This window comes from Streptomyces sp. NPDC043812 (genome assembly GCF_056436245.1).
Window position 1 is genome coordinate 224,403 of sequence record NZ_JBWKCY010000002.1, and the last position, 114,653, is coordinate 339,055.

The 114,653-nt window shown below is 70.3% G+C and carries 98 protein-coding genes, 2 tRNA genes and 5 pseudogenes (2 of these 105 cut by a window edge); 66 read left to right on the forward strand and 39 right to left on the reverse strand.

What is annotated here, in order from left to right:
* Positions 1-1,056: the 3' portion of an amidohydrolase family protein gene (locus AC067Z_RS03710; protein ID WP_478787789.1), read on the forward strand. Its footprint begins 174 nt before the window's first position; 1,056 of the gene's 1,230 nt are visible here — the last part of the coding sequence; the start codon falls outside the window, past its left edge; the stop codon is at positions 1,054-1,056.
* 83 nt (positions 1,057-1,139) lie between these two features.
* On the opposite strand, the gene AC067Z_RS03715 is transcribed toward AC067Z_RS03710, so the two are convergent.
* Positions 1,140-1,874, reverse strand: a complete 735-nt coding sequence (locus AC067Z_RS03715; RefSeq protein ID WP_478787790.1) for a hypothetical protein — start codon at positions 1,872-1,874, stop codon at positions 1,140-1,142.
* A gap of 19 nt (positions 1,875-1,893) precedes the next feature.
* Positions 1,894-2,769 carry a hypothetical protein gene (locus AC067Z_RS03720; protein WP_478787791.1) on the reverse strand — a complete coding sequence of 292 codons (876 nt, stop codon included), beginning with the start codon at positions 2,767-2,769 and terminating at the stop codon, positions 1,894-1,896.
* A gap of 223 nt (positions 2,770-2,992) precedes the next feature.
* On the opposite strand from AC067Z_RS03720, the gene AC067Z_RS03725 reads away from it, so the two are divergent.
* The 8 genes from AC067Z_RS03725 (at position 2,993) to AC067Z_RS03760 (ending at position 12,416) form a co-directional block, all read left to right on the forward strand.
* The gene (locus AC067Z_RS03725; protein WP_478787792.1) at positions 2,993-3,523 is read left to right on the forward strand and encodes a GNAT family N-acetyltransferase; all 531 of its coding nucleotides are present in this window, start codon (positions 2,993-2,995) and stop codon (positions 3,521-3,523) included.
* A 141-nt stretch (positions 3,524-3,664) separates the two neighbouring features.
* Positions 3,665-4,078: a PaaI family thioesterase gene (locus tag AC067Z_RS03730; RefSeq protein ID WP_478787793.1), complete on the forward strand. Its 414-nt coding sequence runs from the start codon at positions 3,665-3,667 to the stop codon at positions 4,076-4,078.
* A 92-nt stretch (positions 4,079-4,170) separates the two neighbouring features.
* Complete coding sequence (locus AC067Z_RS03735) at positions 4,171-5,091, forward strand: LLM class F420-dependent oxidoreductase (RefSeq protein ID WP_478787794.1); 921 nt, start codon at positions 4,171-4,173, stop codon at positions 5,089-5,091.
* 13 nt (positions 5,092-5,104) lie between these two features.
* The gene (locus AC067Z_RS03740) at positions 5,105-5,857 is read left to right on the forward strand and encodes an SDR family NAD(P)-dependent oxidoreductase (protein ID WP_478787795.1); all 753 of its coding nucleotides are present in this window, start codon (positions 5,105-5,107) and stop codon (positions 5,855-5,857) included.
* A gap of 95 nt (positions 5,858-5,952) precedes the next feature.
* Entirely contained in the window at positions 5,953-7,071 is a 1,119-nt protein-coding gene (locus AC067Z_RS03745) for an LLM class flavin-dependent oxidoreductase (protein WP_478787796.1), read from the forward strand.
* A gap of 288 nt (positions 7,072-7,359) precedes the next feature.
* On the forward strand, positions 7,360-9,102 hold the full coding sequence (locus AC067Z_RS03750; RefSeq protein WP_478787797.1) for an N-acyl-D-amino-acid deacylase family protein: 1,743 nt from the start codon (positions 7,360-7,362) through the stop codon (positions 9,100-9,102).
* The gene (locus AC067Z_RS03755; protein ID WP_478787798.1) at positions 9,099-10,550 is read left to right on the forward strand and encodes an aldehyde dehydrogenase family protein; all 1,452 of its coding nucleotides are present in this window, start codon (positions 9,099-9,101) and stop codon (positions 10,548-10,550) included. Before AC067Z_RS03750 ends, AC067Z_RS03755 begins: the two co-directional genes overlap by 4 nt.
* A gap of 300 nt (positions 10,551-10,850) precedes the next feature.
* A complete protein-coding gene (locus tag AC067Z_RS03760; RefSeq protein WP_478787799.1) occupies positions 10,851-12,416 on the forward strand; it encodes an APC family permease in 1,566 nt (521 codons plus the stop codon).
* Positions 12,417-12,477: 61 nt separating this feature from the next.
* Here AC067Z_RS03760 and AC067Z_RS03765 read toward each other — a convergent pair whose 3' ends face one another.
* A complete protein-coding gene (locus tag AC067Z_RS03765; RefSeq protein ID WP_478787800.1) occupies positions 12,478-13,128 on the reverse strand; it encodes a YwqG family protein in 651 nt (216 codons plus the stop codon).
* A gap of 109 nt (positions 13,129-13,237) precedes the next feature.
* Between AC067Z_RS03765 and AC067Z_RS03770 the strand changes: the two genes are divergently transcribed.
* Complete coding sequence (locus AC067Z_RS03770; protein WP_478787801.1) at positions 13,238-14,128, forward strand: DMT family transporter; 891 nt, start codon at positions 13,238-13,240, stop codon at positions 14,126-14,128.
* 97 nt (positions 14,129-14,225) lie between these two features.
* Entirely contained in the window at positions 14,226-14,591 is a 366-nt protein-coding gene (locus AC067Z_RS03775) for a hypothetical protein (RefSeq protein WP_478787802.1), read from the forward strand.
* A 136-nt stretch (positions 14,592-14,727) separates the two neighbouring features.
* On the opposite strand, the gene AC067Z_RS03780 is transcribed toward AC067Z_RS03775, so the two are convergent.
* The gene (locus tag AC067Z_RS03780) at positions 14,728-16,248 is read right to left on the reverse strand and encodes a CehA/McbA family metallohydrolase (protein WP_478787803.1); all 1,521 of its coding nucleotides are present in this window, start codon (positions 16,246-16,248) and stop codon (positions 14,728-14,730) included.
* Positions 16,249-16,419: 171 nt separating this feature from the next.
* Between AC067Z_RS03780 and AC067Z_RS03785 the strand changes: the two genes are divergently transcribed.
* The gene (locus AC067Z_RS03785; protein WP_478787804.1) at positions 16,420-17,250 is read left to right on the forward strand and encodes an LLM class F420-dependent oxidoreductase; all 831 of its coding nucleotides are present in this window, start codon (positions 16,420-16,422) and stop codon (positions 17,248-17,250) included.
* 348 nt (positions 17,251-17,598) lie between these two features.
* Here the strand turns inward: AC067Z_RS03785 and AC067Z_RS03790 are convergent, their stop codons facing one another.
* The 5 genes and pseudogenes from AC067Z_RS03790 to AC067Z_RS03810 all read right to left on the reverse strand — a co-directional run bounded on the left by AC067Z_RS03790 (position 17,599) and on the right by AC067Z_RS03810 (position 20,656).
* Positions 17,599-18,060 carry a hypothetical protein gene (locus tag AC067Z_RS03790; protein WP_478787805.1) on the reverse strand — a complete coding sequence of 154 codons (462 nt, stop codon included), beginning with the start codon at positions 18,058-18,060 and terminating at the stop codon, positions 17,599-17,601.
* A gap of 15 nt (positions 18,061-18,075) precedes the next feature.
* A pseudogene (locus tag AC067Z_RS03795) lies at positions 18,076-18,837 on the reverse strand (RHS repeat-associated core domain-containing protein); the annotation flags it as partial.
* Between the two features lie 55 nt (positions 18,838-18,892).
* Positions 18,893-19,381 carry an SseB family protein gene (locus AC067Z_RS03800; protein WP_478787806.1) on the reverse strand — a complete coding sequence of 163 codons (489 nt, stop codon included), beginning with the start codon at positions 19,379-19,381 and terminating at the stop codon, positions 18,893-18,895.
* 214 nt (positions 19,382-19,595) lie between these two features.
* Positions 19,596-19,793, reverse strand: a complete 198-nt coding sequence (locus AC067Z_RS03805) for a DUF397 domain-containing protein (protein ID WP_478787807.1) — start codon at positions 19,791-19,793, stop codon at positions 19,596-19,598.
* Entirely contained in the window at positions 19,790-20,656 is an 867-nt protein-coding gene (locus AC067Z_RS03810) for a helix-turn-helix domain-containing protein (RefSeq protein ID WP_478787808.1), read from the reverse strand. The genes AC067Z_RS03805 and AC067Z_RS03810 overlap by 4 nt, the downstream gene beginning before the upstream one ends.
* Positions 20,657-20,817: 161 nt before the next feature.
* Here AC067Z_RS03810 and AC067Z_RS03815 point away from each other — a divergent pair, with 161 nt between their 5' ends.
* The 3 genes from AC067Z_RS03815 to AC067Z_RS03825 all read left to right on the forward strand — a co-directional run bounded on the left by AC067Z_RS03815 (position 20,818) and on the right by AC067Z_RS03825 (position 27,977).
* Positions 20,818-23,952: a bifunctional FO biosynthesis protein CofGH gene (locus AC067Z_RS03815; protein WP_478787809.1), complete on the forward strand. Its 3,135-nt coding sequence runs from the start codon at positions 20,818-20,820 to the stop codon at positions 23,950-23,952.
* 28 nt (positions 23,953-23,980) lie between these two features.
* Complete coding sequence (locus tag AC067Z_RS03820; RefSeq protein WP_478787810.1) at positions 23,981-26,698, forward strand: tetratricopeptide repeat protein; 2,718 nt, start codon at positions 23,981-23,983, stop codon at positions 26,696-26,698.
* Between the two features lie 145 nt (positions 26,699-26,843).
* Positions 26,844-27,977 (forward strand): ADP-ribosylglycohydrolase family protein, encoded by a 1,134-nt coding sequence (locus AC067Z_RS03825; protein WP_478787811.1) that lies wholly within the window; start codon positions 26,844-26,846, stop codon positions 27,975-27,977.
* Positions 27,978-28,099: 122 nt separating this feature from the next.
* On the opposite strand, the gene AC067Z_RS03830 is transcribed toward AC067Z_RS03825, so the two are convergent.
* Entirely contained in the window at positions 28,100-29,680 is a 1,581-nt protein-coding gene (locus AC067Z_RS03830) for a sodium:solute symporter family protein (protein WP_478787812.1), read from the reverse strand.
* A 202-nt stretch (positions 29,681-29,882) separates the two neighbouring features.
* Positions 29,883-30,665, reverse strand: coding sequence for an SDR family oxidoreductase (locus AC067Z_RS03835; RefSeq protein WP_478787813.1), 783 nt, complete (start codon positions 30,663-30,665; stop codon positions 29,883-29,885).
* Positions 30,666-30,746: 81 nt separating this feature from the next.
* Between AC067Z_RS03835 and AC067Z_RS03840 the strand changes: the two genes are divergently transcribed.
* Entirely contained in the window at positions 30,747-31,586 is an 840-nt protein-coding gene (locus AC067Z_RS03840; protein ID WP_478787814.1) for a hypothetical protein, read from the forward strand.
* Positions 31,587-31,709: 123 nt separating this feature from the next.
* Here the strand turns inward: AC067Z_RS03840 and AC067Z_RS03845 are convergent, their stop codons facing one another.
* The 3 genes from AC067Z_RS03845 to AC067Z_RS03855 form a co-directional block, all read right to left on the reverse strand.
* Entirely contained in the window at positions 31,710-31,919 is a 210-nt protein-coding gene (locus AC067Z_RS03845; RefSeq protein WP_478787815.1) for a DUF397 domain-containing protein, read from the reverse strand.
* A 166-nt stretch (positions 31,920-32,085) separates the two neighbouring features.
* Positions 32,086-32,964, reverse strand: a complete 879-nt coding sequence (locus AC067Z_RS03850) for a helix-turn-helix domain-containing protein (protein WP_478787816.1) — start codon at positions 32,962-32,964, stop codon at positions 32,086-32,088.
* A 222-nt stretch (positions 32,965-33,186) separates the two neighbouring features.
* Complete coding sequence (locus tag AC067Z_RS03855; protein ID WP_478787817.1) at positions 33,187-33,915, reverse strand: GOLPH3/VPS74 family protein; 729 nt, start codon at positions 33,913-33,915, stop codon at positions 33,187-33,189.
* Positions 33,916-34,137: 222 nt separating this feature from the next.
* On the opposite strand from AC067Z_RS03855, the gene AC067Z_RS03860 reads away from it, so the two are divergent.
* The 5 genes from AC067Z_RS03860 (at position 34,138) to AC067Z_RS03880 (ending at position 41,107) form a co-directional block, all read left to right on the forward strand.
* The gene (locus tag AC067Z_RS03860) at positions 34,138-36,639 is read left to right on the forward strand and encodes a D-alanyl-D-alanine carboxypeptidase family protein (RefSeq protein ID WP_478787818.1); all 2,502 of its coding nucleotides are present in this window, start codon (positions 34,138-34,140) and stop codon (positions 36,637-36,639) included.
* Between the two features lie 233 nt (positions 36,640-36,872).
* The gene (locus AC067Z_RS03865; RefSeq protein WP_478787819.1) at positions 36,873-38,762 is read left to right on the forward strand and encodes an MFS transporter; all 1,890 of its coding nucleotides are present in this window, start codon (positions 36,873-36,875) and stop codon (positions 38,760-38,762) included.
* Between the two features lie 240 nt (positions 38,763-39,002).
* Positions 39,003-39,764 carry an adhesin gene (locus AC067Z_RS03870; protein WP_478787820.1) on the forward strand — a complete coding sequence of 254 codons (762 nt, stop codon included), beginning with the start codon at positions 39,003-39,005 and terminating at the stop codon, positions 39,762-39,764.
* 233 nt (positions 39,765-39,997) lie between these two features.
* On the forward strand, positions 39,998-40,510 hold the full coding sequence (locus AC067Z_RS03875) for a hypothetical protein (protein ID WP_478787821.1): 513 nt from the start codon (positions 39,998-40,000) through the stop codon (positions 40,508-40,510).
* Between the two features lie 165 nt (positions 40,511-40,675).
* Positions 40,676-41,107, forward strand: coding sequence for an SMI1/KNR4 family protein (locus tag AC067Z_RS03880; RefSeq protein ID WP_478787822.1), 432 nt, complete (start codon positions 40,676-40,678; stop codon positions 41,105-41,107).
* A 53-nt stretch (positions 41,108-41,160) separates the two neighbouring features.
* Here AC067Z_RS03880 and AC067Z_RS03885 read toward each other — a convergent pair whose 3' ends face one another.
* Complete coding sequence (locus AC067Z_RS03885; protein ID WP_478787823.1) at positions 41,161-42,624, reverse strand: MFS transporter; 1,464 nt, start codon at positions 42,622-42,624, stop codon at positions 41,161-41,163.
* 268 nt (positions 42,625-42,892) lie between these two features.
* Positions 42,893-43,054, reverse strand: a pseudogene (locus AC067Z_RS03890) (glyoxalase/bleomycin resistance/dioxygenase family protein); the annotation flags it as partial.
* A gap of 183 nt (positions 43,055-43,237) precedes the next feature.
* On the opposite strand from AC067Z_RS03890, the gene AC067Z_RS03895 reads away from it, so the two are divergent.
* The 3 genes and pseudogenes from AC067Z_RS03895 to AC067Z_RS03905 form a co-directional block, all read left to right on the forward strand.
* Positions 43,238-43,816: a dihydrofolate reductase family protein gene (locus AC067Z_RS03895; RefSeq protein WP_478787824.1), complete on the forward strand. Its 579-nt coding sequence runs from the start codon at positions 43,238-43,240 to the stop codon at positions 43,814-43,816.
* A gap of 362 nt (positions 43,817-44,178) precedes the next feature.
* Entirely contained in the window at positions 44,179-44,700 is a 522-nt protein-coding gene (locus AC067Z_RS03900) for a DUF6333 family protein (RefSeq protein WP_478787825.1), read from the forward strand.
* Positions 44,701-44,837: 137 nt separating this feature from the next.
* A pseudogene (locus AC067Z_RS03905) lies at positions 44,838-44,927 on the forward strand (integrase); the annotation flags it as partial.
* Between the two features lie 71 nt (positions 44,928-44,998).
* Here AC067Z_RS03905 and AC067Z_RS03910 read toward each other — a convergent pair.
* Positions 44,999-45,071, reverse strand: a tRNA-Arg gene (locus AC067Z_RS03910).
* 189 nt (positions 45,072-45,260) lie between these two features.
* On the opposite strand from AC067Z_RS03910, the gene AC067Z_RS03915 reads away from it, so the two are divergent.
* Positions 45,261-46,982, forward strand: a complete 1,722-nt coding sequence (locus tag AC067Z_RS03915) for a class I adenylate-forming enzyme family protein (RefSeq protein WP_478787826.1) — start codon at positions 45,261-45,263, stop codon at positions 46,980-46,982.
* On the opposite strand, the gene AC067Z_RS03920 is transcribed toward AC067Z_RS03915, so the two are convergent.
* Positions 46,969-48,252, reverse strand: a complete 1,284-nt coding sequence (locus AC067Z_RS03920) for a M6 family metalloprotease domain-containing protein (RefSeq protein WP_478787827.1) — start codon at positions 48,250-48,252, stop codon at positions 46,969-46,971. The two genes, AC067Z_RS03915 and AC067Z_RS03920, sit on opposite strands and share 14 nt — an antisense overlap.
* A gap of 353 nt (positions 48,253-48,605) precedes the next feature.
* Between AC067Z_RS03920 and AC067Z_RS03925 the strand changes: the two genes are divergently transcribed.
* Positions 48,606-49,253 (forward strand): TetR/AcrR family transcriptional regulator, encoded by a 648-nt coding sequence (locus tag AC067Z_RS03925; protein WP_478787828.1) that lies wholly within the window; start codon positions 48,606-48,608, stop codon positions 49,251-49,253.
* Positions 49,254-49,511: 258 nt separating this feature from the next.
* On the forward strand, positions 49,512-51,035 hold the full coding sequence (locus tag AC067Z_RS03930; RefSeq protein WP_478787829.1) for an MFS transporter: 1,524 nt from the start codon (positions 49,512-49,514) through the stop codon (positions 51,033-51,035).
* A gap of 156 nt (positions 51,036-51,191) precedes the next feature.
* Here the strand turns inward: AC067Z_RS03930 and AC067Z_RS03935 are convergent, their stop codons facing one another.
* Complete coding sequence (locus tag AC067Z_RS03935) at positions 51,192-51,707, reverse strand: MarR family winged helix-turn-helix transcriptional regulator (RefSeq protein ID WP_478787830.1); 516 nt, start codon at positions 51,705-51,707, stop codon at positions 51,192-51,194.
* 101 nt (positions 51,708-51,808) lie between these two features.
* Here AC067Z_RS03935 and AC067Z_RS03940 point away from each other — a divergent pair, with 101 nt between their 5' ends.
* Complete coding sequence (locus AC067Z_RS03940) at positions 51,809-52,594, forward strand: dioxygenase family protein (protein ID WP_478787831.1); 786 nt, start codon at positions 51,809-51,811, stop codon at positions 52,592-52,594.
* A gap of 3 nt (positions 52,595-52,597) precedes the next feature.
* Here AC067Z_RS03940 and AC067Z_RS03945 read toward each other — a convergent pair whose 3' ends face one another.
* Positions 52,598-53,149: an N-acetyltransferase family protein gene (locus AC067Z_RS03945; protein WP_478787832.1), complete on the reverse strand. Its 552-nt coding sequence runs from the start codon at positions 53,147-53,149 to the stop codon at positions 52,598-52,600.
* A gap of 149 nt (positions 53,150-53,298) precedes the next feature.
* On the opposite strand from AC067Z_RS03945, the gene AC067Z_RS03950 reads away from it, so the two are divergent.
* Positions 53,299-54,297 (forward strand): sigma-70 family RNA polymerase sigma factor, encoded by a 999-nt coding sequence (locus AC067Z_RS03950; RefSeq protein ID WP_478787833.1) that lies wholly within the window; start codon positions 53,299-53,301, stop codon positions 54,295-54,297.
* Between the two features lie 226 nt (positions 54,298-54,523).
* Here the strand turns inward: AC067Z_RS03950 and AC067Z_RS03955 are convergent, their stop codons facing one another.
* A complete protein-coding gene (locus AC067Z_RS03955; RefSeq protein ID WP_478787834.1) occupies positions 54,524-55,483 on the reverse strand; it encodes a helix-turn-helix transcriptional regulator in 960 nt (319 codons plus the stop codon).
* Between the two features lie 62 nt (positions 55,484-55,545).
* On the opposite strand from AC067Z_RS03955, the gene AC067Z_RS03960 reads away from it, so the two are divergent.
* The 4 genes from AC067Z_RS03960 to AC067Z_RS03975 all read left to right on the forward strand — a co-directional run bounded on the left by AC067Z_RS03960 (position 55,546) and on the right by AC067Z_RS03975 (position 61,355).
* A complete protein-coding gene (locus AC067Z_RS03960) occupies positions 55,546-57,081 on the forward strand; it encodes an MFS transporter (RefSeq protein ID WP_478787835.1) in 1,536 nt (511 codons plus the stop codon).
* Between the two features lie 241 nt (positions 57,082-57,322).
* Positions 57,323-58,084: a DeoR/GlpR family DNA-binding transcription regulator gene (locus tag AC067Z_RS03965; protein ID WP_478787836.1), complete on the forward strand. Its 762-nt coding sequence runs from the start codon at positions 57,323-57,325 to the stop codon at positions 58,082-58,084.
* A complete protein-coding gene (gene pfkB / locus AC067Z_RS03970) occupies positions 58,081-59,034 on the forward strand; it encodes a 1-phosphofructokinase (RefSeq protein ID WP_478787837.1) in 954 nt (317 codons plus the stop codon). The genes AC067Z_RS03965 and pfkB overlap by 4 nt, the downstream gene beginning before the upstream one ends.
* Positions 59,031-61,355: a PTS fructose transporter subunit IIABC gene (locus AC067Z_RS03975; protein ID WP_478787838.1), complete on the forward strand. Its 2,325-nt coding sequence runs from the start codon at positions 59,031-59,033 to the stop codon at positions 61,353-61,355. Before pfkB ends, AC067Z_RS03975 begins: the two co-directional genes overlap by 4 nt.
* Before the next feature lie 39 nt (positions 61,356-61,394).
* On the opposite strand, the gene AC067Z_RS03980 is transcribed toward AC067Z_RS03975, so the two are convergent.
* Positions 61,395-62,162: a DUF6227 family protein gene (locus AC067Z_RS03980; protein WP_478787839.1), complete on the reverse strand. Its 768-nt coding sequence runs from the start codon at positions 62,160-62,162 to the stop codon at positions 61,395-61,397.
* Positions 62,163-62,315: 153 nt separating this feature from the next.
* Positions 62,316-63,386, reverse strand: a complete 1,071-nt coding sequence (locus tag AC067Z_RS03985) for a P1 family peptidase (protein WP_478787840.1) — start codon at positions 63,384-63,386, stop codon at positions 62,316-62,318.
* Positions 63,387-63,744: 358 nt separating this feature from the next.
* Here AC067Z_RS03985 and AC067Z_RS03990 point away from each other — a divergent pair, with 358 nt between their 5' ends.
* Genes AC067Z_RS03990 through AC067Z_RS04015 form a run of 6 tightly spaced genes read left to right on the forward strand, consistent with a single transcriptional unit; the run spans position 63,745 to position 69,174 of the window.
* Positions 63,745-64,878, forward strand: coding sequence for an MFS transporter (locus AC067Z_RS03990; RefSeq protein ID WP_478787841.1), 1,134 nt, complete (start codon positions 63,745-63,747; stop codon positions 64,876-64,878).
* Positions 64,875-67,187 (forward strand): molybdopterin oxidoreductase family protein, encoded by a 2,313-nt coding sequence (locus tag AC067Z_RS03995; RefSeq protein WP_478787842.1) that lies wholly within the window; start codon positions 64,875-64,877, stop codon positions 67,185-67,187. The genes AC067Z_RS03990 and AC067Z_RS03995 overlap by 4 nt, the downstream gene beginning before the upstream one ends.
* Positions 67,188-67,193: 6 nt before the next feature.
* Positions 67,194-67,793 (forward strand): 4Fe-4S dicluster domain-containing protein, encoded by a 600-nt coding sequence (locus AC067Z_RS04000; protein WP_478787843.1) that lies wholly within the window; start codon positions 67,194-67,196, stop codon positions 67,791-67,793.
* A complete protein-coding gene (locus AC067Z_RS04005) occupies positions 67,790-68,431 on the forward strand; it encodes a QcrA and Rieske domain-containing protein (protein ID WP_478787844.1) in 642 nt (213 codons plus the stop codon). Before AC067Z_RS04000 ends, AC067Z_RS04005 begins: the two co-directional genes overlap by 4 nt.
* Positions 68,428-68,934: a hypothetical protein gene (locus AC067Z_RS04010; protein WP_478787845.1), complete on the forward strand. Its 507-nt coding sequence runs from the start codon at positions 68,428-68,430 to the stop codon at positions 68,932-68,934. The genes AC067Z_RS04005 and AC067Z_RS04010 overlap by 4 nt, the downstream gene beginning before the upstream one ends.
* Positions 68,935-68,967: 33 nt before the next feature.
* Positions 68,968-69,174, forward strand: a complete 207-nt coding sequence (locus AC067Z_RS04015; protein WP_478787846.1) for a hypothetical protein — start codon at positions 68,968-68,970, stop codon at positions 69,172-69,174.
* Positions 69,175-69,233: 59 nt separating this feature from the next.
* Here the strand turns inward: AC067Z_RS04015 and mscL are convergent, their stop codons facing one another.
* From mscL to AC067Z_RS04045, 6 genes are all read right to left on the reverse strand, one after another.
* Positions 69,234-69,749: a large conductance mechanosensitive channel protein MscL gene (gene mscL / locus AC067Z_RS04020; protein WP_478787847.1), complete on the reverse strand. Its 516-nt coding sequence runs from the start codon at positions 69,747-69,749 to the stop codon at positions 69,234-69,236.
* A 138-nt stretch (positions 69,750-69,887) separates the two neighbouring features.
* Complete coding sequence (locus AC067Z_RS04025) at positions 69,888-70,325, reverse strand: hypothetical protein (protein ID WP_478787848.1); 438 nt, start codon at positions 70,323-70,325, stop codon at positions 69,888-69,890.
* A 340-nt stretch (positions 70,326-70,665) separates the two neighbouring features.
* Positions 70,666-71,547, reverse strand: a complete 882-nt coding sequence (locus AC067Z_RS04030) for an S-methyl-5'-thioadenosine phosphorylase (protein ID WP_478787849.1) — start codon at positions 71,545-71,547, stop codon at positions 70,666-70,668.
* A gap of 81 nt (positions 71,548-71,628) precedes the next feature.
* Positions 71,629-71,952, reverse strand: coding sequence for an FmdB family zinc ribbon protein (locus tag AC067Z_RS04035; protein WP_478787850.1), 324 nt, complete (start codon positions 71,950-71,952; stop codon positions 71,629-71,631).
* Positions 71,953-72,020: 68 nt separating this feature from the next.
* Positions 72,021-73,292, reverse strand: coding sequence for an MFS transporter (locus AC067Z_RS04040; protein WP_478787851.1), 1,272 nt, complete (start codon positions 73,290-73,292; stop codon positions 72,021-72,023).
* 404 nt (positions 73,293-73,696) lie between these two features.
* A complete protein-coding gene (locus AC067Z_RS04045) occupies positions 73,697-75,214 on the reverse strand; it encodes a potassium/proton antiporter (protein WP_478788051.1) in 1,518 nt (505 codons plus the stop codon).
* Between the two features lie 219 nt (positions 75,215-75,433).
* Between AC067Z_RS04045 and AC067Z_RS04050 the strand changes: the two genes are divergently transcribed.
* Positions 75,434-78,244, forward strand: a complete 2,811-nt coding sequence (locus tag AC067Z_RS04050) for a penicillin acylase family protein (RefSeq protein ID WP_478787852.1) — start codon at positions 75,434-75,436, stop codon at positions 78,242-78,244.
* Here AC067Z_RS04050 and AC067Z_RS04055 read toward each other — a convergent pair.
* Positions 78,210-78,827 (reverse strand): 5-formyltetrahydrofolate cyclo-ligase, encoded by a 618-nt coding sequence (locus AC067Z_RS04055; protein ID WP_478787853.1) that lies wholly within the window; start codon positions 78,825-78,827, stop codon positions 78,210-78,212. The two genes, AC067Z_RS04050 and AC067Z_RS04055, sit on opposite strands and share 35 nt — an antisense overlap.
* Positions 78,828-78,921: 94 nt before the next feature.
* Here AC067Z_RS04055 and galU point away from each other — a divergent pair, with 94 nt between their 5' ends.
* From galU to AC067Z_RS04090, 7 genes are all read left to right on the forward strand, one after another.
* Entirely contained in the window at positions 78,922-79,848 is a 927-nt protein-coding gene (gene galU / locus AC067Z_RS04060; protein ID WP_478787854.1) for a UTP--glucose-1-phosphate uridylyltransferase GalU, read from the forward strand.
* A 3-nt stretch (positions 79,849-79,851) separates the two neighbouring features.
* Positions 79,852-81,153: a molybdotransferase-like divisome protein Glp gene (gene glp / locus AC067Z_RS04065; protein ID WP_478787855.1), complete on the forward strand. Its 1,302-nt coding sequence runs from the start codon at positions 79,852-79,854 to the stop codon at positions 81,151-81,153.
* Between the two features lie 73 nt (positions 81,154-81,226).
* Entirely contained in the window at positions 81,227-81,718 is a 492-nt protein-coding gene (moaC, locus tag AC067Z_RS04070; protein ID WP_478787856.1) for a cyclic pyranopterin monophosphate synthase MoaC, read from the forward strand.
* Entirely contained in the window at positions 81,715-82,266 is a 552-nt protein-coding gene (locus AC067Z_RS04075; RefSeq protein ID WP_478787857.1) for a MogA/MoaB family molybdenum cofactor biosynthesis protein, read from the forward strand. Before moaC ends, AC067Z_RS04075 begins: the two co-directional genes overlap by 4 nt.
* The gene (locus AC067Z_RS04080; RefSeq protein ID WP_478787858.1) at positions 82,263-82,904 is read left to right on the forward strand and encodes a GNAT family N-acetyltransferase; all 642 of its coding nucleotides are present in this window, start codon (positions 82,263-82,265) and stop codon (positions 82,902-82,904) included. The genes AC067Z_RS04075 and AC067Z_RS04080 overlap by 4 nt, the downstream gene beginning before the upstream one ends.
* A 135-nt stretch (positions 82,905-83,039) precedes the next feature.
* Complete coding sequence (sepX, locus tag AC067Z_RS04085) at positions 83,040-84,122, forward strand: divisome protein SepX/GlpR (RefSeq protein ID WP_478787859.1); 1,083 nt, start codon at positions 83,040-83,042, stop codon at positions 84,120-84,122.
* 94 nt (positions 84,123-84,216) lie between these two features.
* A tRNA-Ala gene (locus AC067Z_RS04090) sits at positions 84,217-84,290 on the forward strand.
* Positions 84,291-84,363: 73 nt separating this feature from the next.
* Here the strand turns inward: AC067Z_RS04090 and AC067Z_RS04095 are convergent.
* Positions 84,364-84,624, reverse strand: a complete 261-nt coding sequence (locus AC067Z_RS04095; RefSeq protein WP_478788052.1) for a tyrosine-type recombinase/integrase — start codon at positions 84,622-84,624, stop codon at positions 84,364-84,366.
* A 611-nt stretch (positions 84,625-85,235) separates the two neighbouring features.
* Between AC067Z_RS04095 and AC067Z_RS04100 the strand changes: the two genes are divergently transcribed.
* Positions 85,236-85,541 (forward strand): EF-Tu C-terminal domain-related protein, encoded by a 306-nt coding sequence (locus AC067Z_RS04100; protein ID WP_478787860.1) that lies wholly within the window; start codon positions 85,236-85,238, stop codon positions 85,539-85,541.
* A 108-nt stretch (positions 85,542-85,649) separates the two neighbouring features.
* Here the strand turns inward: AC067Z_RS04100 and AC067Z_RS04105 are convergent, their stop codons facing one another.
* Positions 85,650-85,904 (reverse strand): hypothetical protein, encoded by a 255-nt coding sequence (locus tag AC067Z_RS04105; protein WP_478787861.1) that lies wholly within the window; start codon positions 85,902-85,904, stop codon positions 85,650-85,652.
* 68 nt (positions 85,905-85,972) lie between these two features.
* On the opposite strand from AC067Z_RS04105, the pseudogene AC067Z_RS04110 reads away from it, so the two are divergent.
* From AC067Z_RS04110 to AC067Z_RS04125, 4 genes and pseudogenes are all read left to right on the forward strand, one after another.
* Positions 85,973-86,137: pseudogene (locus AC067Z_RS04110) on the forward strand (excalibur calcium-binding domain-containing protein); the annotation flags it as partial.
* Between the two features lie 221 nt (positions 86,138-86,358).
* Positions 86,359-86,553, forward strand: a pseudogene (locus AC067Z_RS04115) (NUDIX hydrolase); the annotation flags it as partial.
* 168 nt (positions 86,554-86,721) lie between these two features.
* A complete protein-coding gene (locus AC067Z_RS04120) occupies positions 86,722-87,000 on the forward strand; it encodes a hypothetical protein (RefSeq protein WP_478788068.1) in 279 nt (92 codons plus the stop codon).
* A gap of 847 nt (positions 87,001-87,847) precedes the next feature.
* A complete protein-coding gene (locus AC067Z_RS04125) occupies positions 87,848-89,191 on the forward strand; it encodes a hypothetical protein (protein WP_478787862.1) in 1,344 nt (447 codons plus the stop codon).
* 66 nt (positions 89,192-89,257) lie between these two features.
* On the opposite strand, the gene AC067Z_RS04130 is transcribed toward AC067Z_RS04125, so the two are convergent.
* Positions 89,258-90,199: a trypsin-like serine peptidase gene (locus AC067Z_RS04130; RefSeq protein WP_478787863.1), complete on the reverse strand. Its 942-nt coding sequence runs from the start codon at positions 90,197-90,199 to the stop codon at positions 89,258-89,260.
* 113 nt (positions 90,200-90,312) lie between these two features.
* Complete coding sequence (locus AC067Z_RS04135) at positions 90,313-90,801, reverse strand: GNAT family N-acetyltransferase (protein WP_478787864.1); 489 nt, start codon at positions 90,799-90,801, stop codon at positions 90,313-90,315.
* An 83-nt stretch (positions 90,802-90,884) separates the two neighbouring features.
* Between AC067Z_RS04135 and AC067Z_RS04140 the strand changes: the two genes are divergently transcribed.
* The 7 genes from AC067Z_RS04140 to AC067Z_RS04170 all read left to right on the forward strand — a co-directional run bounded on the left by AC067Z_RS04140 (position 90,885) and on the right by AC067Z_RS04170 (position 100,541).
* Entirely contained in the window at positions 90,885-91,682 is a 798-nt protein-coding gene (locus AC067Z_RS04140; protein WP_478787865.1) for an exodeoxyribonuclease III, read from the forward strand.
* 278 nt (positions 91,683-91,960) lie between these two features.
* Positions 91,961-92,806, forward strand: coding sequence for a nucleotidyl cyclase domain-containing protein (locus tag AC067Z_RS04145; protein WP_478787866.1), 846 nt, complete (start codon positions 91,961-91,963; stop codon positions 92,804-92,806).
* A complete protein-coding gene (locus AC067Z_RS04150; protein WP_478787867.1) occupies positions 92,803-95,058 on the forward strand; it encodes a hypothetical protein in 2,256 nt (751 codons plus the stop codon). Before AC067Z_RS04145 ends, AC067Z_RS04150 begins: the two co-directional genes overlap by 4 nt.
* Position 95,059: 1 nt before the next feature.
* Complete coding sequence (locus AC067Z_RS04155; protein ID WP_478787868.1) at positions 95,060-96,826, forward strand: vWA domain-containing protein; 1,767 nt, start codon at positions 95,060-95,062, stop codon at positions 96,824-96,826.
* A gap of 15 nt (positions 96,827-96,841) precedes the next feature.
* Positions 96,842-97,519 carry a vWA domain-containing protein gene (locus AC067Z_RS04160; protein ID WP_478787869.1) on the forward strand — a complete coding sequence of 226 codons (678 nt, stop codon included), beginning with the start codon at positions 96,842-96,844 and terminating at the stop codon, positions 97,517-97,519.
* A gap of 347 nt (positions 97,520-97,866) precedes the next feature.
* Positions 97,867-98,838, forward strand: coding sequence for a protein phosphatase 2C domain-containing protein (locus tag AC067Z_RS04165; protein ID WP_478787870.1), 972 nt, complete (start codon positions 97,867-97,869; stop codon positions 98,836-98,838).
* Complete coding sequence (locus AC067Z_RS04170) at positions 98,835-100,541, forward strand: serine/threonine-protein kinase (protein WP_478787871.1); 1,707 nt, start codon at positions 98,835-98,837, stop codon at positions 100,539-100,541. Before AC067Z_RS04165 ends, AC067Z_RS04170 begins: the two co-directional genes overlap by 4 nt.
* 65 nt (positions 100,542-100,606) lie before the next feature.
* Here AC067Z_RS04170 and AC067Z_RS04175 read toward each other — a convergent pair whose 3' ends face one another.
* The 3 genes from AC067Z_RS04175 to AC067Z_RS04185 form a co-directional block, all read right to left on the reverse strand.
* Positions 100,607-101,305 (reverse strand): Crp/Fnr family transcriptional regulator, encoded by a 699-nt coding sequence (locus tag AC067Z_RS04175; RefSeq protein ID WP_478787872.1) that lies wholly within the window; start codon positions 101,303-101,305, stop codon positions 100,607-100,609.
* 10 nt (positions 101,306-101,315) lie between these two features.
* Complete coding sequence (locus AC067Z_RS04180; protein WP_478787873.1) at positions 101,316-101,825, reverse strand: Pycsar system effector family protein; 510 nt, start codon at positions 101,823-101,825, stop codon at positions 101,316-101,318.
* Positions 101,826-101,888: 63 nt separating this feature from the next.
* Positions 101,889-102,560 carry a MerR family transcriptional regulator gene (locus AC067Z_RS04185; RefSeq protein WP_478788053.1) on the reverse strand — a complete coding sequence of 224 codons (672 nt, stop codon included), beginning with the start codon at positions 102,558-102,560 and terminating at the stop codon, positions 101,889-101,891.
* Between the two features lie 201 nt (positions 102,561-102,761).
* On the opposite strand from AC067Z_RS04185, the gene AC067Z_RS04190 reads away from it, so the two are divergent.
* From AC067Z_RS04190 to AC067Z_RS04205, 4 genes are all read left to right on the forward strand, one after another.
* A complete protein-coding gene (locus AC067Z_RS04190) occupies positions 102,762-104,288 on the forward strand; it encodes a flavin-containing monooxygenase (RefSeq protein ID WP_478787874.1) in 1,527 nt (508 codons plus the stop codon).
* Positions 104,285-105,193 (forward strand): alpha/beta fold hydrolase, encoded by a 909-nt coding sequence (locus AC067Z_RS04195; protein ID WP_478787875.1) that lies wholly within the window; start codon positions 104,285-104,287, stop codon positions 105,191-105,193. The genes AC067Z_RS04190 and AC067Z_RS04195 overlap by 4 nt, the downstream gene beginning before the upstream one ends.
* Positions 105,190-106,071 (forward strand): SDR family oxidoreductase, encoded by an 882-nt coding sequence (locus AC067Z_RS04200; RefSeq protein ID WP_478787876.1) that lies wholly within the window; start codon positions 105,190-105,192, stop codon positions 106,069-106,071. The genes AC067Z_RS04195 and AC067Z_RS04200 overlap by 4 nt, the downstream gene beginning before the upstream one ends.
* Before the next feature lie 104 nt (positions 106,072-106,175).
* Positions 106,176-106,388: a hypothetical protein gene (locus AC067Z_RS04205; protein WP_478787877.1), complete on the forward strand. Its 213-nt coding sequence runs from the start codon at positions 106,176-106,178 to the stop codon at positions 106,386-106,388.
* 77 nt (positions 106,389-106,465) lie between these two features.
* Here the strand turns inward: AC067Z_RS04205 and AC067Z_RS04210 are convergent, their stop codons facing one another.
* On the reverse strand, positions 106,466-109,789 hold the full coding sequence (locus AC067Z_RS04210; protein ID WP_478787878.1) for a S41 family peptidase: 3,324 nt from the start codon (positions 109,787-109,789) through the stop codon (positions 106,466-106,468).
* A gap of 184 nt (positions 109,790-109,973) precedes the next feature.
* Between AC067Z_RS04210 and AC067Z_RS04215 the strand changes: the two genes are divergently transcribed.
* Both AC067Z_RS04215 and AC067Z_RS04220 read left to right on the forward strand, forming a co-directional pair.
* Positions 109,974-110,546: a TetR/AcrR family transcriptional regulator gene (locus AC067Z_RS04215; RefSeq protein ID WP_478788054.1), complete on the forward strand. Its 573-nt coding sequence runs from the start codon at positions 109,974-109,976 to the stop codon at positions 110,544-110,546.
* Positions 110,547-110,682: 136 nt separating this feature from the next.
* Positions 110,683-112,848, forward strand: a complete 2,166-nt coding sequence (locus AC067Z_RS04220; RefSeq protein ID WP_478787879.1) for an MMPL family transporter — start codon at positions 110,683-110,685, stop codon at positions 112,846-112,848.
* A 202-nt stretch (positions 112,849-113,050) separates the two neighbouring features.
* Here AC067Z_RS04220 and AC067Z_RS04225 read toward each other — a convergent pair whose 3' ends face one another.
* The gene (locus tag AC067Z_RS04225; RefSeq protein WP_478787880.1) at positions 113,051-113,464 is read right to left on the reverse strand and encodes an SsgA family sporulation/cell division regulator; all 414 of its coding nucleotides are present in this window, start codon (positions 113,462-113,464) and stop codon (positions 113,051-113,053) included.
* Positions 113,465-113,647: 183 nt separating this feature from the next.
* Between AC067Z_RS04225 and AC067Z_RS04230 the strand changes: the two genes are divergently transcribed.
* Positions 113,648-114,653, forward strand: partial view of an energy-coupling factor ABC transporter permease gene (locus tag AC067Z_RS04230; protein WP_478787881.1) — the 5' portion only. The gene runs 71 nt beyond the window's last position; only the first 1,006 of its 1,077 coding nucleotides appear in the window; its start codon is at positions 113,648-113,650; its stop codon lies off the right edge, out of view.

Below are 114,653 nucleotides of genomic sequence, written 5' to 3' on the forward strand. Positions count from 1 at the left end.
GGCGACGACGGGCCGATCGGCGACTGGTGGGTCTACGAGGACCTGCACCGGCCGCTCACCCGCCTTGACACCGCTGTCGGCTACGACCGCGACGAGATCAAGTTGGAGATCATCACCTACGAGCAGATGCGGCCGGGCTCGTACAGCGTTCCGGACCGGCTCGCCGACATGGACGTCAACCACGTCCAGTCCGCCCTCTGCTTCCCGACCTTCCCCCGCTTCTGCGGGCAGACCTTCACCGAGGCGGCGGACAGGGAGCTCGGGCTGCTGGGCGTCCGCGCCTACAACGACTGGATGGTCGAGGAGTGGTGCGGCCCGGCCGCGCAGGGGCGGCTGATCCCGCTGACCCTCGTCCCGCTGTGGGACGCCCGCCTCGCCGCCGACGAGGTCCGCCGCAACGCGGCACGCGGGGTGCGGGCCGTGGCCTTCTCCGAGATACCCCCGCACCTGGGGCTGCCGTCCATCCACGCCGACGACTGGGACCCCTTCCTCGCGGCATGCGCCGAGACGGGCACGGTCATCGCCATGCACATCGGTTCCTCGTCGCGGATGCCGTCCACCTCCGCGGACGCCCCGCCGGCGGTCGGATCGACGATCACCTTCGCCAACTGCTGCTTCTCGATGGTCGACTGGCTGATGAGCGGCAAGTTCGAACGCTTCCCCGGCCTGCGGATCATGTACGCGGAGGGCCAGATCGGCTGGATCCCGTACATCCTGGAACGCGCCGACGTGGTCTGGGAGGAGAACCGCGCGTGGGGCGGCGTCGCCGACAAGGTCACCCGCCCGCCCTCGGAACTCTTCGCCGAGCACATCTACGGCTGCTTCTTCGACGACGCGTTCGGCCTGAAGAACCTGGACGCCATCGGCGTGGGCAACGTCCTGTACGAGACGGACTACCCGCACTCCGACTCGACCTGGCCGAAGTCCAAGGAGGTCGGCGAGTCCCAGATGGGCCACCTGGCGCCGGACGTGGTGGACCGCATCGTGCGCGGCAACGCGATCGAGCTGCTGGGCCTGACGGACGACGGCCTGTGGGCGGGCCCGGGCGCGGCCTGAGGCGCTCCTCGTCACGCGGCCCGCCCTGAGGCGGGCCCGGGCGCGTGATCAACGTGCCGGCGGCGGGCCGGCCGCGCCGGGGATCAGACCCCGACGCGGTCCAGCGCGGGCAGGAACTGGTCGTAGAAGCCCGCCTTGAGCTGAAGGGCCCGCTCCTCCAGTTCACGGAAGCAGTCGGTCGAAGCCTCGCGGGCGAGGAGTTCGGTCACCCGCGTGGCCAGACGATCGGAGTGGGTGCCGGACAGCAGGGACACCGTCGCGAGGGAGTGGGTCTTCGCGTCGTGGACGTGGTGCGGGTAGTAGAAGCGCGAGCGGTTCTCGCCCTCGTGCGTCAGCAGCGGCCCCATCCGCTCCCACAGCTTGCCGTACTCGACGGAGACCAGGACCTCGCCCCAGAACCGCAGGATCGTCAGCAGCCGCAGGTCGGCGTTGTCATGGCCGCCCGAGTCGGCGATCAGCTCGAAGGTGTCGGTGATGACCCGCTGCGTGGCAGCTGTCGGCCTCGACTCCACCAGGGCTGCCCTGGACACCCCGAGCCGGTACAGGTCCTCCGTCATGTCCTCGCGGTGGGAGCGTGTGTGTCCGTGGCTGTCCGGATACTCCTCGCGCAGGATGATCCGGGCGATCCGCAGGCCCGCCTCGTCACGCAGCAGGTCGATCGCCAGGTCGTAGGAGGGGGTGAACGCGAGCGACACGAAACGTCGCTGAAGCAGGACCGCGGCGAAGTCGTCGTCCGGCAGCAGCGTGATGTTCGCCAGTACCGGATGCTCCTCGAACCGCTCGATCAGCATGTTCTCGAACTCGTCCAGATCGCGCATGGCCGTACCTTTCCATGGATCACAGGCTGATGAGTCTGATCGAAGCGCGCCAGTCGCGCAGGTCCACATCGCTGCCGATGCTCCACAGAGTGTTCAGCTCCCGCTGGACCTCCTGACCCATCACGGTGTCGCCGCCGTCGACCTCGATCTGGGTGGAGTCGATGGCGAGTTGGCCGTGCAGGAACGAACTGACCAGAAAGTGTTCGTCGGCCTTGTACACGGCGGTCGACGGCAGGGAGTTGTACACCCGCACCTGGAGCCGCGGCCGGTCCTCCTCCCGGATCCCCAGGTTGAGCTCCGCGAGGCCGGCCAGACACCCTTCCACGCTCGCCTTCACATCCGCCGCGAGCGCAGGATCCCGCACGGTCCGCAACGCCTCGTCGCGCAGCCCGGCGACGGGCGACGACGGGTGCAGCAGCATGATGCGCACAGGGACCCGCTGGTCGACGACGGCCTTCTCCAGCGCCCGCTTGATGTGGTGCAGGTTGGGGATCCAGGTCTGCAGGATGGTCACCTCCTGCCCGGCGCCCTCCACGAACCCGTTGAACTCCTCTTCGGGGAAACGCCGGTGCACCCTGACGAGGCCGCCGTAGTGCTCCTGCCTGAGTCGCCGTGCGACGGCGCCGATGTCCAGTTGGGACAGCTGTGCCTGGACGTTGTCGTCCAGCCTGGTGAGCTGCTCCTGGACGTCGTCGAGTTTCCTCAACCGGTCGATCTCCAGCAGGAGGAACACGGTGACCGTGCTCAGGATGAGCAGCGTGACCTTCGGGAGCGCGCCCCCGGGAGCCAGCGCATCGAGCCACCCGAAGAGATCGGCGAGTAACACCACGACGCCCGATGCGGCCATCAGGGACAGCGCGATCCGCTCCACCCGATAGCGAATGTCGCTGCCCATGCCACTCCAGCCCCCGGCCCTGCCCTTGTCGCCGACGACGGTATAACGCGGCCTCGCCGGCAAGGGGACGTTGCCCTGAATTCGACCTTCGTACGGGTGGTGCGCCCGCATCCGATCGCGGTGAACGGCGTTTCCCACGGCGGCCCGTGCCAATTGCGTTGAGCGCCCGCGCACCCCCGTGCTACCCCTATCGGGTTCACGAATCGGAAGGAGCCGTACGGTCATGGTGCTCGGACAACTGGTGACACTGCGGGCAATGGGTCCCTCGGACGCGGAGGCGCTGTGGCGCTGGAACCACGACCCGGAGGTCGTGCGGTGGATGGACGACAACCATCCGTCGACGCCGGAGCACGTCGAGAAGTGGCTGACCGAACGCCCCCGCAACACGTACGGCGACCTGCTCCTCGGCATCGAGGCCACCGCCGACGCCCGCCTCATCGGCCTGGTCGTCCTGCGGGACGCCGAGCCGGAGACCGGCATCGCGGAGCTGGACATCTACCTCGGCGAGAAGGAGTACTGGGGCAAAGGCTACGCGACGGACGCGATGCGCACGGTGTGCCGCTACGGCTTCGACCAGATGCGCCTCCACAAGATCACCCTGACGGTTGCCACGGAGAACCACGCCGCCCAGCAGGTCTACAAGAAGGTGGGCTTCGTCGAGGAGGGCCGCCTGCGCCAGACCTTCCGCCGGGACGGCAAGTGGCACGACCAGTTCACGATGGGCCTGTTGGAGGGCGAGCTCCGTGAGGGGTGAGCGGCCGTCTTCGGCGGTACGTGTACGCGGAGTCCGGCGACGCCGGACTCCGCGTACACGTACCGGCGCGCCCGCATTCGCACCTCACCCCCGCCCGCACGCCCGCTTTCGCGCAGCGTCGCCGCGCGGGAGCATCAGGGCATGACGCTCTCCCTCGCCGAAGCCGACAAGATCCTCGCCGACAATTTCGCGCCCTGGGTCCTGGAACTGGGCCTGTCCGTCCAGGAGACGGGCGATCTGCATGCCGTCCTGCGGCTGCCCTGGTCCGACCGGCTGGCGCGGGAGGGCGGCGGGCTGTCGGGGCAGGCGCTCATGGCCGCGGCCGACACCGCGACCGTGATCGCCGTGTCCTCGGCCCGCGGCGGCTTCGTCCCGATGACGACCGTCCAGCAGTCCAGCTCCTTCCAGCGTGCCGTCGTCGGGGCGGACGTTCTCGTCGATGCCCGGATCACCAAGCTGGGCCGGCGGATGGCGTTCGCCGACATCACCCTGACCGCCGAGGGTGCGGACGGCCCGGCCGCCCGGGCCTCCACCGTCTACGCGCTCCTGGGGTAGCCGAGACTCTTGTCTGATGGGCCGTCAAGGAAGACGATGGGGCCCGCCATCGTTTATGACGCACCGTCAGATACGAGGAGTCGAGGTGCCCCATGGTCGCCTACGGGATGCAGCTCCCGGTCCAGTCCCAGAGCACCCTCTACGCCGAGTCCTGGGAGGTCGAGGCCGGGCCCGGCGAGCTCGTCGAGATCGCCCGGGCCGCGGACCGGGCCGGGTTCGCGTACATCGCGAGCTGCGACCACGTCGCCATCCCGCGGCGGCTCGCGGACGCCATGTCCACCGTCTGGTACGACCCGGTTGCCACGCTCTCCTTCCTCGCCGCGGTCACCAAGCGGGTGCAGCTGCTCAGTCATGTCGCCGTCGTGGGGCTGCGCCATCCGCTGCTGTCCGCCAAGCAGTACGCGACCGTGGACCATCTCTCCGGCGGGCGGCTGGTGCTCGGCGTCGGGGCCGGGCATGTGCGGGAGGAGTTCGACGCGCTGGGCGTCGACTTCGAGGCACGCGGACCCGTGCTGGACGAGAGCATCGACGCGCTCAGGGCGGCGCTCGGCGCGGAGGAGTACCCCGAGTTCGCCGGGGAGCGGTTCGCCTTCAAGGATCTCGGGCAGCGCCCCCGGCCCGTCCAGGCCCGCGTCCCCGTCTGGGTCGGCGGGTCCTCGCCCGCCGCCGTGCGCAGGGCCGCACTCAGGGGTGACGGCTGGCTCCCGCAGGGCGATCCGCGCGACAGGCTGCCCGCGCAGATCGCCCGCATCCGGGCGCTGCGCGAGGGCGCCGGGATCGAGGCGCCGCTCACGATCGGCGCCATCACCGAGCCCCTGTATGTCGGCGAACCCGGCTGGCGCACGGGCCGTCGCACGCTCACCGGCAAGCCCGAGGCCCTTGTCGAGTCCCTGCGTGCGTACACCGTGATGGGCGTGGACCAGATCCAGGTCCGCTTCCGCAGCCGAAGTGTCACCGAACTGACCGACCAGATGGCGGCGTTCGCCGCCGACGTGGCCCCGCACCTCACGTGACCTAGGAGTCGGCATGGGCAAGCTGGACGGACGCGTCGTGTTCATCACCGGCGCGGCACGCGGACAGGGCGAGCAGGAGGCCCGGCTGTTCGCCGCGGAGGGCGCGAGGGTGGTCCTCGCGGACGTGCTGGACGACCAGGGGGAGGCGCTCGCCAAGGAGCTGGGCGCCCACTATGTCCACCTGGATGTGAGCCGGGAGGAGGACTGGGCCGCGGCGGTCGCCTCGGCGAAGGCCGCCCACGGCCGGATCGACGGACTGGTCAACAACGCCGGCATCCTGCGCTTCAACGAGCTGGTCTCCACCCCTCTGGAGGAGTTCCAACTGATCACGCAGGTCAACCAGATCGGCGCGTTCCTGGGGATCAAGGCGCTCGCGCCCGAGATCGAGGCGGCCGGCGGCGGGACGATCGTCAACACGGCCTCGTACACGGCGCTCACGGGCATGGCCTACGTCGGCGCGTACACCGCCTCCAAGCACGCGATCCTGGGGCTGACCCGGGTCGCCGCGCTGGAGCTCGCGGCCAAGGGGATACGCGTGAATGCGGTGTGCCCGGGGGCCGTGGACACCCCGATGAGCAATCCGGAGGGTACCGATCCGGGCGCCATCGACGAGCTGTACCGCACGCTCGTGCCACTCGGCCGGGTCGGGCAGCCGGAGGAGGTCGCCAAGCTCACGCTCTTCCTGACCAGCGAGGACTCCTCGTACATCACCGGTCAGCCGTTCGTCATCGACGGCGGGTGGCTGGCCGGCGTCAGCGTTCTCTGACGCTCCATCAGGTATTGACTGTCCGGGCACCCGGTGGAACAGTCGACCCATCCAGATCTGACGATCCGTCAGAAACTATAAGGCGGTGAACCCCCTTGGAATTCGGCCTCTTCGTCCAGGGCTACCTCGGCAAGCGCGCCGAGACCGACCCCCTCGCCGAGCACAAGGCGCTCATGGAGGAGACCGAGTACGTCATCCACGCGGACAAGTCCGGGTTCAAGTACGCCTGGGCCTCCGAGCACCACTTCCTGGAGGAGTACTCCCACCTCTCGGCCAACGACGTCTACCTCGGCTATCTCGCCCACGCCACGGAGCGCATCCACCTGGGTTCGGGCATCTTCAACCCCCTCGCCCCGGTCAACCACCCGGTCAAGGTCGCCGAGAAGGTCGCCATGCTCGACCATCTGTCGGAGGGCCGCTTCGAGTTCGGTTCCGGCCGCGGAGCCGGCTCCCACGAGATCCTCGGGTTCATGCCGGGCATCACCGACATGAACCACACCAAGGAGATCTGGGAAGAGACGATCACCGAGTTCCCCAAGATGTGGCTGCAGGACGAGTACGTCGGCTTCCAGGGCAAGCACTGGTCCCTGCCGCCGCGGAAGATCCTGCCCAAGCCGTACGGCAAGGCCCACCCCGCCATGTGGTACGCGGCCGGTTCCCCGTCCTCGTACGCCATGGCCGGGAAGAAGGGCCTCGGCGTGCTGGGCTTCAGCGTCCAGAAGGTCTCCGACATGGAGTGGGTCGTCGAGTCGTACAAGACGGCGGTCAAGGAGGCCAAGGCGGTCGGCGCGTTCGTCAACGACAACGTGATGGTGACATCGACGGCGATCTGCGCGGAGACGCACGAGCGCGCGGTCGAGATCGCGGTCGGCGGCGGGCTCAACTACCTGCAGTCGCTGCTGTTCCGCTACCACGACACGTTCCCGCGGCCGGAGGGTATCCCGGAGTGGCCGGAACTGCTGCCGGAGTACACGGCGGAGATCATCGAACTCCTGATAGCCGAGGAGCTGATGATCTGCGGCGACCCCGGTGAGGTGCTGCAGCAGTGCAAGAGGTGGGAGCAGGCGGGGGCTGACCAGTTGTCCTTCGGGCTGCCGATCGGGGTGTCGTACGAGGACACGATGACGACGATCCGCCTGATCGGCGAGCACGTGATCCCCCAGATCGACACGGACCCGGTCCACCGCACGACCCGTTTCCGCGAAGCGGCGTGACAGCTCTCGTGGCGCCGTGACCGGGGGCTCGGCCCCAGGACCCCGCGCTCGGCGCGGTACGGGTCCGGGCCGGGCACGGCTTCGGGAAAGGCCGGGGAGGGGAACGGCCCCGCGCAGCGGCCCACCCGCACTGCACCGCTCCGCGCCCACCCCACCCGTACGGGCGGCGTCTTCCCGGACCGCCACCCGTACCCGGCCCGGCCGGCGTGCGCAGCCTTCGCGGCCGAAGCAGCCGCGCACCCGGCCGGGCCACGCACCGACCCACCACGCCCCGAAGGGACGCCACGCATGCTCGACCACCTCATCCGGCGCGCGACCGTCGTCGACGGGACGGGCGCCCCCGCGTACCCGGCCGACGTCGGCATCGGCGAGGACGGCCGCATAGCCGTCATCGCCCCACCGGGCACCGTCACCGAGCCGGCCCGCACCGCCGAGGACGCCGACGGTCTCGTCCTCGCCCCCGGCTTCGTCGACCCGCACACCCACTACGACGCCCAGCTCTTCTGGGACCCGTACGCCACGCCGTCGCTCAACCACGGTGTCACCACCGTCGCGGGCGGCAACTGCGGATTCACCCTCGCCCCCCTCCATCCCGACCGACCTGAGGACGCCGACTACACCCGGCGGATGATGTCGAAGGTCGAGGGCATGTCCCTGGTCGCCCTCGAAGAGGGCGCGCCCTGGAGCTGGCACAGCTTCGGCGAGTACCTGGACGCCCTCGACGGCCGTACGGCTGTCAACGCGGGGTTCATGGTGGGACATTGCGCCCTGCGTCGTCACGTCATGGGCCCGGACGCCGTCGGTGGACAGCCCACACCCGAGCAACTCCGGGAGATGCTCGACCTGTTGCACGACGCCATGGACGCCGGAGCCTGGGGCCTTTCCACCACCCAGTCGTCCACCCATTCCGACGGCGACGGCCGGCCCGTGGCCTCCCGGCACGCCCGGCCCGACGAGCTGATCGCCCTGGCCCGGGCCGTCGGCGAGCACGAAGGGACACAGCTCGAGGCCATCGTCGCGGGCTGCCTCGACCAGTTCGCCGACGAGGAGATCGACCTCCTCGTCGAGATGAGCGCCGCCGCGGGGCGGCCGCTGAACTGGAACGTCCTCACCGTCGACGCCGCCGTCCCCGAACGCGTACCCCGCCAGCTGGTCCCCTCCGAGCGGGCCCGCAAGGCCGGCGGCCGGATCGTCGCGCTCACCATGCCGATCCTCACACCGATGAACATGTCGCTCGGGACCTTCTGCGCGCTGAACCTCATCCCCGGCTGGGGCGAGATCCTCTCCCTCCCGGTCCCCGAGCGGATCGCGAAGCTCCGCGACCCGGACGTGCGCGCGGAGATGCTGCGCCGTGCCGCCTCCAAGGAGGCCGGGGTCTTCCGCCGCCTGGCAAACTTCGGCCGCTATGTCATCGGCGACACGTACACGAAGGAGAACGAGGGCTTGACGGGCCGGGTCGTCGGCGACATCGCCGCCGAACGCGGCCAGGACCCGTTCGGTTGCCTCGTCGAGATCTGTGCCAACGACGGCCTGCGTACGGTCCTGTGGCCGATGCCCTCGGACAACGACCCGGCCTCGTGGACGCTGCGGGCCGAGACATGGCAGCACGAGGACGTGCTGCTCGGCGGCTCCGACGCGGGCGCGCACCTGGACCGCATGTGCGGGGCGCCGTACACGACCCGCTTCCTCGGCGACTGTCTGCGCGGCCGCAGGCTGGTGGGACTGGAGGAGGCGGTGAAGATGCTCACCGACGATCCGGCGCGGCTGTTCGGCCTGCGGGAACGCGGCCGGGTCCTGGAGGGCTGGCACGCGGACCTGGTGCTGTTCGACCCGGAGCGCATCGACGCGGGCCCGGCGACGCTCGTGCACGATCTCCCCGGCGACAGCCCGCGGCTGGACGCGAAGGCGCTCGGCATCGTGTCGGTACGGGTCAACGGTGTCGAGACGATCAGGGACGACGTGGTCACCGGCGCCGTGCCGGGCACCGTGCTGCGTTCGGGACGCGACACCAGGACGGTGAGCACCCGGTGACGCAGAGGCTGTTCATCGGCGGTGAGTGGACCGAACCGGACGGTGGTCACTACGAGGTGATCGACCCCGCCACGGAGGAGACCGTGGGTCTCGCCCCCGAGGCGAGCCGCGCCCAGGTCCACGAAGCGGCGGCAGCCGCCCGCGAGGCGTTCCCGGCGTGGTCCCGAACGGCTCCCGAGGAACGGGCAGCGATCCTCGACCGGGCCGCGGAGATCATCCAGCGGAACGCGGACGCGTACACCGTGCTCGCCCGCGCCGAGAGCGGCGCGACGACCGCCACCGCGCGCGGCATGCAGGTCGCGGTCGGAGCCGCCCGCTTCCGCAGATACGCGAAGGGCGCGCTGGAGCCGGTCGAGCACGCGCTGCCCCCGCAGATCAACGCCGCGGGCCCGATGGGGAAGGCCGGTGTCTTCGGCGCGCTGGCGGTACGCCGCCCGGTGGGGGTCGTCACCTGCATCACCTCGTACAACAACCCGTGGGCGAACCCGGCGGGGAAGGTCGCGCCCGCGCTGGCCATGGGCAACACGGTCGTCGTCAAGCCGGCCCCGCAGGACCCGTTGTCCGTGTACCGCATGGCCGAGGCGCTGCAGGAGGCCGGCGCCCCGCCCGGCACGGTGAACGTCGTGACGGGGTCGGCGCCGGGCGTGGGCGAGGCCGCCGTCGACTCGCCGGACGTCGACATGGTCAGCTTCACCGGTTCGACGGCGGTCGGGCAGCGCATCGGGGAGATCTGCGGCCGGGACATGAAGCGCCAGCTGATGGAACTCGGCGGCAAGGGCGCGGCGCTCGTCCTCGACGACGCGGACGTGGCATCGGCGGTGCGCGGGATCGGCACGACGTTCTCCTTCTACAGCGGTCAGATCTGTACCGCGCCGACGCGGGTGATCGCACAGCGCGGCGTGTACGACCGCGTCGTCGAGGGGCTCGCCGCGTACGCGGGCCGGCTGGGCGTCGGCGATCCGTGCGACCCCGCGACGGTCGTCGGCCCCGTCATCTCCGCGGCGCACCGCGACCGAGTGGAGTCGTATGTCGAACTGGGCCGCAAGGAGGGGGCGCGTCTGGTCGCGGGCGGGGAGCGCCCTGCGCTCGACCGGGGCTTCTACGTCGCCCCCACGCTCCTCGCGGACTGTACGAACGACATGCGGGTGGTCCGGGAGGAGATCTTCGGACCGGTGGTGGTCGTGGTCCCGTGCGACGACGAGGACGAGGGCATCGCGCTCGCCAACGACAGCGACTACGGGCTGATCGACTACGTGTGGTCGGGCGATGTGGCGCGCGCGTTCCGGGTGGCGGGCCGGCTGAGGGCGGGCGGTGTCGGCGTGAACACCGTCGGCCGCAACATGGAGGCGCCCTTCGGCGGTTTCAAGAGGAGCGGGGTCGGGCGGGACGTGGGCTCGTATGCGCTGCATGCGTACAGCGAGCTGCAGGCGGTGGTCTGGCCGGGGTGAGGGCCGGGGTGATGGCGGGTCGAGAACGCGGGGTGGGGACGCGGGGTGGGGACGCGGGGTGGGGACGCGCCTGGGGGCGCGGGGAAATCGTCGCGGGAAATTTTGAAATCGGACGAATCGGTCAGAGCTGCGGTTCTCGCAATGGAGGCCAACGGATGGTCTGCCTTGAGAAGTGCCATCGCGTTTCCGGTGTGGGCTTTTGATTGCCGATGAATTCCGTTGATTGCCTGCAAATGAAAGGGGTTCGATCCGGATCTCTGTCGTCCGGATATGGAAACCGCAGCACTTAACGTCCTGTTCATGACTCAGCTGGATGCGCGGCCGCAGGCCGGAGAAGCAGTACGGGGCGCGGCCGCCCCCGAAGACGCCGGAGGTGTCCGCACCAAGGGGCTCGGCGGCAACTCCGTCGGTCTGATGGGCGGCGCGGTGATCGGCGTCTCGACGGTCGCCCCCGTGTACTGCCTGACCTCCACACTCGGGCCGACCGTGGGCGAGGTCGGGCTCCAGATGCCCGCCGTCTTCCTGACCGGCTTCCTGCCGATGCTCCTCGTCGCCTTCGCGTACCGGGAGCTCAACAAGGCGCTCCCGGACTGCGGCACCTCCTTCACCTGGACGGTGAAGGCGTTCGGCCCCAGGGTCGGCTGGATGTGCGGCTGGGGCCTGCTGGTGGCCACCGTCGTCGTCCTGTCGAACCTCGCCGGTGTGGCCACCTCCTTCTTCTGGCTCACGGCAGGTCAGGTCACCGGCAGCGAGAGTGTCGCCGCGCTCGACGGCAACAAGGCCGTCCACATCCTCACGACTCTCGCCTTCATCGCGGTCGCCACGGCCATCAGCTACCGCGGTATCACCGCGACCAAGTGGGTCCAGTACGCCCTGGTCGGCCTCCAGCTCACCGTCATCGTGATCTTCGCGGCCATGGCGATCGCCAAGTCCGACGAGGTGGCCGGCTCCCTGGACTTCTCCCTGTCCTGGATGAACCCCTTCGGCGTCGAGTCCTTCTCCGCCTTCACCGCCGGGCTCTCCCTCTCGATCTTCATCTACTGGGGCTGGGACGCCTGTCTGTCCATCAACGAGGAGAGCGTCGGCAGCGCCCGCACCCCGGGCCGCTCCGCCATGCTCGCCATGGTCGTCATCGTCGCCTCGTACCTGATGGTCGCCATCGCCGTGCAGATGTACGCCGGCATCGGCGAGAAGGGCACCGGCCTCGGCAACCCGGACACCTCCGACAACGTGTTCGCCGTCCTGGCCGACCCGGTCATGGGCTCGGGCCTCGGCATCCTGCTCTTCGTCGCGGTCCTGGCGTCCGCCGCGGCGAGCCTCCAGACCACCTTCATCCCCGTCGCACGCACTGCCCTCGCGATGAGCGCGTACGACGCGATGCCGAAGGCGTTCGCCAAGGTCCACCCCCGCTTCAAGACCCCGGGCCTCGCCACGGTGGCCGCGGGCGTCGCCACCGGCGTCTTCTACACCGTGATGAGCCTCGTCAGCGAGAACGTCCTGGTCGACACCATCTACGCGCTCGGCCTCATGATCTGCTTCTACTACTCGATCACGGCCTTCGCCTGTGTCTGGTTCTTCCGCAAGGAACTGTCCCGCTCACCGGGCAACCTGCTGGTCAAGGGTGTGTTCCCGGGCATCGGCGGCCTGATGCTCACCGCCGTCTTCGCCAAGACCCTCTACGACATGTGGGACCCGGCCTACGGCTCGGGCTCCTCGGTCCTCGGCATGGGCTCGGTGTTCGTGATCGGTGTGGGCCTGCTGCTGCTCGGAGTCGTCCTGATGCTGGTGATGCAGCGCCGCAGCCCGGCGTTCTTCCGCGGCGAGGTGCTGACGAAGGAGACGCCGGCGCTGGTCGTCGCCGACTGACAGTGAGGATGTACATGAGCGTTCCCCGGCGAGGTCTGACCCCATCCTCCCGGGTGCGCGCTCAGCTTCCCAGGAGGAACGCTGCCTCGGCGCACCCGGCACAGGTGAAGACGTAACCGACCGCGCCGCCGAGGTTCGCGGCGGTGCGGGAGTCGATTCCCTCTTCGAGATGGGCCGCGAAGTCCATCGGCCGGGCGCAGGACGGGCATTGCGGAATCCGGTCCTCCTCCAGGTAGGTCGGCTCACCACCGAGGGAACCGAGCACCTCGCGCTGCTTCCCCCACCGTGCGCCGGGCTCCGCCTGCCATGCCGCGCGCGCCAGGTCGTAGGGGTCCGTCCCTTCCGGCGGCTCGGCCGTCGTGTCGTCGTCCGTCGTGACGACCTCGGTCCGGATCGCGGAGACGACCGGCAGCAGTGTCACGCCCGCGGTCGGCACCACCGCGGGGACCAGCCCGGCCCGGGGGAAGAGGAAGGCCCGGTTGCTCCCCGAGGACGCGTCCCACGTCTCGCACGCACCGGGATCGTTCTGGCACAGGAACACCGACAGGACACCGTGCTCCAACGGCAGATGCGCGAAGAACTGCATCGGGCCCCCGCACTCGGCGCACAGCGGCCAGGAGAACCCGGCGGGCACGAGCGGCACCCCACCGGTGCGCGCCGCATCGGCGTGGTCGTCGGTCGTGCCGTTGTAGATCATCAAGGTCTGTGCCATGGCGGGGAGCGTAGCTGCAGGCACCGACAGCGGCCGTGGCCGGGCGGGGCACGGCCTACGCCGGGAGTGTCGCCGCACCGGCGCTCCGCACCCGGCCTAGCGTGTAGTGATGCAAGCCCCTTCCGGTAGCGGCAACGGCGTCGGTAGCCGCCATGCCCCGGCCACCTTCGCGGCGTGCTGCCTCTTCGCCGGCGGCAACGCCGTGGGTGTGCGGTTCAGCAACCGGGAACTCGATCCGCTGTGGGGTGCTGCGTTGCGGTTCGGGGCGGCCGCCGTCGTCCTGCTCGCCGTCGTGGCTGTCATGCGGCTCCAGTGGCCGCGCGGCCGGGCTCTCGCGGGCGCGCTGCTGTTCGGCGTGCTCAACTTCGGCGTCACCTTCGCCCTGGCCTACTACGCCCTCGTCCACATCCACGCAGGCCTCGGTCAGACCATCCTTTCCCTGGTGCCGCTGGTTGCCCTGCTGCTCTCGGTGGCCCAGCACCAGGAGACGTTCCGCCTGCAGGCGGGGGTGGGGACGGTACTGGCGGTCGCGGGCGTGGCGGTCGTGTCCCGCAATCCGCTGCAGGGGTCGGTCCCTCTGTTGTCGTTCCTCGCCATGCTCGGCGCCGTGGTCTCCTTCGCGGAGGCGGCGGTGTTGGTCCACCGCCTGCCCAAGGTCCATCCGGTGACGATGAACGCCGTCGGAATGACGGGCGCGGCGGCGCTCCTCTTCACGGGCTCGTGGGCCGCCGACGACAGGTGGATTCTCCCGGAGCGGGCGGCGACCTGGTGGGCCCTGGGGTACGTCGTCCTGGCGGGCTCGGTGGCGGTGTTCGTGCTCTACCTGCTGCTGGTCAGAGCCTGGGGCCCGTCGCGGGCCGCGTACATCTTCGTCGTCGTCCCCCTCGTCACCATCCTGCTCTCGGCCTGGCTCGACGACGAGCCTCTGACGGCGGGACTGCTTCTGGGAACTCCGCTGATCCTTACCGGTGTGTACCTGGGCGCGCTGCGAAAGCCGTGAGGGCGGTCGGTCGCACCCGGCGTCGACCGCGGGCATCGGCTGCGGTCATCCGCGAGTGGCCTGGCCGTTGTCACACCCGCCCCGTAAAGTCGCTCTCATGTCACAGCCGTTGATCCGCGCAGTCGAAGCCGGCGGGAGGTCTGTCGACGACCCGTCCGACGTCGAAGTGCACGACCTGCTCGCCGACATGAACCTCTCGCACCCCTTCGTGATCGTCGAGCGATGCGACCGGCAGCCCGCCGGCCAGCACTTCATCCAGGTGTACCTGAACGACGACATCAGCTATCAGGTCGAGTACCGCGAGGGTCGCGAGGAGCTCCACTTCCAGGCGCATGTGCCGTGGCAGGGCGATGTGATCGGGCCCCAGCCGGTCGCGGAGGTCATCGCCGACTGGATGCGTGACGGCGATTCATGGCGCACCGCGCTGGCATGGACGCCACTGTTCCCCGTGGAGAAGCGCTGAAGCGGCGCCCTCCCAGGGGCGTCAGGCGCCGCCTGCCCGGACGATGCGGCGCAGGCCGACGGGGCGGCTCATCCGCCCGTGGCGTCGCACCTCGTAGTACGGGGCCGAGCGGCGCCCACGGGTGACGTGTGCACACTCACCCGCCCAGGAAGACCGGGTTGGTGAACGCCGCCAGCGGCCCCGGCAGTCCCGGCACCACCACCGCGTGCCGCACCTCGGCGCGCACATAGGTGGCGTACTGCGCCGTCGTACGCCACTCCACGGTGGCCGTCCCTGACGTCGGGACCGTGGCCGTGTGCAGGACGCCTTGGTCGGTGACGAACCGGACCGTGCAGTTCGGTACTCCCGCGACCTCGGCGCGCACCGTCACCGGGTCGCCGTCGGCCACGCGCAGCCGCTCGCCGATGCCCGCGTGCCGGCCGCGGCCGCCCGCCGCCGAGAAGGCCACGGTCACGTCCTTCGACTCGGCGACATAACTGCGCCCGGCCCTGATCCCTTCGAGGATCGCCTCACGCGTCAGATCGTCGGCGAGCACGACGGTCTGCGGTGTGCCGATCGGGTCGGGGTCCCGGTGCGCGTCGCTGTTGCCCATGGCCGGGGTCCAGCGGCGGCCGCTGCGGGCGGCGACGGCGAGCGAGCTGTCCCAGTCGGCGAGGGAGACCTCGTCGTCGGGGGTGTACGGCCCGTTCCACACCTCGACCGCGTCGGCCTCCCCGAAGCCGAACTTCCAGTTGCAGCCGATGCAGGTGGCGTGCGGATGCGCGGGGACGACGAGCCCGCCGGCGCGCCGGATCTCCCGCGCGTAGTGGCCGAAGCGGTTGTCCCGGGCACGGTAGCGCCAGTCGACGAACGTTCCCGGGTCGGTGCCGAGCGCCACCACGTGCCCGTTCCGTGTGGTGACCTCCTCCCCGAGCAGGATCAGCAGGTCGTCGCCCGCCTGGTCGGCCCAATGGGCGTGCGCCGAGTGGGTGTTGTGCTCGGAGGAGTTGATGAAGTCGAGCCCGGCGGCGCGGGCGAGCGCGGCGATCTCGGCGGGGGTGCGCCGGCCGTCGGAGTACCAGGAGTGGAGGTGGCAGTCCCCGCGGTACCAGGCCCGGCCGCGCCCCTTGGCGCGCTCCGGCGGGTACACCGGCTTCGGAGGCCTCGCCTGGTCCCCGTACCGGAGCGTGATGGTCACCTCGTACGGCAGCCCTTGCGGGGCGACGGTGTACGGCCCGAGGGCGATGTGCCAGACACCGGGCCGGATGGTCCCCGGGATGTAGCCGGGCGTCGCGTCGTCGGCCCGGATGAAGAACTCGGTCCGGGCCCCGCCCGACCATCCGCGGAAGCCCTTGCCGCCGAGTGCGGTGCCGCGTTCGTCGAACATGCCGATGTCGAGCGCGTTGCCGGAGGTCCCGGGGGGCTGCTGTGGCTTCTCGTAGGCGTAGGCGACGTGGATCTCGTTCACGCCCGGGGGAATCTCCACGGGGAGGAAGACGAAGTCGGGGGCGCCGGGCGGCAGCGTGCCGCTCACGACCTTGGTGTGCCCGTCGGCCTGTCGGTCGGGACTGCCTGATGCCGCGTGCGCGAACCTCACGGTTCCCAACGTAAAGGCGGCGGCCGCTCCTGTCAGGAGCAGTCCGCGTCTGGCCATTGCGTGTTCGTCGTCGTTGCACATGCCGTCGGCTCCCCAGGTTGTCGAGAAGGACAGGAGTGATGCGTCGATGCCGTTGAGTCCTCGTCCGAACCCTCGTATTGAGCCGTGAACGGTGGTGCAAGGGAAGGGGATTGGCGGATGACGCGGTCATGACCGGCGACGAGGTGAGGTGTTTGGGCCTACCTTGTCCCCATGCGGATCGCGACCACGATCTTCCTGACCGACGAGACCATCACGCCCGTGCGGCTGGCCCGAGAACTCGAACAACGCGGCTTCGCCGGGCTCTACCTCCCCGAACACACCCATATCCCGGTGTCCCGCAGGACCCCGTACGCGGCGGGCGGCGGCGAGCTCCCCCCGGAGTACGGCCGCACGCTGGACCCGTTCGTTGCCCTGGCGCAGGCCGCGGCAGTCACGACAACCCTGACCCTGGGTACGGCCGTCACCCTGGTGGCTCAGCACGACCCGATCGCCCTGGCGAAACGGATCGCGACCCTGGACCACGTCTCGGGCGGCCGCTTCACGCTCGGCGTCGGCTTCGGCTGGAACGTGGAGGAGGCCGAGGACCACGGCGTGGACTGGTCGACGCGGCGGGCACTGGTCCGGGACCGGATGCGCGTGATGCGCGCCCTGTGGTCCCCGGAGCCCGTGCCGTACGAAGGCGAGTTCGCCTCCGTCAGCGCTTCCTTCGCCCACCCGAAACCCCCGTCCGGCACCCCGCGCGTCCTGGTGGGCGGCGCGGCGGGCCCGAAGCTGTTCGCACACATCACGGAGTACGCGGACGGCTGGATGCCGATCGGCGGCAGAGGCATGCGCGAGTCGACCCCGGCCCTGAAGGAGGTGTGGACGGCCGCGGGCCGCGACCCGAAATCCCTGGAGGTCGTTCCGTGCGCGGTCGCGCCGTCGGCCGGGAAGCTGGCGTACTACGAGGAACAGGGGGTGACGGAGGTGGTGCTGCAGCTGCCGCCGGGGGATGAACTGGAGGTGCTACGGGTGCTGGACGACTACGCGCGGTATCTGTGAGGCTCCGAAGTAGCCTCTGGGCTCGCCGGGTGATCGTCGAGTGACGTGCCACGGCACAGCTTCTGGCCGACCCTGAGCTCGCCGCGCAGGCGACGCGCTCTCTGCCGGCTCTGCCGGGCGAGGATCACGGCGAGGTGAGTGCCCCGTGACACCTACGGCTTGTACCGGCGCCGCGCTGGTGGACGTGGTGCAGTGTTGGCGAAGGATCTCCAGTGCCTGAGGGCGTGGCCGTCAGACGCTACCCGCGCCGAGCAAGTCGTTTGCTCGCTCCACGACGTCGGGCTGCGGCGTCCGTCCCATGCTCGATTGCAGAGATCAGGTCCTCGCTGTCGTGTCACGTCGTGGGCCTCATTCCGCAGGCGTCTCGGTCTCTTGCGACGCTACGAAAGCGATGTACTCGTACTCCTCATCGAAGATCACGAGCATTCGCTGCTTGTCGTGCGAGAGAAGGGTCAAGTCGCGCCCCACGGTGCCCGTTAGCGCTTCAGCCCAGCCAGAAGAAGCGCAGCGGCATTTCATCCATGGAAAATTCTGCAGGTTCGTACGCACAAGCACGAGCTCCGACAGGCCGTTCCTCCCAGCCAGGGATTCGATCCAAGCCCCCAGTTCTTGCTGTGATTCGGTAGCAGCGGAGTAATCCGGAGGAGTGGCTGATTTCGTGAATCGATTGAACGCGGCGGCCACCCATTCAGGTACCTCGCTGGTATCGACGAACTCCTCGAGCATACCGCTCGGCAAGTCCTGCTCGATCCGTTCCTTCTCCTTCTTCTCCTTGGCCAGCAGGAGTTTCCGTTTCAGCGCTTCGCTCATGGCGCTATCTGCCTGTCATCCCTTGTAGTAGAGGTGATGCTTATCGCCGACCTGCTGATATCGCTCACCCATCATGTCCACGTTGAATCCGCCGCCCTTGGGCTGTCCCGCATGAAAGTGTGGAAATGGTGCGTTCGGGTCACTGGTGTGCTCGGCGATCACACGCGTGCCCTGAGGCGTCTCGTACTGGTAGTAGCGACCGTGGGCACCCGGATTGGGGTCGTACACATAGTTACTTGTCCGGTGGCGCTGCGTCGGATCGTCGCCAACTTCCCATTGCTTGACCGGCTGCTGGCTGTTGGGTACGCCTGCCCGCTCCCGCGCCGCATTGAATGCCTCGGCACGCTTGTCGAAGTATTGGTTGCACGGTGCGAGCCCATATGGGTCGCTCCACGTGTGCGGATTGTGGACATAGGTGGCTGGGTTCGGCGCAGGGGCCAGACCCAGGGGGTCCTGGGAAAGGTACCGTGCTGACTCCGGGTCGTAGTAGCGGTGAAGGTTGTAGTGGAGTCCCGTTTCGGGGTCAAAGTACTGTCCGGGAAACCGCAGCGGCGTGTAGGCGGTGCTCGCCTTCGCCCACGTGGTCGTACCCCATACTGTGCTCCGAGTGCGCCAGGCAATCGCCCCGGATTCGTCGACGAGTTCGCTGGGCGTGCCGACAAGATCGGTGACAATGGTGAAGAAGCGTGCGTCAATCTCATCCTGGGTAGCAGTGCGCACGCGCTCCGTCTGGGCCATGGGATGCAGACCATCGTGGTCCCATGTGATTGTCACAGGGGCGGTCAGCTCACCAACGCCGACGGCGGTGCCTGCAGCACCGGCTCGCTCCCACTCACTGCATCCCCCCGAGATCAACCGCCACCGCATCCGGCACGATCCCCGCCACCGGCGGGAACAACACACCGTCCTCACTGCCCGCATCCAGCGCCACCCCGGCCGGACCCGGCAGCATCGGCACCATCACATCCAAGAGCCGCGCACCCAGAACTCTCTGGTACTCCCACTCCCGGCCCGCATCACCCTGCGCACCAGCAAACCGGGCCAACGCCTCCTCGTCGGAGAACGCACAGATCCACCGCACCCCACCCTGATCCGCCGACCACAAACACCCCGACGCATCCAACGGCACCAGCACAGCCGAACGCCGAAACTCACCCAGCAAACGAGCAAACCGACGCCGCGCCCTGGCCGGCTCGTCGACCGGCGGCGTCGGCGAGGCGGTCGTCGGCGCCGGTGGTCCTTCCGGCGCCGACAACTCGGCCAAGTCAGCGAGCCGCGAGGGTCGTTGCGGCCTCGCTATGTCATCCCCGTTGTCACTCACCCGCCGAATGCTGTCACGGCCGACTTCCCGACAGCAACGAAGAACATCGGACACGATGGCGCAAATGGTGAGGGAGTTGCCTACGTCACGGACGGCATCGTTGGCACTGTCCGTCGGTGCTCCACGCTCACGACGCGTTCCTCGGGCAGCGCGGGCCGTGCATCACGGCGAGGCGTGGCTTCGACCCTCCTGAACATCCGTGGTGCTGTCGCGCTCAGTCTCCCGCGACGGCGCCGACATGCGCGACGAAAGCGACCCAGGCGGGACGGGGGAGGGCGAGTTGCGGGCCGGGGAGGTTCTTGGAGTCGCGGATGTGCACGAAGGCGGAGGTGGTGGCCACCTCGACGCATTCCCCGCCGCCGCCGCTGCTGTAGCTGCTCTTGAACCAGTTGAGCTGCTGCTCGGTGTTCATCGCTCTCCCAGCATCTTCTCGATCAGGGTCAGGGACTCGCCAGGCCTGAGAGCCTGCGCCTGGATGATCCCATAGCGGATCGACAGCACCCGAACCTCTTCCCTGTCAGTGATCAGGCGCGGGTACGTATGTGTCTCCAGGTACGCCACCTGCTGCTGCCCCTTCGGTGTCACCAAGGTGAACGGACCGTCCAGGCTCGGTTGTTCCTCGCGAGCGAGGGGCATCACCTGAAACTGAACAGTCCGTAGTCGCCCGATCTCCAGCAGCCGACGCAGTTGCTGTCGATGCACGGCCGGCCCTCCGATCGGCCGCATCAGAACGCTCTCGTCCAGGACGAAGCCGAACGTGGGCGACGGCCACGGCTCGAAGATCCGCTGCCGGTCGAGGCGGTCGGCCACACGCTTCTCGATGGTTGCTTCGTCGAGGAGCGGCCGCCACTGCGTGAAGACGGCACGGGCATAGTCCTCGGTCTGGAGCAGTCCGGGCACCGACTGGTTGTTGTAGACGTATAGCTGGACGGCCTCGGCCTCCAGTCTGGCGTAGCTCCGGTACCACTCCGGATGCCGGGTCCGGGCCTTCGACTGTGCCTCGCGTACGTCGTCAACGGCTGCCTTGAGCACGCCACCCGCACCCACCAGTCCGTCCACGCGTTCCAGGAAGTCCGGCTGCGGCGTGCGTACCCCGCGCTCGATTGCCGAGATCAGGTCCTCACCGCAGTGCGCGGCGATCCCCAACTCTTTCTGGCTGAGCCCCGCCTGCTCCCTGAGGACCTTGATCTGCTTGCCCAGTGCCCGGAACAGGTGGGCGGTCCCGTCCACCTCGGCCGGCCGTTCCGGCCGCTCGTCCCGTCCCGTGTTGCCCATGCCGTACCTGCCCTTGCCGCACGTGCCCGTCGGTCACGGCCGACATCCGTACAGCGAACCGACCGCATCCGTACGGTTACCCGGCGTCGAACCGTAAGTCCTGGTCAGAGTAAGTGGGGCCGGACACGCTCGGAGATGTGAATACGGAAACGACCACCCCCATGGCTGAGTTCACCCAACGCTTCACCTCGACACGTCGTGGCGCCCGCCTCGCCCGGCACCTCGCCATGCACCAACTCCACGAGTGGGGTCACACGTACGGCAGTGGGTTCGCCGACACGGCGGCACTGATCGTCGCGGAGCTCGGCGCGAACGCGGTCACGCACGGTCGCGTGCAGGGACGAGACTTCGAGCTCCGTCTGCGGCTTGCGGAGGCGACACTGCGCATCGAGGTCTCGGACGCACGGGGCGAGCGCGCGCCCGCGCCGGGGGAGCCGGCCCCGGACGCGGAGACGGGCCGTGGCCTGCTCCTGGTCGCGGCGCTGGCGCAGGACTGGGGCGTCGCGTCCCGCCCGGTCGGGAAGAGGGTGTGGGCGACGCTGCCCACTCCCCTGAGCGCTACGGGGCCCGGCGGGATCCCGACGCCACCCCACCGCCCCGCCCCACCCCGCTCGTATGCTCGACGCATGACCGATGACCAGCCCGGACGGCAGCTCGACGACCAGCCCGGACAGCACCCCGGACAGCGCGGACGGCAAGCCGACCAGTCCAGCCGGCCCGGACAACCCACCGCACGGCCCACCGAGAACGCCATGCGCCGCGCGCTCAAGCGGGCCAGGGACGGGGTCGCCCTCGATGTCGGCGAGGCCGCCGTGCTGTTGCAGGCACGTGGTGACGACCTCGACGACCTCGCCGCGTCCGCCGCACGCGTGCGGGACGCCGGGCTGGAAGCCGCCGGGCGGGCCGGAGTCATCACCTACTCGAAGAGCGTCTTCATCCCGCTCACCCGGCTGTGCCGGGACAAGTGCCACTACTGCACCTTCGTCACCGTGCCCGGCAAGCTCCGTCGCGCCGGGCACGGGATGTTCATGTCGCCCGACGAGGTCCTCGACATCGCGCGGAAGGGCGCCGCCGCGGGCTGCAAGGAAGCGCTCATCACCCTCGGGGACAAGCCCGAGGACCGCTGGCCCGAGGCCCGTGAATGGCTCGACGCGCACGGATACGACGACACCCTCGCCTACGTACGCGCCATGTCCATCCGCATCCTGGAGGAGACCGGGCTCCTCCCGCACCTCAACCCCGGGGTCATGTCCTGGACCGACTTCCAGCGGCTCAAGCCCGTCGCGCCCTCCATGGGGATGATGCTGGAGACCACCGCGACCCGGCTGTGGTCCGAGCCGGGCGGGCCGCACCATGGGTCGCCCGACAAGGAGCCGGCGGTCCGGCTGCGGGTGCTGGAGGACGCGGGACGGACGAACGTCCCCTTCACCAGCGGCCTGCTCATCGGGATCGGTGAGACGTACGAGGAGCGCGCCGAGTCGCTGTTCGCGCTGCGCCGCGTCTCCCGTGCCTACCACGGCATCCAGGAGCTGATCCTGCAGAACTTCCGCGCCAAGCCGGACACGGCCATGCGTGGGATGCCGGACGCAGAGCTCGACGAACTGGTCGCCACCGTCGCCGTCGCGCGGCACATCATGGGGCCCTCCGCCTGCCTGCAGGCCCCGCCCAATCTCGTCGACGGCGAGTACGCGCGGCTGATCCGCGCCGGGATCGACGACTGGGGCGGGGTGTCGCCGCTGACCATCGACCACGTCAACCCCGAACGGCCCTGGCCGCAGATCGACGAACTGGCCGAGCGGTCCCGGGCAGAGGGCTTCGAGCTGCGGGAACGGCTGTGCGTCTACCCGGAGTTCGTGCAGCGCGGCGAGCCGTGGCTCGACCCCCGCCTCCTTCCGCACGTTCGCGCGCTCGCCGACCCGGAGACGGGCCTCGCACGGCCGGACGCGTTCGCGGCCGGCCTGCCCTGGCAGGAGCCCGACGAGACGTTCACCTCCACCGGTCGCACCGATCTGCACCGCACCATCGACACCGAGGGCCGCACCCACGACCGGCGCGACGACTTCGACGACGTCTACGGGGACTGGGAGGCGCTGCGCGAGGCCGCCGCGCCCGGCATGGTGCCCCAACGCATCGACACCGATGTCAGGGAGGCGCTGCGCACGGCCGCGGACGACCCCACCCGGCTCACCGACGACGAGGCGCTCGCCCTCCTCCACGCCGACGGCCCCGCTCTCGACGCGCTCACCCGCATCGCCGACGAACTGCGCCGTGACGTCGTCGGCGACGACGTGACCTACATCGTCACCCGCAACATCAACTTCACCAACGTCTGCTACACCGGCTGCCGTTTCTGCGCCTTCGCACAGCGCCGCACCGACGCCGACGCGTACACCCTCTCCCTGGACCAGGTCGCCGACAGGGCGCAGCAGGCGTGGGACGTCGGCGCCGTCGAGGTGTGCATGCAGGGCGGTATCCACCCCGATCTGCCGGGCACGGCGTACTTCGACATCGCGCGGGCCGTCACGGAGCGCGTTCCCGGCATGCACGTGCATGCCTTCTCGCCCATGGAGGTCGTCAACGGGGCCAGCAGGACCGGGATGTCGATCCGCGAGTGGCTGACGGCGGCGAAGGAGGCCGGGCTGGACTCCATCCCCGGCACGGCCGCCGAGATCCTCGACGACGAGGTCCGCTGGGTACTCACCAAGGGCAAGCTGCCGGCCGCGACCTGGATCGAGGTCGTGAAGAACGCGCACGAGCTGGGCATCCGGTCCAGCTCGACGATGATGTACGGGCATGTGGACCAGCCCCGCCACTGGCTGGGGCACCTCCGCACGCTCGCCGCCATCCAGCAGGAGACCGGTGGCTTCACGGAGTTCGTGACCCTGCCGTTCATCCACACCAACGCGCCCGTGTATCTGGCCGGGATCGCCCGGCCGGGGCCGACGACCCGTGACAACCGGGCCGTCACCGCCATGGCCCGGCTCCTCCTCCATCCGCACATCACCAACATCCAGACCAGCTGGGTCAAGCTCGGCACCGAGGGCGCGGCCGAGATGCTGCGCTCCGGCGCGAACGACCTCGGTGGCACGCTGATGGAGGAGACCATCTCCCGTATGGCGGGTTCGAGTTACGGGTCGTACCGCTCCGTGCGGGACCTCACCGCCATCGCGGAGGCGGCCGGCCGGCCGGCGAAGCCTCGTACGACGCTGTACGGAGAGGTGCCCGAGGAACGGCAGCAGGCCGCTGCCGCGTCCGACGGACATCTCCCGGAGCTGCTGCCGCTGCTGCCAGACTGATCCGTATGACGGATTCGGGGGAGTCGGCATGAGCGGTGCGAAGAAGTCGCTGCGGCGGGTGATCGACGAGCGCCGCAGCGCCCAGTTCGTCGGACGCGACGCCGAACTGGAGTCGTACCGGCGGAACTTCGACCTCCCCGTCGAGGACGCACGCCGCCGCTTCGTCTTCCACGTCCACGGCAGTGCCGGGGTCGGCAAGACATCGCTGGTGCACCGGATGAAGGCGGCGGCAGCCGCGCGGGGCACGCTGACCGCGTACGTCGACGACTCCGTCAACAGCGTGCCGGACGCGATGGCCGCCATCAGTGCCGACGTCGGGCGCCAGGGGTACCGGCTGAAGGAGTTCGACCGGATGCTGGCGACCTACCGCCAGCGGCGGCACGAGGCGGCGTCCCTCGTGGACGACCCGGAGCAGGCGTTCTCCGCGGGCGCCGGGCCGTCGGCCGCGCACGTCGCGGCCGCTCGGGTCGGGGTGGCAGGTCTCACGCTGATCCCGGGGATCGGTCCGTTGGCCGGCGCGATGGACCCGGCGCACATCGCGGCGGGCGCGGAGCGGTTGCGCGCCCGGCTCAGCTCGCACTTCCGGCAGGACGACGTCCAGCTCGTGATGGACCCGCTGCCCGTGCTCTCGCCGGTGTTCCTCGCCGAACTGGAGCACGCGGCGGCGGAGTCGGACCCGGACGCGTCGATCGCGCTGTTCTTCGACACCTACGAGCGCATCGGAGCGTTCCTCGACGCCTGGCTGGCCGCCCTGTTCGTCGTCGACCGCTACGGCGAACCCCCCGCCGGTCTCGTCGTCACCACCGCCGGTCAGCGGCCGCTCGACCGGGTGCGCTGGGCGGACAGTATCGACCTCGTCTCGGAGTTGCCGTTGCAGCCGTTCACCGAGGCCGAGGCCCGTGAACTGCTCACCGCCCGGGGTGTCGAGGACGAGGCCGTCGTACGGGAGGTGCTTCGGCTGTCGGGGCGCTTGCCGGTGCTGCTGACCACCCTCGCCGCGAATCCGGGCACCTTGGAGGGAGCCGTCGACGACCCCAGCTCCACCGCCGTCGAACGCTTCCTCAGTGGTGAACAGGACTCGGCGCGCAGGGCCGCCGCGCTCGACGGCGCGCTGCCGCGCAGACTGAACGAGGACGTCTTCGCCGAGGCCACCGGGGCGGCGGAGCTGTATCCGTGGCTGCGGGGCATGCCGTTCGTGGACGAACGCGCGGGCCTGGCCGTGTACCACGACGTCGTACGCGCCCCGATGCTGCGGCTGCGCCGCGCCGGATCCCCGCAGCGCTGGATCGCGAGCCACGAACGGCTGGCCGCCGCGTTCGCGCGGTGGTGCGCGACGGCCGCGGCCGGCGTCGATGCGGGGCGGCTGTGGGCGGCGGAGAACTGGCGGGAGCTGCGGCTGGAGGAGACGTACCACCGGCTGTGTGCGCAGCCGCCCGTCGCTCTGCCGGGCGCCCTGCGCGACGGGGTCGGGGCGTGCCGGGAGGGGACGGCGGCGGCCCGCGCGTGGGCGCGGATGCTGGCGGAGGCCGGACAGGACGCCGACAGCGATCTGCTGCGCGGCTGGGGCCGGGACTGTCTCGTCGCCCTGCAGGACGAGTCCCGGCTCGGCATCGACCTGCTGGACGTCCTGCTCGCCAGGGCCGAACTGGACCCGGCGGGCCGTGTCGACGCCCTGGTGGTCCGGGCCCGCGACCTGCACAACGCGGGCGAGTACCAGGCGGCGCTCGCGGACGCGCGCCGGGCGCTCGATCTCGACCCGGCCAGCGCGGCGGCACTGCACGGGCGCGGCCGTACGCTGCGCAGGCTGGGCGAGCTGGACGCCGCGCTGGCGGACCTCGACCGGGCGCTGGAGCTGGACCCGGACTTCGGCTGGACGTGGGCCGAGCGCGGCGAGGTGCACCGCCTCGCCGGGCGGTACGACGAGGCGGTCGCCGATCTGAACCGCGCCCTGGGCGGGCTCGATCACCACTGGCCGCTGGCGAGCCGCGGGCATGCGCTGCTGCGGCTCGGCCGCACCGTCGAGGCGCTCGCGGACCTGGACCGGGCGCTGGAGCTCAAACCGGGCTATGTCTGGGCGCTGTTGCGCCGGGCCAGGGCGCGCAGTCAGCACGGCGACTTCACCGGCGCGCTGGCGGACCTCACCCGCGCGGGCGCGCTCGCGCCCGGCAACCCGTGGATCGCGGGCGAACGCGGCGACGCCTACCGCTTCGCCGGGCGCTACGAGGAGGCCGTCGCCGAGTACACGCGTGCGCTCGAGCTCGACCCGGCGTACGCATGGGCGCTCGGCAGCCGTGCCATGGCGCTGGAGGGCGCGGGCCGCACCGAGGACGCCCTCGCGGACCTGGGGCGGGCGATCGAACTGGAACCGGACTACGCGTGGGCGATGCAGCGCCGCGCCGAGATCCGTGAACGGCTCGGCGACACCGCGGGCGCCCGGGACGACCGGGAGCGTGCGGCGGTGACGGCAGGCGGCCGGGAGGCGCGCGAGCTGGCGGCGAGCGGTGCGGCACACGGCCTGGCCGGGCGGCACGAGGAGGCGCTCTCGGAGTTGGACCGCGCGCTGCGCCTCGCCCCCGGCCTCCGGCCGGCGCTGTGGTCGCGGGTGGGCACCAATCTGGCACTCGGGCGTACGGAGCAGGCGCTGGCGGATCTCGCCGAACTGGCGCGGCTGCGGCGGCCGGGGCCGGACGCCAGCGAGGTGACGTACGACGCGTACTCCTTCGGACCGCGCGAGTCGTCGTACTGAGAATCCCGTCCGGCCGGTCATATCCGGCGTCCGGGGAGTTGGCCGACATACCCGTGTGATCTCCCTGCGTGCTCCGAACCCACCGTTCCCGTTCGATTACAGTGCTTCGCCGGGCAGTGTTCGTTCGACGTCGGGGAGTGGCACGGTGAGCGCAGCAGCCACGGCCGTGTGGGGCCGGGCCGAGCAGCAGGACTTCCGTGCACGGGTGCGCGGCGCCCTCCTCGGTGGCGCGATCGGCGATGCGCTGGGGGCCGCTGCGGGCGGAGCGAGCCTGGAGGAGCTGCGTACGCTCCACGGGCCGGACGGGCTCACCGACTTCGTACCCTCGGGCGAGCGGCGCGGTGCGGTGACCGCGGCCACCCAGATGACGCTGTTCTCGGTCGACGGGCTGATCCGCGCTCAGGTACGCCGGGACACGGGTGCCTGGCATCCGCCGACCGATCTGCACCGCGCCTATCTGCGCTGGGCGGCGACGCAGAGCGACTGGGGGCCCGACGAGCGCCGCAGGGACAACGGCTGGCTCGCCCGCGAGGAGTGGCTCTACAGCCGCCGCAATCCGTCCCGCGACTGTCTGACCGGGCTCGGCGACGAGAGCATGGGCACTCTGCAGGCGCCCAAGAACCCCACCGCCCGGGATGCGGGAGCGTTGGTGCGGTCCGCGCCGTTCGGGCTGCTGGTGGGCTGGGAGCCGCAGTTGGTGTGCCAGCTCGCGGTGGAGTGCGCCGCGCAGACGCACGGACATCCGACGGCGTATCTGTCGGCGGGCGCGTTCGCCGTCGTCGTGCACGGGCTCGCGCGCGGGGAGACCCTGGACGGCTCGGTGCAGCGCGCCCTCGCGCAGCTCGCGGCCCGCCCCGGCCATCAGCCCGTGACGGACGCGCTGAAGCAGGCACTCGGATCCGTACGCCAGGGCATCCCGAGCGCGACCCGGGTGGCCGCGCTCGGCGAGAACGGGTACGCGGAGGAGGTGCTGGCGATCGCTGTGTACTGCGCTCTCGTCGGCGAGGACATCCGCCACGGACTGCGGTTGGCGGTCAACCACGACGGGCCCTCCGAGGCGACGGGAGCGGTGTGCGGGGCGCTGCTGGGGGCGCTGCACGGTGAGACGGCGCTGCCGCCGGCGTGGCTGTGCGAGGTGGAGGGCCGCGGGACGCTGTTGGAGATCGCGGACGACTTCGCGATGGAGATGACGCAGGGGCCGGCGCTGCACAGCCCGACGACGACGGCGCCGGGCTGGCTGTCCCGCTACCCCAGGGCGACCTCGCCGGAACTCGCCTGACGGTCGGCACCCGCGGCTCCGCGGGGAGCGCCCGGGGTTTCGCAGAACGATGGGGTTCCCCCGGACTCGGTCCGGGGAACCCCATCGTCAGTGGAACTGACGTCGGCGAGCAGGCCGACCGGTCAGCCGGTCGCGCCCTCGCGGCCGAGCGCCGCCGTGTCCGAGGCACCCGCCGGTGCGGGGACCAGGCCCACCGCCCCCGCGTCCGACCCGTCGTCGTCGTTGTTGATCTTCGCCAGGACGTCGTCCCGTTCCGGCGTGTCCTCCGGCTTGATCCACCCGATCACGATGTACAGGACCAGCGACACCACCAGGGGTATCGAGACCTGGTACTGCAGCGGCACGCCGCCCTCGACGTTCCAGCTGATCGGGTAGTTGACCAGCCAGAAGGTGATCAGGCCGATGCCCCAGCTGGTGAGGGCCGCCGTCGGGCCGCTCTTGCGGAACCAGGGCAGCAGCCCCAGCATCAGCGGGATCGCGATCGGGCCCATCAGACCGGCGACCCACTTGATGACGACGGTGATGATGTCGCCGAAGAAGTCCGAGTTGACCTGGGTCGCGATCGCCATGGACAGGCCCAGGAAGAGCAGGGTCGTCCAGCGGGCGGCCAGCAGGCCGGCGCGGGTGTCCCACTCGCGGACCTTGCGGGACACGGCGGGCATGATGTCGCGGGTGACGACCGCCGCTATCGCGTTGGCGTCGGAGGAGCACATGGCCATCGTGTGCGAGAAGAAGCCGACGATGACGAGGCCCAGCAGGCCGTGCGGCAGGAGCTGTTCGGCCATCAGCGCGTAGCTGTCGGCGGGTACATCGGTCTCGATGAGCAGCGGAGCGACCCACATCGGGAAGAACAGCACCGCCGGCCACACCAGCCACAGCACCGCGGACAGGGCGCCGGAGCGCTGGGCGGACTTCGCGGAGTCGGTGGCCATGTAGCGCTGGGCCTGGTTCCACATGCCGCCGTTGTACTCGAAGGTCTTGATGAACAGATACGCGATCAGGAAGACCATCATGTACGGGCCGGCCAGCGGCTCGGTGTGGCCCTCCAGCTTGGGGTCGTCCCACACCGTCCACAGGCTGCTGAAGCCGCCGAGCTCCGCCATGACGGCGACCAGCATGGCGATTCCGGCGACGAACTGGATGACGAACTGGCCGAGTTCGGTGAGCGCGTCGGCCCACAGTCCGCCGACCGTGCAGTAGATGGCGGTGACCGCGCCGGTGATCAGGATGCCCATGTTGAGGGAGACACCGGTGAACACCGACAGCAGGGTGGCGATGGCAGCCCACTTCGCACCGACGTCGACGATCTTCAGCAGTACACCGGACCAGGCGAGCGCCTGCTGCGTGGGCAGGTTGTAACGGTTCTTCAGATATTCGAGCGGCGACGAGACGTGCAGCCGGGAGCGCACCCGGTTGAGCCGGGGGGCGAAGAGCCGCGCACCGATCGCGATACCGATGGCGATCGGGAACGACCAGGTCACATACGACGTGACGCCGTAGGTGTAGGCGATCGCCGCGTACCCGGTGAACATGACGGCGCTGTAGCCCGACATGTGGTGCGAGATGCCCGACAGCCACCACGGCATCTTTCCGCCGGCGGTGAAGTAGTCGCTGACGTTGTCCACACGCTTGTGGGACCAGACGCCGATGGCGACCATCACGCCGAAATAGCCGATGAGTACGGCCCAGTCGAGACTGTTCATGCCCCCTCCAGGGGTCCGGTCCGTCTTGTGAACGCCGTTCATGGTGTGGGGATGCGCGGCGGCGCGACAACGGAGTGGAGGGTCAAGAGAACGTAAAATTGTTCGAGTTGTTGACCTCGGTTCATATTCGTGATCGACAGAAGGGCGAAAAAGGGGCCGCACCGGACACCCGTCCGTGCGGCCCCGCGAGGAACGGCGCCTGCTATCGCATCAGTTCGCCCGCGTTGACCAGAAGAGACTGGCCCGTGATCGCCCGCGCGCGGTCGGAGGCGAGGAAGGCGGCGGCCTCGGACACATCCGTGTCCGTCGCCAGTTCCGGCAGCGCCATCCGCTCCGTGAGGCGGCCGAGCACCTCGTCCTCCGGCACCCCCTCGGTGTCCGCGGTGAACCGGACGTACGCCTGGACCGGCGGACCCCACATCCAGCCGGGCAGCACCGTGTTCACCCGGATCCGGTGCGGTCCCAGCTCGCGCGCCAGCGAGTACATCGCCGAGGTGAGTGCGCCCTTGGACGCCGCGTACGCCGCCTGCCACACCTGCGAGGGCGCGGCGACCGACGACTGGGTGCCGATGATGACGACCGAGCCGCCCCGCTCCTTGAGCCCCGGCAGGCAGGCACGGGTCATCCGCAGCGTACCCAGCAGGTTCACGTCGATGACCCCCTGCCAGGTCGCGAAGTCCGCGTCCTGCAGCCCGCCGAAGTAGCTGTCCCAGGCGGCGACATGCACCACCGCGTCGATACGCCCGAAGCGTTCGAGCGCCAATGAGGCCAGCGCCTCGCACTGCGACTCGTCGGTGATGTCGGTGGGGCGGTACGCGGTGTGCACGCCGCCCGGATCGATCTCACCCGCCGACTTCGCGAGGTTCGCCTCCGTGCGCGCACCCAGCACCGCGTTGCCGCCTTCCCGTACGACGGTCGCCGCGACCTGGTGCCCGAGTCCCGGGCCGACGCCGGACACGATGACGGTCCTGTCCTGAAGCAGCATCCCGACGCCTCCCGAGGCTGGCGGATTACCTGACGGAGCGTCAGAGTAGGTCCGTCCGGCGGAGGAGGGAAGGGGAGCGCCGTGAACGAGGACACGCGCAGTGAGGTGTACGCGGAGCTGGCCGGCGTCGGCCCGTACGGGGTGCGCCCCGGCCACGCCCTGATCACCATGGTCGAGCCGCATCCCGGCCATGAGTACGCGTACAACCGCTGGTACGAGGACGACCACTACTACGCGGGTGCGATGGCGATGCCCTGGATGTACGCCGGGCGGCGCTGGGTGGCGACGAGGGACCTTCAACTGCTGCGCTACCCCGAGAAGTCGGCGGTCGCGCAGCCGGTCACGGCCGGCTGCTACCTGTCGACGTACTGGATCACCGAGGGCCGCTACGACGACCACATGAAGTGGACCGTCGGCATCAACAAGCGGCTGAACCGCGACGGCCGGGTCCATCAGCAACGTACGCACGTCTTCACCGCGTTCCAGGACCACGAGGCCACCGTCTACCGGGACGGGGCGGCCGGTCCGCGCGACGTGCATGCCCTCGACCACCCGTATGCCGGGCTCGTGCTGGAGGTCGTCGACGCGGACGGTCCGCAGCAGCGGGCGGAGCTGCTGGAGTGGCTGCGCACGAAGCACCTGCCGCGGCGGCTGGCCGGCTCCCCGGCCGCGATGGTGACCGTCTTCCGTCCGACACCGCTGCCCGGCGACCGGATGACCTATGTGAAGCAGGTGGAGGGTGTGGACACCCGGCTGACCCTGCTGTGGTTCCTGGAGGCCGACCCGAGGGAGTGCTGGGACCCTGCGTTCACCGGTCTCGACGCCGACATCGGGGGCACGGGGCTCGGCCGTGTGGAACTCGTCGCACCGTTCGTCCCCACGGTCCCGGGCACGGACCGCTACGTCGACCGACTGCGCTGAGGGGGAGGCGTATGGCCGAGCCCCCTCGGCCGGGACGGCGATCCAGTCGAGAGGGCTCTCGGTACTGACGTGTGGTGCTGGCTGACACGCCCTGACACGCGCTGGCGCGCGGCGGCGCCGCGCTCAGTCGCGACCGAACGCGCTCTGCGCCACTTCGTTCACGAAGGCGTTCCACGAGTCGGGGACGAAGGTGATCGTGGGGCCCGCGGTGACTTTCGAGTCACGGACGGAAATCGCCTGGACCACAGGGGACTTGACCTCTACACAAGCGCCGTTACCCGTGGAGTACGAGGACTTCGTCCAGGTCTCCGTGGCGCCCTGAAGGATTGCCATGATCGCTCCGCTTCGGCAAGTGATGTGATGTGCGCCAACGTTCTTGCTGGCGTGATCGACGCTACTCGCCGAGTTGGGTGCGCGAGTTGGGCATTCACTCGACCGGATGGCATATACCAGGCGACTCTTCCGTCGCATGGGGCCTGTGGTGTACTGTGCGGCGCCCTCAGTCGGAGAACTCTCCCGAGTCCTGCGCGTACTCCTTTGCGATGGACGCGATGAACTGCCGCGTCTGGTCCACGTTCAGCGCCTGGGCCCGCAGATGTTCGTACATGACGCTGTACTTCTGGACATCGTTCGCCTTCTCCAGGTACAGGTCGCTGGTGACGCCCTCGATGTAGACGACGCTCGAGTCCGACGCGTCGGGGAACTCGAGGATCGCGTACTGCCCGTTGATCCCCGGATGCGCACCCATCTCGAACGGCAGCACCTGCACCGTCACATGCGGCTGCTGCGACAGCTCCACCAGATGCTCCAACTGCTCGCGCATCAGCTGCTTGTCACCGACCCGGCGGCGCAGTGCGGCCTCGTCGATCACGGCCCACAGGCGCAGCGGATGCTCGTCGTCCCTGATGCGCTCCTGCCGGCGCAGCCGGACGCTGACCCGTTTCTCGACGTCGGTGGTCCCGCTCTCCGGAAGCGCCCCGGCGATGAGCGCCTCGGCGTACTGCCGTGTCTGCAGCAGACCGGGCACGACCTGGGGCTCGTACACCCGAAGGCTGGCCGCGTCGGTCTCCAGTCCGATGTAGACGCTGTACGGGATGTCGCCGAACGCATGCCACCAGCCCTGCTGCCGGGAGTCCTTGGCCATCTGCATCAGCGAGTCGACGATGCGGTGGTCCTCGACCTCGTAGACCCCGCACAGGTCGCGGACATCGCGCTGGCTGATGGAACGGCGGCCGTTCTCCAGTCGGCTGATCTTGGACTGGGACACGAGCAGGCGCTCCGCGACCTCCTCGGCCGTCATGCCCTTGAGCTCCCGGAGCCGACGCAGCTCCTGGCCCAATCGGCGTCTCCTCACGGTGGGATTGACGTTGGACGCCACGGAAACTGCACCTCCGACTGCGTTGCTCTGCGTATCTACTGCTCAGCAGACTGCCACCAATGGTCCTTCCTGCGCTGCAAAATGGCCACAACGCGAACACGCGAGGCAGCAATGAAGCTGCCCCGCGTGCTCTTTGCGGCTCCCGGACCGGGTCATGGGGACGTCGGTGCGGCGGTGGTGCGGTGTACTGCCGTACTCGGTGGTGCGGCGTCGGTGCTGTGCTCAGTGCGCGGCGACGCGTGCCATGCCGCTACGGCGTGGCTGCATCGGTACCGGCCCCGGCTGACGGCCGCTGCCGGCCGCCGGCTGGCTACGGCGCGGCTGGGCCGCCACACCGTTCTGGACGTCCATCACGGCGTGCGCCACGAGGCCGCCCATCGGGTCGTGCCTGATGAGATCCCGTAGCCGGGACCGCGAGGAACGCCCTTCGTTCCCGGGATACAGGTGCTTGCCGAGTCCGACCGCGTGGGCCAGCGCAGCGAGCGCCGCGGTCCGCGGGTCCGGCGGTACGCCGGTGCGGATCGCACTGTCCAGCCGGGCCCTGATGTCCCGGCTGATAGCCGTGTCCGTCGCCTGGTAGCGAGTCGTCGGCAGCACTCCGCACATCTGACCCGCCACGGCATGAACCATGCCGCACCGCTCCAGATGCGAGAGGTAAATCTGGCGCAGCCCCAGTCGGGGCCCGCCGATCCAGTGGACCGCCCGTACCGGACTGCCACGTCTGCGCAGCAGTTCCAGTGCGGAGTCCAAAGTCGGATCTCCTGTCGGCCGTGGCATCACCACGGCGATACGATCCCCGTCTGGGGCTATCCGTCCTGCCAGAGCCAGCTCTACTAGCTGTGCCCCGGCCAGGCCGAGGTCGAGCGACTGCGGCTGCGCTGTGGTACCCGTGGTCGGGTCCAGAGCGAGCAGCAGAAGCTCCTCCGGAAGTGTTCTGCGGCTCCTGCCCATCCATGCCTCCCCGCGTGGATGAATGACAGGGTGACCCCTCTCACATTGGTCTGTCGAGAGCGCCTGGGTGCTTTGTTAGGGAACCGATAGGTATGTCGTTCTCGTCTAGCACGGGAGCCAAGCGCTCACACAGGACACTGGTAGATGCTTCGGACACTGCGAGCGATCGGCCGTCGGCGCGCGTAGTGACACTCGACAACACATACGCATGGCGCATGGCACATGACTCATGGAGGAGGCACGGTGGCGGGCGAGTCCCCCGACAAGTCGGAGCAGCGGAGGTCGTCGGGGGAGACGACTGAGGGCGAACGCGACCCGCGGCTCGCCATGTTCCGCGAGGGTTCCCCGGATCCCGCGGAACCCTCGGAACGGTCGTCGGAACCGGCGTCGGACGAACGGACGGCGGTCTTCCGGACGCTGCCGAAGCGGGACACGGCGAAGCCCGCGCCCGCGAGCCGTACGGCCCCGGTCACCGACGCCCCCGCAGAGGCGGCCGACGCCGCTGCCGACGCCCCGGAGGCACCACCCGGTGCCTCCGGCAACGACGCGCGCCTTCGGGCGGCGGTGGCGGCGTGGGTGGCCACTGCGGACGACTCCCCGGACGCTCAGGCGGACCAGGACGCCGACCAGGACGCGGACGAGGACGCCGGCCAGGACTCGTCGTCGGCCGACGAGGCGGCCGCGGCCGAAGCCGGCAGCGCCGACGAGGGCGTCCCCGACGCGGAGCCCGAGGACCGGGCCTCCGACGAGGAGCCGGAGCGTACGTCGTCGTCCGCGGACGACGAGCCTGCTGAGCCCGATTCCGAGGTTCCGGAGAACGACTCCAGCACCGAGGAGCCGGCACCCGAGGCGCCCGACGCCGTCGTGGAGACACCGGAAGCGGACACCAGCTCGGCTTCGGCCGGTGAGCCCGACCGGGCCGCTGACTCCTCCGCGGACTCCGGCGAGCCGGAGGCCGACGGGCGCGGCGATGCCGCCGACTCCTCCGACTCCGCCGAGCCGGAGGTGGACGCCCCCGCGAACGACACCGCTCCCTCCGCCACGGCGGAGGCGTCCGGTGCCCCGGCGACCGACGTCCCCTCGACCCGCGGCGAAGCCTCCGCCGACGGATCTGCAGGTGCGAAGAGCGAAGCTGCGCCCGCCGGGCGTCCCGTCGTCGATCAGCCGACCACCACCTTCAAGGCGCTGCGCCGGCCCGTCGTCGATCAGCCCACCACGGCGCTGAAGCTGCCCCCGCTGCCGAAGCCCGCCGCCGAGCCGGAGTCCGACTCCGAGCGCACCAGCACGTTCGTGCCGCTGCGGCGCGACGACGTACGAGCGGGCGGCGCGACTGGGAAGCCGCAGGCCAAGAGCCCGGCTCCCGCTCCCGTACCTGCCGCGGCACCCGCCGCCCCGCCCTCGCTGACCGAGGCCGAGCGCACCAAGCAGCAGCCCATGCCGCCGCTGCCCCCGCTCGACCTGCTGGCCGAGCTGACGAACACCCCACCGCCCCCTCAGACCCCGGTCCGCACGGTCGTGCGGCGGATCAAGATCTGGACCCCGCTCGCCGTCCTGCTCGTGATCGTCTTTGCGGTCGTACAGGCATTTCGTCCGCTGCCCGAACCGGAGCTGACGCTCACCGCCGACGCGGAGTACACGTTCGACGGCGGCAATCCGTCGCTCCCGTGGCCGGAGAAGGGTCAGGGCCAGATCACCGTGTCCGGGCTGGGCGTCGTCGGTGAGTTCGGCGAGGAAAAGCCCGTACCGATCGCCAGCGTGACCAAGACGATGACCGCGTACATCATCATGCGCGACCACCCCTTCAAGAGGGGCGAGGACGGCGCGTCCATCCCCGTCGACGCCCTGGCCGAGAAGGAGGGCGGGTACGACGAGACCAACGACGAGTCGACCCTCAACACCATCAAGGAGGGCGAAACGATCTCCGAGCGCGACGCCCTCAGCGCGGTCATGATCCCCTCCGCGAACAACGTCGCGCGGCTGCTCGCGCGCTGGGACGCGGGCTCCGAGGAGGCGTTCGTCAAGAAGATGAACGACACCGCGAAGGAGCTCGGGATGACGAACACGAAGTACACCGACCCGTCGGGCCTCGACGCGACCACGGTCTCCACCGCTGCCGACCAGGTGAAGCTGGGCCAGGCCCTGGTGAAGAACAAGGCCATGGTGGACATCACGCGCGCGCAGGAGTGGTACGACCCGTCCGGCAAGCGCCACAGCAACTACAACACCCTCATGCCGGGGAACGGCGCGATCGGCATCAAGACCGGCTCGACCACCAAGGCCGGCGGCAATCTGCTGTTCGCCGCGTACAAGGACATCGGCGGCACGACGCAGACGATCGTCGGCGCGGTCCTCAGCCAGCACAAGGTGCCCATCCTCAAGGCGGTGAACGAGGCCAGCGAGGCTGTGCTGATCGCGACCCGCGAGGTGCTGGAGTCGAAGACGGTCGTCAAGAAGGGCCAGGTCGTCGGCTATGTCGACGACGGCGTCGGCGGCCGCACGCCGCTCGTGACGACCGAGGAGATGACGATCACCGGCTGGCCCGGCCTGAAGGTCGAGTCCGGGCTGACCGACGGCGGCAAGACGCTGTCGCACACTGCGAAGGCGGGCGCGGTCGTCGGCAGTCTGACCGCCGGTTCGGGAGCAGGCGCGGTCAGCGTTCCCGTCGCGCTTCAGGAGGACCTCGTCGAGCCCGGATTCGGTGACAAACTGACCCGCCTCGGCTAGGTCCTGTCCGGGCGGACAGGACCTGGGCGGACTAGGCCTACCAGGGGTCAGCCCGGCCCTGATCCGGCGGATTCACCCCACGGATTCGTGAGCACGCGGGCGTCCCGGCCCACCGGGGCGCCCGCGTGTTAGCGTCCCGAGGCAACTGCGGGGCGCCGGGACAGCGTCCTTGACATACAGAACACAGCAGGCCCGGGGACGACGGCAGTCAGGACAGAACGGGGAGAGCCGCAGTGACCACCGCTGAGCCGACACGGGCGGACCGCAGCAGCACCGTCACCGGCCCCGCCAGGGGCTCCGGCACCGGCACGGCCACCGGCAGCGCAGCGCCCGCCACGGGCGGGTCGGTCATCGCCCCGCGAATACCGTCGGACCTGCCGCAGGGCGGAACCGGCGCGCGCGTCACGGCTGTTCTCGGCGACCGTCTCGCCCGACACCCCGTTGCCCTCGCCACGGCACTGTCCGCGTTCGTGCATCTGCTGTGGTTCTTCTTCTTCGCGAACAGCGGCGGTGACATCGCGGCCCAGGACGCCTGGGCCGAGTTCGTCGGGCGGCACCCCGACTCCGCGTACAACCTCGCCTGGTACGGCGGGATGCACCCCGTCTCGTACAGCGTCGTCTCCCCGTACCTGATGTCCGTGCTCGGAGTGCGGACGACGATGATCGTCGCGGGGACGGTCTCGGCCGCCCTGACGGCACTGATCCTCGTGCGCGTGCGGGCGGTCCGCAATCCGGTGGCCTGCGCGCTCGCCGGTGTGTTCGCGTTCCTGTGCAACGCGCTGTCCGGCCGGGTCACGTTCGGTCTCGGCATGATGTTCGCGCTCGCCGCCGTAGGCGCGGTGTTCTGCTGGCCGCACCCCTGGCGGCACAACCGCTGGGCGAAGGCGGCCGTTGCCGCACCGCTCGCGGGGCTCGCGACGGCGGCGAGCCCGGTTGCCGGCCTCTTCCTCGGGGTGGTCGCCGCGGCGCTGTTCCTGAACGGCCGCCGGCCCGGCGCGTACGCGGTGGGTCTGGCCCCGCTCGTGGTCGTCGCGCTGTCCGCCTGGTTGTTCCCGTTCTCCGGTACGCAGCCGATGTCCCTCCTGTCGACGTCGCTGCCCTTCGTGTTCGGGGTCCTCGTCCTCGTTCTCGTGCCCAAGGACTGGCGCACGGTCCGTACGGGCGCGGCGGTGTACGCGCTCGGCACGTTGCTGACCTGGCTGATCGACTCGCAGATCGGGTCGAACGTGTCCCGGCTGCCCATGCTGTTCGCGGGCGTCGTCCTGCTCGCGGCGCTGCCCTACACCCGGCCGCGCTCGCGCAGGTGGTACGCCCTGGTGATCGCCTTCGCCGGGCTGAACTTCTGGATCGGTTTCAAGGGCGTCGACGACATCGTCCGCACGGCTCCGACCGCGTCCTGGAACCGGGAGCTCGCCCCCCTCGTCGACCGGCTCCAGAGGGTCGGCGCCGAACGAGGCCGGGTCGAGGTGGTCCCGGCGAGCAGCCACCGTGAGGCGTCGGCGCTCGCGCCGTACGTCAATCTCGCCCGCGGCTGGAACCGCCAGGCGGACATGAAGCGCAATCCGCTCTTCTACGACGAGGACAACGTCCTCACCTCCGCGACCTACCGCGCATGGCTCGACCGGTGGGCGGTGCACTACGTCGTGCTGCCACAGGGCCGCCCCGACTCCAGCGGCGCCGTGCAGGAGGCGGCTCTGGTCCGCGAGGGGCAGCCGTATCTGCACCGGGTGTGGGGCGACGCCAACTGGCAGCTGTTCGCCGTGAAGGACCCGATGCCGCTCGCGGACCCGCCGGCCACGGTCGACCACGCGGGCGCGGGTGAGCTGACGATCCGGGTGAAGTCCGCCGGCCGGGTGCTGATCCGCGTCCCCTACTCGCCGTGGCTCAGCATCGTCGACGAGGACGGGAGAAGCGTGGCGGGCCCGAAGGAGACGGCGGAGTCCCAGCTGCGCGAGGACGGCCCGAAGACCTTCGACAACGTCAACGGCTGCCTGCTGAAGGCCGAGGAGGACGATCAGGGCGACGAGTGGACCGAGCTGCTCGCACCCCGCGCGGGCGTTTACCGGCTCGCCGCCCCTTATCAACTCCCGCGCGGGACACCGTGTCCCGACGAATTCCGCTAGGCCGCATTCTTACCCGCGTTAACACTTATGCGGCCCGTTTCGCTGATGCATAGTGGACCCGCTTTCCATACCGCTCAGTCGGTCTACGGGGTTCGGTGCGACATGGTGTGCGGACGGTGTGACGGTGACGGCGCGGGACTCCTGCGAGGAAGGAGTTGCCGCCGATGCGGTGAGCCGCGCCGGACGGCACGGGGATCCTCCCGTACCGGAAAAGGGCTGCCGGCAGGGGCGGTCTTACTGATGACCCTGGTGCTGGCCGTCCCGGCGTGCGGCCCGCTGGGGGATGACGCGGACCCCGCAGACAGGCAGACCTCCGGCTTGGGCGGTCAGGACGACGACCTGGGCCGCCCGGGCGGGGCGCCCACGCGCATCAGGCCCTCGGACGTGCCCGGCGCGCTGCCCTCGCCGCTGCCGTCCCCGTCCCGCTCCCTGGACCGTCCGACCCCCAAGCCCCCGTCGCGCGCGCAGCCGCCGGGGCGGCCCAAGGGTCCTGCGTACGCGGCCTGGGCGGGACCCGGCTGTACCGGGGGCGGGCGCTACGAGGAGGACGGCCGTTTCAGCGACGGCGACGACGGCTGGTACACCGTCGGCTCCGGAGGCCACGAGGGCGACGGCTGCGACGGCAGCTTCACCGCCGTCCCGATGTCCGGTTCCCCGGTCAAGGACGGCGACGGCAGGGCGACATGGTCCTGGTACGTGGGCAGCGGCTACCGGACCTGCTCGGTGGCTGTCGTCGTCCCCGAGAGCGACCGCGTCGAGGACGTGGCGGGCAACCCGACGACGTACAACGTGCTCAAGGACCCGGACGACCCGGACAGCGCGGTGAAGACGTTCGAGATCGACCAGACGTCACTGCGCGGCAGCGGAATTGTCGTGGAGAAGGTCCCCGTGCACGACCAGCAGGTGACGGTGCAGCTCGTCGACCGCGGCCAGGACTGGGGTGGCGAGCGCGGCGGGTCGCACCACGCGGCGGCACAGATGCGCGCGGAATGCCGCGCCTGAGGCATTCGACGCATCGAACTCCCGGTAACTTGTGGGAATTTCGGAAATGCTGCGCCGCGACAGCTACCGGCAGGTATGCCATTGCTGCAGAGTGTCGCCATGCTTTGCGAGGGATGTGGGGGGCGCACACCGGTGCGCACCCGGGAACGCTTTCTGAGGAGTGCGGGGTGCGGGCAGTACGCATACGGGGCCGGCATCGGCGGTGCGGCCGGGGCTGGACGATCGCGGGCCGTGTGGCCCTGCCTTCCGGGATCGGAAGGGCCGCGCTGGGCACGGGAGTCGTACTCTCCCTCGGCGCGCTGGTGACGAGCGTGACGCTGCTCGTCGGCAGCAGCGGCAGTGCGGTGGGCGACCCGGCGCCCGCCCCTGTGGACGTCGAACTGGGCGGCCGGGCGAACCTGATCAACCCGACCGTCCCGAGCGCCTCGCCGTCCCCGTCCCCGTCGCCCACGAAGGCGTCCCCGGCCCCGCGCCCGAAGGCCCCGCGCCCGCTCGCGACGGAGAAGCCGAAGCCCACCCGGACGTCGTCCCCCTCCCCGTCGTCGTCCCCCTCCCTGCCGTTGCCGTCGGTGACGGCGCTCCCGACGGACTTCTGGCAGGACCACGACCCCTGCTACGAGGACCCGTACGACCCCTACGACCCGTACGACCCGTACGCGGGGTACGGCGGCGGTTCTTACGACGGCCGTCACGGCGGCGGTGGCCACGGCGGCGGTGGTGGTGACGGCTACGACGGGTGCTGGTGACGACCCCGGCCTCCCTCAGGCGGCGGCCGCGTTCCCGGTGACCACCTCACGCCGAGCGCGCCGACGGCCGACGGCTGTGGCTGTGGCTGCGGCTGTAGCTGCGTGCGCTGTGACGGTTTGCGCCTGTGCCTTGGGCTGTCAGGCCTTCCGCCTACGCTGCCGCCCATGTGGAAAGAAGCTGCTGCCGGCGCCCTGCCTGACGTCGAGTTCCGGGCACCCGTCGACGCGACCGCTCTGGCTGAGGCGGAACGGCGACTCGGCCGGCGCTTGCCGTTGCCGCTGACTGCTCTGCTGAGGGAAACCAACGGGATCGTGGGGGAGTACGGCACTGACGTCGTTTGGTCCCTGGATCGGATCGTGGAGCAGAACCTGCTGTTCTGGTCCCCCGATATGTTCCCCGGCCTGTACATGCCCTTCGATCCGCTGCTGTTCTTCGGCGACAACTGCGGGGGCGACCAGTTCGCCTTCGTGCTCACGCCCGAGCGTCCGGACATCTTCGTCTGGGACCACGAGACCGACAGTCGGCTGTGGGCTGCGGGGGAGTTGGAGGACTACCTGCACCGCTCCCTCGCGGATACCGGCGACTGGTGGCGATGACCACTCGGGAACGAGCGGTCCTCGCCCCATCGAGGCAGGGTTCGCGACCACTCTCAGCAGCGGCGGGTCTGGTAGGGCACGGGGGAGGGGACCGGCCCGGTCGGTGTCGGGCACCGGGTCAGGGCGACGAGGAGCGTCAGCGTGATCCCGCCCGCGATGACGAACAAGGCCGTGCTGATCCCGTTGGCGGTGGCGATACGAAGCTGTTCACCCGAGAGGTCGTCGAGCCCCGCGGTCGCCACCAGAACGAGGACGGCGAGTCCGACAGCTGCGCCCACTCCGGAGCCGGTGGACGCGATACCTGAGGCGATCCCCTGTTCGCGGTCGGAGATTCCGCTGGCGGCGGCGATGAACATGGCGGTGAAGACCACGCCGTCACCGACGCTGAGCGCTACCAGACCGGGGATCAGTTCGGCGTACGCGCCGTCCGGCGAGATGGCGAGGCCGAGTCCCACCGCGCCGAGCGCACCGACGGCGAGGGCGACGACCAGCGTGACCCGGAGGCCGAACCTCGTCACCAACTGGCCTGCCGTTGTGGAGCCGGCGACGACCACCGCCGTGGGGATGAGAAAGCCGGCGCCGGTCTGCAAGGCGTCGTAGCCCAGGATCTCCTGGAAGTAGATGGACAGGAAGTAGAGCACCGAGCCGAAGGTCGCCATGAACATGAACGCGATGACGACGCCGGTGATCAGGTTGCGGTTGGCGAGCAGCCGGGGCGGCATGAGCGGGTCGTCGCTGCGCCGCTCGACGACGGCGAAGACTCCGATCAGCAGTACGCCCGCAATCGCGCTGACCAGGATGGCGGGCGAGAGCCAGCCCAATCCGGGACCCTGCACCAGAGCGAACACGATCAACGTGACGCCCAGAGTGACGCTGAGCGCACCGGGCAGATCGAACTTGCGGCCCCTCTCGCGCGCGCCGTCCGGGGGGATGAGCACGAAGGCAAGCAGCAGCGCAGGCCCGGCCAGGACGACGTTGACCAGGAACACCGCTTCCCAGCCGAACGCCTGCGTCAGAATGCCGCCGAGCAGCACACCGATCACGAGTCCCGCAGCGCCGGCACCGCCCCACACCCCCAAAGCGCGATTGCGCATCCGGCCTTCCGCGAACGTGGTGTTGATGAGCGCCAGAGTGGTGGGGAAGACGAGTGCTCCGCCGAGACCTTGGACGGCGCGGGCGACCAGCAGCATCTCGCGCCCGGTCGCGAATCCGCCCGCGAGCGACGCGCCCGCGTAGAGGCCGAGGCCGGTGGCCAGAATGCGGCGACGTCCGAGCAGGTCGCCTGCGCGCCCGCCGAACAGCAGGAAGCCGGCCGAGACCACTGCGTAGGCGATGATGACCGACTGGAGGGTCTGCGCCGAGTACCCGAGGTCGCGCGCGATGTCGGGGAGCGCCACGACCACGATGTACTGGTCGAGCGAGACGATCAGCATGGCGAAGGACAGCAGTGCCAGTGTCGCGGTGTCGCGGTTCCACCCCAGACTGCCTGACGCGGACGACGTCTCGATGGGGCGCAACGGCAGCACTCCTGGTGATCGGTCAGGTCTGCGCATACGGTCTGCGGGACGTTCAGCCGGGGGAGGTCCTCGCCGGGAGCAGACACTCGCCAAGACCCTATACAGCTCGCTGTCCCCGCCCCGTCATCAACACCCGGGATTGCTGCAGGGGCAACCGGCAGCTCCCTGGCGGGCCCTGCCGGTACCGCCGTTCAGTGCCGCCCCTGTCCAACCGTGTTGATGTCAGCCGTGGATGCCATCGCGTACCTGCTGCTCGGTGCAGCGGTGGTCAGGTGCCACACGTGCATCCTGCCGAGGTCCGGGCGGGCCCACTGTTCCGGTCTGCTGAGGTGCAGCAGGCTTCCGATGCGCTGTCGCCGCTCTTTCCGAGGGTGTCGGCGTCGGCCTTGACGACGTACACCTCCCACGGCTCCTTGCCGGGGCCGGTCACGGCTGGAGGACGGCAGCGAACTCGCTCTGCCGTAGTGCGGGCCAGTCGTTGCCGCTGGCAGTGCTGATCGTGTATTCCGTCACGGACGGGATCGTGCCAGGCGCTAGCGAGTCGAGCCACCGTGCCTCACACAGTCGCAGGGCCAATCCACACACGCGATCAACCGCACTCGAGGAGAGCATCATGTCCGCCACCTATACATTCGACGTCTTTTCCAGTCTCGACGGCTTCGGCGCCGCCGGCGGCAACTGGACCGGCTACTGGGGCAAGCAAGGCCCCGAGCTCCTCGACCACCGCCTCGCCCTGTACGGCGAGGAGCAGCGGATGGTCTTCGGGGCCAACACGTATCGGGCGTTCGCGCGGATGCTGGCAGCGAGCACCGAGGAGTCCGAGGTGCGTGACCCATGGGTCACACGGATGAGGAGCCTGCCGGCAACGGTGGTGTCGACCACGCTGGAAGGATCCCTCGACTGGCCGGATGCCAACGTCGTGAGCGGCGACGCCGTCGACGTCGTCGCTCGGCTCAAGGAGGAGTCCGAAGTGCCGTTGCGCTCCCACGGCAGCCTGTCGATGAACCGGGCGCTGATGGCCGCCGGTCTGGTCGACCGCGTCCAGGTGACGCTCTTCCCTGTGATCACCGGTCAGACCGGGCTGGACCCGATCTTCCAGGGTGCGGCCGACTTCGACCTCGAGTTGATCGAGCGCCGGACGCTCGACGGCCACATCCAAGAGCTCATCTACCGGCCCACTTTGCATGTCTGAGTCCATCCATGCACCCGCCCCATCAAGCCTCGGGCCGGGTATCGACGTCCACGGCCCCGGACATCGCAGCGGCCACCTCAGCGGCCCCGGCGCCGTCGGGGCGGCATGCCGTACGCCTGGGGTGCGGTAGCCGTGGGTCTTGTGCGGACGGTCCATCGTCCGCTGAGCCCGATCCGGGCACTCCCCATCTGAATCACGGACCGGCTCTCAAGTTTCGGCAGACGATGACAGGCTCAAGAGGTCAGCGCACATACCGGGAGCGCCTGTGCGGCCAAGCGCGTGTTGGAACCACGCGTAGCGGTCCGGGCTCGGCGCGGGCGAGTGCACCTTGAGGAGATCGGGAAGCCGTTACGGTGACGGGCATGTCTGACGCCGGCTTCTGGAGCTTCGCGCCCGACCGCATAACCCATGGCAGCGGCGTCCGCTATGAACTGACCGTCTTGCACCCGCCGTTCACGGTCGAGGTCGAGGACCTTCCGCCCAACGACCCGGAGTGCGCCGCGGAGTTCGCTCGCTCCCTGGGCACGATCGACTACGTGATCGAAGACCTCGGCCTCCGTAAGCAGAGCGAGACGATTACGGTCGCCACGAGAGCTGACCTGGACCTCGTGCAGGCGGGGGCATGGGGGAACCTCGTGTCGATCTCCGATCCGGCGTTCGCGGACGACGGCAACGACATGCCGCTTCTGGCGGAGGCCACTCGGCTGCGGGAGCGCTTCCCCGACGCACGGATCGTGGGCCGGGTAGAGGTGCGCTGCGGCGCCGAACACACCGAAGACCTCGTGTGGCTGCCGGACGGCACCATGTTCCATGCCTGCGGCTGGCCCGGAGATGGCCGAGGCACTGGAAGACATCGCGTCGAGGATCGTCGACTTCGTTCGTGACTCGTTCGGGAAGTACGCGCCACCGCCGGCCGTTCCGGAGGGCGCGACCCGCGCGGAGAGGCTCCTCGCGTTCACCGGGCGCGACCCGCACTGGTCCCGCTGACCTTGCGCTGAGCGCGCCACCCCGGCAGGACCGTGTGTACACGCACATCGTCCAGGACACGCAGCGCGGGGCCATCGGTCACATGGGCCGGCTGCTCAAGCGGCGGCCCGGGAGGAGTGGGTGACGGCCGGCGCTGACGTCAGCCGTGAATGCCAAAGGGCATCCACTGAATTCAGCAGATGCCCTTTGCGCTTGTGCCCCCGGCAGGATTCGAACCTGCGACACCCGCTTTAGGAGAGCGGTGCTCTATCCCCTGAGCTACGAAGGCGAGGCGAACGTGCGGATCTCTGAGAGATCCGGCGCCTAGCCTAGCGGATAAGCTCTCCGGCCTGGCGGGATTCCCGTTTGCCCAGCTCACGTACGGCGCCACGAGGGCTGGAACCGCGGCCTTGACGGTCGGCGGGACGGCGCATAGCGTCGCGGGCGTACTGAGCAAGCGCTTAGAGAGGGGCGATCCGTGACGCACCCCGAGACGTCCGAGGCGTCCGAGACGTCCGAGGCTTCCGATCCCGTTCGGATCGGCCTCACCGCGCCCGGAGCGCCCTTCGCCGTCGTGCGGGGGGCGGACGGCGTGCTGCAGTACGAGACGGGGCCGCGGACCCTGCGGGAGTTCGTCGAGACCACCTGGGCCTTCGGGGAGCGGCCGTTCCTGATCGGCGAGGACGCGTCCTACACGTACGGGGAGTTCTTCGCCGCCGCCTCCGCGCTCGCGTGCCGGTTCGTCGACGTCTACGGGCTGCGCCCCGGCGACCGCGCCGCCGTCGCGATGCGCAATCACCCCGAGTGGCAGATCGCCTTCTGGGCAACCCAGTTGGCCGGGCTCGTCGCCGTTCCCCTCAATGCCTGGTGGACCGAGGAGGAGCTGGCGTACGCCCTCGACGACTGCACCCCGCGCGTCGTGCTCGTCGACGGGGAACGGCTGCCGCGGGTGGAGAAGTGGGCGGCCGCCCACGGTGCCCGGACCGTCGTCTTCCATCACGACGGGGACGTCGCCGAAGGTGTGGAGCGGTACGAGGATTTCGACGCCCCCGATCCGCTCGCCGCGCCGCCCGACGTCGATGTCGCCGCCGAGGCGGACGCCACCATCATCTACACCTCCGGGACCACCGGCCGTTCCAAAGGCGCGGTCGCGACGCAGCTCGCGCAGGCCGGGGCGACGGTCAATCCGCGGTACCACGCCACCGCGTCCGCGCTCGGGCGCGGGGTGGTGCCGGGGCAGGGTGCGGCCCCGGTCACGCTGATGACCTTCCCGTTCTTCCATGTCGCCGCCTTCACCACGCTCTACGCGATGATGGGCGTCGGCGGCACCCTCGTCCTGATGCGCAAGTGGGACGCCGACAAGGCGCTCGCACTCATCGAGCAGCACCGGGTCACCCACTACTCCGGCGTGCCGACGACCGCGCTCCAGCTGCTCGATGCCGCCGAGCGGATCGGTGCGGGGCTGGGGACGCTGACCAACCTCAGCACCGGCGGGGCCGCCGCGCCGCCCGATCTCGTCGCGCGTCTGACGGCGGCGTACGGCCGCCGGATCGAGCCCCGCAACGGCTACGGGCTCACCGAGACCAGCGGGGGAGTGCTGGCGAACTTCGGCGACGGCTACCGCGCCCACCCGGGCAGCGTGGGCCGGCCCGCGCCCGCCGTGGAGGTGCGGATCGCCGGGCCGGGCGGCGAGGCGCTGCCCGAGGGCGAGGTCGGCGAGCTGTGGCTGAGCGGCCAGGCCCTCGTGCGCGGCTACTGGCGCAACGAGCGGGCGACCGCGGACGCCTTCCACGAGGGCTGGTTCAGGACCGGTGATCTCGCGACCGTCCGCGGTGGCCGGGTCAGCGTCGTCGACCGGCTCAAGGACATGGTGATCCGCGGCGGCGAGAACGTGTACTGCGTCGAGGTCGAGGGCGTCCTGCACGACCATCCCGATGTCGCGGACGCCGCCGTACTGGGCGTGCCGCACCCGCAGTTGGGCGAGGAGGTCGCGGCCGTCGTACAGCTGCGGCCCGGAGCCACGGCCGGTGTCGAGGAGCTGCGTGCGCATGTGGGCCGGGCGCTCGCCGCGTTCAAGGTGCCCGCGGTCGTGGTGCTGCGCGACGAGCCGATGCCCCGCAATCCGACCGGCAAGATCCTCAAGCGGGAGCTGAGGGGTGTGCTCGGGCCGGAGCTGATGGGGGACGTCAGGAGCGTGTGACCCGCACGCGGTAGACGCCGTCGTCCTCGCCGACCACGGCAATGCGCACGTCGTGCTTCTCGTCGGTGAACGACTGGCCGGGCCGGTAGGGCGCGTCGGACAGTTCCGCGTGGATGTTGGGGCCGCGGGTGCAGCCGCCGCTGTCCTGCTGGCTGTCGGCCACTGTCACCGGGCCGCGGCCGGTGTCGACGCTCGACGTCACCCGGTAGATCAGCACGCCCGGTTTGCACACGGCGTCGTCGTTGCCGGCCTGGGTGCGTACCTCCACCGCGTAGCCGGTGTCCTCCGTCAGCGGCACGATGGCCAGCTTGGAGCCGCCTGCGGTGGCGAGCGGGGTGAGCGCGTACTCGGTCGTGCCGGGGTTGGAGGCGCAGCGGATCTGCTCGTTGTCCAGCCACCCCAGCTTCCACTTGTGCCAGCCCAGCAGGTCGTTGTTGGCCCCCCAGTCCTCGGACATGATGTCCCAGTGGCCGACGGCGCCTCCGCCGTCGGCGGTGTACAGGTCGGGCAGTCCGAAGACATGGCCGTTCTCGTGCGGCAGGACGCGGTAGCCAGTCTCCTTGTACGAGCCGGAGCCGTCGTCCTGGCGGCTGTAGACGAAGGACGTGTTGGCCAGCGGCACGCCGTCCGCGTGCGGCGCCTCGTTGTTGCCGGAGAACGTCACGGACAGCACGGTGTCCAGGGCCGAGGGGCCGGCGTTGGGGGTGACCAGCACATTGACCAGGTCGTACTCGCTGAAGTCGACCTTCGCGTCGGCGACCTCGACGAGGTCTTCGACGAGCCGCCGGTAGCCGGGTTCGTAGGGAGAGCCGCGCTCTATCCCGTACGCCGCGAACGGCAGAGGCATCCGCAGCCAGTCGCGCACCGGGGCCTGGGGCAGGTAGCTGAGACGTCCGTAGGAGCTGGTGCGGAACCAGTCCGTGGTCTGCGGGAAGAACTCGGCCAGCCGGTCGAGCGCGGAACCCGCGCCGACCGCGTCCGAGAAGTCGATCATCAGGTTCAGGGCGCGGACGTCGCCCGTGGAGCGGCTGTAGCCGGGTGGCGTGGGCATGCCCTCCGACATCTGCACGCCGACGACCGAGGGTATGCGGCAGGGCCCGAGTCCGGTTGCGTCCGGCACTGCCACCGGCCCGGCCGACGCCCTTGTGGGGGCGGATATCGAGCCGCTCGCCGTGGCCAGTGCGGCGAGAGAGAGCGCGGCGAGTGCGGCGAGTCCGCCGAGCCGACGGCGGCTGCTCCGTCTGCGTATCCGGTGGCGGGTCTGCTCCATGCGTACGCCTTCGGCTCCGCGGCAGCAGGCCGGGCCCTGGCTGCGCTCTGTCCGACAGCCTGTGTCGCGAGGTGAGGGGGCGCGCGTCGGGTGGGCCGATCGAGGGTATTTCCGGCGTCCGACGTTCGATCCCGCAGATGTGGTGCAGGTCACATTCGAACCGGGAAATAACCGGGGATCGTTTCCCCGTTTGGACCTGTGTCTCCATGAAACGGGGAAGGGTTCCCCGCTTACTCGGCACCAGGAACCCGTCACCGCGGACCGGAAGCGAAAAGCGAGACCCAAGAACGAGACCGACGTACGAGAACGAATCCCGAGGCACCCTCGGGAACGACCGGGAAGGACGTGGAGCCGTGAGCCCCGCCGCCACCGAAACGCGCCGCGCGCCGCGCCCGCGGGCCGATGCCCTGCGGAACCGCGAGCGGATCGTGTCGGCCGCGCGCGAGATGTTCGTCGAGTACGGACCCGAGGTCCCGCTGGACGAGATCGCCCGCCGCGCGGGCGTCGGCAACGCCACGCTCTACCGGCACTTCCCGGACCGGGGGGTCCTCATCCGTGACGTCGTCATCTCCGTGATGTCCCGGACGACCGAGCAGGCGCAGAACGCGACGGCCGAGGAGGCCGACCCGTTCACCGCGCTGCGCCGGTTCGTCCACGCCGCGGCCGACGAGCGCATCGGTGCGCTGTGCCCGATGCTGTCGGGGGCCTTCGACGCCGACCACCCGGATCTGCACGCCGGACGCGAACGCCTGGAGGAGGCCGTGCAAGGCCTCGTCGAGCGGGCGCAGGCGGCGGGCAGGATGCGCGGGGACGTCGCCGTCGGAGACCTGATGGTCGCCCTCTCCCAGCTCACCCGGCCCCTGCCCGGCACCGCGTGCCCGAACATGGACCGGTTCGTCCACCGTCATCTGCAGCTGTTCCTGGACGGCCTCGAAGCGCCCGCGCGCTCCGTACTGCCCGGGGCGGCCGCAACCCTCGACGACCTGCGGAGCGCCTCGTGACGCTGTAGCGATCAAGCGATCAAGCGATCAAGCGATCCACCGACACCGCTCAGCGGCTGCAGTGACATCGAAGACGTCGACCACGTCGTGACTCCAGCGGTTGCAGTGACCTCAGCGGAAAGCGACGGCCGGTCCGGATCCGGCCGATGAATTCCGCGGGCCCCGGGGGTCTCCATGCCGAGACTCCGCAGCGCGGGCCTCTTACCGACATTTGCGCGCCCTTCGCGTGACCTCCTTACTCCTTAGGTGGCCAGACCCATGCCGAAAACGCCCGACATATCACTTCCGGACCCGAGTCGATGGAAGGCTCTGGTCTTCATCGCCCTCGCCCAGCTGATGGTGGTGCTCGACGCGACGATCGTGAACATCGCGCTGCCCACCGCCCAGCAGGACCTGGGTATTTCCGACGCCAACCGCCAGTGGGTCATCACCGCCTACGCCCTGGCCTTCGGTGGTCTGCTGCTCTTCGGCGGCCGCATCGCCGACCTGTGGGGCCGTAAGCGCACCTTCGTCGTGGGTCTGCTCGGCTTCGCCGCGGCATCCGCGCTCGGTGGTGCGGCCACCGGCGAGGCGATGATGCTCGGCGCCCGTGCGCTGCAGGGTGCCTTCGGTGCGCTGCTCGCCCCCGCCGCTCTGTCGCTGCTCGCCGTGATGTTCACCGACGCCAAGGAGCGGGCCAAGGCCTTCGGTATCTACGGTGCGATCGCCGGTGGTGGTGGCGCCGTTGGCCTCATCCTCGGCGGCTTCCTCACCGAGTACCTGAACTGGCGCTGGACCTTCTTCGTCAACATCCCGTTCGCGATCGTCGCGGCCGTCGGCGCCTACCTCGTGATCCGTGAGCCGGAGGGCGCGCGCAACCGCTCCTCGCTCGACGTTCCCGGTGTCGTCCTGTCCACGCTGGGCCTGGTCGCGCTGGTCTACGGCTTCACCCGCGCCGAGTCGGCCGGCTGGTCGGACAGCCTGACGGTGGGCATGTTCATCGGCTCCGCGGTGCTGCTCGCCGCGTTCGTTGTCACCGAGGCGAAGGTCAAGGCCCCGCTGCTGCCGCTGCGCGTCCTGACCGAGCGCAACCGCGGTGGCGTCTACCTCTCGCTGGGGCTCGCGATCATCGCGATGTTCGGTCTCTTCCTGTTCCTGACCTTCTACCTGCAGGTGGTCAAGGACTACTCACCGGTCATGACGGGCTTCGCGTTCCTGCCCATGATCGCTGGCATGATCACCGGCTCGACCCAGATCGGTGCCCGGCTGATGACCCGGGTGCCGCCCCGCCTGCTGATGGGACCGGGCTTCCTGGTCGCCGCGACAGGCATGCTGATGCTGACGCAGCTGGAGATCGACACCTCCTACGCGGGCCTGATCCTGCCGGCGCAGCTGCTGCTCGGCCTCGGCATGGGTACGGCGTTCATGCCGGCGATGTCGCTGTCCACGCACGGCGTGAACCCGGCCGACGCCGGAGTCGCCTCCGCGATGGTCAACACCTCGCAGCAGGTCGGTGGCGCGATCGGCACGGCACTGCTGAACACGATCGCCGCTTCCGCCACGACCTCCTACGTCGCCTCGCACGCCGCCGGTGCCACCGACCCCAAGCTCCTGGAGCTGCAGGCGATGGTGCACGGCTTCTCGTCGGCGATCTGGTGGGCGGTCGGCATCCTGACAGCTGCGGCCGTGATCGCCGTGACGCTCATCAACACCGGGCGCCCGGGGGCCGGTTCGGTCACTGCCGGCTCGGGTGACGGCGAAGGCGTGAAGGACGAGGTGAGGATCCCGGTCGTCGCGCACTGAGCGTCGGCGCCGAACGAGGGCGCTCCGTCGAAGGGTGCAGGGCACGGCACACGTCACGTGCGCCGCGCGCAAGGAGAAGGGCCCCGCCCGGGTGCATCACCCGGGCGGGGCCCTTGCCGTGTGTGAGGCGCCGGGCAGGCGCTGCGCCGGCGGAGCTCAGCGCAGCCAGGGCAGGTCCGCGCCGGTGTCCTGCGGTTGCAGCGCCTCGGACATCACGCGCATGATCTCGCCCAGCTGCCGGACCTGATCGGGCGTCAGCCGGTCGAACATCGCCTGGCGCACGGCCTCCACATGTCCGGGGGCGGCCCGCTTCAGCACCTCGAAACCCTCGTCCGTGAGCACCGCGTTCTGTCCGCGCCGGTCGGAGGGGCAGTCCTCGCGGCGCACCCAGCCGTTCTTCTCCAGCCGCGCGATCGCGTGCGAGAGGCGGGAGCGGGTGATCTTGGCGTCCATGGCGAGCTCGGTCATCCGGCGTCGGCGGTGCGGTGCCTGGGCGAGCTGGACGAGGAGCCCGTAATAGATGTGCGGCATGCCCGCGTCCCGCTGGAGCTGGCGGTCGAGGTGGTCCTCGAAGAGAGTGGTGGCATGCCGGTAGGAGCGCCAGACGCGCTGCTCTTCCTCGGTCAGCCAGCGCGGCTCGGAGCCGCTGTCGCCAGTGGGTGCCCTGTTCATGTATCCACTCTACGACCCCGTCCTTGAAAGTTGAACTAAAAGGGGAGTGGGAGTTACGCTGGATGTGAGGTTGAAAGTTCAAGTAGACCGGAGTCGCCGTCATGAATGCCCACAGTGCAGCGGAGCGTATGCCCGCCCTCTATCTCTCGCACGGTGCCCCGCCCCTCGCGGACGACCCTGTCTGGCCCGGTGAACTCGCCGCCTGGGCGGCCGGAATCCCGCGCCCCAAGGCGATCCTCGTGGTCTCCGCACACTGGGAGGAGGCGCCGCTCGCCCTCGGCGCGACCGCGACAGCGCCCCTCGTGTACGACTTCTGGGGCTTCCCCGAGCACTACTACCAGGTCCGCTACGAGGCTCCCGGCGCCCCTGAACTCGCCGCATCCGTGCGCAAGATGCTCCATCGTGCCGGTACGCCGGTGCAGGACGTCCCCGACCGCGGGCTGGACCACGGCGCGTACGTCCCGCTGGTCGAGATGTTCCCCGGCGCGGACATCCCGGTCCTGCAGGTCTCCATGCCCACCCTCGACCCGCGCAAGCTGCTGGAGATCGGGCGGCGGCTCGCCCCGCTGCGCGACGAGGGCGTACTGATCGTCGGCAGCGGCTTTTTCACCCACAACCTGGCCGCCCTGCGGCACGGCGGCACGCCGGGCTGGTCGGCGGAGTTCGACGACTGGGGGCGCGAGGCGCTCGCGGCCGCCGACGTGGACGCGCTGCTCGACTTCGAGAACAAGGCTCCGGCCGGCCGGCTCGCCCACCCCCGCACCGAGCACTTCGCGCCCCTCTTCGTCACGCTGGGCGCCTCGCGGGACGACGAACTCGGCAGCGGCCGCAGCGTCATCGACGGGTTCTGGATGGGGCTGGCGAAGCGTTCCGTGCAGTTCGGCTGAGACTCAGGACGGGGCCGGGGCGAGGCGCTTCTCGTACCAGGCGACGTCCCAGTACCGGCCGAACTTGCTGCCCACCTCTTCGTACGTACCGACGTGGCGGAAGCCGAAGCGGGCGTGGAGGCGGACGGACGCCTCGTTCGGCATGGCGACGCCCGCGTATGCGCGGTGCACGTCCTCGCCCCCGAGTGCGTCGAAGAGGGCGCGGTAGAGGAGGGTGCCGACGCCGCGGCCGGCTGCCTGCGGGGCGCAGTAGGCACTGACCTCCACCGAGGTCGAGTACGCGGGCTTGGGGCGGAAGGGGCTGCTGGTCGCGTAGCCGAGGATGCCGCTTCCGGGGTTCGTGGCGACAAACCGGGCAACCTGAGCAACCAGAAGGCGGTGCGGGCCGTCTTCAGGGTGGGAGTGCAGCCAGGGGCGGCGCTGATCGGTCGTGAAGACCGTCGTGTCGAACGTGATGGCCGTCTCACGGACGTAGTGGTTGTAGATCTCCGTGAGGGCCTCCAGGTCGGCCTCCGTGCCGGGCCTGACCTGCACCTCGGCGTGTTTGTGCGACATCCGACCTCCCCGTGGCAGCGGCACAGGGTACTGCATGATCGCGGAAATCGATGCACAGCATGGGAATTCTGTCCGGATTCCAGTCGTTGTTTCCTTCGGATGCAGGGCACCCGAAAGGGTGTCGCGACCTACTCAGCAAGGGAGCTCGCATGGCAACCCGTGCCGTCGCCCGACGACAGTCCGACTCCGGTGGGGCTGAGAGGGCAGGCAGTGTTCGCGCCGTGGGCGGGGAGATCGCCGACCGCGACCTGGTCGGCATGTACCTCGACGAGATAGCGCGTACGCCGCTGCTCGACGCCGCCAAGGAGGTCGAGCTTTCCCAGACCATCGAGGCCGGCGTCTATGCCGGTCAGATACTCGACGGCGAGGTCGACAGCGAGGCCGGCGGAGCGACGCGTGAGGAGCTGGAGGCGCTGGCCGAAGCCGGTGAGCGCGCGAAGGACATCTTCATCCGCTCCAATCTTCGCCTCGTGGTCGCCGTCGCCCGTCGCTACCCACGCAGCGGACTGCCCCTGCTCGACCTGATCCAGGAGGGGAATGCCGGCCTTGTCCGCGCCGTGGAGAAGTTCGACTACGCGAAGGGGTTCAAGTTCTCGACCTATGCGACGTGGTGGATCCGCCAGGCGATCACTCGCTCCATAGCCGACCAGTCCCGCACCATCCGGCTCCCCGTCCACCTGGTGGAGGAGCTGGGCCGGATCCGTCGTGTCCAGCGGGAATTCAACAGGGAGAACGGGAGGGACCCCGAGGCCGCCGAAGTCGCGGAAGAGCTCGGCTCGACGCCCGAGCGCGTTTCGGACGTGCTGGACTGGGCGCGTGACCCGGTCAGCCTGAACATGTCCGTGGACGACGCGGGCGAGACCCAGTTCGGCGACCTGCTGGAGGACACCTCGGCGGTGTCGCCGGAGCAGTCAGTGCTGACGCTGCTGCGCAGCGAGGAGCTCGACGACCTGATCGACCGGCTCGACCACCGCACCGCGTCCATCATCCGGATGCGCTACGGCATCGAGGACGGCAGGGAGCGCACGCTGACCGAGGTCGGCAAGCAGCACGGCCTGACCCGGGAGCGGATCCGCCAGATCGAGAAGCACGCGCTGCTGGAGCTCAAGCGCATGGCGCGGGACACCGGCTTCGACGCGGCTGCCTGAGGCGGACGGCGCGCCGCCGCCGACGAAGTGCGGGTGGCGGACAGACGCATGTGGCGGACGATCCCGGGACACCGGGACCGTCCGCCGCGGCGTGTGCGGGCCCCGCTCGGCGGCAACGGAAGTTCAGGCCGCTGCGGCCATCCGCATTCCGCATGCTTCGGCCGACTCCGCAATGCCTCGGCAGCTTCGACGGCTCAGGCGCGGGGCGAGGGCGGCTGCGCGTGCCTCAGCCAGTCGATCGGGACAGGCGGGTCGCCAGGTCCGTCACGTAGTCGCGCAGCGGCTGCGGGCCGTGGACGGTGAACTCGCAGTCCACCAAGGCCAGTCGCAGCGCAAGCCACTCCACCGAGTCCGCCGACCGTGTCCGCAGCCGACAGGCGTCCTCACCCGTCGGGACGGGCGCGCCCAGATGCTCGGGCAGGCGTGCCGCGACGAACGACGCCGGGGCGTAGAAGCTCACGTCGACGTCGTTCTCCTGCTGGTGCCGCGACATCGTGTGGCTGAGCAGCTCCGCCGCGTCCCCGACCGGCGCCTCCCGCGGTGTGAACCGCGCTCCCGTCGCGAACGGCTCGGTGACCCGGTCCACCCGGAACGTGCGCCAGTCCTCCCGCTGGAGGTCGTAGGCGACCAGGTACCACCGCCGTCCCGTCGACACCAGCCGGTACGGCTCGACCTGCCGCCTCGTCTCGTTCCCGTCGCCCGCGCGGTACGCGAACCGCAGCCGTTCGCGCGCCGTGACCGTGCCCGCGATCACCGTCAGGGTCTGCGGGTCGATCGTCGCGCCGTCGCCCCTGGTGAGCGGGAGCGTCGCCGCCTGAAGGGTGGTGACCCGGTGCCGGAGTCTGGAGGGCAGCACCTGTTCCAGTTTGGCGAGGGCCCGCACCGATGCCTCCTCGATGCCTTCGATGGCATGGCCGGCCCCGGCGCGCAGACCGACCGCGATGGCCACCGCTTCCTCGTCGTCCAGCAGGAGCGGGGGCATGGCCGCGCCCGCGACCAGGCGGTATCCGCCGACCGCGCCCCTGGTGGCCTCCACCGGATAGCCGAGGTCGCGCAGCCTGTCGATGTCGCGCCGGATCGTGCGCGGACTGACCTCGAGGCGCTCGGCGAGTTCGCTGCCGGGCCATTCGCGTGGCGTCTGGAGCAGCGAGAGCAGATTCAGAAGTCGTGCCGGAGTGTCCGTCATGTTCTTCAGGATGCTCCTCGACTAGGACACGAGCTGACCTATATTCACTCTAGATTCCTCGCATGAGTTCACAGCAGCCCGCCGTAACGAGTACGGCATCGGACCGCCGACGATGGATCGCTCTCGCCATCGTCATGACCGCGGCCTTCATGGATCTGGTCGACGTCACCATCGTCAACATCGCGATCCCCAGCATCGAGCGGGATCTCGGCGCCTCGTTCGGCGCGATCCAGTGGATCACCGCCGGATACGCGCTCGCCTTCGCCGCCGGCCTGATCACGGGCGGCAGGCTCGGTGACATCTACGGCCGCAGGCGGCTGTTCCTGATCGGCATCGCCGGCTTCACGATCGCCTCCGCGCTCTGCGGGTTCGCGCCGAACGAGGAGATGCTGGTCGCCTCCCGGCTGCTGCAGGGCACGGCGGCCGCGATGATGGTGCCGCAGGTCCTGGCCATCGTCCATGTGACCTTCCCCGCGCACGAGCGCGGCAAGGTCTTCGGTCTGTTCGGTGCGATAGTCGGCCTCGGCGCGGTCTCCGGTCCGCTGCTCGGCGCGCTGCTGACCCAGTGGAACCTCTTCGGCCTCGAATGGCGCCCGATCTTCCTCATCAACCTGCCGGTGGGTGTCGCGGGTCTGATCCTGGGGCGGAAGTTCATCACCGAGTCCCGCGCCCCGCAGGCGCTCCGGCTCGACCTCGTCGGCGTCGCCCTGGTCACCCTCGGCCTGCTGATGCTGATCTACCCGCTGACCCGCGGCCGCGAGCTGGACTGGCCGCTGTGGGGTCACCTGTGCATGGCGGGCAGCGTGCTGGTCTTCGCGGTGTTCGTGGCGTACGAGAAGTACAAGACGCGCAAGGACGGCTCCCCGCTGGTCGAACTGTCGCTGTTCAAGGTGAAGAGCTTCGCCGCCGGTATCGCCGTCCAGCTGACGTTCGGCATCGTGATGGGCATCTTCTTCCTGGTCTGGACGCTCTACATGCAGATCGGGCTCGGCTGGAGTCCGCTGAAGGCGGGGCTGACCGGGGTGCCGTTCTCGATCGCCGTCTCGGCGGCGGCAGGTATGTCGGTGCAGCTGCTGGTGCCGCGCTTCGGCCGGAAGGTTCTCCAGGCGGGTGCGGCGACGATGGCCGCGGGTCTGCTGATCTACATCTGGGAGGCCGACCGCTACGGCACGGCGATCCACTCCTGGCAGATGATCCTTCCGCTGGTCGTGATGGGCGTGGGGATGGGGCTCATCGTGGCGCCGCTGACCGACGCGGTGCTCTCCGAGGTGCCGCGTGAGCACGCGGGCTCGGCGTCCGGTCTGATCAACACCACCGCCCAGATGGGCAACGCGCTGGGGCTGGGTCTGGTGTCCGTCGTCTTCTTCGGCACGATCGACGAGGAGCGGCTGGCGCCGAGCGCGGTGGGCACGGCGTTCGCGGATGCCTTCCAGAACTCGCTGTGGTGGGTCGCGGCGGTGCTGGGTGCGATCTTCGTGGTGATGTTCGCGCTGCCGGCGCGGCCGAAGCAGCACCTGGAGGCGGGCGCGGTGGACGACGAGCCGGTGGTCGTCGCGAAGACGGGGGAGGCCGAGCCGGAGGCGGCGCTCGCGCGCTGAGGTCCGCCTCGGACAAGCAGGCAGAGGGTGCCCGCGCCACGATCGGTGGCGCGGGCATCGTCGTGTCCTGGGTCCTGGGTCCTGGGTCCTGGGTCGTGGGGCGTGCGTGGGGTCGTGGAGCGTGCGTGGGGGAGTGCCTGACCGTGTGGGTTCGATGCCCGAGTCTGTTTACTTCGCGGAAGAGTGGGCGTAGCCTGCGAGAGAAACCACAGGTTCGGGCATGAAACGGATGTAAAACCACATGTACGCACCGGAGCGCCAACAGGAGATCCTGCGGCTCGCCCGCGACGGCGGACGCGTCGACGTGCTCTCGCTCGCCGAGGAGTTCCAGGTCACCGCCGAGACCATCCGGCGCGATCTCAAGGCCCTGGACCGGTCGGGCCTCGTGCGCCGTGTGCACGGCGGTGCCATTCCGGCCGGACGCCTCGACTTCGAACCCGACCTGGCCGAGCGGGAGTCCACCGCGGCCGACGAGAAGGACCGCATCGCCCGCGCCGCCCTCGCCGAACTGCCCGAGGACGGCAGCGTGATCCTCGATGCCGGTTCCACGGTCGGCCGTCTCGCGACCGCGTTCCCCCTGGAGTGCTCGCTCACCGTCGTCACCCACGCCCTGCCTGTCGCGGCCCGCCTCGCCGACCACCCGGGCATCGACCTCCACCTCGTCGGCGGCCGTGTCCGGCACCGTACGCGCGCGGCCGTCGACGCCTGGGCGCTGCGGGCGTACGGGGAGATCCGCGCCGACGTCGTCTTCCTCGGCGCCAACGGGTACTCGGCGGACGGCGGGCTGACCACCCCCGATCTGGCGGAGGCAGCGGTCAAGCGAGCCGTGATCTCCGCTGCGCGCCGGGTCGTACTCCTCGCCGACTCCGCCAAGCACGGCGAGGAACACTTCGCCCGCTTCGGCGACCTCGCCGACGTCGACCTGCTCATCACCGACAGCGGGCTCGCCCCGAAGGACGCCGCGGCGATCAAGGCCGCGGGAACGGAAGTCGTACGCGCATGATCCTCACCGTCACCCCCAACCCGTCGCTGGACCGCACCTACGAGGTCCCGGCGCTGGACCGCGGCGAGGTGCTGCGCGCCACCGGCGAGCGAATGGACCCCGGCGGCAAGGGCGTCAACGTCTCGCGTGCGGTCGCCGCCGCCGGGCGCCGCACGGTCGCCGTCATGCCGCTCGGCGGCGCGCCCGGAGCGCTCGTCGCCGAACTGCTCGCCGGCCAGGGCATCGAGGTCGCCCCCCTGCCCATCGCCGGACACACCCGCTCCAACATCTCCGTCGCCGAACCGGACGGCACCCTCACGAAGATCAACGCTCCCGGCCCCGAACTCAGCCCCGCCGAAGCGGTGCTGCTGCTCGCCGCCGTCTGCGAATACTCCGCCGACGCGGACTGGATCGCCTGCTGCGGAAGCCTGCCGCGCGGGCTCGCCCCCGAGTGGTACGCCGAGCTGGTCGCCCGTGCGCACGCAGCCGGTGCGCGCGTCGCCCTCGACACGTCCGGACCCTCGCTGACGGCATCCCTCTCCTCGTATCCCGACGTCGTCAAGCCGAACGCCGACGAACTCGCCGCCGCCGTCGGCCGCCCGCTGCTCACCGTTGGCGACGCGGTCAAGGCGGCGGAGGAACTCCTCGGCCTCGGCGCGCGCTCCGTCCTCGCCAGCCTGGGAGCCGACGGCCAGCTGCTCGTCTCGGCAACGGGCACCTGGTTCGGTACGGCACCCGTGTCGGCCGTCCGCAGCAACGTCGGCGCGGGTGACGCCTCGCTCGCGGGCTTCCTCGCGGCGGGCGGCGAAGGCCCCGTCGCGCTGGCGGCGGCGGTCGCCCATGGCACGGCGGCGGTACAGCTGCCGGGCAGCGTGATGCCCACCCCGGCCGACCTCGAACCGTCCTCGGTCACCGTGACCGAGGACATCCCCCTGGACCGAGTCCTCACCGAACAAGGGAGCCCGCGATGAGCGACATGATCACCGCGGACCTGGTCGACCTCGACCTGGCCGCGACGACGAAGGAGGCCGCGGCCAGGTCGCTGGCCGAACGGATACGGGCGCTCGGCCGGATCACCGACCTGGACGGCTTCCTGGCCGACGTGGCCGCGCGTGAGGCGCAGATGCCGACGGGCCTGGACGGCGGGATCGGTATCCCGCACTGCCGGAGCGCGCATGTGACGGAGCCGACGCTGGCGTTCGGCCGATCGGCCGCGGGTATCGACTTCGGCGCACCTGACGGCCCCGCGGACCTGATCTTCCTGATCGCGGCCCCGTCGGGCGCGGACGACGCCCACCTGACGATCCTGTCGTCCCTGGCCCGGCGCCTGATGGACGAGTCGTTCACCTCGTCCCTGCGGACGCTGGCGGACCCGTCGACGGCGGCAGCATTGATCCGTGGCGAGACGCCACCTGCCCCTGCCCCGGCGGCGCGTGAGGACGCAGCCGATGCGGGTGCCCCGCAGCAGCTCGCCGCCCCTGCCGAGGCGGACGAGGCTCCCACCCCGGCCGAAGGGGCCCTCGCCGCGGACGAAGGGGCCACCGGCGCCGGCTCGCGGGACGGCGCGTCGGCTTCGTCCGTGGGGGCGGCTCCGGCTGGCCCCGCTTCGGGAGCCGGAGCCCCGACCGGACCGGAGGGCCAGGCCCTGTCACCCGCGCCCGCCGACGATGCTGCCGACGCCGTTACGAGCGGGGACGAGGCACCGGCCGTACCGGCGGCTTCCGCCGAGGCCACTGCCGGCGAGCCCGGCGTATCCGGCGCATCCCGCGCACCCGGGACCCCGGGGGCCGGGCCGGTGAAGGAGCAGGGCGGGGAAAACAGCACCCCGTTCCGGATCGTCGCCGTCACCTCCTGTCCCACCGGCATCGCGCACACCTACATGGCCGCCGAAGCCCTGGAGAAGGCCGGTGAGGCCGCCGGTGCCGAGGTCGTCGTCGAGACGCAGGGATCCGCCGGCTTCACCCGGCTCGATCCGGGCGTCGTGGCCGCAGCCGACGCCGTGATCTTCGCTCACGACGTGCCCGTACGGGAGAAGGAACGCTTCGCCGGGAAGCCCACCGTCGACGTCGGCGTCAAGGCCGGGATCAACCGCCCCGCCGAACTGATCGCCGAGGTCCGGGCCAAGGCCGAACGCGGCGAGGTCACCGCGACGGCCCGAACGTCCTCCCCCGTGGACGCGGCCGGCGAACCGGGCGAGGGCTACGGCACCAAGCTCCGCAAGTGGCTGATGTCCGGCGTCAGTTACATGGTCCCGTTCGTCGCCGCCGGCGGCCTCCTCATCGCACTCGGCTTCGCCATCGGCGGGTACGAGATCTCCGACGCCAAGTCCGTCGCGGAGAGCTTCGTCTGGGCCGACCACAGCAGTTGGGCCGCCCTCCTGTTCCAGATCGGCGGACTCGCGTTCAGCTTCCTCGTGCCCGTGCTCGCCGGGTACATCGCGTACGGCATGGCCGACCGCCCCGGACTCGTCCCCGGCTTCGTCGGTGGCGCCATCGCTCTCACCATTGACGCCGGATTCCTCGGCGGCCTGATCGCCGGTCTGCTCGCGGGCTTCACCGTCATGGCGATCCAACGCCTCAACGTGCCCGCACCGTTGCGCGGAATCATGCCCGTGGTCGTGATCCCGCTGGTCTCGTCGGCCGTCGTCGGCTTCCTGATGTTCCTCGTCGTCGGAAAGCCCGTCGCCGAGCTTCAGCAGGCGCTGACCGACTGGCTGTCCGGCCTCTCGGGCGCCAATGCCGTCATCCTGGGCGTCATCCTCGGCCTGATGATGTGCTTCGACCTCGGCGGACCGCTCAACAAGGTCGCGTATGCCTTCGCCGTGGGCGGACTCGCCAACCCCACCGAAGGCTCGCTCAAGGTGATGGCTGCGGTGATGGCCGCGGGCATGGTCCCGCCGCTCGCGATGGCCCTGGCAACGACCGTACGCGGCCGGCTGTTCACCAGGACGGAACGGGAGAACGGCAAGGCGGCCTGGGTGCTGGGCGCTTCGTTCATCACCGAGGGCGCGATCCCCTTCGCCGCCGCCGACCCGCTGCGGGTCATCCCCTCCGCGATGGTGGGCGGCGCGGTCACCGGCGCGCTGTCGATGCTCTTCGAGTGCACACTGCGCGCGCCGCACGGCGGAATCTTCGTCGTGCCGTTGATCGGGAACCCGTTCCTCTATCTGCTCGCCATCGTCGCGGGCACCCTCGTCAGCACCACGCTGGTGATTCTGCTGAAGGGCGTACGAAGGACGGTCCCGGCCTCTGCCGCGACGGTGCAGGACCAGAAGGTGTCCGTCGCCGCCTGATCCGCATCGTCCGAGCGGTCCGGTCGGGCCGAACGACGGTCACCGCACTCGCGCGCGGAGCTCCATCGCTTCGCGCGCGGTGCGCTCTGCCTCGTAGACCTCGCACATATGGCGCCCGTCGGGCGTGGCCGTGTGCTCGACCTCCCACAGGCTGGTCTCGCTGCCGTCCAGCAGCAGGAACGCATGCTCGTAGAGCGTGAACCCGGCGTCCTTGCCCGCCACCTTGAACTGCCGTCCGAAGACCTGGGTGATGTGGTGGGCGAACGCGCCCCGCAGCCTGTGTGCGGTGCCCTCGCCGGGCCGGTCCTCGTTCTCCGCGCGGCGCAGCACACGGCGGGCGTGGTCCGCCGAGTCGTCGGGGACGTACATCGGCGGGAGCGGCGCCGGGGGCGGCGACATCAGGGACGCGAGCAGCTCCAGGTCGGCGTCCAGAGCGAAGCCCGGCCCGCCGGTCTCCTCGGCGAAGCCGGGGAAACCAGCCGGCAGACGGGACGCGGCCAGCCGGGCATCGGACTCCTCCGCGTAGAGCTCGTGCTCCTCGGCACCCGCGGTGCCGTCCTGACCGGTGCTGTGCACGAGCTCCCACAGGGTCAGCGAACTGCCGTCGCTGAGCAGATAGGCATGGCGGTACGTCGACCGGTGCAGTCCCGCGCTGTGGTGCGAGGAGTGCAGTGAACTGGCATGGGCCAGCGCCGATCCGAGACGCTCGATCATCGTGTCGGGCAGGTCGAAGGAGTTGAGCGCCCGCCCCAGGAGTCGCTCGAGGTGTGTCCCGGTGGTCTCGTACGGATCGATCGGATCGTTCAAGAGGGGTCTCCAGGCCGTCGCCACACGTCACTTGCTGATTGCTAAACGTAGCGCTTGGGTCTGACAACGCGGTTGGGGTTCAGGTAAAACGAACGACCGCCCCGCGGGAGTTCCCCGTCACATGCCGGATCCTCAACTTCCCTGCTGCGTCCTTCAGTCGGTGCCGTACAGCTCCCGGTACGAGGGGTAGCAGCCCCCCGGTCCGTCGATGCCGTCCGCCGCGCGCACAGCGCGGACGATCGCCTCGGTGACCATGTCCGCGCCCGCCGCGAGCACATCGTTGAGGGCGAGTGGATTGGCGTCGTCCAGCGCCCGGGCGCCCGTGGCCAGAGCGAACACCGTGTCGCCGTCGTTGAGGAGATGGACGGGGCGCACGGCGCGCGCGATCCCGTCGTGCGACGTGCCGGCGAGTTTGTGCGCCTGGGCACGCGTCAGGGTGGCGTCGGTGGCGACGACGGCGAGGGTGGTGTTCAGCGGCGGCGTACCGTTCTTCTCGTGCGCCTCGGCGAGCCGCAGCTGGGCAGCGGCATGCACCGCGGGCGACGGATCGGCGGCGCGTCCGCCGAAGTACGCGCCGTACAGGGCGCCTGTGCGCGGGTCGACCGCCGACCCCGCCGCGTTTGCGACGACCAGTGCGGCCACGGTGATTCCGGACTCCAGGACGCAGCCCGCCGTACCGATGCCGCCCTTGAACCGGCCGACCACCGCACCCGTTCCGGCGCCCACGTTCCCCTCCACCACCGGGGTGCCGTCGGCGGTGGCCGCTGCGGCTGCCACGGCGGCGCGGCCGGTCGCGGCGTCCGGCCGGGCCCGCCAGTCGCCGCCCCGGCCCAGGTCGAAGACGCAGGCGGCCGGAACGACCGGCACCACCTGTGCGGGGTCCGCGCCCACCCGTACACCGCGGCCCTGCTCCTCCAGCCACGCCATCACTCCGCTCGCGGAGTCGAGCCCGAACGCGCTGCCGCCCGTCAGCACGACGGCTTCGATGCGCTGGACCAGATTGCGCGGGTCCAGCGCGTCGGTCTCGCGGGTGCCGGGGCCGCCGCCGCGTACGTCCACGGCCGCGATCACCCCGCCTGCGGGGGCGAGGACGACGGTGGTGCCACTGAGGGTGCGCTCACCGGGGACCTGCGCATGACCGACGCGCAGTCCGGCCACTGCGGTCAGCCCGCCGGCTGCCGGCCGGTCGGCAGCGCCCGGTCCGCTGGTGTCGTTGACGGCCATGGCTCCCACGGTAGTTGAGTCCGCCCACCCTGGTGCCGGTGGCCCCGGCGTGGGCGCGTGCGGACAGCTGGAGTGGACGACGACGTCGCCGGACGACCGGACCGAGGTGGGCCGGGAGGAGACGACGATCTTCGGCGGTGACGGCCGTGGAGGCAGGGCCACTCCGACCGTCACCTTGTCCGCGCGTGCCCAGGTCCTCGGCGGACACCACCCAGCGCCCCGCGAGGGTGCGGGCGGGCGTCCGCTTCATACGCCGCGGAGGTGCGGGCGGGCTGCCGCAGTGGCCGGACCCGTCGCTCGCTCACCCCTCTGCTTTCTATAACGGGACGTACCTGACATACAGCCCTAGCGTGGGCCCGTGACCGAGCCACCAGAAGCCCCCGCCGCACCCCCGTCGGTGCCGCCGCCGGAGCCCCCGGTCCCGCCGGACGCGGCACCGCAGCCGGGGCGTCCGCGTGCCCGGACGCCGCTCCCCGCGCCGCTTCGGGCGACCATGGCCGGTACTGCTGTTTCCCTCCTGCTGATCGTCGCCATCGTCCTGGGCAGCAGGCTGCTGCGCGACTTCGACTCCGCCCTCCTTCCGTACGCCGTGGCCACCGTCTTCCTCGCCTTCGGTGTCACCTACCGCTACACGGTCTGGGTCTCCTCTCCCGGCGCGCGCCGGCTCTTCACGCACGGCCTGCGGAGCCTCTTCTCGGCCGACAATTTCCGCAGGGCGCCCACCGCGCTGCCGAGGATGGCCGCCACCTACCTGGGTCTCCAGAAGTTCCTCGGCGCCCGATCGCACGCACGCTGGGCCGCCCATCAGCTGATCTTCTGGGGCTGCATCCTGGCCGCACTGATCACGTTCCCGCTGACCTGGGGCTGGTTCACCTTCACCTCCGGCAGTGGCTCCGGTCCCGGCTACGAGATGCGGATCTGGGGACTGAAGGTCCTCGGCTTCGACTCGTTGAACTTCTTCGGCTGGGTCATGTTCCACGGCTTGGACATCGCGGCCGTGCTCGTCATCCCCGGCGCCTCCTACTTCCTGTGGCGGCGCATGAAGGACCGTGGCGCGATCACCGGCCAGCGCTTCGCCTACGACCTCGTCCCGCTGATCGCCCTGATCGTCATCTCCGTGACCGGTCTCCTGCTGACCTTCTCGTCGCTCTTCCTGCACGGCGGCGGCTACGAGTTCCTCGCGATCCTGCACATGGTGTCGGTGGTCTTCACCCTGATCTACATCCCCTTCGGCAAGTTCTTCCACATCGTCCAGCGGCCCGCCGCCGTCGGCATGCAGCTGTTCAAGTACACGGCCAGGCAGGACGAGCAGGTCTTCCACTGCCGCCGCTGCGAGCAGCCCATCGACGCCGCCCCCTACATCGAGAACCTGCAGGACACGATGCGCGACCTGAAACTCGACTTCGCCCAGTGGGCCGAGTACTGCCCCCGTTGCAAGCGGGTCCTGCGCGGCGGCGCGTATCTGACGCAAGTCAAGAAGGGGTTCAAGTGACTGCTGCCGATCCGCGCGCGCACATCCCGCTCGACCCGTCAATCGCCCCGCCCGGCACCCGCAACTTCCGCGACGCCGGAGGCATCCCCGCCGACCGGTGGCGTGCCGACAAGAACGGCGAAACCCTCGTCCCCACGCACTGCTGCTTCTGCGGGGTCCAGTGCGGTATGTATCTCCGCGTCGACAAGGGCGGCAAGGTCTTCGGTGTCGAACCCCGCAATCACGACATCAACCGCATGCGGCTGTGCCCCAAGGGAATCAATGCGTATCAGCAGGTCAACCACCCCGACCGGCTGACCGCCCCGCTCATGCGGCGCTCCCGCGACGAGCCGTTCCGGGAGGCCTCCTGGGAGGAGGCCCTCGACTTCACCGTCTCCGAGATCGGACGGATCCAGGCGGAGTACGGCAAGGACGCCTTCGGGCTGCTGGGCGGTGCCAGTCTGTTCTCCGAGAAGACGTATCTCGTCGGCAAGTTCGCCCGAGTCGCCCTCAAATCCCGGCACGTCGACTACAACGGCCGCCTGTGCATGGTGTCCGCGGCCGGGGCCAACAAGCTGGCCTTCGGTATCGACAGGGCCGGCAACCCGTTCTCCGACATCCTTCTCACCGACTGTCTGCTCATCGCGGGATCCAACGTCGGAGAGTGCTTCCCCGTGATGACCCAGTACCTGTGGGGCGCGCGGGACCGCGGCGCGACTCTGATCGTCGTCGACCCGCGCGAGACGGCCATCGCGCGCACCGCCGACATCCATGTCGCGATCAAGCCGGGCACCGACTCGGCCTTCTTCACCTCCGTCCTGAACGTCGTGATCACGGAGGGGCTCACCGACGAGGCGTACCTGGCCGCCCACGCCACGGGCTGGGACGAGGTCCGGGCCAAGGCGGCCGAGTATCCGCCGTCCCGCGCCGCAGCCATCTGCGGAGTCCCCGCCGAACAGATCGTCCGGGTGGCAAGGGTCTTCGCGGGCGCGGACAAGGCCATGGCCTGGCACGCCCGCGGCATCGAGCACCACTCCCAGGGCGTGGAGAACTGCCTCACCGTCATCAACCTCTGCGTCGCCACCGGCAACATCGGCAGGCCGGGCGCCGGCTACGGAACGATCACCGGCCAGGGCAACGGCCAGGGAGGCCGGGAGCACGGCCAGAAGTCGGACCTCCTCCCGGGCGGCCGCTCGATCATGAACGAGGAACACCGCCGCCAGATCTGCGAGATCTGGGGCATCGAGGAGTCCGAACTCCCGCCCGCCGGCACCTCCATGATGGAAATGGTCTGGCAGATGCAGCGCGGGGAGATCCGCGGACTGATCGGCATCTGCAACAACCCCTTCGTCTCCCTGCCCAACTACCAGGTGGTCAAGGAGGGCTACGACGCCATCGAGTTCCATGCCCAGTTCGACTTCTTCCTTTCCGAGACCGCGACCAACGCCCATGTCGTCTTCCCCGTGACCACCTGGGCCGAGGACGAGGGCGTCATGGCGAACGCCGAAGCACGCGTCGTCAAGCACAACAAGGCCCAGCAGCCGCCACCGGGAGTACGCACCGACACCTGGGTGATCTGCCAGCTCGCCCAGCGACTCGGCGTCGGCGACAAGTTCGCGTTCGCCGGCTCCCGCGAGGTCTTCGAGGAACTGCGGATCGCCTCGGCAGGAACCGTCAACGACTACTACGGCATCACCTACGAACGCCTGGAGGAGACCGGCGGCATCGTCTGGCCCTGCCCCGCCACCGACCATCCCGGCACGCCCCGCCTGTTCGAGGACGGGAAGACGTACCACCCTGACGGCAAGATCCATCTGCAGGTCGTCGACTGGCACCCACCGATGGACCCGTACAGCGACGAGTACCCCATGTCGCTCACCACGGGGCGCACTGTCGCCCACTTCCTGTCCGGCAATCAGACCCGCCGTCTGGGGGCTCTCGTCGAGCAGACCCCTCGCCCCTGGGTGGAGGTGCACCCCTCGCACGGCTTCCGTTCCGGTGAACCCGTCCGTGTCGTCACCCGGCGCGGCAGCGGGGTCTTCCCTGCTCTGGTCACCGAGGCCATCCGTCCCGACACGGTCTTCGTGCCGTACCACTGGCCCGTCCCGACGTCCGCCAACGCCCTCACCATCGATGCCCTCGACCCGCGCTCGAAGATTCCCGAGTACAAGGTCTGCGCCTGCCGCGTCGAGCCCGCCGAAGAGATCGACGAGGTGCCCGCGCCACCCGTCGCACCCGGGCACGTGGCCTATCCGGCGGCTCAGGTCTCCCGCACCGACCCCCTGCCGCCCACGGCCCCGCAGGGGCGCGGCACGGGCGAGAGGAGCTGATGCCCCGTGATGGGCAGGACGATCTTCATCGACCCCGGGCGCTGCATCGGCTGCCAGGCCTGTGTCTCGGCCTGCCGCGAGTGCGACTCGCACCGCGGCAAATCCATGATCCATCTCGACTACTCCGACGAGGGACACTCGGTCGCCTCCCTTCCCACTGTCTGCATGCACTGCGAGGACCCGGTTGCCCCGTGCGCCGAGGTGTGTCCCGCCGACGCGATCCTCGTGACCGCCGACGGTGTGGTGCAGCAGGCGGACACCACCCGCTGCATCGGCTGCGCGAACTGCGTCAACGCCTGCCCCTTCGGCGTACCGAAGATCGACCTCCGGGCGAAGCTTCAGATGAAGTGCAACCTCTGCTACGACCGCACCGCCTACGGCCTCGCCCCGATGTGCGCCACGGTCTGTCCCACCGGCGCCCTCTTCTACGGCACGGAGGAGGAGCTGCGGGCGGAGCGCCCTGGGGTCGAGGTAGCCGACTCGTTCGTCTTCGGCGACGTCATGGTCAAGACGGGCGTGGCCATGGTCGTCCCGGCGGACAAGGTCCAGTGGCCGGTGCCCGGCGGCCTGCCCGTCGTCGAGATCAACGGAGTGGATGTCCGATGAGCGTCACTCACCAGCCGCCCACGGGTGAACCGGCGCCGGACGCTGCCCAGGAGGCGCTCCACGACCGGATCTCCGCCGATGCCCTCACCACACGGCGCGACTACCTCCGTATCGTCGCCACCGTCTCGGGAGGCCTGGCCGTCGGAGGGATCGGTGTGGCCGCCGGTGTGCTGACCCGGCACGGCGACAACGAGGGCGCTCCCGAACCCAAGCGGATTGCGGACAGTCTCGCCCCCGGCGAGTCCCTCGCGTTCCGCTACCCCGGTGAGGAGGACCGGGCAGTGGCCGTGCGCCTCACGGACGGCACCCTCGTCGCCTACTCCGCCGTGTGCACCCATCTGGCCTGCGCGGTGCTCTGGCGGGCGGACCGCGGCATGGAGGGCGAGCTGCTGTGCCCCTGCCACGAGGGTGTCTTCGATGTGCGCACCGGTGAGGTGACGGCCGGTCCGCCGCCGCGCCCGCTGCCGAGAGTGATCATCGACGAGGACGCCGACGGCAGCGTCTGGGCATTCGCCACCGCCCGCTCCGGAGAGAACGACAGGGACGCCTGGTGCCGGCAGTTCGCCGAGCTGGCACCCGAGCGTGCCGCGCTGCTCGAATGTCCCGGGGCGGCGTCCGGTACGGGGGGCGAGGCATGAGCGAGGCGAATCCGCCGTCGGCCGAGGGCCAAGGGCTGCCGGGCGGGGAGGAGACGGGTGCCGCCGAGCCCGGCCCGTCCTCGAGTCCCGTTTCGGACCCCGGCACCGGCCCGGAGCACGGCCCCGGTGCCCGGCCGGCCGGGTCGCATCCCGTGGCCGTGCCCGCCTATCGGCCGGGCAGCGTCGATCCCCGGCTGAACCGCCCCGTTCGTGAACGCTATCCGCAGATCCGTGCCACGAGTGGCTACGGCGATCCGCGCGTCACCAGGACCGGACCGGGCCCCGGGGCCGGCAGTGAGCAGGAACCCGAACGCAGCTCCAAGCTCACCGCTCGGCTCGTCCTCGCCGGCACGGTGGTCGTCGGCCAGCTCTGGGGCCTGACCGTCGTCGTCAATGAGTGGATGCAGGGGGAGACCGGCACCGCATGGTGGGGTGCGGCGTTCCTGTGTCTGTCGTTCCTCGTTGTCCTGGGGCTGTGGTCGCTCGACCCCGAGGACCGCTGACCACGCCGGCTTCGGCCGCCGTACCCTGGAAGCATGAGCACCGCCCCCGCCCCCGGACCGCGTGACGCGAAGCAGCCCGGCGAGCAGCAGCCGAAGCCGAAGCTGATCTTCGACGATCCGCTGGACCAGCAGTCCTCGGACGATACGGACCGTGGGTGGGGTGAGCGGCCTCTCGCGAGCGGAGACAGCGCTGCGGACCTGGCACGCTTCCTCGACGAGAAGCCGCCCCACCACATCTGAGGGGACATCCGAGCCCTCAGGGCTCGTCAGGCGCTCTGCTCGCGAGTTGGCGAGCGGACTTATGCGCGACCCTGCGGACCCGCGGCACCGGACGGGCCGCCGCTGTCCCTGGTGTCCTGCGTTCCGGCCGAGCGCTGCGCGACCAAGGCGTCGCGGATCTCCTTCAGCACCTCCAGCTCGGTGACCTCCAGCGTCTCCTGCACGCCTTCCTTCGCCTTCCGCTGCGCCTCGCGGCGTGCCAGGTACTTCGCCATGGGCAGCACCATCAGGAAGTAGACGACAGCCGCTGTGATCACGAACTGCAGTGTCGCGCCGAGCACCGAGCCCCACAGGATCTGGATGCCCTGCATCTCGCCGTCGACCACCTCGCACGGGTCCTTCAGACAGGAGCTGTACGAGTCCAGATTCTTTGTGCCGAACGCTCCGACGAACGGGTTGATCACGCCCTTCACCACAGCGTTGACGATGTTGGTGAAGGCGGCACCGATGACGACGGCGACCGCGAGGTCGATCACGTTGCCACGCATCAGGAAGGCCTTGAAGCCCTCGATCAGACTCGGCTTCTTCTCGCTCACGAATGAGCCTCTTTTCACATGCGCGATGGGGTACGGGGACTGCTGGGAAACCTACGGCAGCTCCCGGCAGCCCTGTCCAATCCGCACGCGTCATCAGGTGACCTGACGATACGTCAGTGCGACTCTTCGCCTCGGGCCTCAGCACACGGTCACCGCCAGCCGGGACGTCGCACTTGCTCCGGCCAGTGCCACGGCGGTGGTTCGCGGCACGGACAGCACGATCAGTGCGCCGCTGTCCGCCAAATTCTCGCGTGGCTGCGGAACTTCGGCCACTCGGACGCCGGATGCCACCACCTTCGCCGGTGAATCCTCGCCGCTCGGGGCGTCGGCGGCGGCGATGACGTCGACCCGGTCCCCCGGTCGCAGCAGCCGCACTGTCGCCGCGTCCGCGATCCGCACCGGAGCCGACACCAGCCGGTCCGCGGTGTGCTGTCCCCGGGAAGGAGCGGCAGCGGCCAACGCCCCTGTGCCGGACGTGCCTTGTCCTCGCGGCCCGGGCGGTCCGCCGGGATCGTCCGCCCCCCGCGCGGTCGAGGCCGCCAGCGCCGCGGCCGTCACCGCCAGTCCCGCGGTCATCGCACGCCGCTGCCTGTGCAGCGCCCGCCGCAGCCGACGACTGCTTCCGCGCACCCGCAGGGGCGCGAACTGCGGTACGCCCAGCGGTGCGGGGGCCGGTGCTGTGGCCGGCAGCGGGGCTTTTGCCGAGGGGGCAGGAGAAGGATCCGGGGAAGCCGCCTGAGCAGCCGATGACGTTGAAGGGTGGAAGGACATGCCGGGCACCGCCTGTCATGAGGAGTTGACCGGGCCTGCGCGACCCGTGTCCGATCGCTCCTCACGATCCCCGATACGCCAATGCCCCGCCGGAGCCTGTGGACAGGCCCCGGCTTGTGGACAACTCGGCCACCCCCAGGGGTGATTACGGAAGCTCGATGCCCGGATCGACACCCGCCAGGGCGTTCCGGCACGGGCAGTCGCGCTCCTCGTTCGACGGCAGTGCGGCGACCGCGTCGAAGAGCACGTTCCGCAGCCGGTCCACGTTGGACGCGAACACCTTCAGTACTTCCTCGTGCGAGACGCCCTCGCCGGCCTCGGCTCCCGCGTCCAGGTCCGTGACCAGCGTCATCGACGTGTAGCAGAGCTCCAGCTCACGAGCCAGGACGGCCTCGGGGTGCCCGGTCATGCCCACCACCGACCAGCCCATCGACGCGTGCCAGCGGGATTCGGCGCGGGTGGAGAACCGCGGGCCCTCGACGACCACCAGCGTGCCCCCGTCCACCGGCTCCCAGTCCCGCCCGCGTGCGGCAGTGAGCGCGGCCTTGCGTCCCTGCGGGCAGTACGGGTCGGCAGGCGATACGTGGATCACGTTCGGTACGGTTCCGGACGGCAGCGGAAGCCCGTCGAAGTAGGTCTGCGCGCGGGCCTTCGTACGGTCGACGAACTGATCGGGGACGAGCAGCGTGCCCGGCCCGTACTCGGGCCGCAGTCCGCCCACGGCGCACGGGCCGAGTACCTGCCGCACGCCGACCGAGCGAAGTGCCCACAGGTTGGCGCGGTAGTTGATGCGGTGGGGCGGCAGATGGTGACCCCGGCCGTGCCGGGGCAGGAAGGCCACCTTGCGCCCGGAGATCTCACCGAGGAACAGCGAGTCACTGGGGGACCCGTAGGGAGTGTCGACCTGGATCTCGGTGACGTCGTCGAGGAAGGAGTAGAAGCCCGAGCCGCCGATCACCCCGATCTCCGCGAGCCCGGAGCCTTCGCGGGAGTCGGAGCCTGCGTTCGCATTCGCGTTGGTCGCCATGGCGATCACAGTAGCGGGACGCGAAAACGCCAAGAACCCCGTCGAGGCCAGTGCCACGGCGAGGTTCTTGAACCGTAAGGATCAGGCGGCGGAGCCGGAGGAGCTCGACGCGCTCGACGACGAGGTCGAGGAGGACCCGGTGCCGGACGAGGCGGCGGCCGTGGTCGAGGTGGACTTCGTCTCGGACGACTTGCCGGTCGACGACGCGGGCGTGCTGCTCGAGGACGAGCCGCGGCTGTCGTTGCGGTAGAAGCCGGAGCCCTTGAAGACAATGCCGACCGCGGAGAACACCTTCTTCAGGCGTCCGTCGCAGCTGGGGCACACGGTCAGGGCGTCATCGGTGAACTTCTGCACCGCCTCGAGGCCCTCGCCGCATTCGGTGCACTGGTACTGGTAGGTCGGCACTTGTCTTCCTCCTGGCACTCTCACTCGATGAGTGCTAACGACGATCCATAGTGACGTATTCCGCTCGATCAGTCCACCGTCACCGGCACTCGGTGACCGATCCCACGCGCGGCGACCCGTCCGACGGTCGTGACGGACAGCCGGGAGCGCAGCGAGATCAGGGTGGTCAGGGCGAGCGCGGTGCCCACGAGCGGGACCACGAATCCCGCGCTCGCGCCGTAGCCGTCGGCCAGTCGGCCGGCGACCGTGACGGCCCCCGCCTGCCCGAGCGCCACCGCGCCGGTCAGCCAGGTGAAGGCCTCGGTGCGGCCGGACGCGGGCACCAGCGATTCGACCAACGTGTAGCCCGTGATCAGGGCGGGGGCGATGCACAGGCCCACGACGAGTCCGAGGGCGCCGAGCAGCGCGACGGAGTGCGCGGTCCACAGCAGGGACGCGGCGGCGGTCAGCGCCGCGTAGCCGACGACGAGACGGCGGCGCGGCCCGCTCTTCCAGGCGATGGCGCCGACGGCGACACCGGCCAGCATGTTGCCCGCGGCGAACAGTCCGTACAGCAGCCCGTTCATGCCGGGCTGCCCGATCTCCTCGGTGAACGCGGTCAGCGAGACCTGCATGCCGCCGAAGACGGAGCCGATGCCGAGGAAGGCGACGGCGAGGACCCGGACGCCGGGCACGGGCAGGGCCGACCTGCGCCCGGCGCGCACCTCTGCTGTCGCCCGCCCGTGGGCGGGCTGGGTGCGGCGCTGGGCGGCGAACAGCAGACCGCCGGCGAGCGTGAGGGCAGCCTCGGCGATCAGTCCGGCAGCAGGGTGGACACCGGTGCACAGCGCGGTGGCCAGCACAGGACCCACTACGAAGGTGAACTCGTCCGTCACCGACTCGAAGGCCGCTGCGGTCGGCATCAACGGCGAGCCCTGGAGCTTTGCCGCCCAGCGGGCCCGCACCATCGGGCCGACCTGCGGCACCGAGGCACCGCTCGGCACGGCTGCGGCGAACAGGACCCACAGCGGAGCGTCCGCCAGCGCCAGCGCGGTCAGTGCGGCGACCGAGACGGTGTGCACCAGCACGCCGGGCACGAGCACCGCACGCTGGCCGAAGCGGTCCGCGAGCTTGCCGTTCTGCGGGGCGAAGAGAGCCATGGAGACGCCGGTTACGGCAGCGACGGCGCCGGCGCTGCCGTACGAACCGGTGGTGTGCTGGACCAGCAGCACGATGCCGATGGTGAGCATCGCGAAGGGCTGCCGGGCCGCGAAACCGGGAAGCAGGAATGTCCAGGCCCCAGGGGTACGGAGCAGCTGTCCGTAGCCGGGACGCCTGTCAGAAGCGACCGTGGACACCACGGCCCCTTGCCTTTCTGCCGCCTGGTAGCGCTCACCGGGGTGCCGGGAGCCGCCGAGAGCTGTCCTCTTGCGCGGAACTGCGGTAGATACCGGGGTCCGCGGAAGGGACACCGCGGCCGCCATACGGTCGCGCCAGCTCTGCTTCAGGCAGAGTTGGTCGATCAGTGTGCCTTCATGCTACAGGGATCTCGGAGCTCCTGCCTGAGAAGATGGCGGAGATCACCTCGTTTGCCCTGCGATTGGTCGGTATTTCACTGCCCGACCGGTCGCCGGGGCCGCAGAGGCCGGGGTTCGGCGCCGGCCCGGTACCTCAGGGGCGCCGGGCTCGGCAACCGGCTCCGCACCTCAGGGGCGCCGGGCTCGGCACCGGGCCCCGCACCGCAGTGGCGCAGGGCACCCGCACCTCAGTGGCGCCTGGACCGCCTCGAGGCGGGACCGCCCGTCCCCAGCCAGTCGGCCAGCTTGCCGCCCTGGCCGACCGCCCGCAGCCGGCGTTCCGCTGCGTCGCGCACCGGATCGGTGGCGACGACCAACAGCTCGTCGCCATGCCGCAGTACCGTCGTCGGTGCCGGCACGAAGCTCTTGCCTTCCCGTACGACGAGGGTGACCGCGGCCCCCGGGGGCAGCCGCAGCTCGGCGACCTCCACGCCGTGCATCCTGGAGCCGTCCGGGATCGCCACCGACAGCAGATGACCGCGCAGCCGCTCCAGCGGCGCGGACTCGATGCCGAGATCCGCGGCCTCGGAGGGGCCACCGAGATGCAGCGCCCTGGCGAGCCAGGGCAGGGTCGGCCCCTGGACCAGGGTGTAGACGACGACCAGCACGAAGACGATGTTGAAGATCCGGTCGTTGCCCTTGATCCCGGACACCATGGGAATGGTGGCGAAAATGATGGGGACGGCGCCGCGCAGTCCCGCCCAGGACATCAGCACCCGTTCCTGCCATGGGATACGGAACGGCAGCAGGCTGACAACGACACTGACAGGTCGGGCGACGACGGTCAGCATGAGCCCCACGACCACCGCGGGCCAGAAGTCCCGGAGCAGTTCGTGCGGGGTGACCAGCAGACCGAGCAGTACGAACATGCCGATCTGGGCGATCCAACCGAGCCCTTCGGCGAATCCGCGGTTGGCGGGCGCGTGGGGAAGTTTCGAGTTCCCGAGGATCATCGAAGCGAGATAGACGGCGAGGAACCCGCTGCCGTGGGCCATCGCCCCAGCCGCGTACGCGACCACGGCGATCGCCATGACGGCGATCGGGTACAGGCCGGATGCGGGGAGTGCGACGTGACGCAGTCCGAACGCGCCGAGCCAGCCCACCGTGAGTCCGACGGCCGCGCCGATCGCCAGTTCCAGTGCGATCTTGCCCACCAGGACGTACCAGTCGTCCACCGGTCCGGACGACGAGAAGGCCACGACCAGAATGACGACGGGGGCGTCGTTGAAGCCGGACTCGGCTTCGAGGGCGCCTGTGACGCGAGACGGCAGCGGCACCTTGCGCAGCACCGAGAACACCGCGGCCGCGTCGGTCGAGGACACCACCGCGCCGATGATCAGCGCCTGCCGCCACTCCAGTCCGACCAGGTAGTGCGCTGCCGCGGCCGTGATGCCCACGCTCACCGCGACGCCTACCGTCGACAGTGCGGCGGCCGCCGGCAACGCGGGTTTGATCTCCTTCCACTTGGTGCCCAGGCCACCCTCGGCCAGGATCACCACAAGTGCGGCGTAGCCGATCACCTGGGTCAGCCCGGCGTCGTCGAACCTGACGTCGAACAGGCCGTCCTGGCCCATCGCGATCCCGATCCCGAGATACAGCAACAGGCTGGGCAGCCCACTGCGGGACGAGATGCGTACCGCCGCGACGGCGATGAGCAGAACGAGCGAGCAGATGAGCAGGAGTTCATTGAGCTGGTGGACAGTCAGTGGCCGATCCCTTCCCCTTGCGCCCTCATGCCGGAGATCGTCGTACCGGCGGCGACACTTCGTTACCTTACCTAATCTTTAACGTTTCCTTGACGGGTTGATGATCTGTTTGTCCGACTGCGCCACCGGCCTTGTGGATACCGCGTCGGGGCCGGTCGGGTGCTGCGCCTAGAGTTGCCTCAGCATTTCCAGGACCACCCTGCCCCTCGAAGGACAGCGATGCCCGCCAACACAACCGCCTCTTCCCCCAAGAAGAAGAAGGGGCGACGCGCCCGACTGCTCGTGCTCGTCCTGGTGCTGGCGCTCGTCGCGGGTGTCGGGTACGGCGCCTACTGGAGCATCAGCACGGTTCGCGCCTCGTTCCCGCAGACCACCGGATCGGTCGAACTCCAGGGCCTCGGTGGCCAGGTGGAGGTCAAGCGCGACAATTACGGCATCCCGCAGATCTACGCGGACACCGACGAAGACCTCTTCCGCGCCCAGGGCTATGTCCAGGCCCAGGACCGCTTCTGGGAGATGGACGTCCGCCGGCACATGACGTCGGGCAGGCTGTCCGAGATGTTCGGTTCGGGGCAGGTCGAGACGGACGCCTTCCTGCGCACGCTCGGCTGGCGCCGCGTTGCGCAGCAGGAGTACGACACCAAGCTCTCGCCGCAGACGAAGAAGTACCTGCAGGCCTACGCGGACGGGGTCAACGCCTACCTCAAGGGGCGCTCCGGCGAAGAGCTGTCCGTCGAGTACGCGGCCCTGTCCTTCACAGGCGACTACGCGCCCGAGCCCTGGACGCCCGTCGACTCCGTGGCATGGCTCAAGGCGATGGCCTGGGACCTGCGGGGCAACATGCAGGAGGAGATCGACCGGTCTCTGCTCACCAGCAGGCTCAGCGACAAACAGATCCGCGAGCTCTATCCGGAGTATCCGTACGACCGCAACAAGCCGATCGTGCGGAACGGCGGGATCGACCCGGCCACCGGCACGTTCGACCCCAAGGCCAAGCCCTCGGGCGAGGGCACCGGTTCGGCCGGCGACGGCACCACGGGCACCGGCAGCGGCACCGGCACGGGCTCGGGTACCGGCAGTGGCACGGGCAGTCCGGCCGGAGCCGCCTCAGGGCTGAACTCCCAGCTCGGCGCGCTCTCCGACACCCTCGACGCGATTCCGGAACTGCTCGGCCCGAGCGGAAGCGGTATCGGCTCCAACTCCTGGGTCGTCTCCGGCGCGTACACGACGACGGGACAGCCGCTCCTGGCCAACGACCCGCACCTCGCGCCGCAGCTGCCGTCCCTCTGGTATCAGATGGGCCTCCACTGCCGGCAGGTCACGCCCTCCTGCACGTTCGACGTGGCCGGCTACACCTTCTCCGGCATGCCGGGCGTGGTCATAGGCCACAACCAGAACATCGGCTGGGGCTTCACCAACCTCGGCGCCGACGTGACCGACCTCTATCTGGAGAAGCTCAGCGGCGACAGCTACCTGGTCGGCAGCCAGGAGAAGGAGCTGACGAGCCGCAAGGAGATCATCAAGGTCGCGGGCGGCCCGGACAAGGAGATCACCGTCCGCTCCACCGCACATGGCCCGCTCGTCTCCGACCGCAGTGACGAGCTGGAGATGGTGGGCGACCGGGCGCCGGTCTCCAACGCGGCGCCCGACCGCGCCTCCGGCTACGCGGTCTCCCTCCAGTGGACCGCCCTGCAGGCGGGCAAGACGATGGACGCCGTCTTCGCGCTCAACCGCGCCAAGGACTTCCCGTCCTTCCGCCGCGCCGCCCGCGACTTCGAGGTGCCCTCGCAGAACCTCGTCTATGCCGACACCAAGGGCAACATCGGCTACCAGGCGCCGGGGAGGATTCCGATACGGGCAGAGGGTGACGGTGCCACCCCGGCTCCGGGCTGGGACCCCGCGTACAAGTGGGAGGGCTTCATCCCCTTCGACGAGCTGCCCTACGAGTACAACCCGGACCGGGGCTACATCGTCACCGCGAACCAGGCCGTCGTGGACGAGAAGAAGTACCCGTATCTGATCACCGAGGACTACGGCTACGGCGCACGCAGCCAGCGGATAAACGACCTCGTCCAGTCCAAGATCCGCGGTGGCGGCAAGATCTCCACCGAGGACATGCGCACGATGCAGATGGACAACAGCAGCGAGATCGCGAAGCTGCTGACGCCGTATCTGCTGAAGATCGACATCTCGGACTCCTACGTCCGCGAGGCCCAGAAGCTGCTCGAGGGCTGGGACTACACCCAGGAGCCGGACTCCGGCGCCGCCGCGTACTTCAACGCCGTGTGGCGCAACGTCCTCAAGCTGGCCTTCGGCAACAAGCTCCCCAAGGAACTGCGGGTCGAGGGCGAATGCCTCAGCGTCCTGCCCGCCGACAGCAATGCCCCGGCCGACGACGACCTGACCGAGCGGGTCCGCGAATGCGGCCAGCGGGACGGGGACTCCGCGCAGCCCGACGGCGGCGACCGCTGGTACGAGGTGGTGCGCCGGCTGCTCAAGGACGAGAACAACGAATGGTGGCGCACCCCGGGGACGCGTACGGACGAGGCGACCGACACCCGTGACGAGCTGCTCGACCGGGCGATGGAGGACGCGCGCTGGGAGCTGACGGCCGAGCTCGGCAAGGACGCCTCCAGCTGGAGCTGGGGCCGCCTGCACCAGCTGACCCTGAAGAACCAGACACTCGGCACCGAGGGTCCGGGCTTCCTGCAGGCCGTGCTCAACCGTGGCCCGTGGAATCTGGGCGGCGGCGAGGCCGCGGTCAACGCCACCGGCTGGAACGCGGCCGGCGGCTACGGGGTCGTGTGGGTGCCGTCGATGCGGATGGTCCTCAACGTCGGCGAGTGGGACAAGTCCGGGTGGATCAACCTGACCGGGGCCTCGGGCCACGCGTACAGCGCCCACTACACCGACCAGACCGACAAGTGGGCGAACGGCGATCTGCTGGAGTGGGCCTACGGCGCCGAGGCGGTGGAGGCGGCGACGGTCGACACGCTCACGCTCGTCCCGCCGGGCGAGTCGGTTCAGTGAAGCGGCGTACCCCCTGAGGGGTGACCACGGCATGGACGGGCCGGTCGTGCGGTTCCACCGGGACCCGCGCGACCACCTCGTTCGCGTACAGGAGCACGACCAGTGCCGGGTCGGCCCCGGAGACGGCGAGGCGGGCGAGTACGCGGTCGTACGATCCGCCTCCGCGGCCCAGCCTCATCCCGTCCCCGTCGACGGCGAGTCCGGGCAGCAGCACGGCGTCGGCGCGCGTCACGGCCTCGGGGCCGAGCCGTTCGCCGTCCGGCTCCAGCAGTCCGCGGCCTGCCGGGAGGAGATGGTCGCCGCCCCTGTAGCGGCCCCAGTCCAGGTCGTTGTCCGGCAGCAGGACGGGAAGGAGTACGCGAACCCCCCGTGCGCGCAGCGCGTCGAGCAGCGCGCGGGTGCCCGGCTCGCGCCCCACCGAGACGTAGGCCGCGACGGTGGCGGCATCGGCCAGCTCCGGTAGCAACAGCGCGTGCCGCGCGAGAACCGCGGCCGCATTCTGGACGTCCTCACTGGACAGCAGCCTTCGTGCGCCGAGGAGTTCTTCGCGAAGCGCAATCTTTCCGGACATGTCATCGCTCATTGTCCGCTTGTAAACCTCTCGTATACGCCGTTATGAGGATGAAGTTAACCGGAGCATCATCTTCCGCCCATAGACACCGGCTAAGGTGCTCCGCATGACTCAGTCGCACTCCAGGATCAGCAAGGCTGTCATCCCCGCCGCAGGCCTCGGCACCCGGTTCCTGCCTGCCACGAAAGCCACTCCCAAAGAGATGCTGCCTGTGGTCGACAAGCCCGCGATCCAGTACGTCGTCGAGGAGGCGGTCTCGGCCGGCCTCTCCGACGTACTGATGGTCACGGGCCGTAACAAGCGCCCCCTCGAGGACCACTTCGACCGCAATTACGAGCTGGAGGAGGCGCTCTCCCGCAAGGGCGACGCCGAACGGCTGGCGAAGGTCCAGGAGTCGAGCGACCTCGCCACCATGCACTATGTGCGCCAGGGCGACCCGCGCGGCCTCGGTCACGCGGTGCTGTGCGCGGAGCCGCACGTCGGGGACCAGCCGTTCGCCGTCCTCCTCGGCGACGACCTGATCGACCCGCGCGATCCGCTGCTCGCGCGCATGGTCGAGATCCAGGAGCGGGAGGGCGGCAGCGTCGTCGCGCTGATGGAGGTCGATCCGGCGCAGATCCACCTCTACGGCTGTGCCGCCGTGAAGCCCACCGGTGACAGCGACGTCGTCAAGATCACGGATCTCGTCGAGAAGCCCGAGCCCGCCGACGCCCCCAGCAACCTGGCGATCATCGGCCGCTACGTCCTCGACCCCGCCATCTTCGCCATACTGCGCGAGACCGAGCCGGGCCGCGGCGGCGAGATCCAGCTCACCGACGCCATCCAGAAGCTCGCCGAGGCGGATCAGTCGGGCAGCGCCACCGCGGGGGGCGAGGGGGGCCCCGTGCACGGCGTGATCTTCAAGGGCCGCCGCTATGACACCGGTGACCGAGGCGACTACCTGCGTGCCATTGTCCGACTCGCGTGCGAACGTGAAGACCTGGGCCCGGAGTTCCGGACCTGGCTTCGCAGTTTTGTGACCGAGGAGATGTAGGACGTGAGCAGCAAGATCTGGTCGGTGGACGACCATCTGGAGGACATCCTCGCCGCGATCCGGCCGCTCGACCCGATCGAGCTGCAGCTGCCGGACGCCCAGGGCTGTGTCCTCGTCGAGGACGTCACCGTCGCGGTCGCGCTGCCCCCCTTCGACAACAGCTCCATGGACGGATACGCGGTCCGGGTCGCCGATGTCGCGGGCGCGAGCGAGGAGTTCCCCGCGGTTCTCACCGTGATCGGCGACGTGGCGGCGGGCAGCGGCGGACTGCCCACGGTCGGGCCCGGCCAGGCGGCCCGCATCATGACCGGTGCCCCGCTGCCCCCGGGGGCGCAGGCGGTCGTCCCGGTCGAATGGACCGACGGCGGTGCGGGCGGCGGAGCCGCCACCACCATGCGCCCGGCCGGAGAGGCACCCGAAGGCGCGAGCGGCGAGGTCCGCGTGCACCGCCCGGTGGGGGACCGCGCCCATGTGCGGGCCCTCGGCAGTGATGTCCAGGCCGGCGATCTCGCGCTGGCCGCCGGATCGGTCCTCGGCCCGCCGCAGATCGGACTGCTCGCCGCGATCGGTCGCGCCACCGTGCGTGTCCGGCCCCGCCCTCGCGTGGTCGTCCTGTCGACCGGCAGCGAACTGGTCCAGCCCGGCGAGAAGTTGGCCGAGGGCCAGATCTACGACTCCAACAGCTTCGCGCTGACCGCCGCCGCCCGTGATGCCGGCGCCCTCTCGTATCGCGTCGGAGCGGTCACCGACGACGCCGAGACGTTGCGCGCCACCATCGAGGACCAGCTGATCCGCGCGGATCTGCTGGTCACCACGGGCGGCGTGAGCGTCGGCGCGTACGACGTCGTGAAGGAAGCACTCGCTTCGGTCGGCGACGAGGACGTGCCCGGCAGCGGAATCGACTTCCGCAAGCTCGCCATGCAGCCCGGAAAGCCGCAGGGCTTCGGCTCCATCGGCCCCGAGCACACCCCCCTCCTTGCCCTCCCGGGGAACCCGGTCTCCAGCTATGTCTCCTTCGAGCTCTTTGTCCGCCCCGCGATCCGCGCGCTGATGGGCCTGCCCGATGTGCAGCGTCCCAAGGTCCGCGCGCTGATCAAGGCCGACAAGGCGCTCACCTCGCCGGCCGGGAAGCGTCAGTTCCTCCGGGGGACGTACGACGCGGAATCGGGCACTGTCACTCCTGTCGGCGGCGCCGGGTCCCATCTGATCGCCGCCCTCGCCCAAGCGGACTGCCTGATCGTCGTCCCGGAGCCCGCCACCTCCGTGGAGCCCGGAGCCGAGGTGGACGTGGTCCTCCTGGGGTGAGCAGGGCGCCGTGGCGGTACCGTGTCTGCCCACACAGACCCTGAGGGGACCCGGACCGGGAGCACAGGCGCACATGAGTACGCAAGACAGGCTGACGCACATCGACGAGGCGGGGGCGGCCCGCATGGTCGACGTCTCCCGGAAGGACGTGACGGCCCGCACCGCGCGGGCGACCGGCCGCGTCCTGGTCTCACCGCAGGTCGTGGAACTGCTGCGTGGTGAAGGCGTCCCGAAGGGCGATGCGCTGGCCACGGCGCGCATCGCCGGGATCATGGGCGCCAAGCGCACCCCCGACCTGATCCCGCTGTGCCATCCGCTCGCGGTCTCGGGTGTGAAGCTGGACCTGTCGGTCGCCGACGACGCGGTCGAGATCGCCGCCACCGTGAAGACGACGGACCGCACCGGCGTGGAGATGGAGGCCCTGACCGCGGTCTCGGTCGCCGCGCTCACAGTCGTGGACATGGTGAAGGCGGTCGACAAGGCGGCGGTCATCAGCGACATCCGCGTGGAGGAGAAGACCGGCGGCAAGTCCGGCGACTGGTCCCGCGAGGAGGCCGGGTCATGATCGGGACGCATCCGTCGGTCGGTGGCGCACTGCCCGCCCCGTACAGCGCCCTCGTCGTCACGGCGTCCAACCGCGCCGCCGCCGGGGTGTACGAGGACAAGGGCGGCCCGGTCATCGCCGAGGCCCTCACCGCGATGGGCTTCGCCGCCGACGGCCCGATGGTCGTCCCGGACGGCGATCCGGTCGGGCAGGCGCTGCGCGAGGGAGTCGCCGCCGGGTACGACGTCATCCTCACGACGGGAGGCACCGGTATCTCGCCCACCGACCGGACGCCCGAGGTGACCCGCGCGCTCCTGGACCACGAGGTGCCCGGAATCCCGGAGGCAATCCGTGCGTACGGGCGCGAGAAGGTGCCCACGGCTGCGCTCTCGCGAGGTGTCGCCGGTGTCGCGGGCGGCACGCTGATCGTCAACCTCCCGGGCTCCACCGGCGGAGTACGCGACGGGATGGCGGTACTGGAACGGATACTGATCCACGCCGTCGATCAGATCCGCGGCGGTGATCACCCCGGCCCCGGCGGGCCGCCGCGGCCGTCGCCCGCGTCATGAACGTGACCTGGCCCGTCGTCCTGGGGGACGGCCCTGTCGTCCTGCGCCCGATAAAGCTGCGCGACCAGCAGATCTGGCGGGAGGTCAACCGCCGCAACCGCGACTGGCTGCGCCCCTGGGAGGCGACGGTCCCGCCGCCCGCGCCGGGCGGCCCGGTCGCCCGGCGCCCCACCTACCGTCAGATGGTCCGTCATCTGCGCGCGGAGGCGAACGCGGGCCGGATGCTGCCGTTCGTCATCGAGTACCAGGGTCGGCTGGTCGGCCAGTTGACGGTTGCGGGGATCACCTGGGGCTCGATGTGCTCGGGCCACGTCGGCTACTGGGTCGACAGGGGGGTGGCGGGCCGTGGGGTGATGCCGACCGCGGTCGCCCTCGCCGTGGACCACTGCTTCCGTACGGTCGGGCTGCACCGGATGGAAGTGTGCATCCGCCCCGAGAACGGGCCCAGCCGCCGGGTCGTGGAGAAACTCGGATTCCGGGAGGAGGGGCTGCGGCCCCGTTATCTCCACATCGACGGTGCGTGGCGTGACCATCTGGTCTTCGCGCTGACGGCCGAGGAAGTACCGGAGGGTCTCCTCAACCGCTGGCACCAGGCACGACCAGGAACGGCGCCCGGAACGGCACAGGAAATAAAATAAGTGTTCGAAATTGATCGGCGTGGACCATCAACTGATCTGAGTAATCACAAAAAAGTCCGTGATATCAGCCAGATCGTGCGACACACCGGGCCAATTGGCGGATGCCGTTGCGCGAATCCCTCTACGGTGTGATGCGTGAGCAGCAGCGGCCTCATCTATGCAGTCATTGTCGGGGCCTGGGCCGCCTACTTGGTGCCGATGTGGCTCCGCAGGCAGGACGAGCTCAACGAAGCCCGTCCGACGGAACGCTTCTCCACCGCCATCCGGCTGCTGTCCGGCCGGGCGGGGATGGAGCGCCGGTACGCCAAGGAGCTGCGGGAACGCACCGCCGAGCAGCCCGAGCACGACGTCGAACCGGATGCGGCCACGGACTCTGTGAGTTCCGTGGACGTCCGGGCCTTCGCCGCGCCCCGAACCGAAGTGCGCCAGGACGTGCCCGAGAGTGCGCCTCCGACCGACGCGCCCCCTCGCAGGTCCGCCCCGGCGCGGCGCCCGGCCGACCGGCCGCGACCGAACCGTGCCGCCGTCGAGCGTGCCAGACGCAGCCGGGTCCTCGCCCGGCGCAGACGGACGACGACCGTGCTCTTCCTCGCCTTCACGGCCGGGGCGATCGTGGCCGCCGTCGGTGGTCTGGGCTTCCTGTGGGCGCCGGCCGCCCCGGCGGTGCTCCTGAGCGTCTACATCGTGCATCTGCGCGCGCAGGAGCGTCGGCGCTTCGCGTTCGTCATGGACCGGCGGCAGGCGGAGGTCGCCGCGCAGCGTCTCCGTGAGAACCGCCCGCGCCGCCATCAGCCGCCGACCGATACGGGCGAGCCCGACGAGGAGCCCGCCGCGAACGCCGAGCCGGAACCGGCGCCCACGGTCTCCCCGCAGGAGGCGGGCCGCCGCGCGCTGGTCGAGCAGACCGACCACGCGGAGTGGGTGGACCAGCAGCGCCAGCGCGGTCCGGTCACCGGCGAGAGCTGGGAACCTGTCCCCGTGCCCCTTCCGACGTATGTGACGGCCCCCGTGGCTCCGCGCGCGTCGAGCGGCGTGGACGTCAGCGACCCGGAGACCTGGAGCGCGGCCCGTTCCTCGGCCGCCGAGCCGGCCCCCGCACCGGACGAGCCTCCGGCGGCCCGCCGTACGCCGGGGCCGCGACGCTCCCGCGACCGAGGCCGCACGCCGCTCTTCGACCAGTACGCGGACGAGGACAGGCCGCGCGCGGCCAACGAGTGAGACCGCCCGGCGGGGTCCGTGACCAGCAGGGTTGGCAGGGTGGAACGGATTTCCAAGCACCCCGATCGGGATGCTAGAGTTTCACTCGTTGCAAGGGCCTGTGGCGCAGTCTGGTAGCGCACCTCGTTCGCATCGAGGGGGTCTGGGGTTCAAATCCCCACAGGTCCACCGCAGCTGAGAGCCCCTATCGGAGAAGTCCGATAGGGGCTCTCTCTCGTCGTACAGCAGCGAAGTACAGCAACTAGATCTGATCTTGCGTGCCGAGGTGCTCGCCCAGCTTCCGCAGCGCCTTGCGCGTGGCCTCGGACGGGATGTGCGTATACACCTCCATCGTCACCGCGATCTTGCCGTGGCGGAGGATCTGCTTGGCGATCCGGGGATGCACGTCGAGGGCAGCGAGCAGCGACCCGCAGGTGTGGCGGGTGTCATGCAGCCGGATCCTGCGTACGCCGGCCTGGGCCGACCGGGCAGTGAAGGCGCGGTTGAAGTTCCTCGGCTCGATCGGAGCTCTTCGGCCGGCACGCGCCCACGGCCCCGCCTGTCGCGGTCGGCGGCTACGACGAGCTGATAGGCCGCAGACTCAGCTCGCAACGTCAGTCTCACGATGGTGAAGACGTTCATGGATCAGACCGAACTGCTGCGTACGGTCGATCGCCAAATGGGCGCGTCGGCGCTGGTGGATCAGATGACGGGCACCTTGCGACGCTCGAGGATGCGCTTACCTTTGCCGTGCTGCCTGAGACGCGCCGCCCTGTTGCTCTTGCCCGGGCCGGAGCTGCCACGCTCGCAGCTTGGCAGGCCCTCGACGCTGGGGGAGCCGAAAGGGCTTGACGGCACTGCTAGTTGGGCAAGCGGGCGGCACAGGAGGCAGGCGAGCGGATGTATGTCGCTCACGCCACGGCCGAGCAGGCGTACGTGCTCACGCCGCAGGCCGCCCCGAGACTGCGGTCGCCCTCGTACGCGAAGCTCAGCGGCTGGGCGGGAGCACGATGTCACCGCGCCTGCGGGCATGGCTGTACGCGGCTGAGGCCGAACTCTGCGCCAACGCCGGCTTGGTGGATGACTGCCGGACGCCCTCGAAAAGGCCGACGCTGTCCTGCCCAGCGGGGGCAGGTGTTCGCGACGCCGGGCTCGATCAGCGCCCACAACCGCTTCGCCGCGGACATCAGCCTGTTGTCCGAGGAACAGGGCAGCGCCGATGTGGTGTCCGGCGATCGTCTTCGCTTCCACATCCGCACCGCGGCGGTCCGGGGAACCGTCACGCTGCTCCACGGCGTCGACGTGGTGCGGCCCCTCCACAGGGCTGACGTGACGGTCTCACTCGAAGAACCCGTTGCCCTGGAGGAAGGCCAGTCCTTCGCTTTCCGCCACCACGCTCGTGCCGCCGGCTCCGGAACCGTGATCCAACTCCCGCACTGAACCTCACGAGCGGAGCCGCCGGGTAAGCGGATGCCCGCCGCCCGCTCGTGGCACCCGAATACGCTCCAAGACTGGGATCACCTGGGGCGAGTCACCCCGGTCGGGCCCCTACCAGCCCATGTTCTTGGAGACCTCCGCTTGCGCAGCCGCGATCTCCTCGTGAGTGGACTCCGTGACATCGACATCAGCCGCCCACTCGAAACGGCCCGCAAGGTCTGCCAGCGCCTGTTTCTGCGCGGGATGCGTGATCGGCACCGCGTTCAGATCGGTGCTCATCAGCCAGTCGTAAAGCACGACGGCATCTGCGTGCCACAGGCGCACATTTACGGTGGGCACAGTTTCCCACGAGTTATTGGCTTCCATGGGAGTCATCGTGCCAGGTCAGACGCTTGGGCACTGGCCGTCAACCTGCCATAACGGGCCTCGCGCGTGCCCCCGCTGCGGACGGCAGCGACGACGGCAGTGGGTCCGGCGGTTCGGCCTACTACGCGAACTGCACCGAGGTGCGCGCCGCCGGCGCCGCTCCGATCCGCACGGGGGATGCAGGCTACGGCAGGCACCTGGACCGCGACGGTGACGGCGTCGCCTGCGAATAGCGCAAGTCATGCATGGAGCCGCCATGCCCGATCCGTGCCCGACAGGCCGGTAAGCCACGGTCGACAGCGGCTTCCAGGAGGAACCACCGTTGGGCGCTGGCCAAGTCGTCAACGGCGCCCGGAAGCGCGGTGATTCCCAAGCTCAGAGCGCGGGTTCGATTCCCGTCACCCGCTCCAAGAGAAAGCCCCGGGCCAAGTGCCCGGGGCTTGATTGTTGTCCGACACGCGGCATCGTCGCCCTGGTGTTTCGGTGCAAGCTGTCAGGCGGCGCTGAGCGTGCCTCCGCCGAGTCGACGGCAGTTGACCGGCTCACGCTCGACGAGGTCCGAGAGCGGATGGCCGAGGTCTACGCGGTGCGCCTGCTCGATGCGCTGGATGGACAGGGCCCGTATGTCCGCAGCCATGACGGCCGGCATCACACCACCGTGACAGCGGACGTTGCTCTCCAGCTTGAGCGCCTCGCAATACGAGGAGACCGCAGGGATCTTCGGTTGCGTATCGGCCCCTGCATGCGGTTCGGCCTGAGGACGCGGAAGGGGTGCCCTCCCCAGCAGCGGAAGGGCACCCCCCCAAGGAGGTCAGCGGTGGTCGTAGCGGTCGTGACCCCCGTGGTGGCCGTGGTGCTTGTGGCTGTGGTGCTTGTGGCCGTGGTGCTTATGGCCGTGGTGCTTATGGCCGTGGTGCTTGTGACCGTGGTGCCGGTGGTCCCCGCGGTGCCGGTGGTCCCCGCGGCCGTCACGGCCGTCACGGTCGCCGCGGTCGTCGCGGTCGTCGCGGTGGTGGCCCCAGCGGCCGTCACGGTCGCCGCGCCCGTTGTCACCGTTGTCGTGACCTCGGTCGTGCGCGGCATGAGATACCACTGAAGGCGCGGTGGCGGCGCTGGCGCCAGTGGCGCCGCCCAGTAGGACAGCGGCCGCGACGCCCAGCGCGGCGGCAAAGCGGGAAACGCGCATTCCGTGCTCCTTTCACGGCAGGTGCCTGATGCGCCTGCCTGGGTCGAACTCGTTGATGTTGACATCCGAAATACACCGTTAAGTCCGAGCCATCACCAAAGTCACCTCATGTAACGAAAAACCGTTTGGCCGGGAACCGGTGCCCGGCGTGTCGGCGTCACGCGCGCACGCGTACTGGTGGCCCGCTCCGTCCATCAGGGTGAACTTGCGCCACATGATCTTGCCGAGCCGCCCCGTTCCGGCCACTGCCGCTGCGGCCCTGTGGCCAGCAGCGACGCCCACAAGCCCAAAGCGCCTCCGGAGCCGTTTGCAGTACAGCAACGAAGTACTGCAACCATCGCGACCGCAGCCGACCGCAGCCGACCGCAGCCGACCGCAGCCGACCGCAGCCGAACTGCCACTGGTCGCAGGAGCACCGGTGGCCGGCCGAGCAGACCTCGGCGACCGCCCTGCCGATAGTTCGCATCGAGGGGTTCTGGGGTTCAAATCCCCACAGGGCCACCGCAGCTGAGAGCCCGATCGGAGAAGTCCGATCGGGGCCCTTCGGCATTCCGCCGTTTCACGCGGCGGCGCAGATGTGGCGTACGTCATTCCCGGCTGAATCCCTGACTCGGCACGCCGCCCGGCGTGTGTGTGGGATCGTACGGCGGTTGTTACTCGCCGGTATCGGTGAGTCCCTGCCTGTTGCGCGTATCCCCCACACACACGCTCCGAGGATTCCCACGTGCGTAAGACCTCTGCCGGACACGCCCTTTTAGTGGCCCTGGCCTCCATATCCCTGCTCGCGACCGGCTGTTCGGCCGGGTCGGGGGCCGACTCGCCGGCCGCCCGGGCCGAGGTGCCCCGGGTCACCGCCGACAGCACTCCCGACCCCGAGCCCTCACGGCGGCTCGCGGTCGATCCTGTGCCCGACGGGAAGCCGACCGCCGTCGCCCGTGCGGACGGCGGCGGCAAGGCGCGCAAGTCGCCCCTGAAGGTGGCCTCGTACGACGCCACCAGCCGACGGGCCGTCATCTCCGGTACGGAGAAGGCATCCCCGAGCCCCGGTCCCGCCGGCGGCGAGAAGACACCGTCCGTCGGTGACGTCATCGCCAGCGGGCCCGCCCCCGGAGCCCCCGACGGGCTGCTCGCCAAGGTCACCGATGTGGCCGGGCGGACCGCGAAGGGGACCGAGGTCGAGACCGAGCCGGCGACGTTGTCCGCGCTTCTCGGGGACGACACGGCGGACGGCACGGTGCCGGTGGATCCGGCCGCTGTCGATGTCGAGCCGCTGGTCCGGGGTGTGCAGGTGTCCTGGGCGAAGCCCGGGGGTGAAGCTGTCGGGCCCCGGGGCGCGAAGGTGCCGCTCGGGAGCCTGCGGCTGGATGTCGGGGCGTCGGTGCCGCTGCCGGTCACCGAAGGCGCTCCGGTTTCCGGTGCCGCGTCGGTCTCGGGCTTCGTACAGCTCGCGCCCCAGGTGGAGTTCTCGTACGACGGGACCTCGGTGCTCGCGCCGGACGCTGCCTTCCTCGGGCTGAGCGGCGACTGGAGTTCGCGGTGGCAGCTCAAGGGGAAGGCCGTCGCGGGCGGCAAGCCGGTGCGGATCCCGTTCGCCAGGCTGCATGCCGACCCGGTGATCCAGGTCGGTCCCGTGCCCGTCGTCGTCAACCTCGACCTCACGGCGTACGTCCAGGTCGCGGGCGACGGCACCGTCACCGTCGACGTCGAGCAGGAACTGAAGGGCGACTTCCGGCTCGGCGGCGCGTACACGGAGGCCGCCGGCTGGAAGCCCGTCAGCAGCTCCGACATGAGCGCGACACCGGTGCGGGCCAAGGTGACCGCGGCCGGGAAGGTCAAGGCCGCGCTCGGTGTCGAGGCGGGCGTGGGTCTGTACGGCGCGGTCGGCGTGATCGCCGATCTGGCGCCCTACGTGCGCGGTGAGGCGTCGGCATCCGCGACGCCCGAGGACCTCGTCGGGGCCTGGAAGGTCCACGGCGGGCTGGATCTCACGGGCACGCTGCAGTTGCAGCTCGCCGTGTTCGGGACACCGCTCTTCGAGCGCCGCATCCCGCTGGGTGCGCTGCACCGTGAGTGGCTGCTGGCCCAGGGCGAGGTCGCCTGACATCGGGAGCGGACCGACGGGCCCCTGCCGGAACGATCCGGCAGGGGCTTGCCGCGTCCTGGGCGATCAGGACGTCTGTGCCTTGTCGTAGACCGCCTTCGCCTCGTTGCCGAAGTACGGGCCGAACATGCGGTTGGGCAGGAAGGTGTAGCCGAAGCTGTTCACCGAGACCTGCAGCCCGGTGCCGGTCGCCTCGCTGAACGAGGAGAACCAGGGACCGCCGCTGGAGCCGCCCGTCATGTTGCAGCCCAGGCTGTGGTCCTGGGAGAAGAGGAAGTCCTTCGAGCTGTTGCCGCTGCAGTGGATCAGCTTGCTGCCGTCGTACGGGGCGGCCGCGGGGAAGCCGAAGGCGTACATCGCCTTGTTGTAGCCGCCGTTGAACTGCAGGCCCTGTGCCCCGACGGTCTCGGCGAGCGTCTTGCCGTTCAGCGGGGCGACGACGGCCGCGCCGACGTCGTAGTTGATGTCCTCGCTCGCCGCCCATGCGTCGGTCGCCAGGATCTTCGTCGCGCTCCACTGGCCGTACGGGGCCTGGCCGTTGTCGTAGCCGGGCACGAAGACCCAGTTCGTGTGCCAGGAGCCCTGGTACTTCACGCAGTGGCCGGCGGTGATGACCGTGCTGCCGTTCTGGCTGGTGACCGAGTTGCCGGAACAGGACGCCGTACGGCCCTGGAAGGTGAAGAACACCCGGCCGGATGTCTTCACCACCGCGCCGCCGGCGGTCCACGGACCGCCGGGCTGCGGGAAGGCGGTCGGCCGGATCACCGTCTCCTTGCCGGTCGCCTTCGGGGCCTTCAGCGCTCCGGGAAGGGTGCGGATCAGATCGAGCGGGGTGGCGCCGCGCATGCGCTCGGCGGTCCAGAAGCCCTTCGCCGCCTGCTTCGGGGTGAAGGTGGCGGGACCGGGGGAGGGTGCGGTGGCCGCGCCGGCGGGTGCGGCCGACAGAGCCGCGGCGAACAGGGCGGCGACGGCCAACAGGGTTCCGGCCGCGGTGCGATGACGTCTCACGCATGTCTCCTTCTGCCGTTCCCGCCCGGTGAAGGACGCGCAGGGCGGGGTGGGGGACGAGGCGGTGCGGATCGGCGTGCGTGAGGCAGGGTGCCACGAAGTACGTGACTATGTCAGGGGCGCGTCAAAGACTTGGCCATGCAGCGACTGTTCTCGTAGCAGCGGTAGTGGCCGAATTTCGCGCATTCCGCGTAGCCGCTGGAGGCGTACAGCGCGATCGCCTCGGGCTGCATGTCGCCCGTCTCCAGTACCATCCGCACCCGCCCGGCGGCGCGGGCGTCCTCCTCCAGGGCGGCGAGGATGCGGCGGGCGAGGCCGAGGCCCCGGGCCTCGGGGACCACGTACATCCGCTTCAGCTCGGCGTCCCCGTCCGTGTACCCGAGGGGATTCTCGTCCTGGGTGCGCCAGCCGCCCGTCGCGACGGGGCGGTCCTCGGAGTCGTAGGCGATGAGATACAGACCACTCGGCGGCACGAACATGGAGGCGGCCAGCGGCGTCGCGTCGCCCTCTCCGTCCCCGTAGCGCTCGACGTATTCGAGCTGCACCTGGTCGTTCAGTTTCACGGCGTCGGGGTGGTCGAAGGCCACGGTTCTGATCTGCATGTTGAAAATCGTACGGGTACGCGAAAGGAGCCCGGCAGGGACGGGCGACGCGGCTGGTGTCCCAGGGTCGGTAGGGTGCCGGGATGCTCACCGTGACTTCCGTGAACGTGAATGGACTGCGCGCCGCCGCGAAGAAGGGCTTCGTCCCCTGGCTGGCAGGCACCTCCGCCGACGTGGTCTGCCTGCAGGAGGTGCGGGCCGAGGCCGGTCAGCTGCCGGCGGAGGTGCGGGACCCCGAGGGCTGGTTCACGGTGCACGCCCCGGCCGCCGCGAAGGGCCGCGCGGGCGTCGCGCTGTACACGCGGCGGGAGCCGGACCGGGTGCGGATCGGATTCGGATCCGGCGAGTTCGACGGCAGCGGCCGCTACGTGGAGGCGGACCTGCCCGGCGTCACCGTCGCGAGCCTGTATCTGCCCTCCGGCGAGGTCGGCACGGAGCGCCAGGACGAGAAGACGCGCTTCATGGACACGTTCCTGCCGTACCTGAAGGAGCTCAGGGAGCGCTCGGCGGCGGACGGCCGTGAGGTCGTGGTCTGCGGTGACTGGAACATCGCCCACCAAGAGGCCGACCTGAAGAACTGGAAGGGCAACAGGAAGAACTCGGGCTTCCTGCCCGAGGAGCGCGACTGGCTCTCCCGCGTGTACGCGGACGCCGGATACGTGGACGTCGTGCGCGCCCTCCACCCCGACCAGGAGGGCCCCTACTCGTGGTGGTCCTACCGCGGCCGCGCCTTCGACAACGACACGGGCTGGCGCATCGACCTCCAGGTGGCGACACCGGGGCTCGCGGGGCGCGCGGTGAAGGCGTGGGTGGAGCGGGCGGCGACGCACGCGGAGCGCTGGAGCGACCATGCGCCGGTGAGTGCGGTGTACGAGCTGTAGGGGCGTCCGGGGCCCTGGCCCCACGCCGCCTCCGACCCACCGATGCGCCCGTTCACGGCGGCCCGTGCCGCGGTTAACGGGCGTCTGTGCGTGGGGTGCACGGGGAGGCGCGTGGGGGCTTCGGGGGCGCATTACCAGCGCATTCATCCGGTGATGTCGAAGTGATTCGGCCATTTCCCGCTGTGTGTCAATTGGCGTAGACCCAAAGGACTTTGGTGTCGTACTACTGGGGCGACTGATCCAGTCGGTTGCTGCCGGAAGTCCTTGGGGAGATTGTCATGCCTGGTGAGGCCACGCACTGCTGGGTCGTGGTGCTGGACATCGAGAACTTCAGCTCCCGCCCCGATCCGATCCAGCGCTCGTTGCGAACCGGGATGTACGAGGTGCTCCGGGAAGCGCTCGACCGGGCAGGTCTGCCGGCCGACGACGTCGTCACCGAGGATCGTGGCGACGGGGTCCTGATGATCGTTCCCGCGGCCGTCTCACCGATCGTTCTGGCCGGACCGTTCGTACGCGCCCTTGACGACGAGCTGCGGCAGAAGGCGGTCGTCTACAGCCCCGCCCACGCGATGCGATTCCGGGTCGCACTGCACCAGGGACTCGCCGCGCGCGACGGTGAGGGCTGGTCCGGGGACGCCGTCAACACCGCCTGCCGACTGGTCGACGCGGGTCCGCTGCGCGAGGTCCTGGCGGCGGCGGCTTCGTCGCGGATGGTCTTCGTCGTGTCGGACGAGATCTACCGGGCCGTCGTCCGGCACGGGCACCGCTCCATCGACCCGGCCGCGTATCTGCCGATGCCGTTCCGGACCAAGCACGGCGAGCTCGTCGAGAGCTGGGTGACAGTGCCGGGATCACCGGCACCGCCCGGACTCCCCGCGGCGGAACCGGATCCTTCCGGGCAGACCGGGCAGACCGGGCCCTCGGAGCCCCGCGGACCCGAGCCGCGCTTACCCGAAGCGGGCGACGGCCAGGCGGCTCCCGGCGGACACGGGGGAGCGGCCACCGGGTCCGGCGACCCGAGACCGCCGGGTGGTGCCGGTATCAGCGTCGGAACCGTCAACGGTGACGTGTTCCAGGGCAACAAGACCGTCAACGTCAACACGAACGGTCCGGTCCGGCCATGACCACAACGACGGGGGGAGCGCCGGCCGCCGGCGCCGCGGGAGCGGCTCCGGCAGCCGGTACGGGGGGCGGGCCGGGTGGGGCGGCGGGTAATGCCGGCGCACCATCCGGCCCGGCACAGCCCGCGGGTGAGGGACAGGCCCCGTCCGCGGACGGGGCGCCGGGTGCGCAGGGCGGCGGGGAGGGCGGTGCCCAGGGCGAGCCTCCGCGTTCGGGCCCGGGAGCCGAGTCCTTCGAGGCCACCGGCCGGATGGGCCAGGGTTCCCTGCGTCACGACCGGGTGCGCAACGCCTTCGCCAACGTCGAGGGCGATGTCGTCGGCGGCGACAAGTACGTCCTGCTGCTGGGCGGGGCCCAGAGGCGCCTGCGGACCATCTCCCCGCTCCTGGAGGAGCGGGTGCGTTTCGCGTACCAGGAGCATCCTGGTCTGTCGGCCGCGCGGGAGGCGCTGGCCGGCCGGCACCTGCTGATCCTGCGCGGTGCCCCCGGTCTCGGGAAGACGGCGATGGCCGTCCGTCTGCTCCAGGGGATGGGAGCCGCCACCAAGTACCACCTGGACAGCGATGTCGACTTCGCCTCGCTCGCCGACCTCCTGGAACGCGGCGGGGACTCGATCGAGCCCGGCGCCGCCTTTCTCCTCGACCAGCCGTCCGGCATAGCCGGGCTGCGGGGCCAGATGTACGAGAAGGTGCAGGGCGCCCTCGCCCTCGCGGGCGCGTGGCTGGTGATGACCGTCTCCAGCACGGAGGTCGCGGACAGCGAACTCCTGACGGCGGTCGTCGATGTCACCGAGGCGCCCGACCAGCGCGGCATCGTCTCCTCGCATCTGCGCTGGCGGCTGGGCGATGCGGTCCGCGACCGGCTCCTCGCCGACGACGGCATCGGGAAGCTGCTGGACGAGCTGCTCGACGGCGACCCCGCCTGCAAGCAGGCGGCCGATCTGGCGGCGGCGATCACCGAGGAGTGGGAGAGCGGCCGGCTGGACCCCGAGGGCATCAAGAAGCGCCGCGCCCGCCAGGCCGACGAGGACTTCGACATCTGGGTCGAGAACCTGCGGGAGCCCTCCGTCCGGAGTCTCGCGATCGCGCTCGCCGTGCTCAACGGCCTGCCGCAGGAGTACATAGCCACCGCCGCCCGCGCCCTGCGCGAGCGGCTGGAGGACGACCGCCCGCATGTGCTGATGGCCGGTCCGGACGGTGAACCGCCCCGTGTCAAGGACCCCTTCGGCGCCCCGCGCCGCACGCAGCTGACGCGGCTGCGTGCCCGTGACATCGGCAAGGAGGACGGCGAGCCGGGCCGCGCACTGGAGTACAAGGACCCCTCCTATCCGCCGCGGGTGATCCGGCACGCCTGGATCCAGTACGAGATCCAGGGCGAACTGCTCGGCTGGCTGTCGGACCTGGTCGTGGACCCGGCCGAGGAGGTACGGGTCTACGCGGCCGCGGCGCTCGGGGTGATCGCCGCGGAGTCGTACACCTACCTCTGCGACCAGGTCTTCCACCGATGGGCGCAGAGCGAGCACCCGCTGCGCCGCGACGCCGTCGCCTACGCCCTTCGGATCGCCTCGCGCGACCCCTGGATCGGGGAGCGTGCGGACATGCTGGTGGAGGGTTGGTTCGCCGACCGGAGCCGGCCCTATGTGCAGGCGACGGCGGCACGGGTGTACGGCATGCGTGAGGACCCCGAGCCCGCCGTGGCAGCCCTGGCCCGCCTCACCGTCGTCGACCGGGCGACCGTGGCCGTTGCCGTCGGCCGCAGCCTGACCGATCTGCTCGCGCAGAACGCCGACTCGACGGGGCTGGTGCTCCGCACCCTCCACGAGCGGTCCGCCGACCATCGGAGGCGGCCGACGGCGCTGCTCTCGTTCCTGATCGTCGCGGCCCAGGTGGTGGTGGGCACCGAAGAGTGGGGGACCGACGGCGATGTGGAGCAGTGGCCGGCGCTCCTCTATCTGGCGCACCACCGCGAGGAGTTGCGCGCGCCGTTCATCGCGCTGTGGCGTGAGTCGCTCAACCAGGCGGAGTTCGGTGAGGAGGCGCAGCAGGTCCTGCGTAACTGGGCCGCGCTCGCCGAACGCGACCCGGCCCTGCGGGACATGTTCCAGCTGATGGTGGGCGCGATCGCGTACGGGGACCCGAGGACCGGCCGGATCCTGCGGCGATGCGCGGCCGACTGGATCGATCCCGACGAGCTGGCACCGCTGCCCCTGACCGCTGCCGTCGTCCATGCCCAGCTCGATCTGGAAGGGGTGTGACATGACCGTCTCACTGATCCTCAACAACCGTCCGGTGCCGCGTGCTCAGCTCGCCACCCTGCCCAACGTTCCGCCGAACTTCGCGGTCGTCTACCCCCTCGACGGTGGCGGCTGGGAGGTCGAGTCGCCCAAGCACCGGACGATGACCCAGCGGTGGCTGGGCAAGAACAAGCTCTGCTACGTCGTGGACCTGGGTGACCACCGGCGTACCGCCAGGCTCACCAAGACGCCGCTGACCTGCAAGGACCAGGCGCACCGGTTCGAGGCGACGATCGACGTCGGATTCCGGGTGCATGACCCGGTGGCGGTGGTGCGGAGCAATCTCCCCGATGTGCTCAGTGCCGTGTATCCGTTTCTGGTCAGCAAGATCCGGCCGCATGCGGCGCAGTTCGCGATCGACGAGGCGTTCGAGGCGCAGGCCAGGATCAACGGGGCGCTCGCGCTGCCCATACCGCTGCCCGAGGGGATGACGCTCTACTACTGCGACGTGCAGCTCGAACCCGACGAGGCGGCGCGGGAGTTCATCCGCAGCCGCACCAAGGCGGGCCGCGACTCGGAGATGGGCCGCATGCAGCACCAGACGGTCATCGGGAACACCCGCCATCAGGAAGTGATCAAGGACCTGGAGCAGGAGGCCCGGCTCGAGCGGGAGAAGCGGGAGCGCGCCGCCCTCGCCTCCGTACGGCTCGACTTCCGCAGCCTCGTCCTCGAACACCTGGCGAAGCACCCGGACGACACCGAGAAGTCCATGGATCTGCTGATGCGCTGGGAGGAGGGGCGACAGCTGCGCGCCCTGGACCAGGAGCAGCGGCAGGTCGAGATGGTCCGGTACATGATCGACAAAGGCATCGTGCGGGAGGTCGACCTGCCCGGTCTGCGCGAGGGCGTGCTCGGGCCGTCGGCCAATGTCTTCGGCGGCATGCTGCCGCCCGGGACGGGGGCACCGGCGCAGACGGCACCGGCGGCCGCGCAGGCGCTGCCACCGGTGGCACATCCGTCGCCACCGCCGACGCCCCCGGCGACCCCGCCGTGGGGCGGGACCCGTCCCGATGCCGCGACGCAGCAGTCCGGCGGCTCTTCGCCCGCCGCACCGCCGGACGCCCGCCCGGCGGCGGTCGGCCTCGCACCGGTCTACGTCGTCCTGGACACTTCGCCCGCCACGGCCGGCTGTGTCACCCAACTCCGCGATGCACTGCGGTCGTTGCAGACCCTCCTCGCCAACAGTCCGGACGTGACCGCGGCCGTGCGGCTGTCCGTACTCACCTTCTCCGACACGGCCGACGTCCGGATGCCGCTCACGCAGGTGTCGTGGCAGACCGGCGTCCCCGACCTCCAGGCAGGAAACGGCTGCCGGTACGAGCCCGTTTTCCGCCGCCTGCTGGAGCTCGTACCTCTGGAGACGGAGCGCCTCAAGCAGCAGGCGGCGCGCGTGAACCGCCCCACCGTCTTCCTCCTCGCCGCGGGGGACCCGGAGGACGGCGGCCAGTGGCAGGCCGTGCACCAGCAGCTGATGCAGCACCAGTACCGGCCGAACATCGTCGCCTGCGGCATCGGTGCTGTCGACCGGCGGACGGTGGCGCGCATCGCCAGCCCCGCCGCATTCGCCGTCGCGGCGCACGCGCACACCGACCTCGCGGAGTCGGCGGCGCAGTTCTCGATGCTCCTCCAGAACACCGTGCTCCACCTGGGGCGGAGCGCAGTCGCCGGCTCTTCCGAGCTGCGGCTGGAACGCCCGCAGGGACTGAGCCCCATCGAAGACGCCGAGTAGAGAGATTCGAAAGAAATGGCCGAAACCCAAGGGCAGTTGCTGCCCGTGTACGTACTGGCTGACGAGTCCGGTTCCATGCATCCCTACGTCGGTGATCTCAATGCCGGACTCGCCTCGCTGCACCGGGCCCTGCTCGGCGAACCGATGGCGGCGGCGAAGGTGCGCTTCTCGGTGCTGGGATTCGCCAACAGTGTGACCGAGCGGCTGATACTCGCCGATCTGCGGGCCGAGAGCGAGCTGCCCCGCCTCACGGCGAGCGGCGGCACGAGCTACGAGGCTGCCTTTGCGGCGCTGCTGAGACGGCTCCCGCAGGATGTGGACACGCTGAAGAGCCAGGGCTACCGCGTTCACCGGCCCGCGGTGTTCTTCCTCAGTGACGGTCAGCCCAACTTCGGGGAGGACTGGCAGGAACGACACCGGGAGCTCACCGACCGTTCGGTGACCAAGGCGGCACCCAACATCATTGCCTGCGGCATCGGCCAGGCCGAGGCCGAGACGATGCTCAGCGTCGCCACGCAGTCCGAGTTCGCCTTCATATCGGTGCCCGGTGCCCAACTCGGCGAGTCCATCGCCCGGTTCTTCACCGCGCTCACCAAGAGCGTGGTGGAGTCCGGCAACGCGATGGCCTCCGGCCAGGCGGAGCTGGTGGTCGAGCGGCCGGAAGGCTTCCGGCTCGCGATTGACGAGGTGTGAGCGTGGCACGTCTTTTCGGGCGCCGACAGGAGGATGAGGGCGAGCCCTCCGAGTCCTCCGACGGCGGCGGATCCCCGGCGGGGAACCGGTCGCCCGACGGCCGTCCCCCGGCCGACCACGGGGGCGGCCGGTACCAGGCGCCGTCGGCCGGAGGGCCACCCCATTCCGCGCCACCCGCGCAGGGATACGGGCCCCCGCCGGGCCCCGGCTCCCCGCCGTCTCACGCGCTGATGCCGGGGCAGGGGGGAACACACGGGCCGTCGGCCGGTCACCGGCCGACGCCGGGCGACGTACGCCACTCCGCGCCCGCACTGCCACATCAGCAGTCGGAGCACACAGGCGCCCCGGTGCCTGTGCGGAGATCGCGGGAGCCCCGGCCGCCGGGGTCGCCGTCTCCGGTCTGGGCACGTGTCGCGCTCGGCCGCCCGGCCCCCCGGTTCGAGCCGAAGCCGCCGCCTGCCGACCCCTACCGCCCCGACACGCTGTTCGACGGCTGGTCCACACCGGGGCTCACCGTCCGGCTGGCCTCCGTACGGGGTGACGCGCACCGTTTCGGAGGGCAGCCGCGCCAGGACGACATCGTGGTGGCGGCGCACGAGCCGACCGATGCCGTGGTGTTCGCGGTGGCGGACGGCGTCTCGGCGGCCCCGCAGTCCCACGTGGGCGCCGCGCTGGCCTGCCGCACTGCCGTCGCCGACGTGCTGCGGCAGTTGGACGAGGGACGGCCCCAGGTCGACTGGAAACGGACTGTGGCAGCAGCCGCGTACCAGTTGTTCATGCGGGTGACCCGTGGATCGGAGCCGACCCGGGAGCAGAGGCAGGAGGCCCAGGCCCTGCTGGCCACGACCCTCGTCACGGGCGTCGTGCGTCTCACCGGGAGGGGACAGCTGGAGGTCAATCTGGTGCACGTCGGGGACAGCGGCGCCTGGATGCTCCACGAGGGCCGCTTCCACCCGCTGTTGGGCGGCAAGGAGGAGCGCGCGGACGGCATCTTCTCCTCGTCGGTGTCGGCGCTGCCGTGGCTTCCGCCGCAGGTCGAGGGCACCTGGTACACGCTCCCGGAGGACGGGGTGCTGTTGATCGGTACGGACGGGTTCGGGGACCCGCTGGGTGACGGCACGGGCAGGGTCGGGGCGGCGATGGCGTGGGAGCTGGGCCGCCCGCCGCGTGAACCACTGGCTCTCGCCCAACTGCTCGACTTCTCCCGCGAGACGTTCGACGACGACCGGACACTGCTCGCCGTCTGGCCGCGTCACCGCCTCGACGAGAGCGGCGGCCCGGGTGAAGTGACGTCCCGGACAGGTGGAGCGGTGGGATGAGCGGGGCGTATCCGGGAGCGATGGACGCCGGCCGGGTGGTGAAGGGGCGGAAGTTCAATGCCGGCGGGCAGGGCTCGGTGTGGGCCGTCAAGGACCGGACCATCAACGGGTCCTGGCCGGTGGCCTACAAGGAGTACCACGCGAGGATCCGCCCCGAGCTCAAGGCCGACGTCCTCTCCGGGATGGTCGACTTCATCCCGTCCCTGCCGCACGGCACCGGCCAGTGGCTCGCCGAATGCACGGCCTGGCCCGCCGTGCTCGTGACGGACTCCGCCGGGGTGAGCGGATTCCTGATGCGGCAGATCCCCGACCGGTTCTTCCGCCGCTTCGACTTCGCGCCCGGGGAGTCGCAGCCGGCGGGCTTCCAGTACCTGCTGAACGGCGCCGCCTACTTCAAGATGGCGGGCATCACCATCACGCCCCGCCAGCGGTTCGAGCTGCTCCTCGATTTCGCCCGCATGCTGGGCCGGTTGCATTCGCTCGGAGTCGTCGTGGGCGACATGTCGCCGAACAACGTGCTCTTCTCCCTCGAGGGGACACCCGGTTGTTTCCTCATCGACTGCGACGCCATGGGGCTGCACGGCAAGTGGGCGCTCCAGACGGTGGAGACACCTGGCTGGGGTCTGCCGTCGGGGGAGCGGATGGGCAGCCCGGCGGGGGACGCGTACAAGTTCGGGCTGCTGGCCGCGCGGCTCTTCGCCGGCAAGCAGGAGGGCCAGGACCTCAGCGTGCTGCGTGCTGCCGACGCTGCCGTGGGGCGGCTGGCCGAGCGGAGCCTGTCCGCCGATCCCGCGCGTCGGCCGTTGCCGGAACGGTGGCTGACCGCGCTGGCGGCCGCGGTCACGACGGCGCCCGCGACACTTCCACAGGCCGCCTCGCAGCGCACCTCCGTGCCGCAGAACGCGGCTGCTCCGGCGCCGCCGCGACAGGGCACCGGACGGGCGCAGCCGCCACCGCGACAGGGCACCGGACGGGCGCAGTCACCGCCGCGACAGGGCACCGGACGGGCGCAGCCGCCACCGCGGACCGTGCACAACACCCCGCCCACGGTCCCCCGGACCCCGTATGTGCCTCGGCCGACGCCACCCGCGCCGGCGAAGTCCAACGCCGGCAAGTGGTTCGTCGCGATCGTGCTGATCATCCTGGCCTTCGCCTACGGTCCCGATCTCTACGAGAAGGTCATGGAAGGCTACCGATCCGCCAGTTCGGGTCGGACGGGCCAGGGCTTCGGATCCGAGTCCACCCCGAACTCCGAGGAAGGGCAGGCGCGTGCGCTGAACGGACTGCTGGAGCGGAACGACGGCAACCGTGGCAGTGTCGGTGAGGCCGTCCGCCGGATGACCACGTGCCCGGGACGTTCCGGACTCCGGGAGGCCAAGGGGGTGTTCGAGGACGCGGCGACCGAGCGGGACGAACTCGTACGGGATCTGGCGGCACTCGACCCCGACCTGCTGCCCGACTCCATGACGAGAAGTCTCGAATCCGGCTGGCAGGCGTCGGCCGACGCCGACCGCGCCTACGCGCGGCTGGCCGAGGAGATGATGAGCGGCTGTACGCCCGATGCCGTGGTGGCCTCGTCGCAGTGGCAGGAGGCTTCCGGTGCCAACACGCGGGCGACGCGCGCGAAGAAGGATTTCGTGTCCGGCTGGAATGTGCTGGCCGAGGAGCACGGACTGACCACGATGTCCTGGGACGAGGTGTGACCGCTTCCTTTCGTGTGCGGTCCCCCGTCCGCCGGACAGCTTCTCCCTGATCCACCGGACGCCGCCTAACGCCCGCCGCTGCTCAACCGTTTCAGTTCGTCGGGCCGGTCGATCGTCAGTCTGTTGCGTCCCGTTGTCACCCAGCCTCGCCCGCGCCACTGCTCGAAGACGCGGCTGACCGTCCGCCGCGAGCTGAGGACGAGCCCGGCGAAGTCGTCCTGGGACAGCGGCAGGGCGATGAGGGTGGAGCCGTTGCCCTCGGGGCGCCCGTACTCGGTGCCGAGTTCCAGCAGGAGCGCGGCGAGCCTGGCCTGGACGGCCTCGGAACCGGCGGCTGCCCGGTGGCCGTCCGCCTCGCGCAGGCGCTCGGAGAGCACCTGCTGGAGGGCCAGCGCGATGGCGGGCGCGGCCCGCGCGGCGGCACGGAACGGGAGCGCGGGGATCAGCAGGGCCTCGACCCGGGTCAGCGAGGTGAGGGTGGCGGAGCGCGGTCCGCCGTCCAGTGCGGCCTGCTCGCCCAGAAGATCCCCGGCGTTGCGGATGGCGAGCACGGCCTCGTAGCCCGCGGCGGAGTTGGCGGCGACCTTGACGCAGCCGCGCCGGACGACGAGCAGATGGTCGGTGAGGTCGTACTGCCGCAGCATGGTGTCCTTCGGCGGGAAGGCGACCATGCTGCCGATGCCGAGCAGTTCGGTCCTGGCGGCGTCGTCGATCAGCGACCAGAAGGGCATCCGGCGCGGGCGGTGCTGCGGTGTGCTGTCCACGGTGGCCGGTTCAGGCGAGGGCGATGACGGCGGCGACGAGCACGCTGCCGATGACGGCCAGCAGCAGCGACTGCTGGACGCGCCTGTGCTTCGTCCAGGCGATCGCGCTCATCACGACGAGCTGGCGGCTGAGCGTGGGCAGCGGATCGGTGCGGGCGAGCCGTCGGGCCAGATCGTCGGGGGACCAGTGGCGCAGATGACCGTAGAAGAGGAACTCGTCCTCGCCGGGGCTGGGCGAGCGGCCCTCGCCGTTGTGGCGGGGGACGACGACGAGCACGGCGAGGAGCGCGGAGAGTCCGATGAGGGCCACTCCCAGCCACAGGAGGGCCTCGGCGAAGCCGGTCACGCGGTCGAGGGAACGGCCGCTGCCGGACAGTGCGGCGATTCCGGCGAGGGCTGCGGACTCCATGGCGAGGGCGAACGACGCCTTGGCGTCCACCGTGCGGGTCGACTCGTGGAGCGAGCCGTGGATCTGCCAGGCGGTCTTGACCGCCTCGGCCCGGGACTCATCCTGCGACACTGGCGCATCCCCCGATTCTCGAAACCCCCGCCACTATAGCCACGGGTCAGCCAGCGCCAGCAGTCAATCCACAGGGTCAATTCCGTCTGGTACGGCCGGAATTGGGGTGTCGGCGTTCCGCTTGCCGTGCAGCCGCCGGTCCATCGCCATCGACAGTTCCGCGTCCACCACGCTCTTGGCCAGCGGGCGCAGCCGTTCGATGTCCGGGTCCGTGGCATGGGTGCCCAGGACGTCGAGGAACAGCTCGGCCAGCTCGTCCGCGTGGGTGCGGACGCGGCGGCCCGCGTCCAGGACGACGGAGAGCGGGATGCCCTCCTTCACCAGGGCCGCCGACACCTCCAGCAGGCGGCGGCTGATGTGCACGATCTCGTCGCCGTCGGTCGCGAGATAGCCGAGCTCCAGGGCCTTCGCGAGATTGTCGGGGGTGACCTCGCCCTCGAAGTAGTCGGCCAGCGCCTCCGGGGTGAGCCGGACCGGGGTCTCCTCGGTGGGTTCCCCGAGGCCCAGGACCTCGCCGACGTCGCGGCCGCTCTCGAAGGCGGTGGCGAGGTCCGCGATGCCGTTGAGGGTGTGTCCGCGTTCCAGCAGGGCCGCGATCGTCCGCAGTCTGGCCAGGTGGTGTTCGTCGTACCAGGCGATGCGGCCCTCGCGGCGGGGCGGCTGGATCAGTCCGCGCTCGCGGTAGAAGCGCAGGGTGCGCACCGTGATGCCGGCCTCCTTGGCCAATTCCTCCATGCGGTACTCGCGCGCCTCAGTCACGGCAGAAGCCTATGTTGTACCGCCGGTAACTTGTCGCGCCGTACCCCTACCGCTCGGTAGGGCGCTGCTCTACCCTCCCAACCATGCCAGTGATTGCTGGCAACGTTTACGCTGACGGCGATCCGGGACGTTCGGCGGTCCGGCAGGAGCCGGCGGGATTCAGTGGGAGGCGGCGGTATGACCGAGCAGTACGAGCACGTACGAGTGGCGGTGATCGGATCCGGATTCGGCGGCCTCGGTGCCGCGGTCCGGCTGCGCCGTGAAGGGATCACCGACTTCGTCGTCCTGGAGCGCGCGGACTCGGTCGGCGGGACCTGGCGGGACAACAACTACCCGGGCTGCGCCTGCGACGTGCCCTCGCACCTCTACTCGTTCTCCTTCGCGCCCAACCCCGACTGGCCCCGCACCTTCTCCGGGCAGGAGCACATCCGGGCCTACCTGGAGCACGTCACGGACACGTTCCGGCTCCGGTCCCATCTGCGCCTGAACCACGAGGTGTTGATGATGCAGTGGGACACCGACGCCCTCCGCTGGGAGATCGAGACCTCCCAGGGCACGATCACCGCCGATGTGGTCGTCTCCGCGACCGGTCCCCTGTCCGACCCGAAGATGCCCGACATCCCGGGCCTGGCCGACTTCCCGGGCAAGGTCTTCCACTCCGCGCGCTGGGACCACGACTACGACCTCAAGGGCAAGCGGGTCGCCATGATCGGCACCGGCGCGTCCGCCATCCAGATCGTGCCCTCGATCCAGCCCGAGGTCGGCAGCCTGACGCTCTTCCAGCGCACTCCGCCGTGGGTCATGCCGCGCGTCGACCGGAAGATCTCCGGCGCCGAGCGATGGCTGCACCGCCAGTTGCCGTTCACCGGCGCGGCGCGGCGCGGACTGCTGTGGGGGATCCGGGAGCTGCAGGTCCAGGCGTTCACCAAGCGGCCCAACGAGCTCGGGCTCATCGAGCGGCTCGCCAAGGCCAACATGGCCAAGTCCATCAAGGACCCGGAGCTGCGGGCCAAGCTGACCCCCTCGTACCGCATCGGCTGCAAGCGCATCCTGCTCTCCAGCGCGTACTACCCCGCGCTCGCCCAGCCCAATGTGGATGTCGTCGCCTCCGGTCTGACCGAGGTGCGCGGCTCGACGGTGGTCGCCGCCGACGGCACGGAGACCGAGGTCGACGCGATCATCCTCGGCACCGGATTCCATGTCACCGACATGCCGATCGCCGACCGGGTGGTCGGCGCCGACGGGATCACGCTCGCGGAGGCGTGGAAGGACGGCATGGAGTCGCTGCGCGGTGCGACCGCGGCCGGCTTCCCCAACTGGATGACGATCATCGGCCCGAACACCGGGCTCGGGAACTCCTCGATGATCCTCATGATCGAGTCCCAGCTGAACTACATGGCCGACTACATGCGGCAGTTGGACGTCCTCGGCGAGGGCACCGTCCTCGCCGCCCGGCCGTCCGCCGTGCACGCCTGGAACCGGCGGGTGCAGGAGCGGATGAAGCGGACCGTCTGGAACACCGGTGGCTGCACGAGCTGGTACCTCGACGCCAACGGCCGCAACACCACGATCTGGCCGGGCACGACCACCGAGTTCCGCAACGCGACGCGGCGGGTGGACCTGGCGGAGTACGAGGTGATCAGGGCGCGCGCCGCCGGTGCCGCCCCCGCTGCCGCCCAGGACACCGCGGAGGTCGTCGCATGAGCAGGCTGCTGCGGCGCACCGACGCGCCCCCCGTCGCCGACCGCGAGCTGACCGCGGTCTCCGCGGACGGCTCCCGCATCCACGTCGAGGTCCACGGCCCGGACGGCGCCCCCACCGTGGTCCTGGCGCACGGCTGGACCTGCTCCACCCTCTTCTGGGCCGAGCAGATACGGGGCCTGGCGGCCGACCACCGTGTCATCGCGTACGACCAGCGCGGCCACGGCCGCACCCCCGCCTCGGCCGTCGGCACCGACCTGCTCGCCGACGACCTGGAGGCCGTGCTCTCGGCCGTGCTCGCACCGGGTGAGCAGTCCGTCGTGGCAGGCCACTCCATGGGTGGCATGACGATCATGGCCGCGTCGCGGCGGCCCGGTTTCCGCGAGCACGCAGCCGCCGTGCTGCTGTGCAGCACCGGCAGCGCCCGGCTCGTGGACGAGTCGCTGGTGCTGCCGATGCGGCCGGGGCCGCTGCGGACCCGGCTGACGCATCTGATCCTCGGTGCGCGGGCCCCGCTCGGTCCGGTCACGCCGCTCTCGCGGCGGATCCTCAAGTACGGGACGATGGGCCCGGCTTCGTCGCGGGAGCGGGTCGACATCTGCGCCCGTATCGTGCACGCCTGTCCCCGGGCCGCACGGGTGGCCTGGTCGCAGGTGCTCGGCGAGCTCGACCTCGACGAGGGCGTACGGGAGTTGAACGTGCCCGCCGTCGTGGTGGCCGGCACGGCGGACCGGCTCACCCCGCTCGTGCACGCCAAGCGGCTCGCCCTCGATCTCCCTCACTGCGAGGAGCTCGTGGAACTTGCCGGCATGGGCCATATGACGCCCGTCGAGGCGCCCGAGGCGGTCACCGGAAAGATCCGTGACCTGACCCGTAGGTATCTGAACGCGAAGGAGCAGGTCGCATGAGCAGGAGGAGCCTGGAAGGCCAGGTCGCCGTCGTCACGGGCGCGGCGCGCGGCGTCGGCGAACTGCTGGCGCGCAAGCTGTCGGCGCGCGGGGCGAAAGTGGCGCTCGTCGGCCTGGAGCCGGACGAGCTGAAGAAGGTCGCCGAGCGGCTGCACAGCGAGTGCGACCACTGGTACGCGGACGTCACCGACCACGAGGCGATGGCGCGGGTCGCTCAGGAGGTCAAGGAGCGCTTCGGCAAGATCGACATCGTGGTCGCCAACGCCGGTGTGGCGGCGGGCGGTCCGTTCGTGGACTCCGATCCCGTGGCCTGGCGGCGGGTGATCGAGGTCAATCTGATCGGCAGCGCGGTGACCGGGCGGGCGTTCCTGCCCGTCCTGGCGGAGAGCCGCGGGTACTTCCTCCAGATCGCGTCGCTGGCGGCGATCACCCCGGCACCGATGATGTCGGCGTACTGCGCGTCCAAGTCGGGTGTCGAGGCCTTCGCCCACTGCCTGCGGGCCGAGGTCGGTCACCGGGGCGTGCGCGTCGGCGTCGGTTATCTGTCCTGGACGGACACGGACATGGTGCGCGGCGCCGACCAGGACGAGGTGATGCGCGATCTGCGCAAGCGGCTGCCGTGGCCGGCGAACCGCACCTATCCGCTGGGCCCGGCCGTGGACCGCATCGTGGCAGGCATCGAACGGCGCTCGGCCCATGTGTACGCACAGTGGTGGCTGCGTGGCATGCAGTCGGTGCGGGGATATCTGCCCGCGGTCATCGGGACGGTCGGCCAGCGGGAGATGCGCCGCTTCGAACCGCGCCTCGGCGGGGTCGCGAAGGGGCTCGTCGGGGCCGGCGGAGCGGCTGACGAGTCGGCCCGCACCGGCGGTCGCTGATCGAAATGCGCGGCCTGTCCTCGAGTGCAACGCTGGTCGAGGGGCAGGGGGCGCCCCGCACCCCGTCCCCCGCACCCGTTTCGAGGAAGTGACTCTTCATGGGCATGACGGAGCAGTCCCAGAGCAAGGTGCAGGACGCCGCGGAGAAGATGAGGCAGATACACCGCGGCAACGTGGAGCAGCGGTCGGAAGGCTCCAGCAAGAAGCGCGAGAAGTCGTCGGAGCGTTCGTGGGGGACGGGGCCGGACGACCCGCGCAACGTCCGTGAGGCGATGCAGGAGGCCGAGGACCGGTTCAAGCAGGACTACGACATCTGACGCCGACCTTCCGGTGAAGGCGCACCCGCCGCGGCGAGTGCGCCTTCACCATGTCCTGCCCGCCCCCTGTCCCCGTCTCACGACCTCGGCGGCAGCTTCGGCCGGCGCAGGTGCGGCGCGTTCGAGTAGTCCGGGGCGAGCGCGGCGGGGGACGACTTGAGCAGGTCCAGGGCGAGCCGGACCGCGTCGTCCATGTCGGTGTGGCGGCCCTCCGCCCAGTCCAGCGGCGTGCGCAGCGAATCCAGATCCGGTTCCACACCGTGGTTCTCGATCGACCAGCCGTAGGCGTCGAACCACGCGGCGTTCATCGGGACCGTGATCACCGTGCCGTCGCCCAGCCGGTGCCGGCCCGTCATGCCCACGACCCCGCCCCAGGTGCGGCTGCCGACGACAGGCCCGAGCCCGAGCAGCTTGAACGCCGCGGTGATCATGTCGCCGTCGGACGAGGTCGCCTCGTCCGCGATCGCGACGATCGGACCGCGCGGCGCGTTGGATGCGTACGAGACGGGCTGGGCGTTACGGGTCAGGTCCCAGCCGAGGATCTTGCGGGTGAGCTTCTCCACCACCAGCTCGCTGATGTGACCGCCCGCGTTGCCGCGCACGTCCACGATGAGTGCGGGCAGGGAGACCTCCAGACGCAGATCACGGTTGAACTGCGCCCAGCCGGAACCGCCCATGTCCGGGATGTGCAGGTATCCGCACTTGCCGTCGCTCAACTTCCGTACGACCTCGCGCCGTTTGGCCACCCAGTCCTGGTACCGCAGCGGGCGCTCGTCGATCAGCGGGACGACCGCCACCCGGCGGGCCCGCCCCTCGCCCTCGGCAGCGACCTCCGCGGGCAGGAAGGCCAGTTCGACGGTGGTGCCGCCCGCAGCGGACAGCATCGGATAGGGGCCGGCGACCGGGTCCACCGGGCGCCCGTCGACATGGGTGAGAACCGCGCCCTCGCGGATGCCCGTGCCTGCCAGCGGGGAACGCGCCTTGGAGTCGGACGAGTCGCCCGGCAGGATCCGCTTGACGACCCACTGGCCCTCCCGGCACACCAGGTTCGCCCCGAGCAGGCCCATCGCACGCTGGTAGTGCGGTGGGCCCTCGTTGCGCCGGGCGGGGGTGACATAGGCGTGGGAGGTGCCGAGTTCGCCCAGCACCTCGCGCAGCAGATCGGCGAACTCGTCGGGGGACGCGACCCGTTCGACCAGCGGGCGGTACTGCTCCAGTACGGCGTCCCAGTCGATCCCGCACATCCCGGGCTCCCAGAAGTACGCGCGGATCAGCCGGCCCGCCTCGGCGTACGCCTGGCGCCACTCGGCCGCCGGGTCCACCTCGTGCAGGATCCGCCGCATGTCCAGATAGACGGTCGAGTCGCCGTCGCCGGACTCCGTGGCGGGGACGGCCCGCAGTTCGCCCTCGTCGACGACCACCAGCCGGCTGCCGTCGCCGCTGACCGCGAACCAGTCGAGATGGTCGACCAGTTCGGTCTTGCGCGCCTTGGCCAGGTCGAAGTGCTCCAGCGTCGGGCGGCCCGAGGTGTCTGCCGGGTTGGCGAACGTCTCGCCCAGGGCGCCCGAGATCGGCCAGCGCAGCCACACCAGGCCGCCGCCGCTGACGGGATGCAGGGCGGAGTACTTGGAGGCCGAGACCGGGAAGGGCACCACCCGGTTCTCCAGGCCCTCGATCTCGACCATCACCGTGTGGTCGCCGGAATCCTCCAGCGGGTCGAGACCGCCCGCGGCCGGCCTGCCCTCCGGGGTGAGCGCGAAGGGGGAGGGCGTCGCGGACGACAGCGGCACCAGGTACGGGCGGCAGCCGAGCGGGAACGACAGGTCCCCGGTGTGCACGTCGTACACCGGGTCGAAGCCGCGCCAGGAGAGGAACGCGAGATAGCGGCCGTCACGGGTGAAGACCGGATTCTCGTCCTCGAAGCGGCCGTTGGTGACATCGACGATCATCCGGTCGGCGATCCGCGCCATCCTGATCCGGCGCAGCGAACGGCCGATACCGGGCTGCGACCAGGTCAGCCAGCTGCCGTCGGGGGAGAACGCGAGGTCGCGCACCGGCCCGTTGTCGGAGCGGCCCAGCTCGGTGGTCCCGCCGGTGCCCTCCTCCGCCGTATCGACGAGCAGCAGCCGCCCGTCGTGCGCGGCGACCGCGACCCGCTCCCCGTCCGGGTCCGGCTCCAGCTCCAGTACCCGGCCCAGCTCGCCCTGTGCGAGCCGCCGCGGCGCGCGGTCGCCGCTGGCCCGCGGCAGATAGGCGATCTCGATCGCGTCCTCGCCGTCCGCGTCGGTGACGTAGGCGACCTGGCCGCTGCTGCCGAGCATTGCCGGCAGCCGCGTCCGTACGCCCGGGGTGTCGGCGATCGTGCGGGCCGGGCCGTCGCGGTGGGTGAGCCAGTACAGGCTGCCGCGTACGGTGACCGCGCTCGCGCGTCCGGTCTCGTCGACCGACAGTCCGTTCACGTTGCCGGCGGCCGGGACCTGGTGGGTGCGCCGGCCGGCCCGCGGACCGCCGAGCCGTACCTCGAGCTTGCGCGGCGCCGAGTCCGCGGTCAGCTCGTCGACGATCCACAGCTCGCCCGCGCACTGGTAGACGATCCGACGGCCGTCGCTGGAGGCGTGCCGTGCGTAGAACTCGTCGTGGTCGGTGTGGCGCAGCAGATCGGTGCCGTCGGGCCGGCACGAGTACAGATTGCCGACGCCCTCGTGGTCGGAGAGGAATGCGATCCGGCCACCCTCCTCCGGTGTCCAGCGGTCGGAGCCGGGGCCGCGGATGAACATCGGGCAGTCCAGATGGCCGTCGAGGTGCGGCAGCAGCCGCTCGCCGTGCAGCCACAGTCGTCCCGTGGCACCGCCCCGGTACCGCTTCCAGGCGGCCGGCTCGTGCGGCGGCTTGCCGGTGAGCAGTAGTGTGCGCCGGGCGCAGCCGGTGCCGCCGGCCTGGGACGGGCTGTCGGCCACGTCCGTCACGGCGATGTCGGAGACCGGACCCCACGGGAGGCGGCCGCCGGGCGACCCGTCCGCGGGGATGCTGTAGGCCCAGGAGAAGTAGGAGAACGGCTGGCCGTGCGAGGAGACGGCGAGGATCTGGCCGTCCGGTGTCCAGCCGCAGACCCGGGTGTCGGTCGAACCCCAGTAGCTGAGCCGCCGCGCGGGGCCCCCGTCGACCGGCGCGAGATGGATCTCCGGATCGAGGCTGCGCCAGTTCGTGTACGCGATGTGGGTGCCGTCGGGGGAGAAGCGGGGATGGCCGACTCTGGTGCGGTCGACGGTCAGCCGCCAGGCGCGGCCCGGCCGGTGCCCCTGCGGCACGAGGGGGGCGACCCACAGGTCGTCCTCGGCCGCGAAGCACAGCAGGTCGTCGTGCAGGTGTGGGAAACGGAGATACGCGCCGTGGTCACTCACCCCCCAATGCTTTCCGCGCCGGAGGGGCGCGGCAACTTGTGGGCCCGGGTGAATTCGCGGGAGGTCCTTGGCCTGCGACGGCGTGACCGAGACCACAGCGAAACGGTTTCGTTTCGCTGGGCCGATGGACTACCTTGGAGGTGTACGAAACCGTTTCGTTCGGCAACGCTCAGGGAGGCCGATGATGACGCGCAGCCGGCTCACCCCCGAGCGTGAAGCAGAGCTGTACGAAGCAGTGCTCGACCTGTTGCGCGAGGTCGGCTACGACGCCCTCACCATGGACGCCGTGGCGAACCGCACGCGGTCCAGCAAGGCCACCCTCTACCGCCAGTGGCGGAGCAAGCCCGAGCTGGTCGCCAAGGCGCTGAGGCACAGCAAACCGGTGCAGGTGGGCGACATCGACACCGGCACGCTGCGCGGGGACTTCCACGCGATGCTCGCGCGCACGGACGACTGCCAGATGGAGAGGGACTCCACGCTGATGCGGGGTCTCGCCCAGGCGATCCACTCCAACCCCGATCTCCACGAGGCCCTGCGCGAGCTGTTGATCGACCCCGAGCTCACCGGACTCGACGTGCTGCTGCGACGGGCCGTCGACCGGGGCGAGATCAGCGCGGACAACGCGGCGATGGGATTCGTCCCGCACATGCTGGTCGGCGCCGTCGTCGCCCGGCAGCTGATCGAGGACCGGACACCCGACCGGGCCTTCCTCACCGACTATCTCGATGCCGTGGTCCTCCCCGCCCTCGGAGTCTGACACCGCCCGGAGTCCCCGCTCCGCGGTCCCCGGATCAACCAGCACGATCCGCTCCCCAGCACCACCTGACGCGCGCCGCTCTCGTCGTCGGGCCGGCTCCCCTGCCCTGTTCACCTCACACACGGGAGTAGCCCTCGTGGCCACGTTCCTCTACAAACTCGGACGGACCGCGTTCCGGCGCCGCCGTCTCGTCGCCCTGCTGTGGGTGGCCCTGCTGGCCCTCGCCGGATTCGGCGCGGCCTCGGCCCCTGTCGCCACCTCCTCGTCCTTCTCCATACCGGGCACGGAGGCCCAGAAGGCCTTCGACCTGCTGGAGGAGCGCTTCCCCGGCGGCAATGCCGACGGCGCCACCGCCCGGGTCGTCTTCAAGGCGCCCGCAGGCGAGAAGATGACCGAGGCGGGCCCCAAGGCCGAGGTCGCCAAGGCGGTCGAAGAGCTGAAGTCCGGCTCCGACCAGGTGGCTTCGGTCGCCGACCCGTACGCCGTACAGGCCGTCTCGAAGGACGGCTCGACCGCGTACGTCTCCGTCACCTACAAGGTCACCTCCATGGAGCTGACCGACGCGACGCGTGAGGCGCTGGAGGAGACCGGCACCGAGGCACGTGAGAGCGGGCTGACGGTGGAGATCGGCGGAGACGCGCTGCAGGCCGTGCCCGAGACCGGTGCCGGCGAGATCATCGGCGTGATCATCGCCGGGGTGGTGCTGGTCATCACCTTCGGATCACTGGTGGCCGCCGGACTTCCGCTTCTCACCGCGATCATCGGTGTCGGCATCGGCATCTCCACGATCACCGCCCTCGCGAGCGTGCTCGACCTCGGTTCCACCACCTCGACGCTGGCGATGATGATCGGCCTCGCGGTCGGCATCGACTACGCGCTGTTCATCGTGTCCCGTTACCGCGCCGAACTGGCCGAGGGCCGTGAGCGCGAGGAGGCGGCCGGACGGGCCGTCGGGACCGCGGGTTCGGCGGTCGTCTTCGCGGGCCTGACCGTGGTCATCGCCCTGGTCGGCCTCGCCGTCGTCAACATCCCGATGCTCAGCAAGATGGGCTTCGCCGCGGCCGGCACCGTCGTCATCGCGGTCCTCATCGCCCTCACGCTCATCCCGGCCCTCCTCGGTTTCGCGGGCGACCGCGTGCTCGGGCGCAAGGTCCGCAAGGGCAAGGAGATCTCCGACAAGCCGAACGCGGGCACCCGCTGGGCCCGCTTCGTACTGCGCCGCCCGGTCGCCGTCCTGCTCGCCGGTGTCGTCGGCCTCGGCGCCATCGCCGTGCCGGCAGCCTCGTTGGAGGTCGGCCTGCCCGACGACGGCGCGCAGCCGACCAGCACGACCCAGCGCAAGGCGTACGACCTGCTCTCCGACGGTTTCGGCCCAGGCTTCAACGGGCCGCTGATGGTCGTCGTCGACGGCGGCAAGAGCGAGGCCGACCGTACGGTCGAGGTGGTCAAGGGGCTCGAAGGCACCGTCGCCGTCATGCCGCCGACCCTCAACAAGTCGGGCGACGCCGCGATGATCACGGTCATCCCGAAGGACCGGCCCTCCTCGGTCGCGACCGAGGACCTGGTCCACGACATCCGGGACAAGAGCGGCGACGACGTGTACGTCACCGGCGCGACCGCGATGAACATCGACTTCTCGCAGAAGATGAACGACGCGCTGCTGCCGTATCTCGCGCTCGTCGTGGGTCTTGCCTTCCTGCTGCTGATGGTGGTCTTCCGGTCGGTGCTGGTCCCGCTCAAGGCGGCGCTCGGCTTCCTGCTCTCCGTCGTGGCCGCGCTCGGCGCGGTGGTGGCCGTCTTCCAATGGGGCTGGCTGGGTTCGCTGTTCGGCGTCGAGCAGACCGGCCCGATCATGTCGATGATGCCGATCTTCATGATCGGTGTGGTCTTCGGCCTCGCCATGGACTACGAGGTCTTCCTGGTCACGCGGATGCGGGAGGCGTATGTCCACGGGCAGCGGCCCGGCGAGGCGATCGTCACCGGCTTCAAGCACGGCGCACGTGTGGTGACCGCGGCGGCGGTCATCATGATCGCGGTCTTCTCCGGGTTCATCGGCTCCAGCGAGCAGATGATCAAGATGATCGGCTTCGGCCTCGCGATCGCGGTGTTCTTCGACGCCTTCGTGGTCCGCATGGCGATCGTCCCGGCGGTCCTCGCCCTGCTCGGCCGCAAGGCATGGTGGCTGCCGCGCTGGCTGGACCGTGCGCTGCCGAACGTGGACGTGGAGGGCGAGCAGCTTCACAAGGAGCTCGCCGAGAAGCCGGGTGACCCGGACGAGGACCGCGAGCTGGTCCGCGTCTGACCCCTGAGCCCCGGGAGTATCCCCGTCGGCCCGGCAGGGGCGGCGGGGCCGGTGCCGGCAGAGCGGCCCGGCACCGGAGGAGCGAACTCCCGGCAGCGCGACGGCACCGTGGGGACGGGGGCCGTCACGGACGGACGGCCGTCTCCCGCCGGGCAGGGGCCCGGCGGGAGACGGCCGTCGCGTGTACGGGGCCGGTCGCGCCTTACGCGGGTGCGGCAGGCGCGGTGGTAGGCGCGGCAGTTGCTGCGTGTGCCGCGTGTGCTGCAGGTGTGACGCCGGTGGCGGACACGGGGCCCGCATAGGTGTGGAGCAGGAAGCGCCGCAGAGTCTTCGCGTCGAACTGCACCACGGCGACCCCGTCGCTCGTGTGGAACTCCACCACCGCCTGCACCCGGCCGCACGGCCAGACCTCGACGTCGCCGCGCCGGACCGGTGCGGCGAGTCCCGTTTCGAGGAGCTCTCGGGGGAAGGTCCACTCCCTGCCGCTGGGGAACGAGAAGCACACGGCCCCCGGATCCTCGGCGGGGTCGTAGCGGAGCGAGACGCGCACGGGGCGATACTGCGGAGCGTCGGTGACGATTCGGCCTCGGGCGTGTTCCATGACGGCGGGGGACATCGGCCGGCTCCTCACACTCGTCTGCTTTGTCATCTAATGTCCCATATTTTGTGCGGAATGCCTGCTGATGCCTGCTCCGCTTTTCGCTGCACTGTTCATCTGTGACCCATGCGCTCTTGCAAGTGGTTCGCAACAGGGCCATATCATTGAACGGTTATTCACCTGTCCGAAGCGGAGCTCCCCATGCATGTCCCTGACGGATTCATCAACGCACCCGTCTCGGTGGCCGCCGGAGCCGCCGCCGCCGGTGCCGTCGCCATCAGCCTCCGCGGCGCCCGCCGTGAGCTGGGCGGCACCGCGGTCGGCATGGTGGGAAGCGAGCGCACGGCGCCTCTCGCGGGTCTCGTCGCCGCGTTCGTCTTCGCCGTCCAGATGCTCAACTTCCCGGTCGCGGCCGGCACCAGCGGGCATCTGCTCGGCGGCGCACTCGCGGCCATCCTCGTCGGTCCGTACACGGGCATCCTGTGCATAGCCGTGGTGCTGCTGATGCAGGGCATCCTCTTCGCCGACGGCGGCCTCACCGCGCTCGGCGTGAACATCACGGTCATGGGCGTCGTCACGGTCCTCGTGGCGTACGGCCTCTTCCGCGGTCTGGTGAAGATCCTGCCGCGCACCCGCCGGTCGGTGACCGTGGCGTCGTTCGTCGCCGCCCTGGTGTCGGTGCCCGCCGCGGCTGCCGCCTTCACCCTGCTCTACGCGATCGGTGGCATGACCGACGTCCCGATCGGCTCGGTCCTCACCGCGATGGTCGGCGTCCATGTGCTGATCGGCATCGGCGAGGCCGCCATCACCGCGCTGACGGTGGGCGCCGTGCTCGCTGTGCGGCCCGACCTCGTGTTCGGCGCGCGCGGCCTCTCCGCCCCGCTCAAGCTCCGTGTCGGCGGCGAACTCGTCGACGCGCCCGCCGCCGAGCCCGCCCCCGCCGCGGCCGGCTCCCCGCGCAAGCTCTGGCTGTCCGGCCTGATCACCGCGTTCGTCCTCGCCGGGTTCGTGTCCTTCTACGCCTCCGCCGATCCCGACGGGCTGGAGAAGGTCGCCGCCGACAAGGGCTTCGACAAGACCGTCGAGGAGCACGCCGCCGCCGGCTCGCCGCTCGCCGACTACGGGATCGAGGACATCAGCGACGCCCGGGTCTCAGGCGGTCTCGCCGGCGTCATCGGCGTCGGTGCCACGGTCGCCGTCGGCACCG

Bases quoted from the DNA above. Each gene is read 5' to 3' on its own strand.
- AC067Z_RS03715 (WP_478787790.1), bottom strand. From the start codon at position 1,874: ATGCGCGATCTGGACGAGTTCGAGAACATGCTGATCGAGCGGTTCGAG.
- AC067Z_RS03720 (WP_478787791.1), bottom strand. From the start codon at position 2,769: ATGGGCAGCGACATTCGCTATCGGGTGGAGCGGATCGCGCTGTCCCTG.
- AC067Z_RS03725 (WP_478787792.1), top strand. From the start codon at position 2,993: ATGGTGCTCGGACAACTGGTGACACTGCGGGCAATGGGTCCCTCGGAC.
- AC067Z_RS03730 (WP_478787793.1), top strand. From the start codon at position 3,665: ATGACGCTCTCCCTCGCCGAAGCCGACAAGATCCTCGCCGACAATTTC.
- AC067Z_RS03735 (WP_478787794.1), top strand. From the start codon at position 4,171: ATGGTCGCCTACGGGATGCAGCTCCCGGTCCAGTCCCAGAGCACCCTC.
- AC067Z_RS03740 (WP_478787795.1), top strand. From the start codon at position 5,105: ATGGGCAAGCTGGACGGACGCGTCGTGTTCATCACCGGCGCGGCACGC.
- AC067Z_RS03750 (WP_478787797.1), top strand. From the start codon at position 7,360: ATGCTCGACCACCTCATCCGGCGCGCGACCGTCGTCGACGGGACGGGC.
- AC067Z_RS03760 (WP_478787799.1), top strand. From the start codon at position 10,851: ATGACTCAGCTGGATGCGCGGCCGCAGGCCGGAGAAGCAGTACGGGGC.
- AC067Z_RS03765 (WP_478787800.1), bottom strand. From the start codon at position 13,128: ATGGCACAGACCTTGATGATCTACAACGGCACGACCGACGACCACGCC.
- AC067Z_RS03770 (WP_478787801.1), top strand. From the start codon at position 13,238: ATGCAAGCCCCTTCCGGTAGCGGCAACGGCGTCGGTAGCCGCCATGCC.
- AC067Z_RS03775 (WP_478787802.1), top strand. From the start codon at position 14,226: ATGTCACAGCCGTTGATCCGCGCAGTCGAAGCCGGCGGGAGGTCTGTC.
- AC067Z_RS03780 (WP_478787803.1), bottom strand. From the start codon at position 16,248: ATGTGCAACGACGACGAACACGCAATGGCCAGACGCGGACTGCTCCTG.
- AC067Z_RS03785 (WP_478787804.1), top strand. From the start codon at position 16,420: ATGCGGATCGCGACCACGATCTTCCTGACCGACGAGACCATCACGCCC.
- AC067Z_RS03790 (WP_478787805.1), bottom strand. From the start codon at position 18,060: ATGAGCGAAGCGCTGAAACGGAAACTCCTGCTGGCCAAGGAGAAGAAG.
- AC067Z_RS03805 (WP_478787807.1), bottom strand. From the start codon at position 19,793: ATGAACACCGAGCAGCAGCTCAACTGGTTCAAGAGCAGCTACAGCAGC.
- AC067Z_RS03810 (WP_478787808.1), bottom strand. From the start codon at position 20,656: ATGGGCAACACGGGACGGGACGAGCGGCCGGAACGGCCGGCCGAGGTG.
- AC067Z_RS03815 (WP_478787809.1), top strand. From the start codon at position 20,818: ATGGCTGAGTTCACCCAACGCTTCACCTCGACACGTCGTGGCGCCCGC.
- AC067Z_RS03820 (WP_478787810.1), top strand. From the start codon at position 23,981: ATGAGCGGTGCGAAGAAGTCGCTGCGGCGGGTGATCGACGAGCGCCGC.
- AC067Z_RS03830 (WP_478787812.1), bottom strand. From the start codon at position 29,680: ATGAACAGTCTCGACTGGGCCGTACTCATCGGCTATTTCGGCGTGATG.
- AC067Z_RS03835 (WP_478787813.1), bottom strand. From the start codon at position 30,665: ATGCTGCTTCAGGACAGGACCGTCATCGTGTCCGGCGTCGGCCCGGGA.
- AC067Z_RS03845 (WP_478787815.1), bottom strand. From the start codon at position 31,919: ATGGCAATCCTTCAGGGCGCCACGGAGACCTGGACGAAGTCCTCGTAC.
- AC067Z_RS03855 (WP_478787817.1), bottom strand. From the start codon at position 33,915: ATGGGCAGGAGCCGCAGAACACTTCCGGAGGAGCTTCTGCTGCTCGCT.
- AC067Z_RS03860 (WP_478787818.1), top strand. From the start codon at position 34,138: ATGACTCATGGAGGAGGCACGGTGGCGGGCGAGTCCCCCGACAAGTCG.
- AC067Z_RS03870 (WP_478787820.1), top strand. From the start codon at position 39,003: ATGACCCTGGTGCTGGCCGTCCCGGCGTGCGGCCCGCTGGGGGATGAC.
- AC067Z_RS03880 (WP_478787822.1), top strand. From the start codon at position 40,676: ATGTGGAAAGAAGCTGCTGCCGGCGCCCTGCCTGACGTCGAGTTCCGG.
- AC067Z_RS03895 (WP_478787824.1), top strand. From the start codon at position 43,238: ATGTCCGCCACCTATACATTCGACGTCTTTTCCAGTCTCGACGGCTTC.
- AC067Z_RS03900 (WP_478787825.1), top strand. From the start codon at position 44,179: ATGTCTGACGCCGGCTTCTGGAGCTTCGCGCCCGACCGCATAACCCAT.
- AC067Z_RS03920 (WP_478787827.1), bottom strand. From the start codon at position 48,252: ATGGAGCAGACCCGCCACCGGATACGCAGACGGAGCAGCCGCCGTCGG.
- AC067Z_RS03930 (WP_478787829.1), top strand. From the start codon at position 49,512: ATGCCGAAAACGCCCGACATATCACTTCCGGACCCGAGTCGATGGAAG.
- AC067Z_RS03935 (WP_478787830.1), bottom strand. From the start codon at position 51,707: ATGAACAGGGCACCCACTGGCGACAGCGGCTCCGAGCCGCGCTGGCTG.
- AC067Z_RS03940 (WP_478787831.1), top strand. From the start codon at position 51,809: ATGAATGCCCACAGTGCAGCGGAGCGTATGCCCGCCCTCTATCTCTCG.
- AC067Z_RS03945 (WP_478787832.1), bottom strand. From the start codon at position 53,149: ATGTCGCACAAACACGCCGAGGTGCAGGTCAGGCCCGGCACGGAGGCC.
- AC067Z_RS03950 (WP_478787833.1), top strand. From the start codon at position 53,299: ATGGCAACCCGTGCCGTCGCCCGACGACAGTCCGACTCCGGTGGGGCT.
- AC067Z_RS03955 (WP_478787834.1), bottom strand. From the start codon at position 55,483: ATGACGGACACTCCGGCACGACTTCTGAATCTGCTCTCGCTGCTCCAG.
- AC067Z_RS03960 (WP_478787835.1), top strand. From the start codon at position 55,546: ATGAGTTCACAGCAGCCCGCCGTAACGAGTACGGCATCGGACCGCCGA.
- AC067Z_RS03965 (WP_478787836.1), top strand. From the start codon at position 57,323: ATGTACGCACCGGAGCGCCAACAGGAGATCCTGCGGCTCGCCCGCGAC.
- pfkB (WP_478787837.1), top strand. From the start codon at position 58,081: ATGATCCTCACCGTCACCCCCAACCCGTCGCTGGACCGCACCTACGAG.
- AC067Z_RS03975 (WP_478787838.1), top strand. From the start codon at position 59,031: ATGAGCGACATGATCACCGCGGACCTGGTCGACCTCGACCTGGCCGCG.
- AC067Z_RS03985 (WP_478787840.1), bottom strand. From the start codon at position 63,386: ATGGCCGTCAACGACACCAGCGGACCGGGCGCTGCCGACCGGCCGGCA.
- AC067Z_RS04005 (WP_478787844.1), top strand. From the start codon at position 67,790: ATGAGCGTCACTCACCAGCCGCCCACGGGTGAACCGGCGCCGGACGCT.
- AC067Z_RS04010 (WP_478787845.1), top strand. From the start codon at position 68,428: ATGAGCGAGGCGAATCCGCCGTCGGCCGAGGGCCAAGGGCTGCCGGGC.
- AC067Z_RS04015 (WP_478787846.1), top strand. From the start codon at position 68,968: ATGAGCACCGCCCCCGCCCCCGGACCGCGTGACGCGAAGCAGCCCGGC.
- AC067Z_RS04025 (WP_478787848.1), bottom strand. From the start codon at position 70,325: ATGACCGCGGGACTGGCGGTGACGGCCGCGGCGCTGGCGGCCTCGACC.
- AC067Z_RS04030 (WP_478787849.1), bottom strand. From the start codon at position 71,547: ATGGCGACCAACGCGAATGCGAACGCAGGCTCCGACTCCCGCGAAGGC.
- AC067Z_RS04050 (WP_478787852.1), top strand. From the start codon at position 75,434: ATGCCCGCCAACACAACCGCCTCTTCCCCCAAGAAGAAGAAGGGGCGA.
- AC067Z_RS04055 (WP_478787853.1), bottom strand. From the start codon at position 78,827: ATGAGCGATGACATGTCCGGAAAGATTGCGCTTCGCGAAGAACTCCTC.
- galU (WP_478787854.1), top strand. From the start codon at position 78,922: ATGACTCAGTCGCACTCCAGGATCAGCAAGGCTGTCATCCCCGCCGCA.
- moaC (WP_478787856.1), top strand. From the start codon at position 81,227: ATGAGTACGCAAGACAGGCTGACGCACATCGACGAGGCGGGGGCGGCC.
- AC067Z_RS04075 (WP_478787857.1), top strand. From the start codon at position 81,715: ATGATCGGGACGCATCCGTCGGTCGGTGGCGCACTGCCCGCCCCGTAC.
- AC067Z_RS04080 (WP_478787858.1), top strand. From the start codon at position 82,263: ATGAACGTGACCTGGCCCGTCGTCCTGGGGGACGGCCCTGTCGTCCTG.
- AC067Z_RS04105 (WP_478787861.1), bottom strand. From the start codon at position 85,904: ATGGAAGCCAATAACTCGTGGGAAACTGTGCCCACCGTAAATGTGCGC.
- AC067Z_RS04135 (WP_478787864.1), bottom strand. From the start codon at position 90,801: ATGCAGATCAGAACCGTGGCCTTCGACCACCCCGACGCCGTGAAACTG.
- AC067Z_RS04140 (WP_478787865.1), top strand. From the start codon at position 90,885: ATGCTCACCGTGACTTCCGTGAACGTGAATGGACTGCGCGCCGCCGCG.
- AC067Z_RS04145 (WP_478787866.1), top strand. From the start codon at position 91,961: ATGCCTGGTGAGGCCACGCACTGCTGGGTCGTGGTGCTGGACATCGAG.
- AC067Z_RS04150 (WP_478787867.1), top strand. From the start codon at position 92,803: ATGACCACAACGACGGGGGGAGCGCCGGCCGCCGGCGCCGCGGGAGCG.
- AC067Z_RS04155 (WP_478787868.1), top strand. From the start codon at position 95,060: ATGACCGTCTCACTGATCCTCAACAACCGTCCGGTGCCGCGTGCTCAG.
- AC067Z_RS04160 (WP_478787869.1), top strand. From the start codon at position 96,842: ATGGCCGAAACCCAAGGGCAGTTGCTGCCCGTGTACGTACTGGCTGAC.
- AC067Z_RS04170 (WP_478787871.1), top strand. From the start codon at position 98,835: ATGAGCGGGGCGTATCCGGGAGCGATGGACGCCGGCCGGGTGGTGAAG.
- AC067Z_RS04185 (WP_478788053.1), bottom strand. From the start codon at position 102,560: ATGGAGGAATTGGCCAAGGAGGCCGGCATCACGGTGCGCACCCTGCGC.
- AC067Z_RS04190 (WP_478787874.1), top strand. From the start codon at position 102,762: ATGACCGAGCAGTACGAGCACGTACGAGTGGCGGTGATCGGATCCGGA.
- AC067Z_RS04195 (WP_478787875.1), top strand. From the start codon at position 104,285: ATGAGCAGGCTGCTGCGGCGCACCGACGCGCCCCCCGTCGCCGACCGC.
- AC067Z_RS04200 (WP_478787876.1), top strand. From the start codon at position 105,190: ATGAGCAGGAGGAGCCTGGAAGGCCAGGTCGCCGTCGTCACGGGCGCG.
- AC067Z_RS04205 (WP_478787877.1), top strand. From the start codon at position 106,176: ATGACGGAGCAGTCCCAGAGCAAGGTGCAGGACGCCGCGGAGAAGATG.
- AC067Z_RS04215 (WP_478788054.1), top strand. From the start codon at position 109,974: ATGACGCGCAGCCGGCTCACCCCCGAGCGTGAAGCAGAGCTGTACGAA.
- AC067Z_RS04225 (WP_478787880.1), bottom strand. From the start codon at position 113,464: ATGTCCCCCGCCGTCATGGAACACGCCCGAGGCCGAATCGTCACCGAC.